Below are 115,343 nucleotides of genomic sequence, written 5' to 3'. Positions count from 1 at the left end.
GGCGCGAGTTTTCCCTGTGCCTGCACCCGCGAGCACTGCCAAAGGGCCGGTAACCTGCATAGCAACACGGCGTTGATCCTCGTCAAGGGCATCAAGGAGTTGTTCGGGGTGCACAGCGCTCATAGGTCTATTCTCCATGCCTTCCCCGCTTTTGGAGTAATGCCCACTTAACCGCAGGCAACGCGCCTACTCACACCCTGGCAGCGCCCCACCAAACCAGCGCCGCAACAACCCATGAGCGATTGTTGACGGGCCTGGAAGGACGATGTCTCCAGATCTCACCGCCTCAACCAACTCCCCACGCGAGTAAAAGCTCGCCCATTCAATCTCCGTACCGTCGGGGATCGGAACAGCCATCCCAGCAGCTCCTTGCTCACTTCCCGCATCGCCCTCGTCAAGGCGCGCGTGATAGCCCAACATGAGAGAACGCGGGAAAGGCCACGGTTGAGTAGCGACAGTCTCTACCTCAGCCACCCGCAGGCCGACCTCTTCCCACACCTCCCGGACCACCGCCCGCTCAGGGGCTTCACCAGCGTCAACAAAGCCCGCCAGCACCGACACGCGCCGATCCGACCACGCCCGGTTGTGCGCAAGTAACACTCTGTCAAGACGATCCACCACCGTCATAATGACCGCAGGGTCCTGACGCGGATACTCCATATGCCCGCAGGCCGGGCAGCGCCGCACCCAGCCACTCGCCCACGGTTCAGGGCGTTGCCCGCACGCCGGACAAAAACGCATCTGGTCATGCCAGGCCGCGAGCGCGGTAGCCATCAGAGCTTTTTGAGTGTCGTCATCAGAGAGCAAATGCCCGACGGTTCGCAGTGTCTCCCATCGCATGCGAGGCTCCCTTTCGCCCACGACGGCAGCCTCGTTGCTGGTAGGGTTCTCTTTCCCGGTACTCACCTGGCGCGCGCCTCCGGCCTCGTTCTTCCCTGGCCCCCACGGCTTGTCCTCCATGAGCGCCAGGTGCAAGACCGCATCCGTGTCGCTCCCCAGCAGGGCCAGCATTGCTCCGGCGTGCACGCGTTGGAGTGCCTCGTTGAGGTCAACGGGGGCAAGGCAAATCGCGCCGTCGTCGACGTGTAGGATGTCGAGTTCGTCGCCACGCACACCGTCCTCGTTCACTGTCTCGGCAGATAGGAGCACCCGCCCGCCCGCCACCGCGCACACCTCGATACGCTGGGGCGTCACGGACTCACGCATCGGGGTGGGAAGAATCTCAGCCAAAGCGCGCCCATGCACATAGTCGGCTAAAAGCGCAGGAAGGTTCAGGCTTTCACGCAGGGCAGAGAGCGGGTCTAGATGTCCGCGAACAAGGGGTGCGTAGGAGTGCATACACCAACGCTAGCGCGTCAGCTAACGTTGAGGCATGACTACCTCTGTTTCGCGCGCCGATGGGCGCACCCCCGATCAACTTCGTTCCATTGCGATGACCCGCGGCTGGTCAGGCACTGGCGAGGGCTCCGTCCTTGTTGAGTTCGGCAATACGCGCGTACTATGCGTGGCGTCCCTGACCGAGGGCATGCCCCGCTGGCGTAAGGGCAGCGGGGAAGGCTGGGTGACCGCCGAGTACTCGATGCTGCCGCGCTCAACTGAGCAGCGTTCCTCCCGCGAGTCTGTCAAGGGTAAGGTGGGTGGGCGTACCCAGGAGATTTCGCGCCTGATTGGACGTTCCCTGCGTGCCTGCATTGATGTGGCTGCGCTGGGTGAGAACACCATTATTTTGGACTGTGACGTGCTGCGAGCGGACGGTGGTACGCGCACAGCGGCAATTACCGGCGCCTATGTTGCGTTGGCTGAGGCCGTGGAGTGGGGTCGTAAGGAAGGACTGATCGTTCCTTCTGCGACGAAGCCTGTTTTGCCGAATTCGGTGAGCGCCGTGTCGGTGGGCATTATTGACGGCGTGCCCATGCTGGACCTGCCCTACGTTGAGGACGTGCGCGCTGACACGGATATGAACGTCGTGCAGACTGGCACGGGCGCTTTTGTTGAGGTGCAGGGCACGGGCGAGCACAACACCTTTGACCGTGACGAGCTCAATGCTCTGCTGGATCTGGCGACTGTGGGGAATGCGGAGCTGGCTGAGATTCAAAAGCGAGTGCTGGAGGCTCCCGCAGGCGAGCGCGTGACCGGGGGCCTGTGATGGCGCGCCTGGTTTTTGCCACGAACAACGCCCACAAGATTGAAGAGCTTGAGGCGATCCTGGCCCCCGCTTGGGAGGGCTTCGAGCCCGGTGTGGTGGCCCGCATGGCCGAGTTCAACCTGCCTGATCCGGTTGAGGATGGGGTGTCTTTCGCAGAGAACTCCCTGTTGAAGGCTCGGGCTGTGTGTGCGGCAACGGGCCTGCCTGCGATTGCGGATGATTCTGGCCTGTCAGTGGATGTGTTGGGCGGCGCTCCGGGGATCTTCTCGGCTCGGTGGAGTGGACGCCACGGGGATGACGCAGCCAACCTTGATCTGCTGCTGGCACAGTTAGCTGATGTGCCCGAGGCACACCGTGGCGCAGCTTTCGTGTCGGCCGCCGCTTTGGTGCTTCCTGATGGGCGCGAGTTCGTCGAATACGGCACGGTGGAGGGCACGCTGCTACGTGAACGTCGTGGCGAGAATGGCTTTGGCTACGATCCAATCTTTGTTCCAAAGGGCTTTGAAGTGACAACGGCACAGATGAGCCCTGAGGAAAAGAACGCGATCAGCCACCGCGGCATTGCTTTTCGCGCATTGACCCCTCGAATTATTGAGGCGTTAACGGCGTAGTTTTCAGGGTTTCTTGCATACTCCCGTCACCGAAAAGCTATTCTCAACTGCTCCGTCCTCGATATGCTGATCACAGCAATTGTGTTAAGGGGAAAGAAAAGATACGTGTCATATTTTGGTGACTACCAAACCGATGTTGCTTATGATCTTGGTTTTGCTTCCGAGCTGGTGTGCAATCTGCGGTGGATGGCGCGGAAGATCGACGATTATGAGGTCTCCCGAGCTGGTGCTGAAGGCACTGCCGGCGAGGGGTTCGAAGGGGCTTTCTCTCAGGTCTTTGCCGACAACATGCACCACGCTCGTATTGACGGGATGAATCTGTCCTTTGTGCTAGGGATTGTGGCAGACCGGATTGATTACCTAATCCAGGAGGTTATTAAGGAGAACAAGCGTCGCGCTCATATTCGTGCGTACATGGCAGAGCATGAAGACTGGTGGTCTACCATCTGGGATTGGTTCGCCGGCACGACCATTCCTCCCTTCCCTGCGGAGATCCTTCCTACGACAACAGGCCAGCATTTGATGGTGCTTCACATTCGTGACCATTCGCGGACGGGGTCGATCGCTCGAATGGGGATATCGTCGGCTTACCCTGCGCGTCTGCGTTCTGCAGCCACAGTTATTCACGCGGCATGTGATCGTATCACCGGCGTTGATGCCTTGATCGCTGATCTTCATGAGTACCCGTCGCGCTGCCAGTATGGGTCGGTTGATATCGGGGACCTTACCCAAAATCTTCGCCGCTGGTTAGAATACAACCGTGCAGATGCCCAATGGCTCAACGTGGTCGCTCAAGCATTCGAAGAGGCCGGCGGAGGCGGCGATTTCCCTGTTTCTCTGTCGGATGTTGCCCTCCTTGCCGCTTTGGAAGCGCAGGGGGTTGCACTTGCTCGCACTCCTTTGGATATCACTGCCCCCACGTTGGCCGGCATTGATCCAGCGACAGGCTATGTCCTTGACCCGGTGAATGCGGCATCGGGTAGTTTCATTGAGCCGGAGGTGGATCTCGTCTTCACAGGGGGCTGCGTGAGTTTGGCTTTCACGCGCATGTATAACTCTGTGGGGGATAGTGGTGGCGTCTTTGGACCGCATTGGACCTCGGTCCTTGACCAGCAGTTATGTCTTGAGGACAAGCAGGTCCGCTGGGTGCGCGATGATGGCCGCCACATTTTGTTTCCTCGTTTTGGCCGGGGTTTTGAGCGTGCCGTCCAGGATCATTATTGGTGTGATCGTATTCCGGTCAACCATGTGCCCGATTTTGTACGAGGTTTTATTCCCGCACATGACGATGAGTGCTTCGTCGTTTCCGATAATCAGGGGTCATGCTGGTTCTACGACTACAGGGGTGCATGGTTAGGTTCTGGTGTCGGCGAGGGGACATTTGTGTGCGCCCAGCGCCGCGAGGATGGGATGATTCAAGCTTTAGTTCATGAGCGTGGGCGGAGCATCACCTGCGAGTACACCAATGGCCTGTGTGTCAAGGTGCAAGGTAGCGATGGCCGCGAACTGAACTACCACTACGACGATGATTCTCGCCTGATTGGGGTGAGTTCCCAGTTGGGCGAGCGCCGCTATATTCTGGGCGTTCAGGGGCTCATTGAGCAGGTGTTCTCTGTCGATGGCGTGCGTGAGGTGACCAACACCTATGACGAGGTGGGCAGGGTTGTCTCTCAGGTAACTGATTTTGGCCGCAAAGTGCGTTTCTCTTATCTTCCTGGTGGCGTCACTGAGGTCGCTGACCAGAGCGGATCCCGCGCAAACGCGTGGATTTCCAACGCTCAGGGCCGCCTGGTTGGCGTCATCGACGCCGATGGTAATCGCCAGTCGATGAGCTACGACAACTGTGGGAACCTCGTTGCTGCAACGAACCGTGACGGGCAGGTCACGGTCCACGTGTACGACCAACGAGGCCGACGCACTCGCACCGTTTTACCTTCAGGTGGGGAGTTCACTTTCGCGTGGGATGAGCATGACCGCTTGAGTAGCATGGTCACGGGCAGCGGCGGGCAGGTGAGTTACCTCTATGACAGTGATACGCAGCGCCACCCGAGTGTCATCGTTGATCCTATGGGCGGGCAGACCTCACTGACGTGGGATCGGGGCCTACTGAGCCGAATTGTTGACCCGATGGGAGTGAGTGCCTCTTTGGGGTATGACGCCTTCGGAGACCTGGTGTCAGTGACGAATGACCAGGGGGCTTGTGCTCGTTTTATGCGTGACGAGGCTGGCCGCGTATGCCAGGCGGTGGCTCCTGACGGTGCGGTGACCCGTTTGGAGTACGACGAGCGTGGTCATTGTGTGGCTGTAGAGCATCCTGACGGCGCCCGCTGGTCCTATGAGTTTGAGGGTTCACATCTTGTGGCGACGGTTGACCCGTATGGGGCGCGCACGTCTGTCACCTATGGCGAGCATGGCCAGCCCGTGTCGGTGACTGATCCACTGGGCCGCACAACGCGCCGCGTCTTTGATGACTGCGGTAATGTTGAGTCTTTGCTGTTGCCGGATGGTGCGGAGTACTCCTTCGTTCATGATGCTCTTTCGCGCCTGCATGAGCTGCGCACTCCTGATGGTGGCTTGTGGCGTCACGAGTGGGATGAGATGGGTAATCTTGCGCGCTCCACTGACCCGACAGGCGTGTCTCAGCGTTGGGCGCACGGCCCTGCGTCCTCGCCACCCAATGCGCTGGGGGCCTCTGGTGTGACAGCCAACTCCGACGCAGCCACTCCCGCCATCTCCGCTGATCAGAAGAGCCCCGATTATGGTGTGGAGTTCGATCAGTACGGTCGACCCACGCGGTGGAGCGGCCCGGCAGGAGACGAGGGCATCGTCACCTACGACCTGGCTGGCAACCCGGTAGAGTTCCTTGACGCGGACGGCGGGTTGACACTGTTCCGGCGTGACCTGGCGGGGCGCGTCGTTGAGCGCATCAGCCCTGAGGGCGTGAGCGTGCGCTACACCTACGACGCGTGTGGGCGTGTTGAGGGCGTGCATGACGTGGCCGGTACGACCACATTTGAGTACGATTTCTGCTCGCGGGTGACCAAGAGGATTTCCCCAACGGGTGAGGAAAGCTGCTTCTCTTACGATCCGGTGGGGCGCCTCGTGGAGGCGTCGATTCCGGGGGTGGGGCGCAGTCAGTACCGTTACGACCTGTGTGGCCGGGTGGTGTTCTCACGCGAGCCGCTGACGGGTGTACGGCGCTTCTCCTACGACCAGGCCGGTCAGCTCGTTCGGGCAGTGAATGGGGTGGGTGGCACGACTCGCTATGAGTATGACGTAATGGGTCGTTTGCGGGTGGTGATTGATCCTGCTGGTGGGGTTAGTCGGCGTGAGTATGATGTGGCTGGGCGTCTTGTGGCGTTGACTGATCCTTTGGGGAATGTTACCCGCGCCTCCTACGATGCGGCTGGTCGCCTCGTGACTCAGATGGGGCCAGACGGGGTGGAGCTCTCTTTTGAGTACAACGCTGCGGGTGAGCGCGTGGCCACGTATGCGAATGGGAAGCTGTTGACTCGCGTGGAGCGTGACTTGGTGGCGCGCACGGTGCGTCTGCTTGACCATACTCACCCGGATGGGCGTGCGACGACGCATGAGCTTGCGTTCGATCATGCGGGGCGTCTGGTGTCGCGCACACATGAGCGTGCCGGGCAGGTGAGGGTTGCGCGCTGGGAGTATGACCGCGATGGCCGCCGCAGTGCGTTTATTAACCCCGATGGAGCACGCACGACCTACACCTATGACGAGACCGGACGGTTGACATGCGTAGAGCACCCAACCCTTGGGCGGGTAGATCTTACCTACGACGAGGCCGGGCGCTTGCTGCGCGCCAACTCCTCTGAGGGGAGTCGCCACTGGCTCTACGAGGCTGGTTGGTTGGCCGCTCACTGGCAGGACGAGGCTGACGCTGCGCGCGGGTCCGCGCGGGTTTCTTACGACGTGTGGGGGCGCGTGAGCACGGTTGAAGATGCTGGCGTCATCTACACCTATGCCTACGATGATGCACACCAGCTTTGTGAGGTCAGGAGTAGTGCTGGCACACTCAACCAGTGGGAGTATGACCAGGCTGGGCGGCTCACTCGCAGTCTCTGTGATGGCGTTGAGACGGTTTTCGAGTACGACCAGGCCTCCCAGTTGACCCGCATGACTTCTGGTGGAGACTCAACCGTCTACACCTATGATCAGAAAGGCCGCCGCGTCAGCGCACAAAGTGCGAGCGGCAAGCGCGTGCACTACGCCTGGGATGCGCGTAATTGGCTTGCCGAAATCACTAAGCGCCCTGCGGGCGGATCACCCGTGACCCATCGCCTGTGGGTTGATGGGCTAGGAGAACTCAACTCTGTTAATGATGTGGATTTAACCTGGGATAGTGCCAGCCTCTACCCGTCCTTGACTGGCGTAAATGGTGTTCCTCTCATGCACATGCCAGGCGGGGGGAATCCGCAGTAGGAGCGCTCAGGTGGAGCCTCAGGCGGAGGGGCAGGCGGGGTGTTCTGGGGGTGCTTCGTGGCGCACCAGCCGCTGGCATGACCCAGCTAATCCGTGGACGGCACCTGCCCTGGGAGAGCTTTCGGGTGTAATGGGCCTGCAGATCAGTAGCACCGGCACGCCTGTCCTTGCTGGGCTGGAGTGGATGGGGGCACGCCCCTACGACCCCACAACCAGCCACTTCCTCACACGCGACCCACTACCACCCCTGGCGGGAAGCACCTGGGAAGCCAACCCCTACAACTACGCAGCCAACAACCCCCTCAACACCACAGACCCCCTGGGCCTACGGCCAGTAACAGACGCCCAACTGAACGCCTACAACAACTACTACGGGCTTGGTTTCCTCGGAGAGGCAAAGCAATGGTTCGACACTTACGGCGCGTACATCTTTGGAACGTTAGCTATCGTTGTAGGCGTTGCTTTGCTACTCACCGGCGTTGGTGGTCCTGCCGGAATTGCTCTCCTAGCGGCGTCGGGTGCTTTGATTGGTGGAGGATCCTCCGCGCTCGTCCAAAAGTACGAGAACGGTTTCGTTGATCCCACAGAACTCGCCATCGATACTCTTATTGGCGGTGTTGGAGGTCTTGCTGGTGGGGGGCAGCAGCCGGTGTAACAAAGATGGGAGGTGGTCTCGTTGCCCGCAAAACTGCTGAAGTAACCGTCGGTAACCTTGCACAACCAATCGGCGACATGATCTTCCGCAAACAATCCTTCCAACAAGCAGGACTCAACTACCTCACCTCAACAACCACAGGCATGGCAGGCGCGAAAATCAACCGAGTTCTCGTAGGAAATCATCATGTGCCTCGTTTAGTTGCTGATGTTGGGATTGGCGCCACCCAAGGAGCACTCGACGCAGCAACAGCCTACGGAATCGAGAGCTACTTTCCTCCCACAGACGAAAATGCACTTAAAAGCTTCGACAACAGATCACTAGGTTTTAGGATGCTCGTCTCAGGTGCCACAGGTGCGGGCGGGAGCATTGACCGCCAAACGCTATTGCACCCGCACCTGTCCCCCACAGCACCACACGTGGAAGGATCCTACCTACCAGAAGTACCCAAAGGCGGTAGACACCCCTTCCCAACCGACAACCACGTGTACAGATACGGCGATATTCGTTCCCTCAACGCACATGACATTTACAGCCTTGACGGCACCCGAGAAGGCATACCAGGCTCATACCAAGTGACCATAAAGTACGAGAGAGAAGAACCAGTAGTAACATCACGTCACTTCCTCCCTGATCCCCAAAACCCCTAAGAAAGAACCATGTTTAAGATTTTTACTGTTCCTTTTACTCGCACCATCACCCGCCCCTCCCCCCTCACACTCACAACCGCAGCAGGCGCCCTAGCAACAGCACTCACTTTCCCCGCCATCATCCCCAACACCAGCTACTTCTTCCTCGCCGTCCAAGCCCTCTCCGCCTCTGGCACCTTCATCGCAGGAGCACACCGCAACCACGCCATCAGCTTTCGCGCCCTCGTTGTCCTACCCCTGATCATCACCGCAATAAGCATCCGACACTACCCCCTCAACACCATCCCAGCACTCCTCCTGTGCTACGCCTTCTACGTCCTCGGCAACGCCTGGAAATACTGGTACCTCCAACAAGACCCCAACAGACACAACCCCAACTACCGCTACTTCAAAGACCCCAACACCCGACCCCAACAACACATCATCTACGCGCTTTTCCTCACTCCACCCGTCTTCCTCGTCGGAGGCGCAACACTGGTTGGACTTGAAGGACTTGGCCTCTACAGCAGCACTGTAGGGAGCATCCTCCTTGCCCTCCTCATGGGCGGATGCTTACTCTTTGCCCTGATCCATCTCACTTTGGGCATTGTCCAGCTCATCCGCAGGGCCTTGCGTAGACGCGCGGCCTCGACACACCCCGAACACGCATGAACCAGCAACAGACCCCACCCATCATTCCGCCTTCCACTAAGCCCACCCCACAGAAGAGGCACCGTTTTGGGTGGACCTACGATCATGAGATCACACGCCCCAAACCCCAACACCTCCTCGCCGCTACAGCCGCAGTAAGCATCGCAGCCCTATGGCCCACAATCGTGCCCAACGTCGAGCCCTTCTTCATCGCATTACAAGCCTTTATCGCCTCAGGAGTCTTCCTCGCAGGAGCACACCGCACCAGCCGCATCCGCATCACCATGCCGATCGTCATCACCGCCGTCATCACCGGCGTCATTGGCCGAATAGCCCCCCAAGCAATCCCCACAGGCTTCCTCCTGGTCTACGCCTTCTTCACCTTCGGCAACGCCTGGAAATACTGGTACCTCCAACAAGACCCCAACAGACACAACCCCCACTACCGCTACTTCAAAGACCCCAACACCAAACCCCAACGGCACGTCATCTACGGGCTCGCCATCATCATCGGCCTCACCGTGCCCCCGCCCTTACTTGTGTATGTCCTTATGACTGATTTGTTCTATCTCCCCGAGAAAGTCGCCGCCTGGACAGCAAGCATCCTTGCCCTCGGCATCCTTTTATGGGGTCTTGCACGCATTATCCTCGGAATCGTTCAACTCATCCGCAGGGCTTTGCACAGACACTCGGCCTCGACACACCCCGAACACACATGAACACACCATCTCCATCACAACACGCCACCGATACGCACCCCTTATCCTTCACAATGCGAGAGCACCTCGCCCTGTAATGTTCGCTCTAAAGCGAGCCACCTGCTGGGAAACTCACGGTCACTGTGGTCCCCGCATCGGTGCTTGTCAGGCGAATCGTGCCTTCGTGAGCTTCGACAATGGCGTGGACAATGGAGAGCCCCAACCCAGAAGACCCCTGGTTAAGCCGTGCCCGCGACGCATCCCCCCGGATGAAGCGGTCAAAGACCTTCGCCTGTAGTTCCGGTGGGATTCCGGGCCCATTGTCACTGACTTGGATCAGCACTCTGTCGCCCACGCGGGCAACCTCGCATGTCACCCGCGTACCGACAGGTGTATGCACGCGCGCATTGGACAAAAGATTCGCTAACACTTGACGCAAGGCGGATTCTTCACCCGTGATAGTGCACTGATCAGCGGCCTCAGCGTCCACTAGAATCTGCCAATCGTTGCCAGGTTCAGCGGCGTGAGCATCAGAGATCGCATCAATTGCTAAGGGGATGAGATCAACCTCCTCGCGCGTGACCTTCCGCCCAGCATCAAGGCGCGCCAGAAGCAGCAGGTCCTCTATCAGCTCAGACATGCGCGCGGATTCAGCGCCAATGCGTTCAAGCGCCTTGTCATTGTCAATGGCATGTTGCCCCATGAGCTGCGCGTATCCGCGGATAGAGGCAATAGGAGTGCGTAGTTCATGGGAGGCATCGGCAATGAACTGGCGGAGCTTCCTGTCAGATTCATCGCGGGCAGCAAAAGCCTCTTCGACATTGTCGAGCAGCGTATTGAGCGCATAGCCGACATCCCCAACCTCGCTACCACGTTGAAGGCCCCGAGTGTCAACGCGGGTACGCATATCGTCATTATTGACGAGGACGCCGCCGCCAACCCTCCGTGCGACAGACACGACCTCACCAAGGGGGTGGAGTTCTTTTTTCACCCAGCGACGCACACTAATGCTGGCAAGCAGAAGGGAAAGGAGAAGAATCGCCAGAGCGCTAGCGGCGCTCCCCATCATGACGCGGGTGATATCGCCACTTCCTTTGGCGCTGATGAAACGCGCGCCCTCGGCCTCGTGAACGATCACCCTAAAGTGCCCAAGGGTAGGAAGCTCAACGTCCTGGGGATGAGGGGCGGCAGTGAGAGCTGCGAGCTGTTGGATATCCTGCTCTGGCGGGGTGAAAACCCGGAAACGTTGGACGAGAGCAGCGTGACTGCCTTCCTGATCAACGACAAGGTACAGGTTTCCCTCGGAGCGCTCCGGCTCTGGGGGAGCATCACGGCCGGATTCAAAACGTCGTTGAGGTCCCTCCTTAGACAAGGCCCCGACGAGCCCGTCATCTGGAGCGGCAAGCTCACTGAGGAAATCCGTAGAATCGCTGTAGTTTTCCACGAGGCGTTGCACGTCTAGACGCAGAGCATCATCGAGTTGCCATACCATCCACGAGCGAGTCATGAATAAGACGATGCTGACGGAACTGACCAGGGAAATGACCAGGACAAGCGCCATGTAGGTTCCAGCGCGCGACGCCAAGGAACGCGGCTGTTTCTCAGATGCGGCGTCTGCCTCGTCAGCCATCTGTGACACGCTTGTCATGGCGTTTCCTGAGCGGGACGAAGAATATATCCAGCCCCACGCACAGTATGAATCATGGGGGCCCTGCCCTTGTCGATCTTCTTACGCAGGTAGGACACGTAGAGTTCAACGACATTACTTTGCCCGCCAAAATCGTAGGACCACACTCGGTCAAGAATCTGCGACTTCGACAGGACAATATTGGGGTTTTCCATCAAGTAACGCAGCACTTCAAACTCGGTGTTCGTCAGGGTAATCGCCTCTCCAGCGCGAGCAACCTCGTAGGAGTTCTCATTCAAGGTCAAATCCCCCACCTGTAAAACAGCCTCCGCTACGGCCTCTGCCATGCCGCTCCTGCGCAGCAAGGCATCAACGCGGGCGGCAACCTCGTTCAGGTCAAAAGGCTTAGTGACGTAGTCGTCGGCACCTGCACGCAGGCCTGCCACTCGGTCCTCCACGGCATCGCGTGCGGTCAGAAAAAGGACCGGTAACCGAGGTTGAGCTTTACGCAAGCGGGCAAGGGTTTCAATGCCGTCCAAACCCGGCATCTGAATATCCAGGATGACAGCGTCAGGCTGATAGTGGCGTGCAAGGTCAAGTGCTTCCCAACCATTATTGGCCGTTGCCAGTTCCCAGCCGTGGTAACGCAAGGCTTGAGCGAGAAGGTCCGACAGGGCCTTCTCGTCATCAACAACAAGGATCCGCGCCGGTGAACCATCTGGGCGGACATATGAATGAGCATGTGTCACCCCTTGATTCTGACAGGTTCAAGGGCAGCTCTCTACCCTCATACACCCAACTTAAGGCTTTCACAGCTGATTGATAACTTCGCCCGGCTCAATAGGTGCAACACCGGAAAGGAGTTCATCAATGACAACATTTCTTCACACTTATGCTCCGCTGATCGCAGTAGATCTGGTGGCAATCGCCATCTTGGTCTTCGGTGTGTATTTCCCGCGTCATCGACGCGCTGACCTGGTGATTGCCTTCCTGGGAGTCAACATCGGTGTCCTTGCTGTGGCAATGACCTTAGCGTCGTCCACGGTGAGCGCCGGCCTGGGTCTTGGTCTTTTCGGTGTGCTGTCAATTATTCGCCTGCGCTCCACAGAAATCAGCCAGCGAGAGGTCGCCTACTACTTTGCGTCCCTCGCAATTGGCCTGCTGACAGGTATGAGTGCCTCCATCACCCCGCTGTTGCTTGTCGGAGTGGCTCTCATTATTGCAGCCCTCGCTTTGACCGATAGCGCGTTTTTCAGCCGATACGGCTCGCAACAGGTGCAGCTTGATCGGGCTATCAGCGACGAGGCGACCCTCGTTGACGTTCTCAGCGAGCGCCTGGGGGTTCGCGTCATCAGCGCAAGCGTCGTTCGCCTCGACTATGTCGATGATTCCACCCTTGTGGATGTGCGTTACCTCAGGCAGAAAGGAGCCTGACCATGAACTCGGCCCTGACCTTTGACACTGCTATTTGTGACACTGCCATTCGTGACACTGCTATTTGTGACACTGGCACTTTTGACAGCGTCCTTGGGCAATTGGTGCCCATTGGGCTTGATGAACTCAATGCTCAGGCTAGCCTGCTTTCGCGGGTGGATCGCAAATATGCCGTGTGCGCGGCTGAAGCAACCCAGATCCTCGATGAATTATCTCACCGGTCAGCAGGCCACGCCCCTGTTCAGGTCTTACAGATTGGGGACGTGCGCTCTCACACCTACGCCTCCCATTACTTTGACACCCCTGCGTATGAGTCCTTCTACGCTGCGGCTCACCGTCATAGGCGTCGCTTCAAAGTGCGGATACGACACTACCGGGATTCAGACACGGCTTTCGTTGAGGTCAAGACCCAGGGAACACGAGGGCGAACTGCGAAGGAACGCCTCCCCTACCCTGCTGACTTAGCTCGGAGATCCTTCTTGAATCTTCCGGCCTTGGTGTGGGTGCATGAACACCTTGAACGAGCTTTATGCCCAGTGGATGTTGCCGCCTTACGCCCGAGTCTCCACGGCACTTTTCAACGCTCAACCCTGCTCTTACCAGGCTCTGAATCGCACGGAACCGACGGGGGTCACAGTGCCAGGGCCACCATCGACACGGGCTTAGCGTGGAGCACCCCAGCCGGGAAGGCCCATGCGGGCGGCGGAATCTATCGCAATCCTTCGCTGGTCATTATCGAAACGAAATCGCCTTCGGCACCCAGCTCTCTTGATCGCCTGCTCTGGTCCCGCGGTATCCGCCCGACTCGTATCTCCAAATACGCCACCGCTTTATGCGTGATGCGTCCCGAGCTTGCGCAGAATCGCTGGCACCAGACGATCCTGCGTCACTTCCCTGAATCTCACCCGTTGAATCAATTCACGGCCCTTGCCTCGTAAAACACCACATCATCGGAAGGAAACACTCATGATTCCCTTGACTCGCTCATCCTCGCGCGGTGCTTCTACCGCAGCTCTCATTGCATTTACCGTCGGAGCGATGGCCCTTGGAGCCTGCACATCAACTGCGGCTGTTTCCGATGGCACCACCGCCGAAACCTCGGCATCTGTCAGCGCACACAGCGCAATGAGTGGCGCAACGTCTGTGTACTCGCCACCGAGTGCAGAAGAAGCCCTCGCAGAAAATGAAACCCCTGCTTCCCTTGACACCCACAACTGGAGCACACAGGAAAGCACAGCAATCACGTTCTCGGGTGCTCTTGCTCAGAGTTCCCACCAAGCAGCCGAACATGGTTCAGGCAGCACGTCGCCAGTGACAATCACTGACGGGCTCACCACCATCACCGCCGCCGGGGTCTACCGGCTCTCTGGCTCATACAGCGGGCAGGTGGTGGTGGATGCTCCAAGCGACGCCAGCGTTGTCCTCGTTCTCGATAACCTCAGTATCGACACGACTGCTGGCAGCGCCATTGACGTGCGCAGCGCGGCGGAAGCCGTTCTGGTTCTTGAGGGCAGTAGTCAGGTGGCCGATGCGTCCTCTTATGCAGATTCTTCTGCAGCGAATGCCGCGATCTACGCTGACACAAGTCTGTTTGTTACCGGCGAAGGAACACTGACAATCAACGGTCGCGGTAATGACGCTCTTGCCGCCACCGATGACCTTGTCATCACCTCAGGAACACTCACGGTGCAGGCCGTCGATGACGGCGTGCGCGGGAAAGATTCTGTGACGATCTCTGGCGGGACACTGTCTGTCACTGCTGGCGGTGACGGTGTGACATCTGATGAGGATACTGATCCGGCCAAGGGCTTTATCCATATCTCCAATGGGGATGTGACGGTTGATGCCCAGGGGGATGCGTTGAGCGCCTACACCGATGTCATTATCACCGGTGGTGCTTTTGCGCTGAGTGCGGGTGGTGGAGCGCAATCGAGCGTTGCCGACGGGGAGTCCGCTAAGGGCGTGAAGTCTGGCGTCTACACCATTATCGAGGGCGGTACGTACAGCATCGCAGCAGCAGAAGATGGTCTGCATTCAGACGGTTCCATTCGTCTGAGCGGCGGCGACATGACCATGACGGTTGCTGACGATGGGGTTCATGCGGAGATTGCCCTCGTCGTGGACGGTGCACATGTGGACGTGGCCTCAAGCGTTGAGGGGTTGGAGGCAGAGATTATTGCCCTGCGTGACGGTACGATCTCGGTGGTATCCAGCGATGATGCGATCAACGGCTCAGCGAGTACGGGCACAGTCAATGTTGAGATTTCCGGGGGTGCGATCACACTTGATGCACAAGGCGACGCATTGGATGCCAATGGCGACCTGACGATCTCCGGTGGCACGGTTGTGGCCTGGGGTCCACAAAATGACGACAATGGCACCATTGATGTTGATGGCACTTTTACCCTGACGGGTGGCACGCTGCTGGCTGCTGGTTCGGCTGGCATGGCGATGGCACCGAGCGCGGGTGACCTGGGGTGGTTGTCGGCGAATGTGTCGGCAGCGGCAGGTTCCACAGTTGTCGTTCGTGATTCAGCGGGGGCCGAGATCACCACCTTCAACGCGAAGAAGGCCTTTGCCAATCTGCTCTACGCTGCTGCGAATGTTCCCACGGATGCTGAGGTGACAGTAGTGGTTGACGGTGTGAGCACCACGGTGACGACGGGCGTGGCCAGCGGTGGCATGGGGCCGGGTGGGCATGGCGGTCCCGGTGGTGCACCACACAGTCAAGCCGACGAGGTGGGGCGTTTGCAGCGCGGTTCGGCATAGGAGCCAAGGCGAAGCGAAGGCGAGTGGGCACAGACGGCCCACCTCCTTGGACTTTGGTATCACCAGCCCCGGTAAGCTCGGGTTCTTTACGTCACCCCAGCTACACGGGCGGCGGCGCGCCAGGGCCTGGTCGGGTTTTGAGGTCTTTGCAGGAAGCAAAGACCGAGCGGGCGGGGCGTGCCGCCGTTTGTGTGACTAAAACTCGGCGTTCACGCCGCCCGGACGTACACGCGCTTCATGGCAGAGAGGGTGCGTCCACGCACCTCACGCAGGCGCATGGCGAGGCGATCGCGCACCTTCCATGACATGTGCAGGCCAATGAGGATGAAAATGCCGTTAGTCACCATGGAGGGCCATGCTTCGGTGACAAAGCATGCTCCTGCAAGCATCGTGCAGGCGGCAATATTGAGGGCTTGGTATCGCAGTGAGTCGCCAGCCATGCGGCCGGTGGATACGCTCCAGTAGGCGAGCAGCGAGCATGCGACGCCAACCCAGCCCATCACTACCAAAACCTGTGTAAGAAGCCCTGTCATGCACACTATGATGCGACCACTCGACCTACAGCACAATAGAATTAACCTACACTGCTTGTTAAGAAATGCTTAACCCACTGTTGGAGGTCACAGGAGCTCGCTATGCACATTGATCCACGTCGCCTACCACTCCTGCTCACCGTGCAACGTGAAGGCGGTATTGTCGCTGCTGCGGACGTTCTTCGCCTCTCCCCCAGCGCTGTCTCTCAACAGATCCGCAAGATGGAAGAAGAGGTCGGCCTTGACCTCATTGAGCGCACTCCCAGTGGCGCAATTCTCACTCCGGCGGGGATGATTCTGGCCCAATCGGCAGAGCGTATTGAAACTGAGCTTTCTGACGTGACCCGCGCGCTGAGCCCCATGGCTGGACATGTCACAGGCATTGTCGACATCGGCTCATTCCAGACGCTTATTATGTCCGTACTCATTCCTTTTCTCGGGGAGCTTTCACGCTCTGCTCCCGGCATTGACTTACGCCTGAGTGAGGTTGAAGAAACACCCGCAATGGCAGCTCTGCGCGCTGGGCGCATCGACATTTTGGCCTTGGAGCGCGACGCCACACCAGGGCCTGCGCCTCGTGGTTTCACAGACACTCTGCTTCTTGATGAGCCGTGGGTGCTGGCCACCCCTTCTCACGCACCGGCAGTGAGCTCCGAGGACGATCTGGCGGCACTGACCTGGCTGCGCACGCCTGCAGACACTGCGGGCGGGAAGGCAACGATGCGTCTAACACATGGGATTGCCCATCCCATGTGGTCGGTGCATACCTACTACAACTACGGGGCGGCACTGTTGATGGTGGCGTCTGGTTTAGGCTCAACGGTTTTGCCTTCTTTGGCTCTGGGGGATGCCATCCCTGAGCAGGTTCGTTTGACTCCTTTACCAACCCTGGGTGTGCGTCGTATTCTTCTGCGACATCGGACCCACCTATCGGGGCCTGAGACACCTACCGGCCAGGTGATCGAATTACTCAAACGATGGGTGAGCGACAATCCCCAGTCGTGGGGCATTCAACAATTCACCTGAGTCCTACAAGGCATACACGGCGTCTGAAACGGCAACCTCAAGCGGGCCAGACCATGTCTGACGCACCTCGTCAACAACGACGGCAGGATCAGTCCAGGGCTGAATGTGGGTGACGACCAACTGCCCTACTCCAGCTTCCGATGCCAAGCGCCCGACCTTCACGCCATTCATGTGGATGCCCTCAACGTCATCAGTCTGGGTGAAGCCAGCCTCTGACAACAGCAGATCCACCCCGCGAGCGCCTTCAATCATGGTCGGGCACAAGTCCGTGTCGCCGGTGTAGAGCATCGATACCGTTGAGGGTTCTTGCGTCCCTGCTGTCTCGTGGTGAGCAGTGTGTTCACTGGGGCCTTCGACGCGCACGCCGAAGGAGGGCACCGAATGCCAGCCCTCAACAGGGGTGATGCGCAGGGGGCCACATTCGAGGATCTCGTCCGCTTGCAGGGTGTGGATGCGAAAGTCGAGGGCGTAGTCCTCGTCGGGAGGGCAGCCGTCAATCTGGCGGATGCGGTCAAGGAGGTTGCTTGTCCCTGCAAGCAGCAGAGGGGCTTTGCCTCGCGCGGGCCCCCAGCGGCGGTGAACGTGCAAGGAGATGACATCCCCCATGTGGTCAGCATGGCAGTGCGAGAAGATGACGGCGTCCAGGTCGGAAGGGTCAATGTGCTTCCATAGAGCGCCAAAGGACCCTGGGCCAAGGTCAAGCGCAACGTTCCAGACGCGTTCAGTCCCGGTAGTCGGGTCGAAGCCGGTGGCTTGGACGAGGTAGCAGGAGGCCGCTGATTTGGGGCCGGACATGGAGCCTGTGCACCCAATGACGGTGAGTTTCATCAGCAGGTTCCTTCCACGCACACGCGCTCTGCTTGGCCGACCTCTGGGCCGAGGAAACGTCGAGCCAGGTGGGAGAATGAGGTTTCCTCGGCGGTGGTGAGGAATCGGTATTGGGCCTCGGTTGCCCCCGAGCGCGGCTCGTGGAGCATGTTTCGGTCCACAAGCGTGTTGTACGTGAGGTTGGCTGTGGCTTCCGACGAGGTCACCAGGGTGACGCCTTCGCCCATGACTCGCCCGATGATGCCCGTGAGAAGGGGGTAGTGCGTGCAGCCCAGGACGAGGGTGTCAACTGTGGCCTCGCGTAGGGGTTCAAGGTATTCGCGGGCAACCTTTTCGAGTTCTTCCCCGTGGGTAATGCCCTGTTCGACGAAGGGAACGAAGCGGGGGCAGGCTTGGGTGAATACTGTCAGGTCAGGCACGGCAGCGAGGGCGTTAGCGTAGGCCTCGGAGCGGATAGTTGCTTCCGTACCAATCACGCCGACGCGGCGGTTACGTGTGGCAACAACGGCTGCCCGCGCTGCTGGCGTGATCACCTCAATGACGGGGATGCCTGCGTCAATCCAGTATCGTTCGCGCGCATCCGAGAGGGCGGCTGCGGTGGCGGTATTGCAGGCGATGACGAGGGCTTTGACGCCGCGTGAGGCCAGTTCGTCCAGTCCAGCAAGGGTCATTTCGCGGACTTGGGCGATGGGGCGGGGCCCATAGGGGGCGTTCTTGGTGTCCCCCAGGTAGAGGATGTCTTCGTCAGGGAGTTTGTCGATGATGGCGCGCGCGACTGTGAGTCCTCCAAGACCGGAGTCGAAAATACCAATGGGCGCGTTATCCATATATGGACAGTAGTTCTATTTCATGCCCGCCTGCATCGCTTGTAGCAGTGAATCCTGCCACCACGTGACGCATTCGTAGACAACGGACATCATTGTTTCTCGTGAGTTATCGCCCCGTTGGGCGCGTTGGTGGACGCGTTCAGCGTCGTCGTCGGTAACGATGTGAAGTTCCTCAGCGAGGACTAGACGCATGTCATTGAGTGCCGAAAGCCACTCCCACACGGCCTCGTGATGAACGAAGATCTTTGTTGTTCCCGCTTGGGAGATCTCCTCAAGTTGGTCAAGGACGCAGCGGATTCGATCGCTTTTCTCCGCACGCAGGTAGTCCTCGGTAAGAGCGCGCAATTCCATGGCCGTGTCATTGTCTTCTGACATGTCCGGGAGGAGTCGGCTCAGGGTTGGCGAATCTGGGCTTTCGCGGGTGAGTTCGGGTTCGGTGACGGCAACGACGATCTCTGACAGGGGGGCGGGTTCGTCAAGAATCCCCAGTGTCTCATTCATAAGTCGGCGCAGCAGATGGTTAAGGTCACTGCTGATACTGGTGGTGTATCCGCCAACGCTTCTGCGGAACTCCCCTAGCATTGCGCTGGTTCCAACAGTGCTCGTAGCCCGTAGGCGTGGAGGGCCAGCACGTCAGCCTCCATTCGTTCCCGTAATCCCGTTGATACCACGGCGCGTCCGTGGTCATGTACCTGCCACATCAGTTGATCGGCATACTCGGCACTGTATCCGAAATGTCGTTGAAAAACATGCGACACGTAGGTCGTGAGATTGACGGCGTCGTTGAGCACCACAGTCTGCCAGGCAGACATCTTCGACCGCGCAGGGGCGGTCTGGAGTGCGGGTTGTCCCAACGGTGAATGTGCCATGAGATAAGCCTAATCGTGAAAGTCACCTAAATGTAAGCGTTTTACACAGCTTGGCGTGAATAGTCAGGATACATTGAGCCTATGCCTGCTTCTCATTCGACAGCACTGCTGACAGATATGTACGAATTGACGATGCTTGATGCGGCTCTTCAAGCCGGAACTGCGCATCGTCACTCTGTGTTCGAGCTTTTCGGACGCCGACTGCCTGCTACCCGCCGTTTTGGCGTCGTTGCCGGCACCGGCCGCATCCTTGAAGCACTTGAACGTTTCCACTTCGAGCCCGAGCAGATCGCCTGGCTTGCCGACCACACTGCCCTCTCAGAGGCTGCACTTGAGTACCTGTCCACCTTCCGCTTTAGTGGCAACATTGATGGCTACGCAGAAGGCGAATGTTACTTCCCTGGCTCTCCCCTGCTGACCGTCGAAGGTACTTTCGCAGAATGTACCCTGCTGGAGACTCTACTGCTGTCAGTGCTGAACCATGATTGCGCAATCGCTTCGGCGGCTTCTCGTATGACCATTGCGGCTCACGGCCGCCCCTGCATGGATATGGGTGCTCGTCGTGCGCATGAACGTGCCGCCGTGTCGGCAGCTCGCGCAGCCGTTATCGGCGGTTTTTCTGGCACCTCGAATCTAGAGGCCGGTAAGCGTTACGGCATCCCCACCATTGGAACATCGGCTCACTCTTTCACGCTGCTGCACGATTCCGAGCGCGACGCCTTCGATGCGCAGATTGCACGTCTGGGCACGAACACGACCTTGCTGGTGGACACGTACAACGTCACCGAAGGCGTCAATAATGCTGTGGCCGCTGCCCGCGCTGCTGGAGGCGAGCTCGGCGCGGTTCGTTTGGACTCAGGTGACCTTGTCGCACAGGCCTTTAAGGTTCGCGGGCAACTGGATGCCCTGGGGGCGACCTCGACGAAGATTACCGTCACCAACGACCTTGATGAGTACGCAATCGCTGCTCTGGGCGCGGCCCCGATCGACTCCTACGGTGTGGGCACGAAGCTCGTGACGGGATCGGGTGTACCGACCGCCGCCCTCGTCTACAAGCTGGTGGCCCGCGACGACGGCAACGGAACCATGGTGCCTGTTGCCAAACGCTCCGAATCCAAAGGCACTGTGGGTGGCCGCAAGAGTGCGGGCCGACTCGTTGACGAGGACGGCTACGCCTCTGAAGAGGTCCTCGTTGCTGGCTCGGACGAGGCCGCTCGCCTGTCAGAGTTGGAATCCTTGGGTGCCCGCCCACTGCAGGTGGCTTTGGTCCGCAACGGTGTCATTGACCCCACAGCCTGGGGTCCGGGTGCTCTACGGGAAGCCCAGGAGCGTCACGTTCGTTCCCGTAATGAACTGCCCTACCAGGCGTGGCGTCTTTCCGAGGGCGAGACGGCAATTCCCACTCGCTACATTTCCTTGGACTGACGTCAGGGGCGCAGTTTTACCCCGGTGTGACACTGCGTTTCTTCCTCGACAATGCGCCCCCCAGTGTTGGCCTGATTCTTCAGGTTAACGCTGGGGCGCTTCGTCGTTGGCGCGTCTTACCGTCGCCCAACAAACCACTCGCGCAGGAGCGCGATGCGTGCAGCGATCTGCTCGGTGCTGGCCTGGGCAACTTCGGGCCCACCGCAGCGTTGACGCAGTTGAGAGTGGATCACCGCGTGAGTTTCCCCTGATCGGCGGGACCACGAGGAGACAAGGTTTTGGAGTTCCTTACGCTTGGCCGCGCGCACACGGTGATCAGAAATACCCGCATTCTCGTCACGGAGTTTCGCCGCCGCTCGGGCGCGTTTTTGGCTGGCGATCTGTTCTTCTTGGCGGGCTCGCAGGAGCGTTGTCACCTGATCGGGCTCAAGCAAGCCCGGTATCCCCAGGTATTCTTGCTCCTCTACGGAGCCGACCTCGGCCACTGATCCCCATGCGGCACCGTCGAAAAGGACGGCGTCAAACTCTGCATCCGCCCCCAGGGCCTCGAAGGAGCCCAGCAGGTCGGATGAGGCTTTCTCTTGGCGGTTTGCCTGGGCGATCAGAGCATCCTCAGGATTGTAGAGGTCACCTTCCTCATGGGGATTCGTCGGACGGTCAAGAGCGTGGTCGCGCTCAACTTCCATCGCTCCTGCAAGGTCAAGCAGTGGCAGTACGGAGGGAATAAACACGGTGGCGGTTTCGCCACGTCGGCGTGCACGCACGAAACGTCCGACGGCCTGCGCAAAGAACAGGGAGGTGGACGTGTTGGTTGCGTACACGCCAACGGACAGGCGCGGCACATCGACGCCTTCGGACACCATGCGGACGGCCACCATCCAGCGGTCATCGTTCTCACGGAAGGTGTCGATGCGTTCAGAGGCGTCCTTATCGTCGGAGAGGACGACGGTGGCAGCCTTGCCGGTGATCATGCGCAGGTGGCGGGCATAAGCGCGCGCCTGGGTTTGGTCAGAGGCAATGACAAGGCCGCCGGCGTCTGGTACTTGGCGGCGAACCTCGGTCAGGCGCTGGTCAGCTGCCTGAAGGACAGCAGGAATCCACTCGCCCTTCGGGTCCAAAGCGGTACGCCAGGCCTGCTTCATCATGTCCTTCGTCAGGGGCTCGCCCAGGCGGGCAGAGTATTGCTCGCCCGCACTGGTGCGCCACGACATGGTGCCCGAGTAGGACATGAAAAGGACTGGGCGCACAACACCGTCACGCAGAGCATCCCCGTAGCCATAGGTGTAGTCAGCCTGGGAGCGGCGGATGCCCTCATCGTCCTCAACGTAGCGCACGAAGGGGATGGGCGAGGTGTCCGAGCGGAAGGGGGTGCCCGTCAGGTTCAGGCGGCGGGTGGCATCTTTGAAGGCCTCGGAGATGCCATCCCCCCAGGAGAGGGAGTCGCCCGCGTGGTGAATCTCGTCAAGGATAATGAGCGTGCGGTGAGAGCGGGTGCGCGCCGAGTGGACCGCGGGGTTGGATGCCACCTGGGCGTAGGTGACGGCCACACCGTCATAGTGGGAGCCCGCCATGCCCTGGGAGTTACTGAAAGCAGGGTCAATGTGGATCCCTACCCGTGCGGCGGCGTCAGCCCACTGGCTTTTCAGGTGCTCGGTGGGGCACACAACCGTGACCTTATCGACCACGCCTGACCCCATGAGTTCAACAGCAATGCGCAGGGCGAAGGTGGTCTTACCGGCACCGGGCGTGGCAACAGCAAGAAAGTCTTTGGGAGATTTTTCAAGGTAGAGGTTCAGGGCAGCGGCCTGCCAGGCGCGCAGACTCCCCGCAGTGCCCCATCGGGCGCGCTCAGGAAAAGCTGGAGAAAGATTCTGAGCTGCTGAGGCGGAGACTCGTTGCGGGCCGCTGGTGGAACCAACAGGGCCGCGATTCACTGGTTGGAACCTCCCGAACCACCTGAACGTCCATCTGAGAAGGGCCAGTTCGGGCCGAAATTATTCATCTCGTCGCGCAAAGCCTTGCACTTAGGGCAGACAGGGTACTGGCTGGCATCCCGAGTGGGGATCCAGACCTTACCGCAGAGGGCAACGACGGGCTGGCCGGTGACCATCGAGGAATCAGCTTTGTCTTTACGCACGAAGTGGGCGAAACGATCACCGTCGCCCGGGTCCTTCTCGCGCTCTACCTCGGTTCGTTCCAGCAGTGCGGTCGAGGACTGGGGGTTCGATGGCGCGTTCGGGCTTTCGGGGCCTCCGGGGGCCATGGGTTCATCCAGTGCTCGCATGTCCTCCATTGTAGGTGCGCAATCGCCCTCGCCCCACTTGTCTGGGGGCGAGGGCGACGCGGGAGTTCTCACACTCGGCTCAGCGCAGTTTCTGCGCGGTGACGTGTCAGAGGGATTCCTTTTCCCAGACCTCGCGGTAGAAGTCCTTGAGTTCAAGCAGGGATGCAGCAGCCTCGTCCAGCAGGACCGTGGTGTTGTCGTGCATCTGCAAGATGGTGGCGGGCCAGCGGGCCGAAATGCCACCCTCGATGAGTTCCTTGACGGCCTCAGCCTTACCAGCGCCGGTGACGATCATGAGGTTCTCGCGAGCATCCATGATGGTACCCAGGCCCTGCGTGACGCAGTGAGTGGGGACGTCGTCAATGTTGCCCTCGAAGAAGCGAGCATTGTCGCGGCGAGTCTGCTCAGTCAGGACGCCAACGTGGGTGCGGGAGGTCAGGGAGCCGCCCGGCTCGTTGAAGCCAATATGACCGTCAGAGCCAATACCCAGCACCTGCAAGTCGATACCGCCAGCATCCTTAATTGCCTGGTCGTAGGCGGCAGCACCTGCATGCAAATCTTCACACCAGCCGTCGGGGCCATGCGCCGCGCCTTCAGCCATATCGAGGTGGTCAACGAGGTTGCGGTGAATGAAGTTGGCGTAGCCCTCGTAGTGGTCCTTGGGTAGGCCAACGTATTCATCAAGGTTGAAGGAACGAACCTGAGCGAAGGAGATGCGTCCGGCCTTGAAACGCTCAATAAGTTCAGCGTAGAGAGGAAGAGGTGAAGAGCCCGTAGCCAAGCCGAGGACGAAGTCAGGCTTGCGGCGGTACAGCGCCTCGATCTGGTCAGCGGCAACGCGAGCAATTTCATGCTCGTTGGGAAGGATTGCGACCTTCATAGTGTTTGCTCCTCATCCTTGTGGATCCATGTCACTGTCAACGTGACGTCTACACAGTGTACTCACCACTCAGTGTAGTCATCAGACAAATTTTTGGGAACCCGCTTAGGTTCACCGTTGCTCAACACGAGTGGGTAAGAAAAGAAAACGGAGGGCGGGCGCTTGTGCGCCCGCCCTCCTGAGACTCATCAGAGGCTCATTGTCACTTAGCAACAGCCTTCTTCAGGGTGGAGCCAGCGGAGATCTTCACGCCGTAGCCAGCGGGGATCTGGATTTCTTCGCCGGTGCGGGGGTTGCGGCCGGTGCGAGCTGCGCGCTCAACACGCTCCACGGAGAGCAGGCCGGTGACCTTGACAGCTTCGCCCTTAGCGAGGGACTCAACGAGAACCTTCTGGAAAGCGGACAGGGCTGCGTCAGCCTGAACCTTGGTCAGACCAGCCTCTTCGGCGATGGCGGCAACAAGCTCGGTGCGGTTGACAGACATTGGATACCTCTTCTGATTCGGTACAAGATTCGGAACCTCGTGCGAGGTCATAGGGAAACACTACGGAATAACAGGCAGTTTTGTCAGGTTGAATCGGCGTTTCTTCAGGATTTCTCACGTTTTGCCGAGGTTTGGGGGTGCTTTTTCAGGAAAAGCACCCCCAAAACGAAACATTTTCAACAAGCTGACCGCTTAGTCAGAAGCCTCAGAAAACCTGCCCGACGCCCCTCACAAGCCTTCCGCAAGACGGTAGTACACCTGATTCCACCGCAGACGATCAGCAAAGCTTCGCGTGGTGGTGTCCTTGTCGATCACCACCAGCTCCATCCCCGCGATCGACGCGAACGTCTCCCACTCGGCCACACCCACCTGCGTCGTCATTGCCGTATGATGTGCGCCACCTGCCGTCAGCCACGACTCAATGGAGGTCTCCATAGAGGGTTCAGGCACCCACATTGCACGAGCCACCGGCAACTTCGGCATATCATGAGGCGGCTCCACCACATTCACAACATTGGCAGTCAGACGGAAACGGTCACGCATATCCGCAAGAGCCACCACCATGCCAGGACCAGCATCAGCGTTAAACACCATGCGCACCGGGTCCTCACGGTCGCCAATGCCCAGCGGATGAATCTCAATACGGACCTTACCTGCCGTCAAGCTCGGGCAGATCTCCAGCATGTGCGCGCCCAGAATCATCTCCTGACCAGGCACCAGGTTATAGGTGTAGTCCTCCATCAACGACGCGCCACCGGGCAGGCCCTCACCCATCACCTTGGCCACCCTCACCAGCAGGGCCGTCTTCCAGTCGCCCTCGGCACCAAAGCCGTAGCCTTCAGCCATGAGGCGCTGAACAGCCAGACCTGGTAGCTGCTTCAAACCACCCAGGTCTTCAAAGTTCGTGGTGAAAGCACTTGCCCGACGCTCTTCCAAGAAGGATCGAATAGCGATCTCCTGACGGGCCGCATAACGCAAGGAGTCGTGACGCTCAGCGCCCGCGCGCAGCTCCTCAGCCACGTCGTAATGCTCCTCATACAGCGCAACCAAAGCATCCACGGCGGCCTCGTCAACCGCGTCAACGGCGGCAACCAGATCATTGACGCCCCAGGTGTTAATCGACACGCCCAAGCGCCGTTCGGCCTCGGTCTTATCCCCCTCAGTGACGGCAACATTGCGCATATTGTCGCCAAAGCGCACAATACGCATCTCGTGGGCGGCCGCCCAACCTGCCGCTGCCCGCATCCACGAGGCCACCCGCGCGGTCACATGAGGGTGGGAGGCGTGGCCAACAACCGTGGTGCGGGAAACCCCAAGTCGAGTAAGGATGTAGGCGTACTCGCGATCCCCGTGAGCAGCCTGGTTAAGGTTCATGAAGTCCATATCGATGGAATCCCACGGGATCTCAACATTGGCTTGCGTAGCCAAGTGCAGCAAAGGCTTCGAGAGGACCTCCATCCCTCGAATCCACATCTTGGCAGGGCTGAAGGTGTGCATCCAGGAGATCACGCCAATGACGTTATCGTCGGTGGAGGCATCCAACATGGCGCGGCGGATCGCGTCAGAGTCCTTCAGCACAGGCTTCCACACAACAGGAACGGGCAGCACACCCGAATCGTTGAGCAGACGCACAACCTCTTGAGATTGCTCGGCGACTTGACGGAGAGTTTCCTCGCCGTACAGGTCCTGGCTGCCGGTGTAGAACCAAACCTCGCGGCCTTCGTAAAAGTTTTTCATTGGGATCTCCTATTTGTGGGGCTCCTGCGCCCCCTATCGACTGCTGTGGGGAAAGCCCGCTCATCTGGGCAGTGCTCTGGGAACGGGCTCAGCGGGCCTACTGGCCGTAAACGTTCTGGTAGCGGGCATACAGGCTCTCAATGGCCTCTTGAGGAATCGGGATCAGGTCGCCCCCCTGGCGGGCAATATGCACAGTCCGAGCGACCTCTTCGACCATGACAGCAGCCTTGACCGCGGCGCGGGCATCCTTACCGATCGTGAAGGGGCCGTGGTTTTGCATGAGCACTGCAGGGCTGGGGTGGTCCTTCAGAGTATCCACAATGCCTTTACCGATAGAGTCATCCCCGATGAGGGCGAAGGGGCCAACAGGGATGTCTCCGCCGAACTCATCACCCATCATCGTCAGCACACAGGGAATGGCCTCGCCCCGGGCTGCCCACGCAGTCGCGTACGTCGAATGGGTGTGTACCACTCCCCCGATGTGGGGCATGTGCCGGTAGACGTAGGCGTGAGCGGCAGTATCGGAGGAGGGCTTCCCCTCGCCCTGGATCAGCTCACCATTGAGGTCACAGACCACCATCGCCTCGGCGCTCAAATCGTCGTAGGACACACCAGAGGGTTTGATGACGAGCAAATCCTGAGAACCATCAGCGGCCTCCCCTCGGATTCGTTGGGAAACATTACCGGCCGTCCACACAACCAGCTCCCAGCGAGGCAGTTCCGCATGAAGGTCGGCAACGAGTTCGCGCGTGCGGTGAACCTCCTGCGCAAATTCAGGGGTCCAGCTAGCAGGATTACGATGATCCATGAGTTCGTCCTTGAAACCAGTAGAGACTATTCCTTGCTAAGGATACCCGGCCTGCCCGCTCCGTCACAGGCCAGAGTAGGAACTTCAGTGAGGGGGTGCGCTCGAGCCCTTGCAGTTGAGTCCCGAAGGATTAACTCCACCGGAATCGTACGAGCTGAAGCCTCGCCCTTATCAATACATTCAAGTGCCAGCTCCACTAGAGCTTTCCCCACGGCAGCGAAATCCTGACGAACGGTTGTCAGTGCCGGCGTCAAAAAAGGCGAGGTCGGAGTGTCGTCAACCCCCACGACACTGACATCCTCGGGGACGCGGATGCCTCGTAACTGTAAAGCGTGGATGGCTCCCAACGCTAGATCGTCACTGGCAGCAAAAAAAGCGGTCGGCATTGAGGCCACGGGCAGCTCCATCACAGCCTCACACGCCGAGTGGGCCGCCCAAGAGTTCGTGGGAATCACCCAGGGGGTTAAACCAGCAGCCCACATTTCATGCCGGTAACATTCCTCGCGTTCACGCGACTCGTACCACCCATCACGGCCTCGCAAATGAGCAATACGTTCATGCCCCAGTTGCCGCAGATGGGCAAGAAGCGCGCGGATTCCCGGAATGTGATCGAGTGTGGCGGTAGGTGTTCCCAGGCGGCGGCCCATCGTGGGTGACATTACGGAGACAACCGGTATCGGCGTATCAAAATGCTCAAGGTCAAGAAGAATCGACTCAAGAGGTTCAATCACGATGATCGCCTCCACTGAAAGACTTGAGAAACGTCCGATAGCGTCGCTAAGAGTCTCAGTGGTGAACTCCTCAAGTGGCGATAAGATCGTTAAAAAGCCCTGATCGTGGGCAGCAAGCTCAACGCCGAGCTGCATGGAAGTAGGACCGAAGTAGCTTTGTGCGGGGCTGATAATACCCAGCAGACCCGACCGTTGGGTAACAAGGGCGCGAGCAGCCGAATTAGGACGATACCCCAAGGTTTTAATGGCAGCAAGGACACGCTCGCGTGTTTCTGGAGCGACGACACCCACGCCGTTGATGACTCGCGAAACAGTTTGGTGAGAGACTTTGGCGAGCTCCGCGACGTCACGCATGCGGGCACGACGATGCGGAGATGATGGCAATGCATCCATGTCTTTTAAGGCCCCTCACAATCGACCAGGTAAAACGAAGGCGCGGCGGCTGCAATACTCCGTATCGAACCGCCGCGCCTTCACTGAGACGGGCTGAAATAAGACGCCCTCAGCGACAATCAGGCAAGGGAGCCTGCGCGACGCTTGTTGTAGACGTCGAAAGCAACAGCGAGCAGAAGCACTGCGCCCTTGACGATCTGCTGGGTCGAGGTCGATGCGCCCATGAGCTGCATACCGTTCGACATGACGGCCATAATCAGACCACCGATCATGGCACCAGCAATGCGACCCACACCGCCGGTGGTGGAAGCACCACCGATGAAGCAGGCGGCAATGGCGTCAAGCTCGAACATGTTGCCAGCGGAGGGCTGCGCGCCGTTCATACGAGCGGAGTAAACAACGCCCGCAATAGCGGCCAGGAAGCCCATGTTGACGTACACCCAGAAGGACACGCCTCGCACGTTGATACCCGACAGGCGAGCAGCCGACTTATTACCACCAATGGCGTAAACATTACGGCCAAAGACAGTGGACTGGCTGATGGTGCCGTAAATGAGGATCAGCAGTGCCAGGAGAATCAGAACGATGGGCAGGCCTCGTGCCGACGCAAGCTGGAATGCGAAAAGCATGACAACGACGGCAACGGCAACGAGCTTCGTAATGAAGATCCACAGTGCTTCAACAGCCTGGTTGTATTCGACAGAGGCCATACGCTGACGCCACTGCTGGACGGCGAAGCCCACGACGGCGATAGCGAAGATCACCAGCGTGAAGACGTCATATCCCGGGCCACCTAACAGCCCGTTCAAGAAGCCGTTGGCAATGTTGAAGTATTCCTTGGGGAAGGGGGAAACCGACACGTTGCTCAGCACGTTGAAGGTCAGACCACGGAAAAGGAGCATGCCAGCCAGAGTGACGATGAAGCCCGGGATGCCCATGTAGGCAACCCAGAAACCCTGGAACGCACCAATGGCGATACCCAAAGCGAGAGCAGCCAAAACGCCCATCCACCACGGGTAGCCCATCTTGACGACGAGCACTGCCGAGAGCGCACCCGTGACTGCCACAATCGAACCGACGGACAGGTCAATCTGACCAAGGACAATGACAAAGAGCATGCCAATCGCCAGGATCAGAATGTAAGAGTACTGCAGGACGATATTCGTCAGGTTAATCGGGCTAAGGAACGCCGGGTTAAGTGCCGCGAAGAGAATAACAATCGCAACGAAGGCGATAAAGATACCGCCCTGGCGAATGTTTGCGCGGATGAGTTCTTTGAGAGAGATGGTATCGGTCACTGGTCGGACTCCCTTGTCGGCTCAATGGTCATAAGTTCCATGAGCTTTTCTTGAGTGGCTTCGGCTACCGGCATTTCGCCGGTAATACGCCCGTAGGCCAGGGTGTAGATGCGGTCTGAAATACCCAGGATTTCCTCAAGTTCGGAGGAAATGACGATGACAGCCTTGCCCTGTTCCACCATCTTGTTAATGAGGGTGTAAATCTCGAACTTGGCGCCCACGTCGATACCGCGTGTGGGCTCGTCAAGGATAAGAACGTCTGCGTCGGTGTAGAGCCACTTCGAGAGAACAACCTTTTGCTGGTTGCCACCCGAAAGTGAGCCCGCTTGCTGCAGCACAGAGGAAGCACGAATATTCATTGCGTCCTTGTATCCAACAGCAACTGCAAGCTCTTCATGGGCGTTAACGAAGCCTCTCCGGGAGAGCTTGAAAAGTCCTGCGGTGGCGACGTTATGGCGGATGTCGTCAATGAGGTTCAGGCCGTAGGTCTTGCGGTCTTCTGTAGCGTAAGCGATGCCGTGTTCAACGGCCTCGGAAACGCTATGTACCTTGATCTCCTTGCCTTCCTTATACAGGCGACCGCTAATGTCGCGGCCCCAGGAGCGACCGAAGATACTCATGGCAAGTTCGGTGCGTCCGGCACCCATCAGGCCTGCAATGCCGACAACTTCACCGTGGCGGACGTTAAAGGATGCGTCCTTAATGACGAGGCGGCCCGCTTGGGACGGATGGTAGACGGTCCAATCCTCAACGCGGAAGATTTCTTCCCCAATATTGGATTCACGGCTGGGGTAACGCTGCGAGAGTTCACGACCCACCATGAGGGAAATGATCTTATTCTGCGTGGAGGCAGGATCCTTCATGTCGATAGTCTCAATGGTCTGACCATCGCGAAGTATCGTTGTGCGGTCAGCGATGGCCGCAATCTCGTTGAGCTTGTGCGAGATGATGACGATGCTGACACCTTGGTCGCGCAGGCCTCGAACGATGTCGAGGAGCGCTGCGGAGTCATTGTCATTCAACGCTGCGGTGGGCTCATCAAGGATCAGGAGTTTGACGTCCTTTGCCAGAGCCTTACCGATCTCGATGAGCTGTTGCTTGCCGACGCCGAGCTGGCCAACAGGGGTCTTCACATTGTCGTGAAGACCAACGGTTGCCAGAAGTTCCTGAGCGCGGTGATTGACGGCATTCCAGTCAATGAGGCCCGCGCGCGTGGGCTTTTCGGTGCCGAGGAAGAGGTTTTCTGCCACTGACAGGTAGGGAATAAGGGCAAGCTCTTGGTGGATGATGCCGATACCTGCAGCTTCAGATTCCTTAATGGAGGAGAACTTTTGTTCTTCGCCGTCAAAGATGATGCTGCCGCCGTACTGGCCGTGAGGATACACGCCCGACAGGACCTTCATCAGGGTGGATTTGCCTGCGCCGTTTTCACCGCACAGTGCGTGGATTTCTCCTCGACGGACCTCTAAGTTGACGTGCTTGAGCACTTGGACGCCGGAGAAGGACTTATCAATGTCACGCATCTCCAGAATATTGGACGTCATGTCACTTCCGTTCCGCTGGACTGATTGGACTGAAAAGGGTGGGTGCGCTCGATTCGGAGCGCACCCACCCTCACTGATTACTCAGCGAGGCCTGCAGCGACCTCTTCAGCCGTGTAGTAGCCCGAGCCGATGATGATGGGCTCGATGTCTTCCTTGTAGATGGTCTGGACATCCAGGAGGTACGAGGGAACAACCTTCACACCGTTGTCGTAGGTGGTGGAGTCGTTAACCTCGGGCTCCTTGCCCTTACCGAGAGCCTCAACGGCCTTCACAGCCTGCTTGGCGAGGGTACGGGTGTCCTTGAAGATGGTGGACTGCTGGATGCCATCGTTGATGAGCTTAACGGAGGCAATTTCAGCGTCCTGGCCGGTGACGACGGGCAGGCCCTTGTCGAGGCCGGGGCCGTAGCCAGCACCCTGGAGGGCGGTGATGATGCCGCGGGAGATGCCATCGTAGGGAGAGAGCACGCCTGCGAGAGGCTCAGAGCCGCCACCGTAGTTGGAGGTGAGGATGTCTTCCATACGCTTCTGAGCGGCTTCCTGCGACCAGCGCAGGGTAGCGACCTGGTCGATGGTGGTCTGGCCGGACTTCACAACGAGAACACCCTTTTCGATGAAGGGGTTGAGGGTGTCGAATGCACCGTCGTAGAAGAAGTGGGAGTTGTTGTCGTCAAGGGAGCCTGCGAAAAGCTCGATGTTGAGCGGGCCCTTGGGGGCATCAGCCTTTTCGTTGCCGTCCTTGTCGACAAGGCCCAGGCCCACGAGGAGTGCGTTAGCCTGTGCGACGCCAACCTTGTAGTTGTCGAAGGAGACGTAGTGGCTGACGTTTTCATTGTCGCGGATGAGGCGGTCGTAGGACACGACAGGGATGCCTGCAGCGCCTGCGGTGTCCAACTGGGAGGACAGTGCAGTGCCGTCGATAGCTGCGATGACGAGGACCTTAGCGCCAGAGGTGATCATCTGGTCGACCTGCTGGGTCTGGGTGGGGATGTCGTCGTTGGCGAACTGGAGGTCAACCTCGAAGCCTGCTTCTTCCAGGCCCTTCTTGACGGCTTCGCCGTCGGCGATCCAACGCTCAGAGGTCTGGGTGGGCATTGCCACGCCAACCTTGATGACCTCGCCGTCGCCAGCAGGAGCCGGCGCTGCACCGGATTCTGCTGCGCCGCCTGCGCCTGCACCGCCGCCGGAGCATGCCGTGAGGGTCAGTGCCGCTGCTGCAAACACGGCTGCGAAGCCTGTTGCGCGCTTCCCGAAGGGGTGACGAATGTTCATTGATTTTCTCCTAGGTGATGGCCGACTGCTATGTCGGACTCACTACAGCTATGTAGCGAGGTGATTGCTCACAAAGACGATGTTAACGTTCACCCTCGGGTTAAACATAATTCGACAGATCACCTTTTGGTAACAAAGTATTTCCTCCAGACCTCCTCCCCGTGACCGAACGTTCCCCTCATGATTTGCCCCGCCCCAAAGGCACTGCCAATTCAGCAGCACTACAGTGAGTCCTATCCACTTTTTGGATGCCACACTGCGTCAGTAGTAGACGCACGAAACTCACGGCACACGCGAAGGAAAGTTCAATGGCGAAAGTTCTTCTTGCGGGCGAATCCTGGGTGAGCGACACCGTTGACCACAAAGGTTTCGACCCCTTCCCCCACACCCACATCCACATCGGCTGCGCGGAGTTCCTCGCAGCCCTACGCGCAGGCGGACACGAGGTCACGCATCTGCGCTCCCACGACGCAGGCACTGATTTCCCCTTCAGCATTGAGGAACTCAATGCCTACGACGTTGTCATCCTGTCCGACATCGGCGCCAATACACTGCTACTCCCACCGGAAGTTTTCGAGCAGGGACAGCGCCGCCCTAACCGCCTTAAAGTCCTGCGCGAATGGGTGCATGCCGGCGGCGGCCTGATGATGGCAGGCGGATACCTCAGCTTCCAAGGCTTTCGCGCCATGGCCAACTATGCCGGGACTCCCCTTGAGGACGCGCTGCCAGTGTCACTCTCACGCTGGGACGATCGCATCGAAACCCCAGAGGGCGCCCACGGTCACCTGAGCGGCATTGCTCATCCCATCACGGACGGCCTCGATAAACAATGGCCCTACCTGCTGGGCTACCAACGGCTCACACCCGACGCTGACGCGACCATCCTCGCCACTATCGAAGGCGACCCACTGCTGGCGGTTAAGGAGTACGGACGCGGCCGTTCGGCCGCCTACGCCACCGATATTTCCCCACACTGGGCACCACGCGAGTTCATGGAATGGCCCGGCTACCAGCAGCTTTTCTGTGCCCTAGTGAGCTGGTTGGCGCAGGAGTAGGCGCGTGCGCACGATTGTGGTCGCACCTGGTGGGAGAAGTCGCCCTTGGTGGCGGAAAAGGAGCCATTTTTGCCCTGTTTTTCGCCACCAGGTGCGACCACACTACTTAGCGCGTCGTGCGGCCTTTGTCAACGAGGGATGCGACGCCATTCGCGAGCAGCGCCAAGATCGAGTAGGCCGCCCCGTAAATCAGCGCCGAATCATTAAAGAAGACGTACATTGACGGCAGGAACGCGACAAAAGGCGCCAGTAACCACAGCAGACTAAAGCCTTCGGCAAGCCCATCCCAGACGGCCAGAACAATCACGATCGCTGGGAAGAAAACAAACAGGGTGGCAATTAATGCCGACGTGCTCTGGTACGGATCAGGTGTCAGAGCCGCAATCACCAGCGGGACAGCGAAAAAGACTGCCGCAAGCAGCGCGATACGCAACCATGTACTTTTTGTGCTCCACCTCATCAATCAATGGTGGCAGGTCTTGGCGTTGGGCGCTAGGGCAGCACCTACTCCAGCAAGGTAACGGTCTGCTCGTCGGCGTTGAGGTGGACCTGCCCGCCGATGGGCAAGGTGAGCATCGGATGGGTATGGCAGCAGTCGTAATCGGCGAGGATCGGGAATGCGCCTTCACCGTCGAGGACCTCAAGGAGGACATCACTCGGACTACGTCCTGTTCCGGCGTCGTCAAAAAGCTCATGCTTACCCAGGATGAGGCCACCGATTGTGTCGAACACATTCGAGCATTTAAGTAGCGCGAAGAGCCTTTCAACCGTGGCAATATCCTTCATAGAGTCTTCAATGAGCAGTATGTCACCCTCGCGAATCTGGGGCATATACGGGGTGTTCCAGATGGCCGACATGGTGTTGAGGTTGCCGCCAATCAGACGCCCCTGAGCTGAGCCTGGACGCAATGTGCGCAGTTGGTTTGGTTGACAGGTTTTAGCTCGGTCCTGCGTCAACCATGGGATTCTCTCCTCTGTCCATTCGTGCGGGTTGGGCAGAGTCAGAGGGCGTGGCGAGTCATCTCCGATCGCGTCCATCATGCGTTCAAAGGTCACATCCACCAGGGGTGGGAATTCTCCAAAGGAGGCGACCATGGCGGGCCCATAGTAGGTCGTCACCCCTGTTTTCGCGTAGAGAGCCAAGAGAATTGCGGTCACATCGGACGTTCCGATCACCACCTTGGGGTCGTCCGCGAATGCCTCGTAATCCAGGTAAGGCAGCAGCGAATTTGAATTTGTCCCGCCAATGGAGGACATCATGCAACGAACCTCAGGATCGCGGATCAGGGCGTTGACTTCATCAACGCGTTCACGGATTGTGCCCGAACGGTAGTGGTCACTCTTTCCAGTGAGCGTCCCCTCAACGACAGTGAAGCCGCGTGAAACGAGGTAGTCGCGGCCACGCTCATAGCGCACAGGCACTTCAGCGGTAATGGGGTACGAGGGCGAGAATACGGCGATCGTTTCGCCACTACGCAAGGTCGGTCGCATGGTGACTATCTTGGCAGATTCTCCAGAAGGAAGATGTGAACGCTGATCAGCGGAGTCGTCAATATCAATGTTTTCTGCCGCCCCATGAGAACGAGACGAGTGTTTACTCGTCCACGACGTTTAGCCACCAAGGTTCCCTTCGGGATCCCAAAGCATGAATTCTTGCAGACGTGGAGCCCATGAATACAATGTATTCATGAGGCGATGAAGGAGTTAGCATGCCGACAATGACGATCCGCATGAAAGCAGAAGATGCCGAGCTCGTGCGAAAGTTTGCGGAATTTGAAGGAATGACGATCTCTGACTTTGCACGCTCGGCGATCCTGGAGAAAATCGAAGACTCATACGATCTTGAGGAGCTTCGGCGAGCGATCGCAGAAGATCAGGGCGAGCGTTTCAGCATCAATGAGATTCTTGAGGAGCTCGCCTAGTGGCTTCAAAACCTGTCGCGTACCGCGTCGAGTTGACGGCGAAGGCACGCAAGCAGCTCAAGAAGATGGACCGCTTCGACGCAAGGATTCTTGCTACGTGGATCCGAGACAATCTTGAAGGATGCCTCAATCCTCGTGCTTTAGGCAAAGGACTGACCGCCAATCACTCCGGAGAATGGCGATATCGCGTGGGCTCATATCGCATCCTCGCAGTCATTCATGACGATGTTGTCACCATCGAAGTATTTTCAATTGGGCGCCGCGACACTATCTACCGATAGCTCGCCTCCAGATGAACGAGTCGCTTCTTCGCATGTCGCATGTCGGCTCCCCCCGCCGACCGATTCAAGAAGACTCTGCAGCTGAAGATACTGCTGATCCCCGCGCTGGTGAGCTAATCACGTGAACGTACGCTACCCGCAACGAAGCGTGAGCGAGCCGTCCAGAATATTGCTCCTTTTAAACCTCACCCCGCTGCTACCTCCATCACTACTGCGTCAATGCAGTGAATGCAACGACATGCACACCGTCTTTTCGTTGATAGGAAGGCCCCGTAGCGGTGATCACGACGAGCTCGGGGGGATATTCATAGCCACGGAAGTCAAGCTGCCTCTCGAAGCGCTTGAGCGAGGCCGCTGCCTCTTCAATAGTTTCGTCGGACGAGCCAAGTTTGACTTCAATGAGCGCCCAACGCCCATCACCTCGCTCAACGACAAGATCCACCTTGCAGCCTACTGAGTCTCGCGCGTGCGAGATGAGAGCGCCCCTGCCCATCAAGGCGCAAATGTCGTGGTAAACCTGTGACTCGAAGAGCTGGCCAGCAAAGCCGAGGTCTCGCAGGATCTGTTGCGGTGTCGCGCGCAGCAAAGCGACCGCAAGCGCTGGATCGGCAAGGTGACGCTTGGGTGCCTTTCTCAGAGTTGCCGTCGAACGTAGGTGCGCTGACCATGCGGGCTGCTCAACATGAATGAAAATTCTGGAGAGTGCATCGAGATAGTCCCGCACAGTATCACGACTCAAACCTGTGTCAGCCGCAAGGGTGCTGACAGTAATCTCAGTACCGATTCCTCTACTGAGAGAGCGAAGCAAGGTGGACACCTTAGTCGAGTCACGGAAGGTTCGGTCAGGAGTCCTTACGTCAACGGCCGAAACATCTGCTGCGTAATCGATGATGCTCTCGCGAGCGTCTTCATTGCTGAGATTAAGATATGCGGGCCATCCCCCTTGAGTCATTCGCTCAATTACTTCAAGGACGGAGAAGTCGGGGGCAGCCAGCAAAATGTCCTGCCCGTCAAGCAAGCCGTTGAAGAAGGCTTCTGCGGTGGAGTGCTTCGTTTCAGCAAAGGTCATTGTCGACATGCGAAGACGCGCAAAACGTCCGGCTCCAGAATGCCTTGCAGCATCTTCAGAAGGGGCGGTTGAGCCCGTCAGAATGAAAGCGCCCTTGTCTCGACTGCTGTCCACCTCTCGCCGGACCCCGACGAGGCGAGTCGCCATTTTAGAGAAAGTAAAGTCGTCACTTTAGAACATTTCTAGTCGTCAATTTAGAGCCGATTGAGTCGTCACTTTAGACACCTACAACTCCCACACCGTCTTCTGCATGAGGTCGGACTCGACGAAATCGCACCTGTCAAAGATCAAGGTGTAGGCGAAGAGCTTCATCTAATTGAAGCATCGCGGCGAAGGCGAGAAAACCGATGTAGTCACCGAGGCGGCGACTGGCACGGTTCTTATCTCTTCGGTTTAAGCTTTGGAGTCACGATTCAGTCTGGATTCTTCTGCAGGGATCGGCACATGAAACGGAGCAACAAAAGTAACGATCGTCATGAGCGGCACGACCCTCACTGTTCCTCGGCCTGTTTCCTGCACCGCGTTATTCGCACCCTCCCTGCTGACAATTACCGCCGGTCGCCTCGTATTGGCTTCACTGCCACGAAACGGCTCGAAATCTCCCCAGTAGACATCCCCGCGCCTCACGCGATGCCATCTCCAGCAGCGGCCTCCCACATCACCTTCTCTGATTCATCCTGCCATTCCTGCATGGCGCGAAGATAAGCCTCCCGCGAATCCGGGGTGACGTATTGGCTGACAGCAGTCTGAAATGGCAGCCGAGCGCGAATGAATGACTCTTTCTTCTATCAGGCGATCCAGGGCCTTCAATATCTCTTCAGGGAGTGTAATGCTCAGCTTTGCAGTCATACAGGAACGCTACTATTGGGGGACTCATGGCGCCTGGGACGGTGGGCGACTTACCAAACCAAGAAGGTTGCAACGCAGGACCACGCCCTCAGCACAGCACTCACCTGAGCTTCTCAGCCACCATGGTCAACGCCTCAGCCAAGCGCTTCGGGCAAGACACCATCGGCCAATGCCCCGATTCCAGATCCATGAGCTCCACCTTCGTGGCTTCCGCCAGCTCAGGAGCACCCCCTCCATCAATAACTTCCTGAGCGACTTCTGGCGAAAACTCTGGACACAGCACGGTCACAGGCAATGAGAATCGGGCAGTGGAGGAAAGAGTCACCATCCCCTTGCTGACGCCTTCTGGGACACCAACCATGCGGCTCTGCATGGCGTCCTTGTCGCTGGCCGACAAATCTGCAGAATCTGGGCCCTCAAAACTCTTCCATCCCGGGAACCTCATCCATCCTTCTTCAGCCTCGAAGAAGTCGGCGTAGGTCGCGCCATCTGTTTCTGGGAAGCCGCCGATAAAGACCACGCCTGACACGCAATCCGGATCTGAGTCAGCGGCCATCCATGCCAACGTGGCCGCCGCAGAATGTCCAACCAGCAGTGGGCGATCAGCGGCAGCAATCTCTCGCTTCACTGCGTCGAGCTGGTCGGCCAAAGTTGCCAGCTTATTCCCATCATCTTGCCCCGGCAGAGAAACTGGGATGCCTCGATGCCCATGCGCAGCCAGTGCTGAAATCACCGGATCCCACACATCGGCAGTTAGCCACAGGCCAGCAATCAACACGATGTCCATGTTCAGTACCCTCTCTTCCGAATCTCTGACATTAAAACGGTGAGCATTCCGTTGCGGATCAGCCCTGACGAAGTCGCTCGATAAATCCGCCAATGTCATCGACCAGGCCAGGATGGGCTCCCGGTAGGGGCACTTCGGCCTCGACAGCTCCGGATAGGTCGGCGAGCATCGTCTCGACACGTGCAGCCGCGTCGGAGATCCCCCACCGCTCACCCTCAGCAACCAGATCGGCGCCCGTCACCGACGCATGCCGGTACACGCCATTCACAGCCAACGCCAGCTCCCCATCTGTAGGCAGATGAGCCTGAGGCACCATGTCGTAGGCCGGAGCCAGTCGGCAGCTGCCGTCCGGCGGATGAAGGACGGACACGTTTTTGGCATGCATATCAAGGTTGCCGACAGCCACTGCCACCACGACTTGTCCGAACAGAGCCTCCACCATCCGCATGCCGCCCGCACCTCTGAAAGCTCGCGCCAGGCGTTCGAGGGTAACTACGCCACCCTCACGCTGATACTTCTGCACGCCGGAAGCCCCAAGCACTTGGTTGCCATCCTCTTGGTGGACACGCCCCTGAGGGGCCAGGGGGTCACGATCATAGCGTTCGATCACCACGGCCGGAATCCCATCGAATTCCTCGACCCATGTGTCGTAACTGGTCAATCCAACGGCTCGTGCCAGTCGCGCACCGTATTCCTCGTCGTAAATGAGCGTCGGATAACGAGCATGAAGAGGCTTGAGAATATGGGTCGAAGGAGCTCCGTCGACCACCCGGCTCCACCCATTGTCATCCCTGCGAGCCAGGACGATCTTGTCCTGGACGCCAGCCAGCGAGGTCTTGCCACCGATCGGTTTGTTTCCCAGCGGTTCCTCCGATACTGCTGCCAGCATGCGAGCCACATCGCTTTGCTTCACAGGCTCATACCGAGGACTCTTGGGTTCGCCGGGCACCTGCGGATCCCAGATCTGGAGAGCTCCTGCCACGTCGCGCCCATACTGGCGGAGCAGAGCGATAACATCATGCTCTGGCACTCCGGCGGTCTGCGCCAGTCGCATTCGCATCCTCCCTTCGGGCAACAGTTCAGCGAAGAAGTTGCGTCGAATGGGTGCTCGCGAACGAGTCGCTCGGACCTGCAAGGGCGCGGAGATCGACATCACCGTTGAGTCGAGGCCGAAATGAATCGCAGCAGTAGGATCCGGAATCAGATCGAAGGTGCGCCAGTCTCCACGCAGCACACCGAGCCGCTGACCGTAAAGCTCAACGACGAGGTCACCCATGGTCGCCCTCCTCTTGAGTAGCACCTTCATCAGTGGGGACAGCGATAGTGACCGTGAGTTCCATGCCGGTCGCCTGCATGGCCGCAAACAACCGATCCATCATGATAGACGGCTTACCGGACTCCAGCTCCCAGATGTACTTCTGAGTGGTGCCGATCTGTTTTGCCAGCTCGCGCTGGGTCAGCCCCGCCACTAAACGCGCTTGTTGCAGCATTCGTCCGAGCGATTCCGGACCCGTCACCTTACCCCGGTACTGCATCGCCCCCCACCTCACTGTGTTGACCACGGGAGAATTGACTTCGATATTGAAGTCATCTTACTTGACTCCAATATTGACGTCAACGGAAGCGATGAACCCACCCCACACCCACTTCTGTCCTATAACCCTGTTCCTGAGAGCACCGAAGCCGCCGAAAACGGGCGCGAAAAAGCCCTGAACCGGAGTGGTTTTCGTTTCGCGGTTGCACGCTCGTTGCACGAGAGGGCTACCTGAAAACATCACCCCAGGTCAGGGCATATTCAGTGGAGATGCGGGGAATCGAACCCCGGTCCGACGGCCGGCCCCGAAGTCTTCTCCGGGCGCAGTCTGCTGTTTTATTTCTCAGCCCCTGACGTCATGCAGACCTGCTGCCAGTAGGCTCAGTCGACTAAGTGTTGAAGCGTGCTCATCGACACGGCACGCGACCAGTGGCTCCCAGAACGACGCCAGACACCAGGCTGGGAGCACCACCTGGGCTGACGGACTAAGGGTTCACGCGGCGATATCAGGCGGCGAGAACGTAGTCGGTGCGATTCTGTTCGGCACCTATTGGTTCGAACGCATCGTTAACGAGTTGAGCGAACATCCTCGGCCCGCTTCCCTTCGATCGACGACCGTCGTCGAAACCGATCATCCCCTATTGAGTTTTTACTCATCCGAACCGTTTCACTCGCGCGAAACTGTCCGGATACATAGGGTACCCCGCCGCCCCTTTGCGCACAAGAGATCAGCGTCTCACGAGGCCGCCAGCGCTTGCTTCCGCGCGCTCCCCCACACCCTCACCCAAAAACACCGCGAGTGGTCGCTTTGAAGCGACCACTCGCGGAAAAGCGCTCAGGCAGGGAGAAAACTGGAATGTCCTCGCTCAGTTTGTTTTAGAACTCCGCCCAGGCGGGGCCTCCCCCACCACAGCGGCCATTGCCGCAGACATTACCCAGAATTTCAAGCTCTTGCAGGCTCACCCCAGCAGGGACAACAACCTCCACAACGCCGCGTTCAGCCTGATCGTGAGCGGCAAGTTGAATGGGGGTAGCTCCACCGTTAAGTGGCACGGTGCTTTCTGACGTGGCGGCCCCGTCAACACTTCGAAGAGTGACCGCCCCCTGGCCAGCAGCCAGCAAGGTCACGTGCGCACCGTAGTAGGACACGCGGATAGTTGCCCCCTCCGATGCTGCACGCATTGACCGGCCCTCGACCTCCCATGAGCCTGACAGCGCGAAGGTGTCAACGCCCTGCTCAGCAGGCAGAGCATACTCGTTCGCCCCCGCACTCAAGCCGCCGCCAACGAAGCCTCGTCCGCCCTCGCTACCCAAGACGGTGTGAGTGGTGCGCGGGCCTGCTTCTTCCTCCTCGGAGGCAAACAGCGGGTCAGGCAGGGTCAGCGAGGGGTCAGCTTCGCGCAGCAGGGTGCGGATGTGGGACTCCAAGGCGCCCTTGCCTCCGTCACCGTACTTGAAGTAACGGTTCTGGCCCTTCATATCCCCCAGGTACAGGGAGGGCCAGTAGTGGTTGTCGTAGGCTGTCCACACCGCCAGGTTCGAGTCCACCGCAACGGGGAAAGTCAGGCCGTATTCTGCGACGGCTGCCTCCACATTGCGCGTCTCTTTTTCAAAGGCGTATTCGGGCGAATGCACACCCACGACGCTCAGGCCCAGCGGGGCGTAGGCCTCGTGCAACTGCTGAATGACGGGCAGCGTGCGCTGACAGTTCACGCAGGAGTACGCCCAAAAATCGACGAGGACGGCTCGCGCGGGTACTCCGGCGCTGGTCACTGTCGTATCGGCGGGGCCAGAGGGCGTGTTCAGCCACGCTACTGCTCCATCCAAAGGCTTCATAGGCCCGCACTCGCCCAACGCGGGTGCTCCGTCAACGCAGGACTCGCCAGTAGTGTCCCCGCCGTGCAACCAGGTGTTGATCCGTGATTGCAGGGAGCCCGTCCAATCGGGCAGGGCGCGCTGCAGCACTGCGGGCACATTGAACACAAGGCCCAGGGCCAGGGCCAGCATAGAAATGCCCGCAATGGTGCGAATCAGACGCTGGCGGGTGCGGAAGGCGGCAATGCGTTCGGTGACGCGACGGCCAGCCAAGGCGAAGAAGAGCAGCGGCACTGCGGTGCCCACAGCGAAGGAGAGAGCCAACGTCACAGTGTCTGCGCCAATCTGCCCGGTCGTGCCAGCAACCGAAACGGCGGCCAACACAGGCCCCGCACAAGGCACATAGGCTGCTCCCAGAACCAGGCCCAGCATAAAACCATTGGAGGGTCGTTGAGTACCAGACGTGCCAAAACGCTGGAAGGGACGTTCAAGGGCCTCCATGACCTGCGGGATCATCATGCCCACGCCAATGAGGGTCAGCAGGACAATACCGGCCCAGCGGATGAAGTCTTGCGGCAGGCCCAGAAGGGACAGCAGGGTCGAACCCAGCAGTGTAAAGATCGTGAAGCTGACAACCAGACCGGCCACCACCAGGTAGGGCCGCCACGGCGACACAGGCCGGAGCGCCACAGAGCCCGCACCCGGCGCCCCCTTAGGGGCAATTACTCCGGGCAGCCCCTTAATAACAAGGCCGCTGCCAGAGGAGGGTGCGCCAATCGCAGCTTCGTGCTCCTGATCCGTTGAGACACGGCTACTTTGAGCCCCGCCGGAGAGGAAAATGACTGGCAAAACAGGCAGAATGCACGGCGAGATACCCGTGATAACACCACCAAGCAGCCCAATAAGTACAAGAGAAAACACCAGATTATTCCTTAAAGATGACGCCCTGGGCGCCCTAAACAGTCACAATGGGAGCTGCTGGCTTTCCAGGCTTAGCAGTGCCATCAGGCTCCACAGCGTCTTTAAGCTCCGCAGCGTCTTTAATCTCCGCAGCGTCTTTAAGCTCCACAGCGTCAACAGCACGAACCCCATCATCTGGCCGCACTCCAGAAGTGCGCCGTATATCGCCTGTATCTTGGCCAGCAGGATTAATATCCGGCGCGGTATCAGGCATAGCTTGCTCTGAGACTCGCAGCACCACCAATGGCTTAGATGTAGGCTGCGTTGATCCCCCTGCAGGTTCTAAGGTAATGAACACTTCCAGGCCAGGTTCGGGCATGGCGTCAATGAACGAAAACACCGCCCCACGGTCGGGAGCATAGGTTCCAGCGGGGGTGACCACGCCGTTCATGCGCTTCCACACCTGCAAGGTCTTCCCTGCGGGGGCCTCCATCTGTGAAGGAAGCGTCAGCGCCGTCATCTCCATATCTGCAGACCATGTCAGGGTGGCAACGTGCCCATCAGCCATGGTGTGTTCAATACGGGCGACGTCTTGCATCTGGTTGAGCTTGGCGTAACTCATGGTCGAATCCATCGAATCCATGGCGCTCCACCGTCCAACTCCCACACCGACTGCCACGAGGGCGAAGGCTGCTGCAACGCGGAGCAATCCCCCCAGGATGCGACGGGGCGTGGAAGGGCGTTGCAGGGGCAGCACCTGCGCGTCGCCCTCGTGAGGGGGACGCGATGAGGTTTCCGCCACCGACCTTGAGGGAGCAGAGCGGCCGGGAAGCGTGTGCACGTGGGCGTTGGCGACATCCATTGCCGACTCGGCGGTGATCGTAGGCTCCGGGATATGTGCCGCGAATTGTTCGGCTCTCAGCATTGCTTCGTCAACTTGGGCGATCGTCTGTGCGGCCGGCTGTGCAGGCTCCTGTGCCCGCGTGCGCACCTGTGCCTGCTCGTGCGCCTGCGGAGTGCGCGTAATCGCCTCAAGGATCTGAGCGCGCAGATGCGCGGGAGGCTCAACGGGAGGTAATGAGGTGCCGAGGATGCCGGCAACCTCAGTGTTGTCGAAAGGGTCAACCTCGTGTGTCATTGTTCCACCCCCAATACTGTTCGTAGTTTCTTAATTCCATCACGGATTCGAGTCTTTGCGGTGCCCACGGGCACACCTTGATATTCGGCAATCTCCACATGGGTCATGCCGGTGAAATATGCCAGTTTGACGGCGGTCTTGTGGGGCTCGCCAATTGCGTCGAGAGCCGCGTTCACCTCAGCACCTGCCAAGCGTTCTTCAACCTGCGCGATTGTGGTGTCACTATCGGGAAGGTAGTTCGTCCATGTGTTTTCACGTTCACGCGCGCGTTGGGAGGAACGGACGCGGTCAATGGCACGACGCCGCGCAATGGTGACCATCCACGCACGCCCACTCCCCTTGTGAGGGTCGAATTGTGGGCAGCGCTGCCAGATTTCCAGAAAGACCTCCTGGAGCACTTCTTCGCTTTGTGCTCGGTCAACGAGGATCTGCAGGATAAGGGCAAAGAGACGCCCTGACCACACATCGTAGAGAGAGGCGAAAGCCTCCTGATCTCCACGTGCGATCCGGCTGAGCATCTCAGCTTCGGTAATGGTCTGGGCATCGTTCACACCTGTCATCGTAGAAGATGGTTTTCTCCTCCCCCACCCCAGGGAGGGGATGGGGGAGGAAGATCACGCCCGGAGTGAGCGTATTGATTGAGGTGCCGATTCTTTCCTCACCCGAAGGTGAAGGAGTAGAGCTGCACGCCGGGCGAGACTGTGATGTCGATCGTTCCTTCCTGTGTCGTATCGGTCGCCACCAGTTCGAGGGCGTTGGGCACACCGCTAATGGTGTGGGTGCGGGTTTGGCCGTTGAGGCTGGTGGTGATGCTTCCTTCTCCTGAAATCACGAGGTTGACTTGCTTGCCGTGATACTTCAAGCGCAGTTTGGCCTCGCCAGCGGTGGGAGTGATGTGTTGGGGTTCGACTGTCCATGCCCCTTCAAGGGCAAAGGAGTCAGCGGGCTGGTTGGGCGGGAACGCGAAGGTCGCTGCCCCTTGAGTGAGAGTTCCTCCTGCGAAGTGTTTTGCTCGACCGTAGCCCAGGTAGGTTTCGGGGGTGCGTGAGCCACTGGTGGTTGGGTCGTCTGTGGTGAAAACGGGTTCAGGCAGTTCCACGGTGGGGTTGGCTTCGCGTAAGAGGGTGCGGATGTGGCGTTCCGTGGTGGCGTCGCCGCCTTCACCGTAGGAGAACTGACGCAGGGTGCCTTTGGCGTCGCGCAGGTAGTGGGCGGGCCAGTAGTGGTTGTCGAAGTTCCTCCAGGTGACAAGGTCAGAGTCGACGGCAATGGGGTAGGTCAGGCCGAAGTCTTTGGTGGCGGCGCGGACGTTGTCGACTTCACGTTCGAAGGCGTATTCAGGGGCGTGAACGCCGATGATTGTCAGGCCTGCGTCCTTGTAGGTTTCGTGAAGTTTTTGGATGCTGGGGATGGAGCGTTGGCAGTTGATGCACGAGTACGCCCAAAAGTCGACGAGGACGACTTTGCCGTCAAGGTCTGCGCTGGTCAGGGGCTTTTCTTCCGGGGTGTTGAGCCATGCGACGGCGCCTTCAATGGGGGCGAAGGGACCGCAGTCACCCAGGGTGCCTGCGCCGTCAACACAGTGTGGGCCGTCAGGGGTATCTGCTGGCGCTTGAGTGCCACGGCGCTCGTTACCGTGTAGGAGCGTGTTGGTGTGTTCCTGCAGTCCTGCGGTCCAGTCAGGTAGGGCGCGCTGAACGACGGCTGGGATGTCAAAGACGAGGCCCAGGGACAGAGCAATCATGGACACACCGGCGATAGTGCGGATGAGGCGTTGGCGTGCACGGAAGGCAGAAATTCGCTCGGCAACACCTCGGCCTGCGAGTGCGAAGAAGAGCAGCGGGATACCCGTGCCGATGGCGAAGGAGAGAGCCAGAGCGACGGTGTCGGCACCGATTTCACCGGTGGTTCCAGCAACAGAGACGGCGGCGAGGACGGGGCCCGCACAGGGAACGTAAGCGGCGCCCAGAACGATACCGAGCAGGAAACCGTTGTCGGGGCGTTTTCCGCTGGATCGGCCAAATCGTTGGAAGGGGCGTTCGAGTACCTCCATGACCTGCGGGATCAGCATGCCGATGCCGATGACGGCCAGCAGGACAATACCTGCCCAGCGAATGATGTCTTGAGGCAGGCCAAGCAGAGCAAGCAGGGTGGAGCCCAGCAGAGTGAAAACTGTGAAGCTGAGAACGAGGCCAGCGACAACCAGGTAGGGCCGCCAGCGTGAGACTGCGGGGTTTGCTGCTTCAGTGCTTGATTCGCCAAGTGTGTGTCCGCCAAGCCTGCCAGTTGCGAGGCCAGGTCCAGCCAGACCAGGGATGGAGCCACCGATACCGTTTGCCACGCCGACCTTTCCTGCTGAAACACGGCTACTTTGTGCTCCACCGGAGAAGAAGATGACGGGCAGGACAGGCAATATGCAGGGTGATATGCCTGTGATGAAGCCACCGAGCAGTCCGACAAGAACGAGGGAGGTCATGGGGTTCCTTTCGTTGACATTTGCCCCTAGTTCGGCGCCCCTGTCCTGAGAGTTTGCTCAGATCAGCACCATATTTCGGAGACATGGATCACGTAAAGTCCTCCAATCCAGTGTCCTTTCAGCAGCGAATACTTAGATGTCAGTGCGTTCGCCCATGAACGCCTCAACCTCTTAATAAAGGAGAACACATGAATATCCGCAAGATTGCTGCCGCTTCCGCCGTTGTCATCGCAGCCGTTGGTTTGGCTGCCTGCTCTTCCCAGACTCCCGCCGAGGAGATGATGAGCGACGCAATGATGTCCGACGCCATGATGGACGACAAGATGACCGACGATTCCATGATGTCCGATGGCCACATGCATGACGGCATGATGTCTGACGCTATGATGTCGGGCTCGAACTGATACGTCTTTTGTGACGCATTGATTTCCTCCGCAGAAGCGGTGGGGAGCTCACCAATGATCTCGGTGAGTGCCCCACCGCTTTTGACTTTTGATCGCATGATGGTGGCTTGTAGTGCCGGTGCAAACCGGGTTCTGTACGTCTTAGCGCCTAATGTACGTGGTGCACCACGTACATTAGGCGCTATGTCGTACATCAAACGCTATGTCGCGCATCCGGCAGAACGCCCAACGTATAGGGACGTAGTGGAGCCAAAGAAAAACATTGGCGGGTGGGCGTTAACCGCCCACCCGCCAACCATTGTCAGGAAATAAGGAGTTGGATTAGCCTCGTGCCCGCCGCGCGTATGCACGCATAGCGCGCTCGGCCTCGCGCTTATCTTGCTGTTCGCGTAGTGCTTGGCGCTTATCCCACTCCTGTTTACCCTTGGCCAGAGCGATCTCAACTTTGGCACGGCCACCAATGAAGTACAGTTCCAGGGGCACAATGGTGTAGCCCTTTGCGGAAACCTTCTGCGTCAGGCGAATAATCTCATCCTTATGCAGCAAGAGCTTGCGCTTTCGCGTGGGAGCATGGTTATTCCAGGAACCTTGGGCGTACATGGGGATATTCGCCCCGTACAGCCAGGCTTCGCCGTCTTTTACTTCAACCCACGCATCCACCAAAGAAGCGCGGCCCATGCGCAGCGCCTTCACTTCGGTACCAGAAAGGACGATACCGGCCTCCCACTTTTCCTCAATGAGGTAGTCGTGCAGTGCCTTCTTATTACGGGCAATGGTTCTGTGCGCGTCGGCTTGAGCCTTGCGTTTTTCTGCCTCGGTGGGCTTGGGTTTCTTCCACTCCTTGGGCATGGGTTCGCCTCCTTCCGGGATGCTGGGTGAACCTCACACGACGGCTGAGGCTCACGACACTAACTGCCCGATTCTCCTACAGGAAATCCATCGGGTCAACGTCAGCGCCATTTTGCATGAAGGACAAATGCAGGTGGCAGCCCGTGGAATACCCTGTGGTTCCCACCCATCCAAGGACGGATTCCAGTCCAACTGCCTGCCCGGGATACACATTGGTGCCTTCCATATGAACGTAGGCGCTCATCCACGATGACCCGTTCATCAGACCATGGTTGACGTAAACGACATTGCCACCAGCTTCTTCAAAGGTCACCGCCGAGACAACCCCGGGGGCACTGGGATAGATGGGGGTGCCACAGTTGGCGGCAAAGTCAGTGCCGTTGTGGAATCGGCTGGTCCCAAGCACGGGGTGGTGGCGCCATCCGAAGGGTGAAGTCATGACCAGGGGGATGCGCAGGGGCGAGTAGAAGCCGCTTGATCCACCTGATGGTGTGGAGTAGATACGCTGCTGCGCGCGGTTTTCTTCGTCAATCTTGGCAAGCTTTGCGCTCATCGCATCGTATTCTGCCTGCCACTTATCGAGTTGTCGGGCGGCCTCTTGTTTCTTCGCTTCCCACTGTGTTTGCTTAGCGTCAGCGTTCTTCTTCAGGTCGTTGAGTTCGATGACCTTCGCTTCTGCCTGCTGTTGGGCATTTCGTGCTTCCTCCGCAGAGCTTCGCGCTTTCGCTTCGAGGTCACTGATACGGTCAGTGATGGCTTGTTGGCGGGTGGCTTGGTTGCGTTGGCGTTCTTGAATGTTGAGCGCTGATGAGATCGCGGTGTTTTGTGATCGGGCAAGGGCTTCTGCAGCGGCAGCGCGTTCTGCGATCCCTTGGCTGCCTTCAGCGCTCATAGCGAGCATGACGGGGGAAGGAGCGCCGCCTCGGTACATCTCGCGTGCGAGCTCTCCGATTGCTGCGCGCGCTTGGTCGTGGAGTTCTTCGGCTTCTTCGATTTCTTCAGCGATGCGGGTTTTTTCCGCTGTTGCGGTTTCGAGTTGGCCGAGGGCGGCCTGGTGGGTACGGTTGGCCGCGTCGTAGCGATCTTGCGCCTGCGAGAGTTCGTTTTCTGCAACGGGGATCTGGGCACGCAGAGAGTCAAGTTCAAGGTAGACCTGAGCGAGGGTGGAGTCGATTCCTTCCATGTCGTGCTTGATCTGTTCGACACGGTTGGCGGATTCCTCTTGAGCTCGGGCGACGCTGTCTCGGTCGTCTTCAGCCCACGCGGGAATGATGGTCAGGGGGACGATCAGGCCCAGTGCGTAGACGGCGGCAACGAGGCTGCGCCAGGAACGCGGGCGAGCCTTCGAGGGCGAAGGGACGAGGGCGTTCGCCTCGTCGTGCGTGGGGGGTGTCACGGTGCTCATCTTCGATGCTCCTTTCCGTCCTGTCTCTGTCCTGATTTTTTCCTTGGCCTGACTTTTTCCTTGTCCTGGCTTTTTCCTTGTCCTGCGTTTCTTTCCCGAATATGCGGGGGGGCGTGTGCAGGTTTAGATCTTGGTGTACTTCGCGAGCGAGAAAGCCGAGGCCACGAGGGCGAGCAGCACGGCGGCGGCGATCAGGACGGGGGCCATGATCCACACTTCTGCCATGCCGATAAAGGTCGTCCACGGGAAGGCGGGCGCAATCCAGTCGATGATGAGGAACTTGACGCCTGCGAAGAGGGCGGCAACTGCCAGCAAAGCGCCAGTCACTGCAGCGAGCGCCCCTTCAATCATGAAGGGAGCTTGGATGAACAGGCTTGAAGCACCGACAAGTCGCATGATTGACGTTTCACGCTCACGGCTCATGGCAGAGAGTCTGATCGTCGTAGTGATGAGCAAGATCGCTGCGATTGTCATGACGCCTGCCAGGCCAAGAGAGAGCAACTTAGCTTTATCAATGACTTGGAATAGAGGCTCTACGATTTGGCGTTGGTCTTTGACTTCGGACACGCCCGCCACTCCAGAGAACTCTTCGTTGATGATGCTGTACTGCTCGGGGTCAACGAGTTTGACTCGGAAGGAGAATTGCAGCATGTCGGCTGTGGTCCAACGTCCGAAGGAGGATTCACCGAAGAGTTTTTCGAAGTTGGCGTAGGCCTCTTCTTTGGATTCTTCGTAGATCTCTTTGACGTAAGGCGCCATTTCGGCGGAGTTGAGGCGTTCGCGTACGGCAGCGATGTGCTGGTCGGTAGCTTCTTTATTGTTGCAGTCAGGGTTTTTGTCGTTGATGGCACACATGTAGATCGAGACTTCGATCTTGTCGTACCACTCTGTTTTCATACGTCCGACCTGCATCTGTGCCAAGCCTGCAACCCCCACAAAGAGCAGGGAAACGAAGGTGACGATGATGACCGCCACGGACATGGCTCGGTTTCGGGAGAGGCCTTTACCGACCTCAGCAAGGATGAAGCGTAGTTTCATTGTCTGTCACCGTGCCGATCCGTAGACGCCGCGGGATTGATCGCGGATGACGTGCCCGTCGCCCAATTCGATGACGCGCTTGCGCAACTGGTCAACGATGTCGGCGTCGTGGGTTGCCATGACGACTGTCGTCCCTGCGCGGTTAATACGGTCAAGGAGGCGCATAATTCCCAGGCTCGTGTCGGGGTCGAGGTTACCGGTGGGCTCATCAGCGAGGAGAAGTTCAGGCCGGTTCACCATGGCGCGGGCGATTGCGACGCGTTGTTCTTCACCGCCAGAGAGTTCGTGCGGTAGTCGTTTCTCCTTACCAGAGAGTCCGACGAGGTCGAGGACGTCGGGTACTGCCGCTTCGATAGCGTGGCGTGGTTTGCCGATCACCTGCATGGCGAGGGCGACGTTTTCGTAAACCGTTTTAGAGGGAAGAAGGCGGAAATCTTGGAAGACGGTTCCCACTTTGCGGCGCAGTTTCGGCACTGACCATCGCGAGAGGCGGCCAACATCTTGGCCGAGGACCCATACATGCCCTGAGGTTGCGCTGATTTCACGCATGACAAGCTGGAGGAAGGTCGATTTGCCGGAGCCGGATTTACCGACGAGGAACACGAATTCTTCACGCTCGATTTCAAGTGAAACGTCGTCGAGGGCGGGGCGCGCACCGGGCTTGTAGACCTTAGTGACGTGGTCAAAGCGAATCATGGGAACGTCTCTGTTTGGGGACAGGGTTACAGCCAGACTATGTGGGCCTCTAGCAGATCTGCGCGAGCGACACGCCCAGTTTGAAAGTCCACTTGCTGTCCCGCCAAGCCTTCAGCAAATCTTGAGGGCATGTTCTGGGCACTTTCAGCGCCAGCATCCCATCCAGGCAACTTAAAGCTTCTTCTCACGGGTCTAGCCAGGTCAGTGTGCTTCAGTGGTAGGCGGCTCAAAGCCCGAGGCGGACGCAATGAGCGCCTCATAGCCGCAAAACATACCCTGAGGACCCTAAGGGAGGAACCTCCGTGCGACTCACTCGCTTCATCGCTGCAACACTTGCGGCCAGTACCCTGATTACTCTTCCCGCCCTTGGCACTTCCGGTGTTGCTTCTGCCGTGGCCACCCCTGCACCTACGCTCTCTGCAGCGTTCCCACAGGCTCTGAGCGCGCATGAAGCCCCTCACGCTGACATGATCGTCTGGCGGGTCAATCAGTTGCGCGCAAGCCTGGGGCTCTCCCCCGTTGTTCGCGTAGCAGAACTTGATGCTGTCGCCCAAAACTGGAGCGAGTACATGGCTGCCACCGGCGTCTTTGACCATCGCCCAGGTTTCGCAGACTACTACCCCGGTGGATGGAGGCGCGCCTCCGAAAATGTGGCGATGCGTCAAAGCTCAAGCGACGATGACGCTGGTACGGAGCTGTATCTTCAGTGGGAAAACTCCCCTGGGCACTACGCCAATATGATCGACCCTGACACGAATGCTATTGGTGTGGGGATCTCTTACAATCCCTCGACTCGATCGTGGTATGGCACGCAGAACTTTGCGAGCTACCCCGATCAGTCCCACCTCACTGTTGTTTCCAGCGGATCTGTTTCCAGTGGCTCTTCGCCCTCGGTCGATACCTCAATAACCGCACCATCCTGGACCGGGGACGCTTCTTCCACCGCCCCAGCGCCGCAGGCAACGCCATCACCGTCTGAGACCACCTCTGCCTCAGAAACCACACCTCGTAACGATCAGGGGAATAGTGCTGGCGCTGAAGCAAGCCAATCGGCGCCCGACCAGGCTCAATCCCATTCTGACCGTCCCCAATCTCAGCCTCAGCCGCAGGTGAAGGGCACCCAGTACATTCAGCCCGTTGAGGATGTCGATACGACGAAGAAGGCGCCCTCTGCTGCAGGCCACATGAAGGCTCCGTCAGGGCTTTCCGCCACCGGCCTTCAGGCATCCTTCGTCGGTGTTGCACTGATCATCCTTGCATCAGGAGCGCTCCTGCTCACTCTGCGCCGTCAATACGCTCACCGCTAAAAGACGCCGTCCGCATATGCTTGTCCCCTTTCTCCTGGCACTCAGGAGAAAGGGGACAAGCATTGAACAGGATGGACAGGAAACACTCAGTTAGAACGTTCTGTCAGCGCTGGTCAGGACTCAGCGGCCTGATTCTTGCGCCAGCGGATGCCAGCATTGATAAAGCCGTCAATGTCGCCGTCAAAAACGTTTTGAGGGTTGCCTGATTCAAACTCGGTTCGAAGGTCTTTGACCATCTGATAAGGCTGGAGGACGTAGGAACGCATCTGGTCACCCCAAGAGGCCTTCACGTCACCGGCGAGTTCCTTCTTCTTAGCCTGTTCTTCCTCGTGGCGCAGTACAAGCAGTCGAGACTGGAGCACACGAAGGGCGGCAGCACGGTTTTGGATCTGCGACTTCTCATCCTGCATGGACACCACAATGCCCGTTGGAATGTGGGTCATGCGCACAGCCGAGTCCGTGGTGTTGACCGACTGGCCGCCAGGACCGGAGGAACGGAACACGTCCACCTTGAGTTCATGCTCAGGAATCTCAATGTGATCAGTGGACTCGATCAGGGGAATGACCTCGACAGCAGCAAAAGAGGTCTGACGGCGGCCCTGATTATCGAAGGGGCTAATACGCACGAGGCGGTGCGTCCCAGCCTCCACCGACAAGGTGCCGTAAGCGTAAGGAGCCTGAACCTCAAAGGTAGCTGACTTCAGACCGGCCTCTTCCGCATAAGACGTATCCATCACCTTCGTGGGGTAGCCGTGGCGTTCGGCCCAACGCAGGTACATACGCAAGAGAATCTCTGCGAAGTCTGCCGCGTCAACACCACCTGCGCCCGAACGGATCGTGATAACGGCGTTGCGTTCGTCGTATTCGCCATCCAAAAGGGTGCGGATTTCCAGGTCGGAGATGTCCTTCTTGAGGGCGGCGAGATCGCCTTCAGCCTCTTCAAGAAGCAGCTCAGCTTCGTCGGGGTCTTCACCGGCCATTTCCACCATAGCCTCAAGGTCATCGATACGCTCAGACATGGTGGTGACACGGTCCAGTTCTGACTGGCGATGGCTCAGTTCCGAGGTGACTTCCTGCGCGCGGGCAGGATCATCCCACAGGTCGGGAGCTGCCGCTTTTTCGGACAGTTCCTCGATCTGAACGCGGAGGTTGTCAGGCTGGACGACCGCGATGATGTTTTCCATCGTGGTGCGCAGTGCTTGGATCTCTTCAGAAAACTCAATGGCCACGTGGCAAGCCTAGTCGATTGATGCCGCCTCGTCGCCCCTCGACGGGGATAGAGGCGAAAAAATGAGGAAGAAAACACCCACCCTAAAAGGGTTCCTACTCTGAGCGTAGGGCCTCCACCGGGTCAGCCTTGGCTGCCTTGCCTGCGGGGATCAGCCCAGCAATCAAGGTCAACACAACCGAGATTGCAATCAGAATAATTGAAGCCACTACAGGGAGCTGAGCAATGCCCGTCACGTCAAACTGCGCTTCTACAATGGCATTAGCAGGAATAGTCAGCAGTAACGTCACACCGATGCCGATGACACCAGCAAGGAAACCCACAAGGATCGTTTCAGCGTTAAAGACACGGCGGATGTCACCTCGTGAGGCGCCAATAGACCGCAGAATACCGATCTCTTTCTTGCGTTCCAGCACGGAAATATAGGTAATGATGCCGATCATAATCGAGGAGACGACAAGGGATATCGCAACGAATGCGATCAGCATGGTTGAGATCATGTTGACGATCTCCGTCACGCCTGACATGAGTGCCCCTACGAAGTCGGTGTAGGTGATGACCTTCTTGTCCTGTCCTTGATCGCGCATCGAGGTGTTGTAGTCCTCAAGGATGGTTTTGACGTGTTCCTTATCCTCAAAGCTCAGGGGGTAGATATTGATGGTGTCAGGGTCGGTGAGGTCTCCATGACCGAACTTCTTGAGATTCGTATCGTAGGTATCGCGGCTTGAGGTGAGGATCGACGTGAAGATTGTCGACAGCTCTTCCGCATTCGCCTTAAAGACGAAAGCTTCAGCCAACTTCTTCTCGTCAATGGTGAAGGCATCGGCCATGGAACCTTGGAAGCTGGCAGCAGCATTTTGAAGTTGGCTGACAATCTGCTCTTGGATTTGGGTCATGAGCGCGGTCATCGTCTGCGCCATGGCCTGCTGGATCTGCGTGCCGATTGCCTGCGAGATCGTGTTCATGAAAGCCTTTGCCAACTGCTCGCCCACGCTGGAGACGAGGGTGTCCATCATTGCCTGGCTGACGTGTTGGAGGGCGGGATCCTCTCCCAAAGCCTTCGTGAGGTTGGCCAGGAGCTTGTCCTGGTTAATGATCTGCGGGTCAGTGAGGGTGTCACGCACCCGCGCAGAAACGCTCTCTTGGCTGAAGAATTCAATGGCAAGGTCTGTGATGCTCTTCCCCTCACCGGCGTGTTGTTGCTGGTAGAGAAGGAAGTCTTGGGCAAGAGAATTGAGGAGGGGCGTGAGGCGCTGTCCCGCGTCGGGCGCGATGACGCCGTCAGCGAAAGCGGCCTGCGCGATTTTGACGAGGTCCACCTTGGCCAACTCTGGGAACTGAGCCGTCAGTGCTGAGAAGTCAATCGCCGAAGGATCAACGGCTGCGCTCACGCCAGAAAGATCAATCTGGGACATGTCCAGGGAGGAAAGGTCAAGGTTGCTCATGTCAAGGCCGCTGAGGTCCATCCCGCTCAGGTCGAGGCCTGACAGGTCAAGGCCGCTCATATCCAACCCGGACAGCTTCGACGCCAGAGCGTCTGCGCCTCCACCAAAGGCTTCTTGGATCTTGGCCTCATCAATGCTCAAAAGCTTCGACATGTCAAAGCCCTTCAGAGGATCTTCTTTGCCTTCCTCATCAAAGGACTTTCCTGTCACCACATTGATATTGGGCCGAGCAAGCTGATCCTTCACAATGCCAGATTTTTCTGATGTTCGGATCAGGTGCTCCGTCAGTTCAGGCGTGTAGTAAATGCCGGGTACCAGCGCGGGAGCGTCATCGACTTCAAGAGCCTTTGCTACGCCGACGATCTTCAGTGTCTCGCCCGCGTTGACCAGGCGAGTCATATGTTCCTTGTTTTTTGACTGGTCAGCCCAAACCTTCAAGGACTCATCCCAGGTGTAGCGATCCCCCGCGTTGATGAGTTTGTAGGTCACCTTCATGAATTCGTCGTAGGAGTAGACACGCTCCTCCCTCCCACTTTGCGAAGAAGCTGAGGTGGGAGCATCCGCCCCCCCTGCATCACCCGACTGTCCCTTGTCAGCGGCACTTGCCCCGCTGCTACGGCCTCGTAAATTGTGACGATCCAAGCTCTTGGTGATCTCTGAACGATCACGCAACCCCATGTTGTACTCCAGGACGTCCACCAGTTCACCGCTGGCTGGCAGAACAAGGATCATTTCCTCCTTGGATTGGGGCCAGTTGCCCTTGACCAAGCCAATGTTGTCCTCGTAGATTCCCGGGCTGGAGGGAAGTTGACGGAAAACGTCTGTCTGGGCGTTTGCAGCGAAGAACGCGGGCAAGGCAGCTTCGACGCCCTGCTGTTCAAGCAGGGTCGAGGGGTGGGCCTGCACAGGCTCATCCTTGACATACTTCGCATCCATAGGCAAGAACAGGTGCGGCGTCACCTTGTAGGTGTAATCAATGCTCTGCACGTGGGAGGAAATATTGCCACCATCTCGCAGAAGGAAGGTCCTCAGGGAGCGCAAGTCATTGTTGGTCACCCGGTCGAGAGTGTCGTCAAAGCGCGAGTCCGTGCGCGCCGTGGTCACTGACTGTCCGCCCTCGGCGTCCTCCTGACTTTGCGGACTATCGTCGGCAATGTGGCCGCTGCGCTGCTCAAAAAAGACCCCGAAGTCAAAACCAACCTTCTCAATGGACAGCGGGTAGGTGGTAAGGAGCTCTTCTTCGCGTTGAGCAATGTACTCGTTCACGCCATTAGCCAAAGCGAGGATCGCCGCGATACCGATAATGCCGATCGACCCGGCGAAGGCCGTCATCAAGGTGCGGCCTTTCTTCGTCATGAGATTCGAGAAAGACAACGCTAAAGCAGTGAAGAAGGACATGGAGGCACGGCGAATATCCTTCGCCTCACGCTGTTCGTGGGCGGTCGGATCAAAGGGGTCAGAATCGGCGATCACCCGCCCGTCAGCCAGCTCTACAATACGGGTGGCGTAATGGTGCGCCAGTTCAGGATTGTGCGTGACCATAATGACCAAGCGGTCCTTGGCAACTTCCTTCAGTAAGTCCATCACTTGCACGGAGGTTGCTGAGTCGAGAGCACCGGTAGGCTCATCAGCCAGGAGGATTTCAGGATCGTTCACGAGGGCGCGGGCGATAGCAACGCGCTGCATCTGGCCACCAGAAAGCTGATTGGGCTTCTTGTGAATGTGATCGGCGAGGCCGACGTCAACGAGAGCTTGGCGAGCGCGTTCACGTCTTTCGCTGCGGCTCACACCGGAAAGAGTGAGGGCGAGCTCGACATTGGCAAGCACTGACTGGTGAGTGATGAGGTTATATGCCTGGAAGACAAAGCCAATACGATTATTACGGTAAGTGTCCCAATCGCGGTCTTTGTAGTCGCGGGTGGAGATGCCGTCAATGACAAGGTCACCAGCATCGAACTGGTCAAGGCCGCCGATAATGTTCAGCATTGTGGTTTTGCCCGACCCGGATTGACCCAAGATGGCGATGAATTCATTGTCTCGGAAGGCCACGGAGACGTCGTTGAGGGCGACCTGCACCAGGCTTGCTGTGGTGTAGGCCTTGCGGATGGAGCGGAGCTCAAGCATAAGGGGCTTTCTGTCGCGGCGGTGGGCGTGTGCGTCTTCTGGAAGGACGTCATTTTCTAACGAAACGTCCTGTCATATCAGTGTTCCCCATTTGCGCCCTCAGCGCTATTGGGGTTTCCCCTGATTGTGGATCGTTTTTCTCACCTCACATGCAACAAGGGCTCATTCCTGTTCGTAGGCAAAAAGGCGGGGCGGAGGACATTGTCCTCCGCCCCGCCGCGCAGTCTCAGCAGGCAATCCGATCAGATCAGGCCCTGAGCAACCATGGCGTCAGCAACTTTGATGTAGCCGGCCAGGTTAGCGCCAGCCACATAGTTGGCACCCTGACCGTATTGGTCCGCGGTAGCCAGACAGTTGGCGTGAATATCAATCATGATCTGGTGCAGACGTTCCTCGGTGGTCTCGAAGGACCAGGAGGTGCGCCCGGAGTTCTGCTGCATTTCCAGAGCTGACGTGGCCACACCACCAGCGTTGGAAGCCTTACCCGGCGCGTAGAGCACGCCAGCGTCCTGAAGCAGGTCAATGGCATCAGGGGTGGTCGGCATGTTGGCACCCTCAGCAACGAGCTGCACGCCGTTGCGGATCAGGGTGGCGGCGGCCTCTGCAGGAAGCTCATTCTGAGTGGCACAGGGAAGGGCAACATCACAGGGAACGTCCCAGATGGAGCCGCCCTCAATGAAACGAACCGAGCCGCCACGCTCATTGGCGTAGTCCGAGACGCGGCCACGACGCTTTTCCTTGATGTCCTTGAGGAGGTCAAGGTCAATGCCTGCCTCGTCAACGATGTAGCCCGAAGAGTCCGAGCAGGCGATCACGGTCGCACCGAACTGCTGAAGCTTCTCAATGGCGTAGATAGCAACATTACCCGAGCCGGACACGACTACCTTCTTGCCGTCGAAGGATTCACCCTTTGCTTTGAGCATTTCCTCAGCGAAGAAGACCAGGCCGTAGCCGGTAGCTTCAGTGCGGGCTTGGGAGCCGCCCCAGCCCAGGCCTTTACCGGTAAGGACGCCTGCCTCAAAGGCGTTCCGAATGCGCTTGTACTGGCCGAACATGTAGCCAATTTCGCGGCCGCCCACGCCAATATCGCCTGCGGGGACGTCGGTGTCAGGGCCGATGTGACGCTGAAGTTCAGTCATGAAGGACTGGCAAAAACGCATCACCTCTGCGTCGCTGCGGCCCTTGGGGTCAAAGTCGGCGCCGCCCTTGCCTCCGCCGATAGGCAGGCCAGTAAGAGCGTTCTTGAAGATCTGCTCAAAACCAAGGAACTTAATGATGGAAATATTCACTGAAGGGTGGAATCGCAGGCCACCCTTGTAGGGGCCAAGTGCGGAGTTGAACTCAACGCGGTAGGCACGGTTGACGTGGATGCGCCCGGCGTCATCCTGCCAGGGGACACGGAAAATAATCTGGCGCTCAGGTTCCACCATGCGCTCAAGAATGGCCAGGTCAGTGTATTCCGGCTTGGCATCTGCGATGGGCCCCAGGGTGAGAAGAACCTCGTACACTGCCTGCAAGAACTCCGGCTGGGCGGAGTTCTTGTTAATGACAGATTGGAACTGGGGACGCAGGGACGGTGCCAAGCGCTCAATATCAAGATTTGCCATGTGTTGAATTGTCGCAGAGAAAACTTTGCCATCCCTAGACCGTTTCAACATGCGAGCACTACAAACATTGAGAATGACTGATCACTCACACCCAGTAACACACGATCTAGGTCCTTCGTCATCAACACTCCTTTCCTTGGACCGGCCCCTCTTCTCTGAGCGAGGTGCCGTTTTCTCCTAGCGAGTGACCGCAGCACCAGACTCTTGAAGCCGCGGTGCCACAAGAGCATCAACAAAAGGAGGGGTCAACGGCAAACGAGCTTGCGCACCGACCTCGACCACCACATCCTTTGCCGAACGCTCCACCCTCAGCACCTGCACCCCCTCTCCCACCTGACACGTCGACGTTGACAAATCCACTAAACGCCCCCGCGCCACATCCAAAGCCCACGCAGGATTGACCTCAAGATCGTGACCACCGCTGGCATAAAAAGGGTGCGCATCAACATGACCCGAAGCCGCGAGCGCAAGGGCATCAGCGCAGGCTAAAAGCCTGCGGTGCTGTAAATGCACAGCCGCAATATTGGCGGCCACCAGGCAGGCAATAAGCACAATCATCACCAGCACTGCCATGAGGACGCCGATGCGTCCCTCCTCAGAATCGACAGTGTCCTCACTGTCGCCCAGGAGCACTCGCACGGTGTTCTTGTGCTGACCGTCGAGTATGTCCTCTTTAACGCGGTACCTATTCCAGGCCATGAACGCTCAACCCCTCCACCGGCATACTCACCTGCGCCATCACAGGAATCGACGCCCGCGCCCCTATCCAATCGGGAACGAGGGGTAAAGGAACCTGCGATTCCACGCTCACTGTCACCACACCGTCCGTTGAACACTCCGCTGGCTGGCAGGCAGCATGGATCTGCGGGGCAGGAAGCCCAAAATCACTAAAAGCCAACTGAGCTTGCCGTTCAGCCAGGGAATGGGCCGCAGGATTCGCTGCCAATATCCGAGCAGCGTTGCGTGCTGCTGCCTCAGCGGCGTAGGTGGATGCTTGTAACTGCCCTAAGGACAAGATGATGTAGAACACCGGGATAACAAAAAGGATCATCACGGCGATGAACTCAATGAGGGCTTCACCTTTTTCCTCGGGCCGCCACTGTGTGCTTCGCGGGTGCCCACGGTGTTGGACACTGTCGTTACTCACCACAGGCACTCTCACGGTCCTTCCATGACTGCACTGCCCTGGACTTCAAGCATCTGCGGCCCCAGCGTGAGAAATACTGGCAGTGTGGTGCGTATCGTGACAACAGCGACCGTCCCTGCATGGTCCGGTCGGGTAGTGAGGGTAACAGTGCGGGAGGGGTTGGCCCCCAGCAGGCTCTCCAGCAGTTCTTCTACACGCTGTTGGGCCTCCGCTGAGTTTCCTCCAAGCAGGGCGGCACGTCGTGCGCCTTCGCCCGCAGCAGAGATAGTGGTGTTGCGGGTGTGAACGAGTAGCGCGCTTTGCAGAAGGATCAGAACGACAAGAAGAACAAGGAATTGGACGAGGATGTGCGAGACAACCTCGGATCCTTCTTCATCGTCTTTCCCTCCGTCACCTGGGAGAGGCATGTTAGCGGCCAGCAAAACGCTGCATCGCCTGTTCAAAAAGTTGAGTCAAGGCTTCATTCGCCACTGCCCAGATTGCAGCAACCAGGGCAGCCGTCATCAAAGTGATGAGAACCCACCCTGGGACATCCCCACGTTCGGGGTCATCACCCTCGCGGAGAGGGAGGATCACGCGATGCAGACGATCAAGATAAGAGCGAAGAACAGTCATGTTTTCTCCTTGGTGGACAGGTGTTTCAGATGTCGTTTTCCGTTTAGGGGCCAATTTTGAGTGCCGCTAATCCGGGGTAGAGGGCAAAAAGAATGGTGATGGGAAGAATGAGGAAGACAACGGGGAACAGCATGACGATCTCTCGTTTACCGCCTTCTTCCAACAGACGCTGACGATTGTGTTCGCGGATATCTTGCGCTTGATCGTGGAGCACTAAAGCCAGTGGAGAGCCGCGTTCGATGGCTGTCACCATCGTTTGACAGAGGCGGCTCAGTGACGGCGAATCGTTTCGCTCAGCAAGCTGACTCAACGCCTGGGAGGTGGGCCTGCCCAGAGTCAGTTCAGAAACGGTCCTCGAAATCTCACCGGCGAGTTCACTAGCGGTCACCTGCGACACCCTCGATAGGGCACCGGGAATAGACTCTCCAGCCCCAACAGCCAATGCCAGCAAGTCGGACATGTCAGGCACTTGAGAGTCAATGAGTCTTTGCCGTCTTTGCGCGCGCGCCGTCAAAAGCTGATCCCACAGTGCCGCTCCTGCCAGCGCCCCAATAGCAAGAGACAGGAGGACACTGACAAACCCACTCACCGTCAGACGAGCCATCACAAGGGCGGTTGCCGCGCCAAGGGTAGCCATCGAAACAAGCGTTGCAATAACCTGTTGGAGTCGGAAATGCGCTAAAGTCTGCGCCCCACCAAGGAGCTCAAGGCGCCGTTCCACTGAAGCTGAGGTGGATCCTATGGCCTCCACCACCTGCATCCAACGACGCTGCAGCCACCGAGGAACACGCTGATCACGTTGGCTTTGCGGTTGGCGCACGTTGCGAAGCCGAGAAGCCAAGGTGATGCGATGTCGATGAAAGGCGTTCGCAATGAAGAAAATGCCAGTAGCCGCTAAGAGCGCAACGAGAACGCCCCCAAAGCCAGCCGACAGTGGCGCTGATGAAAGGCCCAGTTCCCCAGCCTGCCCGTAATACCCGGACATCATCTCGTTCGCATCAACGCCACTTTGAGCCTCGTAGGGATCAACGGGAGGTAAGGGAATCGGACTCGTCCACAGTAGGCTTGCCACTGTCACTACTGTCAGCGTGTTCATCGTAAGGACCTTTGATCAGTGGAGAGGCGACCGATTCTGCGCATGATCGCGTAAGCAATGGCGCTGACGATGGCGCCAAAGCCTAAGATCCCCAGCCCTTCAGAGGTCGCGTAAGCTGCTGCCGCATGGGACTGGCCCGAAATGAGAAGCAACACCACCCAGGGCGCAGCAACACCAAGACGGGCCGCATTTACCGTCCACGACTGCCGCGCCTCTAGCTCACCACGCACCCGCGCATCCTCACGCAGCAAAGTCGCCAGATCACGAAGAAGCAGCGACAAGTCACTACCGCCGACTTCCCGAGCCAAACGCAATGCCTCGACAATCCGATCAGCGACAGGGTCTGCACAGCGCTCCTTCAAGCGCACGAGCGCCGGATCGAAACGTCCTTCCGCACGGTAGTCTGCGGCGAAAGCTGCAAACACTCCACGCATGGACGGGGGCCCATTCTCCCCCAGGTCAATCAGTAAGTCAGGAAGGGAAGCGCCCGCACGAACACCTGAGACAAGAGAATCAATGATCTCGGGCCACACTTCTCGCATCTGACGCGAACGCTTGTGGGCACGCGCTGAAACAAACGCATTCGGAAGAGGGGCAGTCACCACTGCCAGAATCAGGCTCACCGGCCCCACGCCCGTCCACGCAAAAGCGACAACAAAGACAACTAAGGACAGCGCGACACTGACGCCCACAAGACGTGGAACGGTTAGGCCCTCCAGATTTGCCCGCTGTACGCGATCTTGCCACCGTAAAAACCATTGAGGGGAGCGCAAACGCACAGCAGGGACCCCTGCAACGACCGACAGAATCAGTAAAAGCCCGACTCCCACACCAAGACCGATGAGCACCCCTTCCATCTATTCACTCCCTAGCAGCTCAGAAAGTTCAAAGCCCGCCTGCTGAAAACGGTCATGCCACTCGCTGCCGCCGGGCCCCCGGTGCAGTTCGTGTCCATTCCAACTCCACACTTCAGAAGCCTCGATGCGTTCACCTTCAACACGGCCAGGAATGGAAAGGACCTCCCGTAAATAGCGTCGCCCCGTGCGATCCCGATGAACGTGGAGCACAAGATCCACTGAGCGTGCGACCGTGGGGGTAACGAATTGCGAGGTCACGTTCTCGCCAGCGAGCAATGGGAGCATCGACAGTTTCGCAAGCGCTTCACGCGCAGAATTTGCGTGAATGGTTCCCATGCCAGGCACGCCCGCATTCAGCGCGAGGAGGAGATCAAGGGCCTCCGCGCCGCGCACCTCTCCAACAATCAGTACCTCCGGTCGCATACGCATCGTCTCTCGCACGAGGTCACGCAACGTGACCTCACCGCGGCCTTCAACGTTGCCGGGGCGGGTTTGGAGTGCCACGCAATCACGGTTGGGAAGATGTAATTCGAATACTTCTTCACAGGTGATGATCCGCCGATTGCGCGGAATAGCACCTGTGAGCGCCCGCAATAAGGTGGTCTTACCCGCTTGTGTGGCACCTGAGACAAGGATCGACAAGCCTGCGGCCACAGCCGCCGCGAGGAATCGCCCCACCTGGGGAGGGACCATGCCGACAGCAACAAGGTCTTCTAAACTGCGTGAGTTTTGAATGTGCTTGCGGATATTCACCGACCAGTGACGCCCGGCAACCGGCGGGATAACGACATGCAGGCGCTCTCCACCGCGCAACATAGCGTCCACAAAAGGTTGAGACAGATCCAAACGGCGGCCGGAATGGTGGAGCATACGTTCAACGAGGTCACGCACCTGCTGTTCCCTCAAAATAAGGGGAGTAAGTTCAGGGGTTCCTCCACGGGCCACAAATACGCGCGTGGGTTCGTTGATCCAGATTTCCTCAATCTCAGGATCGTCCAAATAGGGTTGCAGGGGGCCAACTCCCGCAACATCAGCCAGCATTTTGGCGATAAGATCCTCACGGTCTTGGCCAACGTATAGATCACCTGAACGGTCCAGAGCATCCTCAATGATGCGAGTGACTACATCGGTGTGCGCGTAGGGGTCAATGGCGCGGGCGGTTACCTCGTCACGCACCCACTGCAGTTGAGCCTCGTAGTCTTTCATTCACCCCTCCACGATGATTTATTTTTCAGCCTCCTTATGCAGCGTAACGACTTTTTCTCCGCTTTTTGTCGCATTGAGAAAATCTGTGGATAACTTCCCTCACTCTCACCCATCAAGTCACTCACCACGGGCGTTTTCTGCTGCCCCATACCCGTGACAACCGCTACCGTGGAAGGGTGAGCCGCGCAAAAACTCCTCTTGAACTGGCCGCCCTCGCCACTGCCGCCGTCCCCGGTCTGAACGTTGCTGGCCTACGGCCACCACAATTTAGCGACGAAAACGTCTCCGTCACCGGCATCATTGACGTTGCCGGCAACCGCTGGATGGTGACCTGCCCCCACGACACCGTGGGCGGCCTCGATATGGAATCCCAAGTCAGCGTCCTGTCACGCCTGGCCCAAGCTCACGAAGCAGGCATGATTCCCTTCCGCGTCCCCCGCCCACGAGGCTTCGCGCGCACCACGGACGGCGCCCGCGTCATGGTGCACAACGACCTAGGCGGACGCTTCATGACCGAGGAAGATTTCTCAGACCCGCATGTCCTCCCGGCCTCCCTCGCGCGCGCCCTCGCCCACCTGCATAACCTCCCCACAGGCATCTATACCGGAGTGGACCTGCCCTCCTACACGGCAGCCGAATGCCGCCAGCGCCATCTTGCCCTCCTTGACGAAGCCGCGTCACACACCGTCATCCCCGCGAATCTGTGGAATCGGTGGGAAGGCGCCCTTGAAGATGTCGCCATGTGGCGCTTCGCCACAGCCCCCATCCACGGCGATCTCCAGTGCACCGCCATTTCAGTCCATGATGGTGCCGTCAGCGCACTGTCACACTTCGCCTCAGCTCACGTAGGCGACCCCGCCACCGACATCGCGTGGGTCCTCGCTCAAGGAAGCGACGAGTTCATGCTCCGTTTCCGCGAGGCATACACCATGACCCGCAGCGCTGTGGACGTCCACCTTGAAACACGCGCCCAGCTCATTTCAGAACTCTCTCTAGTCCACTGGCTCCTCCACGGCGTCCACGCAGAAGACAGCGACATCATCGAACAAGCCCGCCTCATGATTCGGGAACTCTCTGAAGACCTCGGTGATGAACCTCTTGTTGCCGCACCCCTATCGGTAGACACTCCCTCAGAAGAGGCCTACGCCACCTGGGGTCTGCACAGTCCCACAACAGACGGCGCACACCAGACTGATCCCACAGCCTGGGAAGACACAGACGAGGACGGACCGCCCACAATGGCAGCAACCTTCCTTGAACTCAGCGGCGAAGAAACACCCCGCACTCGTTCCTTCCCCACCGAACAGTAGCCGCATGCCCTAACGCTCATCGTCGTCAGAAAGAATGAGGGCAAGAGCCTCGTCCAACGAGGACTGCGATGCTGACTCGCCAGCGGCCACCAGCATGGCGCTGATCTCGTCGATGCTCAGCACTCGGTTGTGCTCAAGGAACACCAGTTGGGCGTCAACACGGTCAACAGCTTGGCCGGAATGAAGCGACCACGCCTGCTGATAGAGCCGCAGTTGATGAAGGAAGTAGCGCAGTTTTCCAACGTCCTTCACTGTTGGGACGCGCCCACTCTTCCAATCCACAACGATGCTACGCCCGTCAGAGGTAGAAAAGACGGCGTCAATGCGCCCCTGAACAGTCACCCCCGCAATCCCCACGGCGAAGGACTCTTCCACAGCAACAGGCTGGCCCGGCATCGTCATGCCCATGAAATGCTCCTGCATACGCGCCAGGCGCTGGGCATCCTTTTCCGAGAGAAGTTCGACTCCCTCCACCGGCTCCATCCACAGCTCACCGCTACGTTGACGCAGTTGGCGTTCCACCCATGCGTGAATCAAGGTTCCCAGAGTCGCGCTTGAGGAAGGGCGAGCTGGCAATGGGCGACGCAGCGACAAGGCGAAGGCTCTGTCATCTTCAAGGAGGGCCGACACGGCAGTTGCCCGCAGGCGCCCGACTGTCACCGTGAAATTCGTGGGCTCGCGACGGATACGATCCTCCTCAATCAAGGCAATCGCGTCGCGGATAATCTCATGGCTACTCATCGGAGCCAAGGTGTCCAGGACGTCTCGGTCGTCACGCATGTCGCCAGAGCGGGCCAACACTGCATCAGCAGCCGCCTCAATGAGCGTCAAAGACTCCCCTGCGGGCGCAGGAAAGACGACGTGGTCGGGCGAGTTCTGCTCGTCCAGCTCGCGTTCCTCACCGAGTGCCTGGACGATCTCATCACTGCGTTGGAAATCCTCAAGCAGAGCCTTCCATACGCGCACAGAATCTGAAAAGACTTCACCTTGCAGCTCTGGTGCGCCCACTGAATACCCCAAGCGCCCACAGGCTACTTCGTTTCCGCTTCGGGCTTGCTCAGCCAGAAGGTGAAGCGTGGCAAGCGCCTCGTGCAGGTAGATCGAGGGGTATCTGCCTTTGGCAAGTCCATCATGCCAGTCCCCACTCATCACCAGGAGTGAGCGGGCTCGAGTAACAGCAACGTAGGCGAGGCGGCGTTGCTCGCGTTCCAGGTAGCGGCCAACCTCAGGCTCATAGATGTGTGTGAGCCACTTCGGGAATGTCTGCTTGACCTCCTTACCTGTTTCAGGGTTGATGCTGCTACCACCGATCCACCCCTCAGGATCATCAAAGGCGGGAAGCTCTGCCCGGTCCCCTCGCAGGTCGTAGGGCAATTCACCAACCGCTGTTTGCCAGCCCCGCGCTCTCCAGATGCCTTCGGGAGCGGCCTCGTAATGATGTTCCTTCGCAATCAACGGACGTAACACACTGGTTGAGCCGTGGCGAGGGAAAGCCCCATCCCCCATTCCCACGACGGCGACAATATCCCATTCCAAGCCCTTGGAGGCGTGAATAGTCATGATCTGCACTGCCTCCGGGTCAGGCTCCCCTTCGGGTAATGGAAGACCGCGTTCTTCTGTTTCCGCCAGAGCCAGCCATGTCAAGAAACCTGGAAGGTCCGCGTCAAGGGTGTCGTGCTCGAAAGCAGCGGCAATGTCAACGAAAGTATCCAGGGCAACGCGCCCTCTTGAATCGTGAGGATCGGCCAGGCACTCTTCGATCAGGCCCATGATGGAGATTGCGCGTTCAACCTGCTCCACAACGCCGCGTCCTGAATAGGCGCGGATGGCGCGCAGCCGCTTCCCCAAGAGAGTCACCCTCTCGTGTGCGGCCTTCGTGAAGCGTGGCCCGCTCTCTGCGGGAGCCCACCCTACCTCGGGGGGAGAATCCACCGCTTCAAGCAAGAACGCTTGGGGGTGCCTCTCTCGTGGGTGTGAACGTGCAAGAGCTTTCGCCCACTCCCCCAGGCACATCAGGTCAGCGCTGCCTAAACGTAGGCCCGTTAAGAGACGCAGGAGCGAGGCGGATGCTTCAATGTCGCTGGCGACTTCCAATACTGCCCGCAGATCTCTCACAATCGGCTGGTTAAGAAGGCCGCCTGCACCGATTACCTGCGTCGGAATCTCACGCTCTTTGAGTGCTTGCTCATACAGATCGAAGTCTTTTCGTCGAGCACACAGGATCGCTGCTGTGGGTGTTTTCCCCTCGCTACGGGCCTGCCGGTAGCGACGCGCAATCTCTTCAGCAATAGTGGCGGCTTGTGCTTCACGACTGGGCGCATAGCGAATGAGCACTTCACCGCGTCCCGCCCCCGGACGGGACTGCAAAGTCGGAGACTTTGCTTTCACAGAGTGGGTGCGCAAGGGTTCAGCCAAGGCATTTGCCACTGTCAAGATCTGATGGTCGTTACGCCAGGCCGTTGACAGCGTCAGTGTTTGCTCAGGGTCGTGGGCGTTGCCGTCGAGCGGGTCAAAAGCCTCAAGGAATCCTTCAAGTGAAGCTGCTGAGGCACCTCTCCACCCATAGATCGCCTGATTCGGGTCACCAACAGCGGTCACGGCTAAACGCTTGCCCGCACGCGTGCCAAAGAGTGTAGAAAAGAGTGTCATCTGAATGACCGAGGTATCTTGGAACTCATCTAAAAGCACCGCGTCATATTCACTGCGTATCGCTTCGACAACATCAGGACATTCCGTGACTAAACGAGTTGCCAAAGCAACCTGATCGGCGTAATCAATAACGCCTTCACGCCGCTTGCGCTCCTGGAAAGCGTCGATCAGCTTCAGGTAGATGGTGCGTCGCTCAAGAGCCTCAATCGCGGCGCGCGCTCCTGCCGCTGGCGGCCCATCAGATTTTCCTGACGCGCCCATGTCAGCAATATGCGCAGCCAGTTCCTCGAAAGACTGGGAGATGCTGTCAACACTGTAGCCATGCTCTGCAAGATTTTGGGCCAGGCCAAGTGCAGTAGCTACCGTGCTCGCAATAGAGACTCCTTGAGGAAGATCCGCGCCCCTCCACTCGCGGACAATCTCTGACATCATCTGCACTGACGCGGCTTCACCGAGAAGACGGGTTTCAGAGGAAAAACCAAGACGCCACCCGTGTTCAAGCACAATTCGTTGCGCAAAAGCGTTATAGGTGGAACACTGCGGATCGCCTGCCTGCGCAAGTGCGGGGATTGTGCGAGCAAGCGTTCCCAGCCGCGCACGCAGACGCTCGGAGAGTTCACCGGCTGCCTTCCGCGTGAAGGTCAAGCCAAGGATCCTTTCAGGTTCAATGCCTTGATTAGCAACGAGCCACAGCACGCGCATGGACATCGTTTCCGTCTTGCCGGCGCCGGCGCCGGCAACAACCAGAGTCGGGCGTAGTGCCGCCTCGATGACCGCCTTTTGTTCAGGTGTTGGTGCTTTTGTCGGGTCAACGTACTGTTGGATGACTTCGGCAGAGAAAGTGGGGTCACCGGCCCACATATCGTGTGTACTCGTCATGTCACTCACCTAGCTCACCACCCGTTCTGCCCCGCCCTGCGCAGGGCAGCTTGCCGTGAAAATGCACCGATCACATTCGCTGGAAACAATGCTGGTGAAGGTCGGGCCTTTCATCTGTTCGACGAGCGCGCGAAGGTGCACGCGCTGGGCGCTGAGTTCCTCGGCTGAGAAAGCGGTCTGAGTTCGAGCTGCACGAATATGTCGAGGCACAGGCGGACGTTTGCCTTCTGGCACACGCAAGTATTGCAGTTGGGCGCTTTCTATCGAATACCCCAAAGCGTCCAAAGCGACCTGGTATGTTGCTAGTTGTGGGTCTTCTTGAGCTTCTTGCGCGCTCTTTTCACGACCGGTTTTGAAATCCACCACGCGCACGCCAGCGTCACCGGATTCAAGACGGTCAATGGACCCGCCAATAATGTAGTCACCCATATGTGCTGAGACTCGGAACTCTGTTTCCACCGTCTGCCCGGCTGGAACGTGAGCAAGGTAGGCGGCAAGCCCTTCGATGAGTTCTTCAGCTTTTTCGCGCTCTATTCGTTCTTCGAAAGGCTCTAGTTCCTGAGCCAGCGCAGGCCAGGCTTCATTTAACGCGGCATGTAGGGTAGCAGCGTCTCCACTGGGGTGAGCCTCGGCAATGGCGTGAATAAGGGTACCCAAGGATTGGGACAGCCCCGTTCGACTATCGGCTCCAATCCTTCGGAAAAACCATTTCAACGGACATTTCTCCATGGTTTCCACGGCCGAGGGGGACACGCGAATAGGGTCGTCACCAAAAATCGACGCTTCCGAGGTTAATCCGCCTGCCCCGCCCCAGTACACGGGGTCAGCGCCGGGAATCCCCTCTCGTTTCAGAAGGGCGAGGGCGGTCAGCGCCGCCTCCTTTTCGTCGCTGGCTTCTTCACGCGCAGCCCAGTATCGTAAAGCTCCCATTAAGCCGTGAAAATCAAGGGGTGCCGCCGTTTTTTCCGCGCGATACAGGGGGCGTCCGTCCTCTCCTCGTTCAACTGTTGCGCCTGTCGATTCAATGCCCGCCAGGACACGATCACATAGTTCAGAGGGAATGGAATCCTCATTGAGAACCACCGCAATATGCAGGTAACGGGAGGCTCGCGAGGCGGCGCAGGCAAAGAGGCGGTACTCGTCATTTTTCACCGCGCGTCGCCTGTTGCGTACGTGAGTGAGTTCCTCCCAGGTGAGATCGTCAGCGCCTTGACGAGCCCCAAGCATGAGAGTGCCCAGCGTGTCGGCGTGGAGCATCTGATTCCGCAAAGCCGTGTTGGGCCACAGGCCATCTTGCACGCCTGCAATAGCAACTACCTGCCACTGTCCTCCTGCTGCTTGAGCGGCAGAGAGGACAGGAACACCAGCCGGACGCTGACCAGTGTCAACGATCGTATCCACAGGGAGAGTCTGCTCGTTGATTGCAGTTGCGAACTCTTGGGCCCTTCCAGCAGGGTTGCGTTGTTCCCACACGTCTGCGACGCGAAATAAAGCTACAACAGCATCAAGTTGAGTGTCATACCAGAAGCTCTCGGCGGTGTCTTTAACGGCCTCTTCTTGCCATACTTGGGCTACCCCCGCCCCTTCCCATAAATCCCAAAGACCCTCGCGAGGTCTCTTCTCTGCGGCTGTTTGACTCATTCCCCACAATTGGGCTGCGCGAGTGAGGCGTTCGCACACATCAGCGTAACGGCCAAGACGCTCGATCTGTTCCCTGTCGCGTCGGGCTTGCTCAGGATCACGATAACGGGTGAGGAGTGCTGCCAGATCAACCCCGGCCTCCGCGCCGGCCTGCTCATGGGGAGTATCGGGATGGGCCTGTGAACTTTCTGGCAAGAACGCCCCTTCAGCGCTCAGAATCCGCCACAGCCTCCGCACGTCTACCGAATCAGCGCCGATAAGGGGAGAGGCAACCAATTCCTCGATGAGGTGAGAGTTATCAACACCTCGGTGAGCTGTGACTGCCAGTAGGCGCAGAAGAATCCGTGTCACGGGTTCGGCCGTGAAGGAAAAAGCCCTCTCTTGATTCTGGATGGGGACATGGGCACGCCGAAGTTGCCTGCGGATATCTTCAGCGGCAGCCGCCGATCGGACAATCACCACCTGCTCACCCCAGGGGACCCCATCGTAGAGGTGATGGGCACGCAACTGGCGAGCAAGCTGTGCGCCCATCTGAGCCCGGGTTTCAGCAATGTGGAGACGTACGGTGTTGTCCCCCTCGCCTCCCCCGGCGCTCGGAAGGTGCCCGACAGATGGGAGCAAAGCAGGAACCTCGTCAACACCAGCGCTCACGCTGACCCTTCGACGCCCAACGGGACCTTGCTGCGCGATACCCTCGCAAATGCGTTGCACCACCGCACGAAGCTGCCGATTTCCGCGGTAGACCTCCCCCAATTCACGGATGTCAATCCCTGTCGCGCCAGCAAGCAGCATATCGGCGTTCGCATAGCCGCCCCGATAAGAGGCCACCGCGATATCTGGTTCAGAAAAAGCCAAAATGCGGGCACCGCAGGAGTGGATGGCTTCTATGAGAGCAAGGGTCGCTGGCGTGCAGTCCTGAAGGTCATCAATGATCAGCAAGTCAGGGACAGGAAGAGCTTCACTCACCCCCTGGGCCGAGGCATCCTCATCCCATGAACGTAAAAGCTGTGCAGCAAGGTGCTGGATACGCGAATGTGACACGCGCATTGTTCCACGCACCTCAGGGTCACTGTCAGCTCGTTTCTCCAGCCGGTGACGCAGACGCGCCCCACCCACCCATGTGACCTGCCCGTAACGTTGACCGAGAGTTTCCAAATCCTCGGCACTCAATGCGTGCTCGTCCGCCTGGCTGAAAAGATTGCGCACCTCCATGCGCATCATGCTCGTCTCAAACAAATCTGGAGCGAACACGTCATTCCACTCAGGCACCCCCTGCCCGAGAAGTTCAGCGACAGTAGCGTCCTCCTGAGCTCCCGTAATGAGCTGCAAATCCCCTAGAGGGTCAGCCCGGCGCGTTCGCCACACATTCACCACGTTGTAGGCGTATGAAGCCGGGGTGCGCACAGGACGCACCAGATGAGGGGCCAAAAGCTGCATGCGGCCCGATAAGAGTTTTTCACGCACCCGATCAGGCACAAGAACAGCGATTCTTTCGCCCGCTTCTAGCGCTGCCTGTGCTGCGGCAAGAGCCGTGGTCGTCTTGCCGGATCCTGGAGCGCCACGCACAATCATGGACTCCCGCGCGCTCGCATCACGCACCATGCGCTGAGCCTCCCCCAATATGGGAAGGGCCGCAGCCTCCTGTGACGGAGCGACAAGATCGACCTGGATTTCACTCATGGCTCTATAGTTTCAGAGGCACCCCGGATTTGGGTCAACTAAACTGGCGCTAGTCGCCATTTTCGATAAAAAGGAGCCCTCAATGAAGGTCACAATCGGCGTGCGCAACGTCGCCCGAGAACTCGTCCTCGATCTTGACATGACCGCAGATGACTTCGCTGCGCATCTCACAACAGCCCTCAACCAGGGCACCATTCTCGACCTGACCGACGCCCACGGCCAACGTGTCCTGATCCCCGCCACCGCCATTGGTTTCAGCCAAATTGGTTCGGAAGAACCTCGCCGCGTCGGCTTCGCCCTGTAAAAGTAGCGCAGCTTTCACAGTGGGCCTCGCTTGCAGGTCGGCACTGTTTCACTCTCACGGTGGGTGAGCTTCACGCTCACCCACCGTTTTCGTGCGCTGTTCCTCCCAGTATTTACAAAGTATTCTTCACTCTCTCAGTACAGCGCACGAGGCAAACAGGCCCTAAGGCTGCAGGTGAAGCTTTTCCATTCGCTCACAGTGACGAGCGCTCAGCATCTCAATGATGCCCGGCTTATCCAGCGGTTGTGCCAGCAGATCGGGGTGTTCTTCGAGGAGCAGCAGAACCACACCGAAAACTTCACCGGCAACACGGCGCGCCCACAATGACAACCGCGCCTGCATCTGGCCGTCAACGGCAGTCAATGGAGCAAGAGCGGCGCGCTCCCACTCGTTCTGCCCAAGATCCCACCCGATCGCGCCGGAGAACAGTTCACGGCGCCGCGCGACCTCCTGCAAGAAATCAGCGAGGATACCGATAGTGACGTAGGTCTTGACCGTGCGCTCCCACCAGCTATCGGGGCGGGTACGGGCATCAAGGTCATCAAAGAGCCCCTTGTACTGTCCAGCGGCTTCTTGGAGATCCACATCGCGGTGCACGGCCCACAGCTCTAATTGGCTGAAAACCACGTAGGCGCGAGCAGACATGTGAGCGTGCTCAATGTGAGCGGCAATGGTTGGCGCGCCGTCACCGTCCTTTGCCAGACGCGTCATTGCAGCCAAGGTTGCATATGCGATGAGTCCCACGACATTGCGGGTTCCTTCATCAACGGGTTCGTAGACCTTATCCATGATCCAAGCCTAGCGCGCGCTGCTGTGTCCCCACCATTGAGCGCAAACTCACCGCTTTTCATCAGGCGACTTAGTCTCAGCTCCCCTTCCACCTACTAAACTAGGGAGTGACCGACGGCTGACCGATCGTCTCGACTGTTTCATTGACATGTTTCATTCACGCGCGCACAGCGCCGCGTCCCGCCAGATTCCGCGGGTGGTATTCCACGATCGGCTGCTCCACAACACCGGATGGTTTTGCGTCCGGAGATAAGGCTCATCGTGATGACCACTGAAAACGCTGCACGCCCTGGCGCACCCGCACCCGAGGCTGCCCCCCTGCCCGATTCTGCATCCTTCCCCGAAAACGAGGCCACCGCTGCGGCCTCGTCCCCCGAAACTGCACCCCCTGTGGAATACTCTGCCGCTGTGGTGCGTTTGGGCGACATCGTTGCGCCCGCGCCGGAGGTGGAGGTTGACGCCGACATTACCAACAGTGGCGAGGAAGACCTCAACCAGAAGACTTTCGCTGACTTTGGCGTGACCGACCCCATCGTTGACGCCCTCGAAGAACGCGGTATTGTCCACCCCTTCCCCATTCAGGCCCTGACCCTGCCCGTGGCCCTTGACCGCCACGACATTATTGGTCAGGCGAAAACCGGTACGGGTAAGACCTTGGGCTTTGGTATTCCCGTCCTCGAAGACGTCATTGCCCCCGACGAGGAGGGCTATGAGGACCTCCTCAATCCCAATAAGCCTCAGGCGCTCATTATTTTGCCCACCCGTGAGCTCACTAAGCAGGTGGGTGACGATTTGCGCGCGGCCGCGAAATACCTCAACCTGCGTATTCTCGATGTCTACGGTGGCGTCGCTTTTGAGCCGCAGATCGAGGCATTGGAGCGCGGCGTCGATATTGTGGTGGGCACTCCTGGGCGTCTGATTGACCTGCTGCGCCGCGGTCACCTGCACCTGTCGGGTGCGGAAACCGTGGTTTTGGACGAGGCCGACGAGATGCTTGACCTGGGCTTCCTGCCCGACGTTGAGGTGTTGCTGTCGCGCACTCCCGCGAATCGTCACACGATGTTGTTCTCTGCGACCATGCCCGGCCCGGTCATTGCTTTGGCGCGTAAGTTCATGGAGCAGCCCACGCACATTCGCGCTCAGGATCCCACCGATCAGGGGGCGACGGTGAAGTCCGTTAAGCAGGTCATTTACCGTGTGCATGCGATGAATAAGGGTGAGGTTGTCTCTCGCATTCTGCAGGCGCGCGGGCGTGGGAAGACCGTGGTGTTCTGTCGGACGAAACGCACGGCTGCCCGCCTGGGTGAAGAACTGACTGCCAATGGTTTTGCTGTGGGCGCACTGCACGGTGACTTGGGTCAGGGCGCGCGCGAGCAGGCTCTGCGCGCCTTCCGTAAGGGCAAGGTGGATGTGCTGGTGGCAACCGATGTTGCTGCGCGTGGCATTGACGTTGATGATGTCACCCACGTTATTAACTACCAGTGTCCGGAGGATGAAAAGACCTACATTCACCGTATTGGCCGCACGGGCCGCGCGGGTAATTCGGGCACGGCTGTGACCTTTGTGGACTGGGATGATGTGCCGCGTTGGGGGTTGATCTCGAAGGCTTTGGGCCTGGGCGTGACCGATCCGCTGGAGACCTACCACACGTCGCCTCACTTATTTACTGACCTGGATATTCCTTCTGATGTGACCTCTCGTTTGCCGCGCGCAAAGCGCACGCGAGAGGGGCTGGCGGCTGAGGTTCTTGAGGACCTGGGTGAGACCGGTACTCGTCATCGTTCCGCTGGGCGAGGACGCAGCGCTGGAGGTCGTACCGCTGGTGGGCGCTCTGGTGGCAGCCGCGCTGTTGGCCGTGGGGGCCGCTCGGGTGGTCGCGGGTCTGCCGGAGGAGGTTCTGCAGCACGAGGTGGCCGCGGCGCTGAGGGCGCTGGCGAGCGCGGTGACGCTGGCGCTGCTAAGCGCGCTGGCGGTGGACGTTCTGGACACCGCACCGATGCTGAGCACCGGATCAGCTCGCGTCGCGGGCGCGGGGCGAACGCGCAGACTATGGGCGATCAGCAGGGAGCTGCGCCTCAAGGCTCTGCTGGGAAGACTTCTGGCGCGAGTGGTGCGCCGCGTCGTCGTCGCCGCATCTCGAAGGTGCGCACAAGCGAGGACTGACGGCGCTATCTACTTAAACGTGAGGGCCGGGTGAACGCGAGTAGCGCGTTCACCCGGCCCCTTACCGTTATGGCAAAGATCCGCCTGTATCCCGCGCTTGCGCCCGCCTTGTCTGCAGGCACAAGTGAAGTGGGTTGAACTCCGCTCTCTATTAGGTATTATGAAGCAACTCTCAACGATCGCTGCCTCGTAGCAGAGAGAAAACTGCCATTCAGACCTGCAGCGGCCCGGAGCATCGGAATGCTCCCCAACGAAAACCTTGAGTATCTCGGAGATGAGGACAATGAAGTCACGTGGACGCTCAACCGCATTTTTGCTCTGCTTCGCTCTTGTCTTAGCCTCCTGCAGCGCATCAGATGCAGGTGATATTTCTTCCCCTGAAGAGGCAACGCCAGCTCCTCAATCGAGCAATCAGGGCCTCGAAGGGGCGACAAGCATCCCGCAGATCGTGCTATCTGATGCACTTCCTCAGAAAAATCAAGATCGCTGGGTGTTGCCGACGGATGCTTACAGGGGACGCGCGGTCGGTAATTATGTCGAAAATGCCAAAATTGTGGCGGAAGTTCACTGCATGCAGCAAAAAGGCTATGCAGACTTCCCGCTTCATATCAAGCTGTTCCAACCAGAAGATGAAGTTTATCCTTGGGGGTCAAGCAAGAAAATATTTAATGAGGGCATTGCATCCCGTTTTGGCTATCGCTTGGATGGAAACAACTCCTACGTGGAGGGGGCTCCACCGCCTGACACCTACGCCTCGACCTTGGGTGGCGACGCGGAACAGCACTTAGAGCAGTGTCGTGAAAGTGCGATGCAAAGGATCACTCCCGATGAATATGAGGCACTGAAGAAAGAGATGCAGCGTGTTTCCTCCCTCAAGGAAATTCCTCAAACTGAAGAGGAAGCCCGCGCTCTCCTCGGTGAAGATCCCCGCTCGGATGCTGAAAGGCAACTGGGTCGTTTGGCGTTGGATCTTCAACAGCCTGGTTTGCTTGATGCTGCACAAAAATGGCGTGAATGCATGGCACCATTGGGGATTGCTGATCTTCCAGAGTTTCCGTGGGAGACAGCAAGCTACGATCTGCCCATTTCCCTCCAGGACCGATGGAATTGGGACACTGGCGGAACACCCTCACAGGAAGAAGTGCAGTACGCCGTACACGATGCGAATTGTCGGCGTTCCTCAGGCTGGTTTGACACCTTGTACGAGGAAGAATGGAAGCTGTGTGAAGAGTTTGTCACCGCACACCGCGCCGAACTTGCTCCGCTCCTCGAGCGGCAACGCCAGCACGTCAAAAACGCGACCGAGGTCTACCTCGAAAACGGCTACGGGCAGTAGCGCTTACCAGCACCCCGGCGAAAGCCTCGTTAACAAAAGTTAAGAAGAAGGGGGCTCCGCAAGCGGCCTGAAATCCTGCACACTAAAATCCTGAAAGCACGACAAAGGAAGGGCAGGCATTGAACAAGAACCATGCATACGCCCTCTCTGCCCTTGCCCTCTTCTGTGCGGATTTCTTGGTCATCCACGTTCTGCAAGGAAGACCCCTCAGCGCCTTAACGCCCAGTCTTCTTATCTTCCTGTCTGCCATACTCCTCACCCGCTGGCCGCTGATCGGCGCACTCAGCATTTGCGCAGTGATCGGAGCCTCAGCCACTACCGCCATCGGAAATGGCATCCCCTTCAGCGGGTTGCTTCTCATACTTGCACTCGCTGAACTCATCGCCCAGAAACGCTACTGGCCCTACGCCCTCCTTGCCGTAGGAACAATCGCCTCCATTCACATTGGCGCATCCTGGCCAGTTCCACCCATTCAGCGCCTGACATCCCTGAGCATTCAGTCATGTCTGGGTGTCGGAATGGGGACATTCCTGTACACCAACAGGAAAAAGATCGAACAACTCGAAGAAGAAATCCACACCATCGCCGTATCCACACGCGCTGACATTGCCAGCTACATTCACGACTCCGTGATGACCGACCTCGCCGCAATCATCATGACAGCACGCGAACTCCACAACCTCCACCCCCACAGTGCTGACAGTCCACATGCAGATGACATGGCGCGCGGAATCGCCACCATTGAAAACAAAGCCATACAAGCATCCACATACCTGCGTCAGGTTTTCACCAACGCAGAAGGAGGGCAAACAAAGCAGAACCTCAGCCTTGGCGACGTCATCCGAGAGGGCCAAGAAATTCTCACCCGCGGCGATCACTCACTCACCATTGACCTGCCCCACCGCTCCTACCTCAACAAAGCCCTCAACCAGCGGGCGACAGAATTCCTGTGCACCTTCCTACGAGAAGGATTCATCAACTGCACCAAATACGCCCCCCACGGAAGCGACATCTCTCTCTGGGCTGAGACCACCCACCACCACCTCGAAATCGCACTCGTGTCCCCCTGCGCACATCTGAGTGAAAGTGAAACAGAAACGGCGCTCAGTTCAGGACTGGGCATTGCAAGCCTCTACGAAAAAGCCCAAACCCTCGACCTTGATGTCCTCATCGGCCCAGCAAACGGAACCTGGTTCCACAGCGTGCGCATCCCCATTTTCCAGGCCAGCCCAGAAGACAAGGAAGAACCGTGACACGCCCCGCGCCAACCCCCATGAAGGTCATGCTCGTCGAAGACAACGATGCCCTGCGTGAGGGCCTTGCCCGTCAGCTCCAGCGAGCCGGAAAGATCACGATTGTCGCCACCGCACACGACGGATACGAAGCGCTCGAACTCCTGCGAACGATCCCCACCGACCTCGTGCTGATGGACGTTGAAATGCCACACCTTGACGGTGTTGAGGCAACCCGCATCATTACTGAAGAGCACGCGAATATTCGCGTCGCCATGTACACGGCCTTCGAACGATCTGAACGCCTCAGTGCGGCAATGGCAGCCGGAGCAGTCGGATTCCTCACCAAAGACATGCCCATCAAGGACGTGATCGACGCACTTGAGCGTATCCGTGTCGGCGAGCATGTGTTGTCCCCCCAAGCAACGAATGCGGCCATCAGCACCCTCAAACTCATGGGCGACTACCACCGCTCCTCCACACACTGGAACGAACTCGTCGACGAACTCAGTGCCGGACAGCGCGCCGTCTACGACGAACTCATCACCGGGGCAACAAACAAAGAAATTGCCAAGAAAATCGCCTACTCAGAAGGCACCGTGCGCGTGTACGTCACCCAGATCTTGGATCATTTCGGCTGCCAGTCCCGAACGGAAGTGGCTCTACGAGCAGCACGTGCAGGAATTGTTAACAAAACTCAATAGAGAAACATGCCTTCCCGCTCATAGGATAAAAGAGCACGTCAGCAGATATTCAAGGAGGATTCATGCTGAAAGCGGCACGCAGGCAGGCACTATGGAGTGTCACTATCGGCGCGATCGTCCTTGCAGGCTGCACGGCCACCGAGGCTGAGGACACGTCGCGAAAGCAGGAGCCTGTGGCTGAAAGCGCCGCCCAAAGCAGCGCGGCAGAGGTGACTTTTGACCCCTCGCGTATGCCGATCTTCAGTGATGAACTTCCAGTGAAAGACCGCAAACAGTGGACGCTGCCAACAGACCCGTATTTCGACCATCGTGACTGGGAACTGGAAACTGCGGCTCAGGTTCTCATGCGCGTTGAGTGCATGAACCAGCGAGGGTTCACGGAAGAAAAAATGCACCTCGTTCCTTTCGCTCCGCGCTCCGAATCCTACGGACCGGGTGGGGAACGGCTCTTTAACGAGGAACTCGCCGGCAAGTACGGGTATCGTCTGGCTCCTGATCCCAGCCAAGTTCCAGGTGTTCCCTACCGTGATCCCCAGAGTGAATCCCACGAGCAGAGAATGGCTGACTCGGAGTGCGATTTAATCGCGCGAGCCCGTTTCGATGGGATCAGCGTTGAGGAATGGAAGAAACGAAACTACGAAGCAGCGCCAGGCACCGACTCGGGCGATGCTTCCTTCCTGGGTAGTGAAGCGGACATGGCGCTGGAAGTACTCGAAGCCCAAGCGACTGTGGGGTCACAGCTCAACCGACTCCACGCCGACCGTCAAGCCCCTGCCCTGGTTGCCGCAGCCGGGCGTTGGAATGAGTGCATGCAGCCCCTGGGCATCCCTGACCTTCCAGACCAGCCGTGGGATGTTACTTCTGTTCATGCACTGCCGGAAAGCCTTCAAGAGCGCTGGGTTTCCTTCGACGACTCCAGCAGTCCAAATGCTGACGCAGCGAGTGCCGATGAGATTGCCGTCGCCGTCCACGACGCCCAATGCCGTGAAAGCTCGGGCTGGAATGAGGAACTCTACGAGGCAGAATGGGCAATCCGTGAAGAGTTCGTGACGGCGCATCGCGAGGAGCTCCGTTCACAGTTTGACGGGAGGGCCGAAAAAGCAGCCCGAGCCCTCCAGATTCTTGCCGAGTACGGCTACAAGTAGTCAGCTTCTGCTGGCACTCCTCGCAATAAACACCCATCAATTACTCGGCACGCGAGTGCCAGAAAACCGGCCCTTACTCTGAACCGGCCCCAACTCTGAAAAGTCACGCTGCATGAGCAGTGCAAGCTCCACCTCAGAAGAGTCCTCACAGAAGAGAATGACTTGACAGTACACACAGGCAAACGGACAAAACGCCGATTCATCATCGGCACTGTCATCGTCGTAGCGCTCGCACTCATCGGCGCAACCTGGGTTGCAGCCAGCCAATTCCAATCCAGCGCGCAGCGCGCCGCCGCCGCTGCACCACCTGCCGCGCAGCCCGTCCTTGTTGCGATCGAGAAAACAGACCTGGTTGAGCGGACAACCATGAAAGCAAGCGCCAGGCGGTCAGGGGAACGAAAGTTCACCCTCCTCAAAGCTGGGGCAACATCTGTCATCACCTCGCAGGGAATCCAGCAGGGCCAAGAGCTCCGCTCAGGAGCAGTCATCACATGGATCAACGATCGCCCACTCATCGCGCTCTCCGGGGGTTTTCCTCTCTATCGTGATCTGGGCCCAGGAGATAGCGGCGAAGACGTCCGCATGATTCAAAAAGCCCTGCAAGGACTCGGCTACGACCTTAGCCCAGACGGGCACTTTGGCGCCTGGACAGCCGCGTGCATTCAGGATCTCTATTCGGAAAACGGTGCAAAAGCACCCCAGCGAGAAAAGAAACCAGAACCCCCCACATCCGAGGTCGCGCCGGATAGTGCTCAATCCGCATCCGCCGCACCCAGGCCCGCCGCCCCCACCAAGGTAGAGAAAGAAACGTACCTGCCCGCCAGCGAAATCCTCGTCATTCCTGGCCTACCCGCGCACGTCAACGCTGTTCCCGGGCTGGGCACAACCCTTGGGGATGAAAACAGCGTGCTTGTTTTAGCCTCCTCGACCATCACCGTCAGCAGCGAAGTGCCCGGACCTGTGGCGGCACGTTTGATGGAAGGACGTCCCGGAACCGCAGTGCTTGGACACGAAGAAATCAACGTCCGCATCAGCACAATCGCCGAGAAAAAAGAAGAAGGAGAAGGCGCCCAGATGCGTGAGAGCTCAGGGAGCTCAATCATTGAATTTACCCCCGAAAACGGCACTATCCCACTGGAATGGGCAGGACACAACGACATCCTCATCACCATTAACTTCACCGATCCCCTCCAGGGCGTCCTAGCTGTACCTCAACGGGCCATTGCCACTGATGCTGCCGGTCAGGCACATATCCTGCTTCAGCAGGCGGACTCTTTCATTCAAGTACCTATCCGCCAACTCGCCTGCGTCACAGGAATGTGCGCCATTGAATCCATGCACGCCGACACGGCACTCAGCGAAGGCCTCAAGGTCAGAGTGGATCGCTGATGGCTACCCTGCGCCTCGAAAGGCTCGCAAAAACCTACACCGGTCCGGTTAATGTCACGGCCCTCAAAGACGCGACAGTAACCATTGAGCAGGGTGAATATGTCGTCATTGAGGGACCATCCGGGTCAGGAAAATCGACAATGCTCAACCAGATCGCCCTTCTGGACACCCCAACAGGTGGCGGCTATTTCATTGACAACACTGACACGACAACACTGACTGACGTACAACGAGCCGGCCTCCGTTCCTCCACTTTTTCCTTCATCTTCCAGTCTTTCCACCTGCTTGATGGGCGCAACGTCCTCGACAACGTGGCTCTTGGCACCCTCTACCGAGGCCTCCCCGCCAAACGCCGCAGAGAACTAGCAGAAAAAGCGTTGAGCTTTGTTGGACTTGAACACAAAGCAGAACAAGACACCGCGACGCTCTCTGGCGGGGAACGCCAACGCGTCGCCATTGCCCGCGCCATCGCCTCCGGCGCGCCGATCCTCGTCGCCGACGAACCCACAGGCAACCTCGACCAAGCAAATGGCCAACAGGTGATGGACACCCTTGAAGCCCTCAACGCCCAAGGAATCACCATTATCCTCGTCACCCACGACCCCGCCGTAGCAGCCAGAGCACCCAGGCGTTTGCACGTCCTCGATGGGATTGTCAGCGAGACTCACCCCGCAACTCCACCGCACAAACCTGCTCGGGAACAGGAGACAGCCTCGCCCACACCAGAAGGGACTAGCTCCACAGTCCGCATCACAGATGCTGTGAGCGACGCCTGGAAGGGACTGTGGGCAAAACCCGCGCGCACCATCGCGCTCGTCGCTTCCGTTGCCCTCGGCGTCGGACTTGCCCTGACAACTGCGGGGCTAGCACAAACCGCTCAATATCAGGTCTCCGACATCTTCGACGCCCAGCGAAACCAACGTGTAGCCATGCAAAGCTCAGCGGCACATACCTCGCCAGGCGGGCGGCAAGCCCGTAGCCACGAATCCCTCGAACGAGTGAAAAAACTGGCAGGCGTCGAGGACGCCCTCATCACAGTGACTCACGGCCAACATCGCATCACTGCCACTCCCGCCACCGTCACAGAAAAAGCATCGACCCCCTACGATCTTGTCGGTGTGGTTGACGGCTACATACCCTCCCAGATCGTCACTATCGAAACCGGGAACGGGACAATCGGAGCCTTAGGACAAATAACACCGCCGACGGATAGCGCGCAGTCCGTGACTGAGAAGCGTTTTCCCGCTCTCTCTCACGGAGAAGTGCTCCTGGGAGCGCAAGTCGCCCAAGAGATTAACCTTGGGCCGCTCTTAGCCTCGCCAGTCGTCTGGATTGATGGGCAACCAAAACGAGTAGTGGGAGTCTTAACAGACGCCGGTCTTCAACTGGGCCTCATGCGCTCGATCATCACCAGCGAAGACGAAGCACAGTCATTTTCTGATGTGCGCTACTACAGCGCCGAAGTCAAAGTAGTGCCAGGGGCAGCGCAGCAAGTCGCTGAACAAGGGCCCGTCGCCTGGATCCCAGCATCCCCAGAAAACGTTCGAGTAGACGCTCCACCTGACCCAACAACACTTCGAGAAAACATTGAAAGCAACCTTCAAACCATGCTGCTGACATTGACAGGAGTTGCCCTGCTTGGCGCAGTACTCTCCATGACGAACGCCATGACAGCAGCAGTCTTCCAACGAATCGGAGAGTTCGGCCTTCGACGAGCAATCGGCGGACGCAGGATTCACGTCACCGGTTTGGTCATGACCGAATCGCTTGTCATCGGCATCCTGGGAGGTATCGTCGGAGTTTACACAGCCGTCCTGGTCATTTTAGGGGTGACTCTTGCCCGCCAATGGCAACCAGTTCTTGACCCCATCATGCTTCCACTGGGCATACTCGGTGGAATCTGCGTGGGCCTACTCGGAGGTGTCGTAGCAACCCAGCGCGCATCTCGCATTGAACCCTCCGATGCGCTGCGCTCCTAAAGTCACTCAGGGGACTTCACTCACGGGTGAGGGAGGCGTCACGCAAGGTGATCACCAACTGCACCCTGTCGCGTAACCCCGTCTTTGCCAAGATCCTCGTGACGCTCTTTTTCACCGACTCTGTTTGCAGCACTAACGCCTCGGCAATCTCAGCGTTGCTCAGGCCTTGAGCAACCAGGGTGGCGATCTGACTCTCTCGCGGACTCAGCGTATGAATGATCTCCCGAGCACGCCGCTGTTCAGGAGTGAGAGCCGTGGTTCGCATGTGCTGGTTCAGCAACTGCCGCGTGATTCGAGGAGTAAGAACAGCATCACCTGCAGCAACAGCACGGATCGCCGCATGAAGATCAGTGGTGGAAGTGTCTTTCAGAAGGAATCCAGCAGCTCCGGCGTTGAGCGCGCCGTAGGCGTAGTCATCCTGATCGTAGGTGGTAAGAATCAGGATCTTCACCTGCGGATAGAAGCGTGCGATATGGGCAGTTGCGTCAATGCCATTCATGACAGGCATGCGCACATCCATGAGGATCACTGCGGGCATAAGCTGGGCGTTGGCAGCCCGCATGTGCAACTGTTCAAGTGCCTGCGCCCCATTCTCGGCGCACTCCAGCACCATCATGTCAGGCGCTTTACGAACGATCAGAGACAAGCCCACGCGAGTAGGTTTTTGATCATCAACGATCATGACTGGAATGCTCATGGGGCCTCCGGCTCCAAGGGACGCTCACTGTTCACGGAAGCACCGCAGGAAGCACCAGAAAACCTGGGCGACGGCGCAGAAGCTACGCAGTCGTAGGGAATATGCGCGTACAGACGCCACCCCTGCACATCGCCAACCTGATCTGTGGCGTGGCGGCCCTCATCTGCGGTTTGGGGGTCATAGTCGGCGTGGCCGACAAGGGGTGCAGTGGCAACCCCGGCAGCGTATTCCAGATGCGGTCCGGCGCTCAAGCGGCCTCCCCGCGCTTCAACGCGGCGCCTCAATCCAGCCAGTCCGTGCCCTCCTTTGTGTACACCGATAGGTAGGCCTACCTGCGCCTGCGACAGCGGTGAAGGTACGCTCACCCCTCGCCCATTGTCGGTGATTGTGACCGCTACCTGCTCACTTGCGTAGTCCAAAGCCACGCTCACCCGTGACGCTTCCTGCCCATGACGCATCACATTAGTCAAGCCTTCACGGACGATAACGTAAACATCATTCACCACTTCGGACACAGCAGGTCGCACGCCAGTTTCTGTCACGACCACAATGAGTCCAGTTTGGCGCACTCGCCCAATCAGAGCATCAAGCTCCTCCCAGCTTCGCCCTCTCTCAACGTCGCCCCTCACCCTCACTCCTTGCCCACCTGCGGCTCCACCCTCGTCAGTCGCAGCGGTATCCCCTGGCGCTGAGCTGAACCGAGGAGCATCCCCCAAAGACCTCGGCGCAGGAGCATCCCTCTCAGGAGACGACTTCTCCAAAGGCTCACTCAGTGACGTGACCACCTGTCGCGTAGCGTCCAACCCTTCACGGGCGAGGGTATTAATCAGGTCAATTGCCTCGTTGAATTCTGCGCTTTCACCCGTATCTTTCAGCCCCTCCGAAAGGGCAATGATAGCGGTGAGATCATGCCCCACACTGTCATGCAATTCCGTCGCAATGCGGGCCTGGGCGCGCGCTGCATCACGCTCAGAGGCGATCACGGCACGCTCGTGAGTGTGCACCGCGCGCTCCCGCTCAAAACGCTGCTTGTCACGGCGTGCTCGCCCAATTAACGCCAGCACCACCGCGAGCGCCTCGATCATCACCGTCGGAATGAGGATATTCGTCCACGGCACCTCCCCATAATCGATAGAGCTCACCCCTACCAACGCTATGAGGGAGACAGCGACTCCGCCCAGGCGAGGCCCATCCGCCTCTCGCACCACCAGCACATACACCGCCGCAAAGAGAAGGAAAAGGTAGGCCGACGCAATGCCCACGAAAGCCGCGCTCACAACGACCGTGCTGGTAAGGAGCACCGCCAGCAGGGGCCTTCGCCAGGCAAGCGCGAGAGTGACCACACACGCGCCGGTGAGCGCGAGGGCGACGAAGGCAGGAGCTTCCTCGCCCAACTGAGTCATTACCCGAGTGAGCACGACCAGGTGCACGGCGCCCGCGCCCATCAGAACGATACGGCTAAGGAGGCCGGGAGGCTCACCCTCAGGAAGTGGGGTGAAGAAGCGGCGCACAGCGTTCACGACGCGTCCTGACGTGCCGACCACCGGCTGAGAAAGACTGTCCACACGCCCACCCACGCACAACAAAAGAGGCTCGCCAAAAATGCTGATCCCATGGAGGTAATCGTATCGACCTCGCGCGCGCCACTTGCGGTTGTGAGGAGGACCGTGGGAAAGATGCTCGCTAACGGTCCAGATGCAAGCGTCATCATCAAACCAATGATTGTCGTGACCAAAGCGGTAGACATGACCGCAGCGAAGGACGTCATGCGCGCACTCAAGGCGCTCGCGGCGAGAAGAATCTGCCAGCAGGCGAGGGTCAGCGGCACAAAACGCACCAGGTAGGCAAAGCCCTCCCCCAATGGGAACCCCAGCCACAGTCCAACAGGAATGAATAGGGCGTAGAAGATGGTAGTAACGCCAACAGCGGTGGTGAAGGTGTGCAGGAGTTTACCCGCGATGACGTCGCGCCTGACACCCACGGCGGCCATTCGTTGCCAGTTGCGGCCTGCATGTTCTTGGGCGCCGGTTTGCGCCGACGCTGCAGCCAGGATGAGAGGGAGGAAAATAATACTGACAAGAAGGGTACTTTGAGCCCATAACGCCGACCATGTCAGACCTTGTTCAACGAACTCTTCGGTATAGGACAGGTACTGTCCGGCGCCGATAGTCAACCCGAATCCCCAGAGTCCTAGCGACGCAATCCACAACCACAGTTGTGGTGCTTTGCGACGCTCCCACCGCCAAGCTGCCCTAATGCGCCCAGCGGAGACTCGGGGTGGTCGAGGCGTGGAGGGGAAGGATGGCAGAGTCGGGGATGGCGAGGTGAGACGGGCGGATACGTTGGAGGAGGTAGCTGCGTTCATTGTGCTGTTTCCTTCCTAGTGACGAGGACGCGGGCAATTCCCAACCAGAGCACGGCGGCCGCGAGCGCCCCGCAGGCGTAGAGGATTGGATAACTGATGAGTAGCGCGTCAGCTCCTGCGATTTGTTGGGGAAGTGGTGCCACTGGGTTCGCAGCGACGAGGAGGCCCCACGGCAGCAACCAACCGAGGTATTCAGCGCCAAGGAAGGGCAGAGATGAGGCGGCGATACCACCGATGACGGCACAGGCGAGGCCGATGCCTTGCTTGTCGAAGATGGTGGCGAGGGCGAGCTGTGCCGAAACTGTGGCAATAGTGCCTGCGAAAAGCACGAGGGCCGTAGGTAGGAGCGCACTGTCGTGCGCCGGGCTCGTGACCAGGCCCCATGCTCGGCCAGTTTCCGCCACGCCAAGCATCAGTCCTTCGATGAGTACCACACAGCCGAGGACGAGCTGGAGTTTAGTCAGCCACCGTCGGCGTGCGGGTTGGCCGAAGGCCGTGAGCGTGTCTCCCATTCCCTGTTCAGTGTCAATGGTGATGATTCGAGAGGCCAGAAGGGCGGCGACAATGGGAATGAGGATGCCACTGAGGTTCACGGCCTCGTTGACGGCAAAGACTGCCAGTCGGGATTCTTCCGGACCGTGTGCGCGATGGAGAGTCAGGAGTGCGAACCACAGCAGGACAATGGAGGCACTACCTGCGGCGATTGACCAGAAGCGGGAGCGTTTGAGTTTGAGGATCTCTAGGCGCAGAGCTTTCATTGTGTGCCTCCGAACACTGCAGTGTGAGACGGGCGTGTGGCAGAGGAGGGCTGCGCATTAGTGAAGGGCGCGAAAAAGGTGTGCTTTTCTGGAGCCGGAGGCGCGAGGGTCGCCGGGTCTGTCAGTTCCAAGAAGGCCTGTTCTAAGGTCTTACGCACAGTTTGTACGCGATAAATCTCCTGCCCATTGCGGAAGAGGTCAGCAGTCAGACGGGCCGCTCGCGTGTCTTCCATCATGGGCACACGCACGACACCTGCTTCAAGAGCGTAGGGAACGCTGGCGGCCTCGAAAATCACGCGCGCAGCAGCAGGGTTGGAGAGGCGAAACTCAATCGTTCCTTCATCGTGTAGGCCGGACAGCGGCCCCTGATAGCGCAACTGTCCATTGAGGATAATCCCTACAGTGTCAGCCATGTGTTCGATCTCGGACAGGATGTGTGAGGAAACGATGGTGGTAATGCCTTGCTCCCGTGAGAGGGCGACAATGAGTTCCCGTATTTCCGCCACGCCCGCCGGGTCAAGGCCATTAGTAGGTTCATCAAGGAGGAGCAGGCGTGGTTCAGGCAGAAGCGCCATGGCTAAACCCAAGCGCTGTTTCATGCCCAGGGAGTAGTGCTTGGCGCGCTTCGAAGAGGCCTCGCTCAGACCGACCACAGCCAGCACATGATCAACGCGGTTTCCAGGCACGCCGAGATAATCGGCGAGCATCTGAAGGTTCTCTTTGCCGGTGAGATTGGGGTAGTAAGAAGGGCCTTCGATGAGCGACCCGATCGAACCTGGCGGTAGGGGCCTGCGGCGGTCAACCTCGCGGCCGAGAACGAGGATTCGTCCCGCGTCGGGGCTGATAAGCCCGAGCAGAAGTTTCATCGTTGTTGACTTTCCTGACCCGTTAGGGCCGAGAAAACCGTAGATCCCACCTTCAGGGACACGCAGGTTCAGCTCGCTGACGGCAGTGTGGTCACCGTAACGTTTGGTCAGGTCGAAAGTGCTGACGAGGTCAGCCGCGGCAATGGGTGAAGTGTTCATGCCTCCATTGAAGGAGGGTTGCTACTGTCCTGTCTTTTTTGGCAGGCAAACTGTCCCCCTGGGGGGACATGCACTCTGTGGAGTTAGCGAATCTCCCCTTTGGTGCGGTCGGACAACACCCGGGATGTGGTGATAATTGCCATCGCCAGACGATGAGCCCACAGCTGTATCAACGCCCTCCCCGCCCTTCCTTCCCTCACAGCGGCAGGAGGTACAAGCTCTGCCTCGTAAAGTATCGAGGGTGTGGACGCCGGGACGGAACCCAACGCCCACACCCTCAGTGTGTTCATCCGCGTAAACCTCAGCGCACGTAGAGGTGCTTTTCGAGGGATCGGATCGCCCACCATCCAGCAATAATGCCCAGCGGGATAGTGGCCAGAGGCCCGCCGATCCCGACAAGGTTTGGCTCGCCACCGCTCTGCACCGCATTGATCAGGTCGGGCAGCATCATCGAGTATTCGATACCTGTGGGCGTGTCATTGACGATCGCCAGGCTAATGGGGATGAACAGCATGCCTACCACCGCGACGATCTGGTTGACCATGTAGAAGGCGGCCAAGGAAAGGACAGGGCCAACGTAGCCGCGCGTGGGGTAGCGCCCAGAAAATCCGATGGTGATAGCGCCGAGGAGCTGGATGACGCTGGCTGCCGATGCGAGCAGCATCATTATCACCACAACGATGCCAGAACTTGATGTGCCCAGCGTTGACAGGAGATTCACCAGCCCTTCCCACAGCGCCGCGTAGGTAGCGCTGAGGCTGCCTCCCTGCCCGATTGTTTGCGCGCTGACAAGCAGGAGGCCAGCCAGGATGGTCGGTATTGCCGAAAGGCCAACGGCCAGCAGGTAGTAGACGACTTTTGCGGTAAAAAGCATGCGCCCTGACACGGGAATGGAGTGGGTGAAAGGGGCTTGCGAGCCGTGCATGGAGCGCCAGTAATGGACCGTCATGACGATCAGCGTTGCGATGCTGATTCCGACGATGACCATATTCAAGAAGAACTGTCCGATGTGGGAGATCACTGGCAGTCCCGTGGCCACCATGACGGCACTAGCAATGCCTACGGCCGCTGACCATAGGAGGATCTGCAGGAGGCTACGCAGGGTGAAACGGAACTCTTGAGCAAGTAGTGCGCCAAACATCAGGCGTACACCTCCTTGAAAATGCCTTCCAGGCTCTTGCCGTATTCTTCGCGCAGAGCATCAGTTTCTTGGTTGAGAATGAGCCGTCCCTGCCTGATAAACAGGGTCTGGTCGATGACGGGTTCAATGTCGTGGATCAGGTGCGTGGATACCAGCATTAGTGCGTCCTCGCTGAAGTTGGTGAGGATGCCACGCAGGATGCGCTCGCGTGAAGCCGGGTCAATGCCTGAAAGCGGCTCGTCCAGCAGGTAAATCTGCGCTTGGCGGGCAATAGCTAGCAGGATCTGCAGTTTTTCTGCCGTACCGAGCGAGAGTTCACTGATGCGCTTACTCTGTGGCAGTTCGAAGAAGTCGATCATCTCTTGGGTTCTGCTGCGGTCAAAGTCAGCAAAGAATCGTTCGTAGAGGTCGACTGCTTGCATCACGGTCAGGTTGGTGGGGATTGCGGAGGTGTCCGGCAGGTAGGAGACTAGTTTCTTTGTCGCTGCTCCCGGGCGATGTCCGCCGATGGTGACGTGCCCGTCGTAGTCCATGAGGAATCCGGCAAGGACCTTCAGGAGTGTGGTTTTGCCTGAGCCGTTTTCTCCCAGCAGGCCAACGATGCGTCCGCCCTCAAGAGTGAGGCTGAGGTCGTCAAGGGCGTGGGTGCCTCGGAAGTTTTTGCTCAGATGTTCGATCTGAATGAGAGGAGTCATTGGGGGTCCTCCTTATCCCAACGGGTGGTAATGAGGTCAGCGGCGAGGTTTGAGGTGATGCCCAGTCCTTTCATTGCGCTGACGTAGGTGTCGGTTGCCTCTTGGGCGAGTTCGATCCGCGCCTGATTGACGAGGTCGGTGTCGCTGGTGACGAAGCGCCCTGCAGTGCGTTCCGTTTGGGTGAGGTGTTCTCGGTCGAGCTCCCCCAGTGCTTTTTGGATGGTGTTGGGGTTGACGCCGAGGTCGAGGGCAAGTTCACGGACGCTGGGGAGTTTGCTACATGGTCCCCACTGTCCTGAGACGATGCGACGTCGAAATTCTTCGACAAGTTGGATCCACAGTGGTCGCGAGTCATTGAGATCCATAGGCACCTCCTTTCGCTCTGAGTGTGTTCCACACACCCATCTGTATTACTTGCCTAATACAGTGATACACCATAGTCGGAGAGGTACGCAAGCCCAGCGACACGTTTTGCTCCCCCTCCCACAGGCACGCCGATTCCGAGACGACCGCGCTCCCCACTGGGCGGCAGGGAATAATTGGGGAATGCGCTTATGGTCCATTCACCCCAAATATCTTGATCGCCAAGGTCTGACGGCTTGCTGGCGAGAGGCCCTGCTCGCCCAGGCCGTCATTGCCGGTCGAACGAAGGGATACACTCGCCACCCGCAACTCGAACGCTTCCAGGCCTGCGCTGACCCATTAGAGGCAGTGGGGACCTTTCTTGCTGGCGTTCAGGAAGAGGCGACCCGTCGAGGCTACCGCTTCGACGCCTCCCGCATTGACCGCCCGGGCTCTACTCGCATCCGCGTCACTGCAGGGCAGGTTGCCTACGAGCGTGAGCATCTACTCAATAAACTTCGCCAACGCACGCCTGATTTAGTTGCCACCCTTGAGGCTGACGCTATCGCTGAGGTTCACCCCATGTTCGATGTCATTCCCGGTGACATAGCCTCTTGGGAACGCCCCTAAGCCTGTCTTAAATCACATACCCCACAAACTAGCGCCGCGTTGATAAAACAGCGCCGCACACCGCGCAAAATTAACAACAAGGCGCAAGATTGAGGAAGGGCCGCAGCACCTGGTTCCCTATCGCGAGGGATAGGCCGGTGAGGTGGGGTGCTTGCGGCGCGGTTGGGCATAGGAGCCGGAGCGAAGCGAAGGCGAGTGGGCACAAGCGCCCCACCTCATCGGCCAAGCTATGAACGCATCGCAAACCAAAGTACGAGAGCTACATCCGCCTCAGTTATTCGCGATGAATGTAAAGATCGCGTTCATAATCATCTGCGTGGCAATAGCAGCCAGCAGCAGGCCGGAAATCTTCGTGAGGATCATGACGCCGCCCTTGCCCAGCAGGCGGGAAAGCTCCACCGAGAAACGCATGGTCGCCCAGATCACCACATGCATGAGCACCACAGCAATGAGCACAGCGATCCACCCGTCGGCATGATCGCTGGCTTGAGTCACCGACACCATGACCGCCACAATCGCGCCCGGCCCAGCTAACAAGGGCGTGCCCAGAGGAACAAGGGCAACATTGACGTTGTTATCACCCGTGTCTGGTTCTTCGGCGTCACCATGATCCATTAGTAGTTCCATGGCGACCAGGAAGAGCAAGATGCCACCGGAAAGCTGCAGGGCCTCAATAGAGATTTGCAGGAAGGTCAAAATGTACTGACCAAGCACCGCAAAGAGGACGATCACGCCAAAAGAGGTCAGCGTTGCCTGGACGGCAGCGCGACGCTGGTCAGCCTTGGAGTATTTACCGGTGAGCGCAAGAAAGACAGGAACAGTACCGGGCGGGTCCATGATGACGAACAACGTGGTGAAAGTTGTCGCCAGGAGGGCCGTATCGACCCACGCATTGAGATTCACGGACGGATAACCTCCAGTCTGCCTTGTTCTTCTACCTGCGCAATCACCTCTGGGTCGGTGAGATTCTCACCGAGGCGGTTGAGCTTGCCTGTGCCATGGTAGTCTGAAGAGCCGAAAATCCTTAGTCCACACAGTGTGGCTATGCGCTCAACGTCGGTCCGCCCGGCCTCGTCATGGTCGCGATGATCCCGTTCAATCCCGAAAAGCCCTGCCTCCGACATGGCGATTATCACCTCTTCTGGCAGGAGTTTTTGACGTTGCGCGGCACGCGGATGGGCGAGGACGGGCACGCCGCCAGCATGTCGGATCATGCGCACTGCCTCGATGGGGTCCAAGGCGTCTTGATGAATGTAGTAGGGGCCACGGGGGTGCAACGCCCACTCGAAAGCGGCATTACGGTGGGGGAAGGCTCCTGCGTTGACGAGGGCGTCGGCAATGTGAGGTCGTCCGACAGGGCCGCCGTTCGGAGCAAGCGCACTCACGTCTTCCCAGGTGATGGGGTAATCCTCACTGAGGCGTTCCACCATGGCACGGCCGCGGTTTTCACGCGTGGAACGCTGCGAATCGAAGGCCGCGTTGAGCTCTTGATCGGCAGGATCAAAAAGATACCCCAGAAGGTGGACGGTGATCCCCCGAGCTGAGCATGACATCTCCACCCCACGCAGCAGCGCAACACCGCTCGACTCAACCGCTGCAGCCGCCTCGTCCCAGCCGATGGTGGTGTCATGATCGGTCAGTCCAATCATTCCCAGGCCAGCGCGCGCGGCACACTCCATGAGCTCGGCGGGAGTGTCGGTACCGTCCGAGTAGGACGAGTGGGTGTGAGGATCAATGCGCATACTCCGACACTAGAACACGGCGGGCACGTCGTGCACCCCGCGACGTTGAGAGCATCCGTTATCTTCCTCGCTTCTCATCGTGGGCAAGCCTGTGGCCCTGGTTTTTGGGCGGCCGACCTTCCGCGAAACCGCCGCCCAGAACCCCATCAGAAGAAAAGTGGGATGATGGAACACATGATGACTGAACACAACGCTGACCACGAGACTGCACATGACGCGCAGGCGATGGACGAGCGCAATGACAATCGCTCGCATCGTCCAGAAACCGACGCGTTCCGCGAGTTCATGGCTTCACACTGGGGGCCTCGCCCCTCGGAAATGCCCGAACGTTCTGCTGCCGCAGACTACCTGCAGGCGCGTGCGGATAAGGCGGGCGAGCCTTTTGCCGGAGAACGCTTAGTGATTCCTGCTGGCACCTACAAGGTGCGCAGCAATGACACGGATTACCGTTTCCGCGCTCATTCTGCTTTTGCTCACCTGACGGGTCTGGGTGGAGAGAAGGAACCCGATGCTGTACTGGTTCTTGAACCCCTGACAGCGCCGGGCGAGGCCGTTGACGGTTCGACCCATGAAGCCGTCTTGTACATGATGCCGCGCGCGTCGCGTACCAGCCAGGAGTTCTACGCTGACTCTCGCTACGGTGAGTTCTGGGTGGGTGCGCGCCCTTCTTTGGAAGAAATGGAGGCTCTGACAGGTCTGCGTTGCGCGCATATCAATACCCTGCGTGATGCGCTGGCGAAGGACGCTGGCCAGGTGCGCCTGCGCGTGGTCCCCCAGGTGGATGCGGCTGTAGAGGCGATGGTGAACGAGGTTCGCCAGCAAGCTGGTCTGCCTTCTGGCGGGGATGCCCGCGCTGAGGATGATGCTTTGGATGAGCGCCTGTCGGAGATTCGCCTGTGTAAGGATGCCTACGAGGTTGCTGAGCTGCAGCGCGCCGTTGATGTCACCCACGCAGGCTTTGATGACATTATCCGTATTCTTCCCCGTGCGATTGGTCATCGACGAGGCGAACGCGTGGTTGAGGGCGCTTTTGGTGCCGTTGCGCGTGAGGAGGGCAATGGCCTGGGGTATGACACGATTGCGGCCTCGGGGAACCACGCAAACACCCTGCACTGGATTGATAATGATGGTGAGGTTCGCCCAGGCGATCTGATTCTTGTCGATGCTGGCGTTGAGGTTGATTCCCTGTACACCGCTGATATCACCCGCACCCTGCCGGTGAATGGCACATTCTCTGAGCCGCAGGCTCGTATCTACCAGGCTGTGCTGGATGCTTGTGAGGCTTCCCTGGCTGCTGCAAACAAGCCCGGCGCTCGTTTCCGCGATCTTCACCAGGCGGCAATGGAGGTTATTGCAGCGCGCTTGGAGGAATGGGGACTGCTGCCGGTCAGTGCCGCCGAGTCCCTGTCAGCCGATGGCCAGCAGCACCGCCGTTGGATGCCTCATGGTACGAGCCACCACCTGGGCTTGGATGTGCATGACTGCGCGAAGGCTCGCCGCGAAATGTACCAGGATGCGTTGCTGGAGCCGGGGATGGCCTTCACCATTGAGCCGGGCCTGTATTTCCGCGCTGATGACTTGGCTGTGCCCGAGGAGTACCGCGGCATTGGCGTGCGCATTGAAGATGACTGCATTGTCAATGAGGATGGCTCGGTGACGCGCATGTCAGAGGATATTCCTCGGACAATTGCTGATGTCGAAGCGTGGATTGCGCGCCTGCAAAGCTGATGGCTAGGCGGCGTCTACTGCGTACAGTGAGCTAGCGTGATGCGCAAGTGATGACATGCTCGGCGGGGGCTGACACGTGAAGGTGTCAGCCCCCGCCAGTTTGATGTGCCCTTACCTGCGCAATGGCACCCACTTTGTTTGGTTTTCGTCGGGGAAATTCACGCGGAAAGAGAAGCGCTCATTAGGACGCAGATTGGGGTTGCCCGGGTTGCCTGAGCATCGGACTCTGACTTCACTACGAGTGCCGACGTAGACCTGATAGGGGCCGCCCAGGAATGTGGAGCTATTAGCTTCCTGTTCACCGCGGGCGTTCCAACAGGAAATCTCACGGTAGCCCGCTTGCCAGGCACCGTTGAAGTGCAGGGCAAATACCATGGGTTCACCAGGAACGGGGCTGAGGGTCATACCTCCTGCATCGGGAGTATCGTCGTCGTCATCATCGTCATCGTCATCGTCGTCACCTGGTGGGCGTGGATGAGCCGAGGCTTCGGCACAATTCGTTGCCGTCTTTTGGCTTTCGCTCTGCGTCACAACAACGCAGGCGCGTACGCTTTCGCCCGGGTTTACCGAGTATGTTTGCTCACCACTGCCCTCGACATCTTTTTCGATGGGACCTTTCAGCGAGAAGAATGCTGCGCGCCCATTAGGATCTCCCCCGCTCCAGCGGCAATGGACCCTCTTGTCGCCACCTTCACACGAGATTGTCGGGGCGATTGGTGCGCCGTAGGGCGAAAACTCGTTTGATGAAACGGCATCAGAGGCGACGGTATTCCCATCGCGGGTACCGACTGCTCGCAGCATGACGGTGTAGCGTCCGCCGTTGGCCCATGAGGGATGGCTCAAGAGTTCTTGGGTCAGCGGGTACCATCCCTCACCGCGACTCCATTCGTAGCTCAGGTCGGCGGGTCTCCACCCGTTTCCACCGGGGCTATTCGTCCACGTCACGCGGATCTCATTGTTTTCCCCTGTGGCCTGGGCATTGACTTGGCTCGGCGGTGGTGGCGTTCCCACTACCCAGGTTGTGACCGTTGTTGGTGCAGAGGTGTGAGTGTCTGCTTGGTTTCGGTCGTTTGTTGCCGTCACCGTGACGGTCACTTGTTCCGTGGGGAAGGAGGGCAGTTGGATGGTTGTTGCGGTGCCTTCTCCGGCTGAAACCTGCTTACTGATCCCAGCGGCAGTCACGGTGTAGTACTCAATGGGACGTCCATTTGTCTGTGCGGGAGCGGTCCATCGGATTGTGAGGATGGGAGAGGCTCCCTGCGGAGCATTCCCCAGGTCGTTGTAGTTCACCTGAAGGTCGGTAACAGGACCGGGAGGACCAAAGGGAGTCGCAGGAGTACTCTCAGGGGACCACTTCGACGCACCCTGATCGTTGATAGCGCGGACCTTTGCAATGTACTGGGTGCCATTTTGCAGGCCGCTGATCGTGACAGTTTGCTCGCTCGTGTCGCCGGGAGCGGCGTGAACAGTTTGCACGCCGTAGGGGGACAGGTCCACTTCGTAGGAGCGAATCGGCGAGCCTGCGTTGCGCGGCGGATTCCAACGCACCGTAACCTGCCCGCTACCAGCAACGAGACGAGGCGTGCCCGGTGTTTCAGGAGTGGTGTCCATAGCCAGTGCAACAACCTCTGATGCGGGGGACTCCCCCACCTCGTTGTGCGCTTTCACTGAGAAACGGTGTTCTGTTCCGGGTGTGCGTTCGCGAATCAAGCAGCTGGTCGCCAGTCCACATTCGGTGACGTCACCTTGAGTGTGGTCCGTGACGGTGTAGTGGAGGACAGGAATACCGTGGGATCCTGATGCGGTCCAGCTCACGCGCGCCGCGCCTGCTTCAGCAACCTCAGCTCGGACATTACTGGGGGCAGTGGGGACGTCACGAACATGAACAGTAATGATGCCTTCAACTTCGCGAGCAGGATCCCGGGTCGCGTCTGCCAGGCGATAGACAACAGTGAAGGTTCCACTGAACTGCGGTTGAGCACTCACGGTGATGATGTCCCCGTTAACGGTGACATTGCCACCTTCGCTCACCTTCGGTTGTCCAACAACTCGTGCGGGACCTTGCGCCGCTAGGGGGTTAATGACGTAGCCCTTAACATCAATGCTCGCTTCGCTGCCCTGGTTGATGGTGACACTCGCAGGGGAGATCTGCATGAGCGGCAGAGAGCTGGAACGCACCCGTACGGGGAATTGCGCGCTTGCTTTTCCTCCCTTTCCATCATCAACATTGACCACGATCGCTCCAGCATCGCCTTGGGCTTGCCCAAGTTCGGCACTGACTGTCAAGACGGAGCCGGAAAGCGCAGCACTAATTCCCGGTGGCACTTGGCCGAGCGAGAATGTCATTGATGCTGGATCGTCATTATCTGGGTCCGTGACCATGGGAGCCAGGTCGACGCTGGTTCCTCCTTCTCCTGCGCCGATGTCAATTGCTGTGGGCCTAATCGACGGCGGCCTATTCTGACCTGCGGTGACAATAATTGGCAGGTTGATGATAGCGGTGCGGCCTTCGGAGTCATTAACATCAGAACCGTCGGTCACTTCAAAGGTGATGGAGGTCGGGCCAGAAAAGTCAGGCCGAGACGTGAAGGTCAAAACGGTATCTGACTTCACCAGACGATCACCGTTTGCGCCGATGCCCGCAGTGACCTTCTCTGCGCTGGTCAGACGCACGCTGCGTCCTTCGCGCGTGGAGACATAGTCGTTAATGTCAATGTCGATGGTTGCGCCAGCTTCAACAGTGACAGCACGGACCTGAGTGTCGAGGACGGGGCGCGCCACCTTCGTTCCAGGAACTCGGACGAGTCCCGATGCTGAGAGGTTATCGGTATCTGTCAGGGTGTAGATCAGGATCTGCGGCTCTGGGGTGAGGGCAACAGACACTGTGCCATCAGCGTTGACGCTGAGATTCGAATCTGCACTGGTGATATGTGTTTCGAGGATGTCACCGTCAGGGTCTTCGTCATTTGCCCGTACGTCAATGGTGACACTGCCATTGGTCGAGGCTTGCACCTGCTCTCGGGTAATGGCGTCATCGCGAACAATGGGTGCAAGACGAGGTGCGTCTGCGCTGACAATGACCGTCAAGAGCCCTTCTGCGCGGCCGCCCGCCCCGTCATGGATTCCGTAGGAGATCGCATGTCGGGATTCGTTTTGTGGTGCGGTTAAGAGAATACGCCCCTTGCGGATGGTGGCTTGAGTCTCGGCGATAGTCGGGCTGGTGAGGGAGTCGGCCACGAGGCTGACTGTTGCTCCTTCGGGGTCGGTGTCGTTGCGTAGGACGTCAACGGCCACGCGGGCTCCGGGGCGGACGCGTACAAGGTCGGGGGCGGCAACAGGTTTGAGGTTGGTTGATGGTCGCGCTGCAATGCCGACGTGGATGCGTCCGGTTGCGCTGAGTCCGAGGCGGTCTTCAACGATGTAAGTGAAGCTGTCAGTTCCTGATGTGCCTTCTCCTGCGCGGTATCGGAAGGACGTACCTTCAACGGCGACTGTGCCTAGGCGCGGGGCTGTGCCCAAGCCAACCAGGGTGACAGAATCACCTTCGGGATCGATCCCATCCAAAGGAACATTGATGAGGATTTCATTTCCTGCGAGGGTTCGGGCGACGATATCTTGAGGTTTGGGGGCGGTGTTGTCGCCCTGGTCGGCTCCGATGACCGTCAGATGTACGACGGAGGTCGCTGTTTTTCCGTAACTGTCAGTGACTTTGTAGTAGATCTCGCCACTGCCGGGCGTGTTTCCTCCGCGCACGCGAATGACATTGTTGGAGGTGAATACCGTGGCAATTTCTGGGGCGATATTGTGCTCCAGGGCGTGGCTGACGGTGAGTTTAAGGCCGCTAGGGGAACGGTCATTGTCCAAGACGGCAACGCTTCCGACGTCACCAACGCGAACGGTGAGTCGATCGGGGGTGAGTTCTGGCCCTAACTGTGAGTTGTCGACGTTGCTGGGGATGATGGTCACTGTTGCGGACTCTGAGGAAACACCATTAGACACGGTGTAGTTGAAGGTCTGGGGCGAGTGGAGCCCTGAAGGAGCTGAGACGCGCACAATTTGGTGGTTCGTGAGGGCAACCATGAGCGGCGAGGAGGGAGGCACGTCAAGCTGCTGGACGGTGAGGATTCCTCCGGAGGGGTCGGAGTCATTGGCAAGGAGGTCAATGAGGACGTGCCCGCCTGTAGGGAGGACGCCGAAATCGTCCTCGGCGGTGATACGCAGATCAGAGTTTCCGTCAATGACGTCGACGCGAACGATGCCTGCTGCGGTGCTTGGCCCGTCGCTGACGAGGTAGGTCAGGTAGTAGGTGCCAACCTCGCGTCCTTCTACGGTGATGGTTCCTTCGGTACCATCCCAGGCGAGCCCGATCCCTGCTGGTGGTGGGCTGACTTGGGCGATGCGAAGAAGGTCGCCGTTGGCGTCAGTGTCATTGTCGAGAATACGTCCGACGGTGCTATTTCCTTGGCGCACGATGAGGTGGTCAACGTTGGCCACGGGGGCAACATTTTCAACGCCGGTGATGTCGACAAGGATTTCGCCGTTCCCAACGTCTCGTCCGTCTGAGACGCCCAGACCGATGCTTGCTGTGCCTGGCCCGTGCCCATTTTCGAGAACATCAATGGTGCCTGTCTCTCGCTGGCGGACGTTGAGGCCTTCGGGTGCGGAGACTCGTTCAAGGTAGAAGGGGTCACCATCGGGGTCGTACCAGTTGGCAAGGCTGTTAAAGGCTGTAGTGCTCTTCAGGCCAACGCCGATGCGCGGCACGATGGCTTGTACGGGAGCGCGGTTTTCTTCTGGCTTTCGTACGGTGAGCGTGACTTTCGCTTGTGCGATGCCTCCGCGCCCGTCGCTGACTTGATAGTCGAAGCTGAGGGCACCAGTGGTGTCATCGTCAAGGCGGACTTGAAGTGCAGCGCCGTGGCGGGCAATTGATACTTCTGCTCCGGCGGGTTGAGTGAGGGGTTCAGCGGTGAGGAAGTCTCCGTCGGAATCGGAATCGTTGAGGATGACGGGGAGAATATTTGTGCGGCCGTGGCGCACACCGAATTCGTCGTCAACGGCGATGGGGGGAGTGTTTTCCTCGGTGCGTTCGGGCAGGATTGTTTCTTTGGTGTCGTCGACGGAGTCTTCTTCTGATTCTGTGTCGCTTTCGATCTGAGAGTGGACCTCGTCCCAGTTCTCGATGAGGAGCATGTTGTGGTCGGGGAGCCACAGTGATCCGCTACTGGTGTCGTTGAGGACGATGACGTCGCGGTTGGTGCGGAAGCGCGTGTTTTTTGCGCGCTGGAGAGTTTCGACGCTGAGTTGAGTGTCGTCTTTGTCTTTTTCGCAGTCGCGGGTGAAAGTGCCGGTACCTGTCCATGCTCCGTAGGCGCATCCTTGGTGAAAGACGGGCTTAACGGGAGCGCCCGAGGCTTGGTGGGCCACCGAATGCTGAGCGTCTCCGCCACTAAGGGGAACTTTTACGAGGTCAACATCGGTGGCGAGGAGGACGTTAGGTGAAGCGACGCCTGGTTCTTGGAGAAGGAAGGTTGAGCCCTGCAGGGGTTGGGAGGTGCCGTTGGGCAGGTAGATGGTATGAGCGCGGCGGTCAAAGGCAACAGGTTCGCTGCCTACCGCGGTGAGGGAAAGCTGTGCGTCGGTGGGGAGTTCGGGAAGTTCACGGGTGACGGCTTTGTCAGCTCCTGCTCCTGCTGGAAGGGAGATGATTCGCCGGGCTTGTACGGAGGCGACGTGGATGGTGCCGTCTACACCGACCACGACGTTGGGTGAGGGCATGTCGGTGATGGCAGGGGCGATCTCTTCGGGTTCGAAGGGTACGTGCTTTTCAAGTTTTTGAGGCCATACTCGTCCGCCTCGCTGGTCGGTAATGGCCAGGGCTTGGCCTCCTGCTTGCACGTCCATTCCAGGGTAGGCACTGGATGAGGTCAGAGTTGCAGTGGCGACGTCGATCTGGGAAAGGGTGGAGTTTTCTATGTCTGAAAGGTGTAGTTCTTCGCCATTTTGGAAGATGTCGAAGGTGCTGCTTTGGGTGCGGATGGCAGAGTCGAGCGCTTGGGCGCGGTAGTTGAGGTGTCCCACGAGGCCAAGGCGAGCATTCGTTACCCATACGCCTCCGTCGTTGAGATCGACTTTGGCACTGAACTGTCCAGGGTTGAGGAGAGCTGCAAAGACGACGCTCACCACCCCGACAACGGTGGTGAGGCTTGCCATCTTCTTAATGAGGGTTTCTTTCCTCATGCGTATTCTCCCGACTACGGTTTCGCTCAGCGCGTTGTCCGCGGCTATCGCCTTAAAAGATGTTATTTGTCTTCGAGCCTAGAGCGTCGAGATGTGTTGCGCTATCAAAATGGGAGCAAACTTGGCCCCGATCTGAGTGTTTTAGCTCAAAATTCCACATTCCTGAGAAGAGAAAACATAGAATCTCAGGACTTTTTCAGGTAATTTCCATGAAATAGCCATGCTTCATGAAAAGACGCCCTATTTGCCACCTCAGATGACAAATAGGGCGCTTTCTCCCCCCCATTAACAGGAAATCTCACTCCTTCATATTCGGAGCCTCATTCTCACTTTCGTCAGACTCCCCCGCAGGAGCAACAGTACTCTGGCCGGGGTCGGATGACTCCGCTGCGGAAGAATCAGACAAGCGCACACCAAAACGCGGCTTCTCATCAGGACGAGAACCATACTCCGTAGGCCCGTCCTTTTCTTCCCTCACCCGCCTAGGTGCCGGGCGGCGCTGATTCCCCGGAGTCTTTTGAAGCAACTCAAAGGCTTTCGCCACATCGGCTGCCGCGAGAACCGCATACCGTGAGGCAACGACCTGAGAATGTGAGGTGAAGTCACGCTGTCCGCCGGTCATCATGTACAGCAGCACCGACATGACGACACCTGCCAGCGCGCCACCTCCCATACCGGCAAACACCCACAGCGAGGCACTTGCACTGGATGAGGCGAAAGACACCATAAGCCCCATGAAGCCACCCCACAGCGCGCCTGAGGAAGCACCCGACAGAGCCACGCGCCCCGTGGTTAAACGTCCCGTCACCCGTTCTACGAGATGCAGGTCAGTGCCGACAATGGTGATGGACTTGACATCAAAACCACTATCGGAGAGGTAATCAACAGCGGCCTGGGCTTCAAGGTAGCTGGCATACGAGGCAACTTCCGTCCCCGAAGGCATCATGGGGACCTGCAGGCGCGGGTTCGGTCGCGTAGTGTGACGTTCAGACATCATGTTCCTATTGTGAAGTGATTATGGGCTGTCCTGTATGCCGAACACACAGATTCATCCTATTCAGCCTAGGCTGTTCCTGTGACTAATGCACCGATGAATGTAGGAACCAGCGGCCGCCGCGTCTTTATCGCGCGTCTAGCAGGAACAGGCGTCTTTGACCCCCTTGGCGAAAAGGTGGGAAAGATCCATGATGTTGTCGCGACCTTCCGCCCAGGTGCAGCAGCCAATGTCATCGGCTTTGTTGTCGAAGTCGGCCCGCGACGCCGCGTCTTCTTACCCCTTGGTCGTGTCACCGCCATTAAATCCGGGGCCGTCATCACCACCGGCCTGCTCAATATGCGCCGTTTCACACAGCGCCCACTCGAAACCCTCGTGCTCTCACAGCTCTTCGACCGAGTCGTCACCATGAACGACGGCTCCGGCGAAGCCACCGTTATTGACGTTGCTATGGAGCAGCGCCGTCCTCGCGACTGGGTTCTGTCCAAACTACACGTCCAGCGTGTACGCCTGTCCTCCCTAGGATTCCAACGCAAAGGCGAAACACTCACTGTTGACGTTAGTGCAGTCAGCGGCCTACTCACCGTAGACGTCACCCAGGGAGCCAGTACGCTGATCCTCCAGACTGAGGCAATGAAGCCTGCTGACCTTGCCGATCTTATCCACGACCTCCCCGAGGACCGTCAGCTCGCCGTCGCAAAAGCCCTTCCCGACGATCGCCTCGCCGACGTCCTTGAAGAACTTGGCGATGACGACCGAGTGTCGATCGTTTCTCGTCTTGACGCTACCCGCGCCGCAGATGTTCTCGACGTCATGCAGCCTGACGATGCGGCCGACCTCGTCGGTGAGCTCCCCGTGGAGCAAGCCCAATCCCTCCTTGCCCTCATGGAACCCGAAGAGGCCGAGGACGTGCGACGACTCCTCACCTACGAAAAATCCACAGCCGGCGCCCTCATGACCACCGAGCCTGTCATTCTCGGCCCAGACGACACTGTTGCTCAAATGCTCGCAGCCGTCCGCAGGGAGGACCTCCCCGCTTCCCTGGCCACCATCGCCTGCATTGTGCGTCCCCCCATGGAAACACCCACCGGCCGCTACCTGGGGATGGTGCACATTCAGCGGGCACTACGTGAACCTCCCCAAACCCAACTGGGAACCATCGTGGACAGTGACATTGAGGCGGTACCACCCTCGGTTCACGTTGCCACCGTCACCCGCCTGCTCGCCACCTACAATTTGACAGTCCTTCCTGTCACAGACGAGGACGGGCACCTCTTGGGCGCAGTTTCCGTTGACGACGTCTTGGACGAACTGTTGCCCGAGGACTGGCGCGACTACGATGACGAGGTCACCGACCGACTAATGGCAAGGAGCATTGATGGCTGACGCTCTTGATACCCCGATTGAACGCGCCAGCCGTTTCCGCCTGCCGCGGATCAACTTTGAATCCGAACGCCTTGGCCGTAGCGCCGAACGTATCGCTCGTTTCTCAGGCACGCCGCAGTTCCTCGTCTACCTTTCGGCCTTCGTTGGCTTCTGGCTTGCGTGGAACACTCTTGCACCCGCTCACCTACAATTCGACCGGGCAGATCTGGGCTTCACGGCGTTGACGCTCATGCTGTCGTTGCAGGCTTCCTATGCTGCCCCGCTGATTCTCTTGGCTCAAAACCGTCAAGACGACCGCGACCGCGTGCAAGCTGAGCAGGACCGTCAGCGCGCCGAACGCAACCTCATGGATACCGAGTACCTCACGCGTGAAATCGCAGGTCTGCGCCTTGCTTTGCAAGATGTTGCGACGCGTGATTTTGTCCGCTCAGAGCTTCGTGCTGTCTTGGAAGATCTCCGCGAAGAGTTTGAAGAGGATCGACGAGAAGAGGAAGAACGGCGCGAGGAGGAGCGCCGTGCCGATGATGCCAGTGATGCTGACGCGCATGACATTCACGCGGACGAGCCGCGTGAGGTCACACCTACGTCGGAAGAGCAGCACTGACCCCACCGCGTAGACTAGAGGCATGTCTGTCTCTGAAGAACTGGTGATGGCTGCCCTGGCGACCGTCAATGACCCTGAAATCCGCCGTCCCATTATTGACCTGAATATGGTCGATTCCGTTGAAATTGACGGCTCCACTGTGCGGGTGATGATCCTGCTGACCACCGCTGGCTGCCCGATGCGCAATACAATTACGGCAGATGTTGAGGCCGCTGTCGGCGCTGTTGAGGGCGTGGAAAAGGTGATCGTCGACATGGGGGCCATGACCGACGAGCAGAAGAAGGCCCTGCGCGAGAAACTTAACGGTGGCCGCCCAGAACGTGAAATTCCCTTCAATCAGCCCGGTTCTTTGACCCGCGTCATTGCTGTGACCTCCGGTAAGGGAGGTGTCGGCAAGTCTTCAATGACAGCTAACCTTGCGGCGGCCCTTGCTAAGCGTGGCCTGAAGGTCGGCGTGATGGATGCCGATATTTACGGCTTTTCGATTCCTCGCATGTTGGGAGTCACCACTGATCCGCAAGTCATCGACGGCATGATTATCCCTCCCGTTGGTGCAGGTGGTGTCAAGGTTGTGTCAATCGGCATGTTCGTTGCCGACGGCCAGGCTGTGATCTGGCGCGGCCCGATGCTGCACCGTGCACTTCAGCAGTTCCTCGCTGATGTCTTCTGGGGTGACCTGGATGTACTACTGATTGATATGCCACCGGGCACCGGTGATGTTGCGATCTCTATTGCTCAGCTACTGCCAAACTCAGAGATTCTTGTCGTCACGACGCCTCAGATTGCTGCCGCAGAGGTTGCTGAGCGAGCTGGTTCCATCGCAACTCAAACCCAGCAACGCGTCATCGGTGTTGTCGAAAACATGTCTTTCTTGCCTCAGCCTGATGGCACTCGCCTGGAGATCTTCGGTGCTGGCGGCGGCGAGTCCGTCTCTGCGCGCCTTACCGCGCAGCTTGGATACGCTGTAGATCTGCTGGGTCAGATTCCGCTTGATATCGCCCTGCGTGAAGGCGGAGATGTGGGCGCACCTGTTGCTCTGGCCGAGGGCCCCGCTGCGGAGGCTCTTCAGGCTCTCGCAGCCCGATTGGGCGAGCACACCCGAGGGTTGGCTGGACGCCCCCTAGGTGTTTCTCCCATCAATAACTAGAGTGTCTGAGCCACACTAGGCTTAACTGTAGGATTCCAAACCACTATCGACATCCGTGGAGGGTTCATGTCTGAGAAAGCACAGACCTGGCAATACGTCGAAGAGTACATCTCTGAAGGAGAGATCATCACTCAGGCGCGTGAAGCTGCGGTTGACCTCGGCGCTGCGCCCGTCTCACCCGGTGTTGGTGCCGCCTTACGCATGTTGGCCGCCGTTGCTGGAGCCCGCGCCGTCCTGGAAATCGGCACCGGTGCAGGCGTCTCTGGCCTGTGGCTGCTCGACGGTATGGCATCCGATGGCGTCCTGACCACCATCGATCACGAACCAGAGTTCCACAAGTACGCGCGCCGAGCCTTCCAGTCTGCGGGTGTTTCCTCGCAACGTACCCGCCTCATCTCGGGGCGCGCACTGGATGTACTGCCACGAATGGCGGCGGGTGGTTACGACATGGTGGTCATCGACGCAGATGTTTCCGAAGCTCCCGCCTACCTTGACCATGCCGTGCGCGTCCTGCGACCCGGCGGAAGTGTTGTCGTCGTGCGGGCGCTGTGGCACGATCAGGTCGCTGACCCGGCCCGCCGCGACGCCGACACGGTGGTAATGCGTGAGATCGGTCGTTTCCTTGCACAGTCGGAGGACTTTGTCCCAGCCCTACTCCCCGTAGGTGACGGCCTGGCTGTGGCAGTACGACGTTAGAGCCTGTTGCCAGAACTACTTTTCTGATCCGAGCCATGTAGAGGGCCGTTTTCTGGCGGTGAAATATAAAGCGGTGTGGGGGTCGAGTGCTATGCACTCGACCCCCACACCGGTGTTGAAAAGAATCTGAGATTCAGATTTTCAATGGCACCTTAGGCCTGGACGCCCTGGTACTTTGCGTCGCCAAAGCCGAGGATCAGCATGAAAATGGGGCCAAGGAAAATCAGGCCAATAGCGAAGGCAATGCTCTTACCGAAAGCAGCGGCAAGCTTCACCATCAGCCAGATCGCGAAGAAGAAGTTGACGAGGGGGACGAGAGCGAGCAGGAACAGCCAGCCGTTACCGACGGCGATCTTGGTCAGAGTGTAGGCGTTGTAGAACGGGATGATGGCGGCCCAACCCGGCTCGCCCGCCTTCTCGAAGATCTTCCACATGGCCACGATTGAAATGACCGAGATAACCAGCGAGGCTGACAGGAAGGGAACAGAGGTGTAGAGGGCAACAAGGGCGTTGGGATCTTGATATTCCACGGTTTGACTCCTATCGGTGAGTGCATTGCCCACCTGAAAGTTTAGTGAGCATCGCTATTTCAGGTAAGACTGTAGCGTTTCCTCCCCGTCTAGATCTATCTTTTCCATATCCTGACATACCTCTTAATGAAATAAGAATCACATTGCATTTTGACGCACTTTCCCATCGGATATGCATGCCGTTTTTTGACATCCGATATAGAAACGGCTTAAACAGTCTTTAAAATATATCAGCTCTAAGCGATTTACTTATTTCTCCCCTAACTCCGTTCATCGAGCGTGCCCACATCCCACCACAGCCCACATAATCAAGCTCCCCTCACGCCCGGGGCGTGAGGGGAGCTTCGAAACTGAGAAGAATCTTAGACTGCCTCGGCAAGAACCTTGGCCAGTTCTGATGCCTCCTCCGGCGTCAGCTCAATGACCAAGCGGCCACCGCCTTCACTGGGGATGCGCATGACAATGCCGCGTCCTTCTTTCGTTGCTTCCAGGGGTCCGTCGCCAGTCCTCGGCTTCATTGCTGCCATGGTTTTCGGCTCCTCACTGTTTGTTCGCCTGCCGCATCGCCAGGATCGCTTTGCAGCTCACTACGCCATCATCGCGCAGCACACATCAGCCTCATTTTACTCAATATTGGCCCATTTGCGCAGGGAATCAGACCTCAGATTCTCACCGAGATGCTGAGTTCTGCACCGTAACAATCCGTACAGCCTCTGCAGGATCGTCAACCACCTGAAATAAATCATTATCTCCTGGAGAAATCATCCCCTGCTCCAACAGGCTCTCCTTGAGCCACTCTGCCAGGCCCGACCAATACTTACTACCCACTAACACGATTGGGAAGGAACGAATCTTTCGCGTCTGCACCAAGGTCAACGCCTCGAAGAGTTCATCAAGGGTGCCAAAACCGCCAGGCAAGACAATAAACCCGCTGGAATACTTAACGAACATCGTCTTGCGGGCAAAGAAATAGCGGAAGTTAATACCCACATTCACCCACTGATTCATCCCCTGCTCTTGGGGAAGCTCAATACCCAGACCAACCGAGGTGCCCCCAGCGTCCCAGGCACCTTTATTGGCAGCCTCCATAGCACCTGGGCCACCTCCAGTGATCACCGCATAATCGGCCTCAACAAGACGCTGAGCAATCTCGTAGCCAAGCTGCCAGTATGGATGATCCTCCTTGGTACGGGCAGAGCCAAAGACAGAAATCGCAGGGCCAATCTCCGCGAGCGCACCAAAGCCTTCAACGAACTCCGATTGGATGCGCAGAACACGCCAGGGGTCCTCATGGAGCCAGTCGGCCCCCTGCCCAACACGAAGCAGGCGCTCATCAGATGTTTCCTTCGGGATCTGCGCGCCACGCAAAACCACCGGGCCACGCTGGTAGGAACGACGACGTCCATTATTTTCAGCCATTTACCCTTGTCCAATCTTCATCAAGTAGGGAGTGCTGCTTTTACGATAGTCACGCGCGCGCCTGCATGCGCAGCGAACACATGCCCTTCCCTTAGAACACTCCAGCACTTTCCCGGACTATCCAGCCACACCGAAAACGAACTAAGGACCTCGCACCATTAGGCAGGTTCAGGAGCAAGCCATGCCCCCAACACCTCCACACACCGGCGAATCTCTGCCACGGCGACAGCCTCGTCAATCGTGTGCGCAGCCAACGGATTACCCGGCCCATAGTTGATGGCGGGGATGCCCAGCGCACCAAAGCGCGCAACATCAGTCCACCCCTCTTTAGCGTTGACCTGCACGTTCCCACGGGCCTTCGCAATAGCAGCGAACTCACGCGCAATGGGCGCATCCATACCGGGGCGAGCCCCCGGGGACAGGTCATCAACCTCAACGACAGCGCCGCTTCCCTCGAAAAAGGAACGCACGAAAGCGAGAGCGTCCTCGCCAGATGTAGATGGCGCAAAACGATAATTGACAGTCATCCTCGCCGTATCGGGGATAACGTTGGCCGCTCCCCCACCACTGACCCCAACAACCGACAACGATTCACGGTAGGCCAACCCGTCAACCACAACCGTTGGATTACCAAAGGCGGCGATAGCGTCAATAACGGGCGCCATTTTATGGATCGCGTTATCCCCCCTCCAGGCGCGCGCCGAATGAGCGGCCACACCCGGGAAGGTGGCAATCACACGCAGCGTGCCATTACAGCCGCCCTCAATGTGAGCGCTAGTCGGTTCGCCCAAGATTGCGAAGTCCCCCTCAAGGAGGTCTGGGGCTTCACGGCTTAAACGGCCCAGCCCATTAAGCGCGTCAGCAACCTCCTCATGGTCATAAAAGATCCATGTCACGTCATGCCGGGGGGCGCTCAGAGAGCACGCCAGATGCAGAGCAACCGCTACCCCCGCCTTCATGTCGACAGAGCCTCGTCCAAAGAGCGCATCCTCACCATTGAGGCTCCCCCAGCGTGAGGGCACATTATCTGCGATCGGCACAGTATCGAGGTGACCGGCAATAATGACTCGCGTGGGACGCCCCACGTTCGTGCGTGCCACCACCGCGTCAGCATTACGCGTGACCTGCAGGTGCGGGCAGGCCGCGAGCGCTGCTTCAACGGCATCGGCAATACAGGCCTCATCCCCTGACACTGATGGGATGTCCACAAGCTCGGCGGTGAGTTGAACCGGATCAGTCACCGTCAACGTCAGTGGGGTCAGCATGGCGCCTCCTCAGATTTCGCGTGATCCACGGCCTCAACACTGCTACTACACTACGGGCGCCCCGCTTCACGTGCGCCTGCTACGGGGAGGAGCGGCATGGCTCAGGCGATCAACCCGCGTGCTCCCCCTCACTCTAGGCCACACCAACACTGCCGCACGCCACCGACCACACTATGCACCCTCAACCGCCTCGCAGATTGAAAGGAAGGACAGCCTCTCACCGTGTTCTCATTCTTCTCTGATCTGAGTTAGCGTTAAGGAATGACTACTGACTCTCATTGCCATAACGCCCGCGATCCTTTCGAGCTCGCGCGCGAGGCCGCCGACGTCATCGCTGACCGATCCGGCATTGCCACCCATGAACTTGCCCTCGTTCTCGGCTCAGGATGGGGCGGCGCCGCTGATCTGCTGGGAGAAACCGTCTCTGAGATTCCTGCCTCTGAAGTGCCCGGATTCCACGCCCCCGCCGTAGCCGGGCATGTTCCGGTCATGCGCTCAATCCGAATTCACGGAACCGACCGCCACGCCCTCGTCCTCGGCTCGCGCACCCACTACTACGAGGGCAAGGGCGTGCGCGCGGTCGCTCACGGGATGCGCACGGCTGCCGCCGCGGGTGCCTCGCACGTCATTTTGACCAACGGCTGCGGCGGATTAAACCCCGAGTGGGCGCCCGGCCAGGTGGTCCTCATCCGCGACCACATTAACCTCACCGGCGCCTCCCCTCTGGAGGGCGCCACCTTCGTTGACCTCACGGATCTGTATTCTCAGCGCCTGCGCGACCTTGCCCACGAGGTTGACCCCACGCTACCCGAAGGCGTGTACGTGCAGTTCCCCGGCCCTCACTACGAAACCCCCGCTGAGGTAAAGATGGCGGGAATCCTCGGCGGTGACCTGGTGGGCATGTCCACCACTCTGGAGGCTATCGCGGCACGTCAAGCTGGTATGGAAATCCTGGGCTTGTCGCTGATGACCAACCTGGCCGCCGGGATCTCCCCCACCCCGCTCTCCCACGAGGAAGTGATCGAGGCCGGGCAGGCTGCCGCTCCTCGCGTTGCTCGCCTGCTGGCTGATATTGCTGCTCGTATCCACTGAGTTTTACTGACACCCGTTAAAAACTGACACCATTTAAAGGAGAACCTGTGTCTTTTGATGTTGACATTGTGAAGGCCTGGATCGCAGACGATCCCGACGCCACCACCGCCGCTGAAGTCCAAGCCCTGCTTGACGCCGCACTGGCTGGCGATACCGCCGCTGAGGCCGACCTGGCTGATCGCTTCGCTGGCGTGTTGGAGTTCGGCACCGCTGGCCTGCGCGGTCACCTGGGCGGTGGCCCCAACCGCATGAACCGCGCCGTCGTCATTAAGGCCGCCGCTGGCCTGATGGCGGTGCTGCGCGAGCGCGTGGGTGAAGGTTTCAGCGTGGTCATCGGCCACGACGCCCGCTACGGTTCGGAGCAATTCGCCCTCGACACCGCCGCCGTAGCCGTTGCCGCCGGTGGCCGCGCGCTCGTTATTCCCGACGCCCTGCCCACCCCCGTGACTGCTTTCGCGTTGAACCACCTCAATGCTGACGCTGCTGTCATGGTGACGGCCTCCCACAATCCACCCGAGGACAATGGGTACAAGGTGTACCTGGGTGGACGCGTTGTCACCGACGCTGGCCGCGGCGCACAGATTGTGCCCCCATTCGACGCTGAAATCTTCGCCGCCATTCAGGCAGTTGAATCCGTGGCCTCCGTGCCGCGCGCAGAGTCAGGCTGGGAGCTGCTGGGAGCAGACCTGGTGGAGGACTACTACTCACGCGTGGTGCCACTGGTTCCCGGCGGCCAAAAGGACCTACGCATCGTGTTGACCTCCATGCACGGCGTGGGCGGCGACACCATGGCCGAGGTTTTGCGTCGCGCGGGTTTCACGGATGTTCACCTCGTGGCCGAGCAGCACTCCCCCGACCCCGACTTCCCCACCGTCGCCTTCCCCAACCCTGAAGAGGTCGGCGCCCTTGACCTGTCGATGGCCCTGGCTCGAAAGGTTGACGCTGACATTATTCTCGCCAACGATCCCGACGCTGACCGTTGCTCGGCCGCCGTACCCGACGCCTCAGTTGAGGGAGGCTGGCGTCAGCTCACCGGCGACGAGGTTGGCGCCCTGCTAGGTGAACAGGCCGCCGCACTGGCTGTCGAGGCCGGAGTGGAGGGTGCCGTACTGGCTAACTCCATCGTGTCCTCACGTCTGCTGGCTCAGATTGCCGCCGCTCACGGACTCACGCACCGCAATACCCTCACCGGCTTCAAGTGGATCTCCCGCGTGGAGGGCCTGGTCTTTGGCTATGAAGAGGCCCTGGGCTACTGCGTGGATCCGCAAGGAGTGAAGGATAAGGACGGCATTTCTGCCTGCCTGCGCCTGGCATACTTGGCCTCGCAAGAAAAGGCCGCAGGGCGTTCCCTGCTGGATGCTTTGGATGATCTGGCCGTCGCTCACGGCCTGCACGCCACCTCGCCCGTCACCATCCGCGTTGAGGACCTGTCCCTCATTGCTCAGGGCATGGCGAACCTGCGCGCCAACGGTATTGCCTCAATGGCGGGCTCACCCGTGGTGACCGTCGTTGACCTGGCAGAAGGCTCCGCAGACCTGCCTCCCACCGACGGCATGATGTTCCTGACCGAGGCTGGTGACCGCGTGATCGCACGCCCCTCTGGCACCGAGCCCAAGCTCAAGTGCTACTGCGAGGTCATCGTTCCCGTTGTCGACGGCAATGTGGCTGCCGCCCGCGCCACCGCTGCTGAGCGTCTGGATGCAGTCAAGGCCGATGTGAAGGCTGCGCTGGGGATCTGACACTATTCATCCCCTCTGGGGGATGTTAAGGCTGGTGGGGCGCGGAACTCGCAGGTTTCGCGCCCCACCAGCTCTTTTGTCAGTAAACCCCGCCACTTGTATCCCAGTTCAGGCAGGAGCGCTACAACGAGCGCTTCGGCCTCGTCACTCAAAAGCGGGGTCGTGTCTGTACTGTAGGGTCATGACGCAACCACCCGGCGACGCCCTCGTCAAACCTTCTTTCGCTGACGAGTTCTTTTCCGAGCGTGAGGTACATATTCCCGCGACCGATGCGGCCTCTTTCTACGCCGCGCTTGCTGAAGGAATGGATGCGGCTCCCCACTTCAATCACACAACCACGGGCAATATTGTCGAGTTCAAAAGCGGGCAACGCCGATTCCTTCGTCAGCCAGACGTGACTTTCTTTTTTCGCGGCCAAGCCGACGCATCATTTGGGCTGAATTCTTCCTTGTACCGGATGATTACCCCGTCCATTAAAGAGGGAATGGCGCACCGCGATATTGAACGCCTCCTCAACGAGGCTGAAAACCGCGTGCTCGCCGCCGCCCAAGAGCATGGAATTGTGCGCGGATTGACAGCCCTTGAATGTCTGACAGTGCTGCAGCACCACGGGGCACCGACCCGGCTAATTGATGTCAGTTCAGATTGGCGGGTGGCCCTTTACTTCGCGGTCGAAACTGACGATGCAAGGGACGCGCGTTTATTTGTCCTGAGCGCTCAGCACGGAAGATGGTTGCGTTTCCCAAGGGCCGACGGCGGCGGGTTAGCCTGGCAGCAGGGGAAGTTTCAACAGTGGGACACCGAAGTTGTCCCGATTCTTCTACCCTTCTCAGACGCGCGAATGGTCGCACAGCGCGGATTCTTCCTCGCTGGCGGGCTAGTGACCAACGCACACGGGCACAGGCAATACCGCCGCTCAGGTGAAGGCGGAGCCACACTCACTCAAGAAGAAATGCGCCAGATTTCCACGCTGGCCGTCAAGTTCCCCGTTCCCCGACAGCAAGAGGATCTTGCCGCCACCATCGCGAGCTTTGTCGAGGCTGAAAGGCTTGCGAAAAGTAAAGCAGGCAAGTACGAGACACGATGGTCGTCACGCGGTTTCAGCGTCAAGATCCCCGCGCGTTGGAAGAACGAACTTCGAGCATTGCTCGCTGAAGAGGGGTTATCGCGTGACGCCATTTATCCGCCCCTAGACGAGGTTCGCCGCCTCCTTCAACATGTGGCCCGCACCCCCTGAGCCTATGATGACTGATAATGCTTCACCGCTAAAGGAAAGGAACCGCCGTGGGATCATCAGGAAATAAGCGCGCGCTTGGCATGGTAATCCTCTTTCTTGCCGTGTTCGGCGGTTCCGGCCTGATACTTGGCATCCTCACCGGACAGGTCGCGCTTGTCGTAATGGGTGCTCTTGCGCTACTCGGTGCGCTCCTTTTACAAAGCCGTGTGCGAAAAGCGCTGAAGCACGATCTTGCTCAGCTTGCGCGCGAAGCCATCGGCCCCGGGCGACCCCTGCCAAGCGAGGAAGAGCAAGCACAGATGGCCCAACGGGCTGTTGAAGCGATCAAACGCTCCGGCCATGGTGAGGATTTCGTCGGTGCGTATCAGTACCTGTGCCGAGAATGGGCGCGAGAGAGGCGGTAGTTTTTCGCCTGCCAATCGGGATGGAACCAACCTCCATCGGGTGGATTCATCACCACTTCGGCAAGTGTTCCTTATCCGCAGGGAGGAACTCGATCGGAACACCTGACGCCATGACCTGTTCCATGATGCTACGCGTTTCGGCAGATAGGATGTCCAGCGGGTGGAGGAGCACCGTATTTAGCGGATCATAGTCAGCCAAACCAACGACGATCCCGTTAACCCGAACGTCTTGTGACAACGCGAGAATCCTGCTTTCATTCGCGTCAGCGATCTGGCTAATGAAACCCTCAAGATCATCTGCGGAGAAACGCACCGGAACGACCCGAATCTCAGCGGCTAGTTCACTGGCGCGCTGCCCGAAATCCTCTGGAAGAGCTTCAAGACCACCTTTCACATAGACGACCAACTTCTCCTCTCGAGGCGACAAAGCTGAACCCGCACATATGGATGTCGGGCACCTTTCGTTGATGTCAGCTACAAGCAAACGGCCTAGTTCCGATGCCGGAACGTTCTGCTCCATGTCAAGCCCAAGCTCGATCATGTCATGAGGAGTGTCATGGAAAAGACAGGCTCTTCCTTCCTCCTCAGCGAAGAAACGTCCGGCCGTCCAGCCAGCGACAACAAGTAGAAGTGCTACAACCGCCGACGATACGACAACCACCGCATTACGAAACATACATGACCTCCTCACGAACAATTCGGCCCTACTTAGCGACTTTACTTGTGATTAGCAACACACGCGCGGGGAAGGGGCACAATCCACAACCCACGCCGAACGGCTCCACGGAAACACAGCCACTCGCCTCCAGCTAGCACGTCACCAACGCGGCCTAAGCCCCCAACGCGCGCAAGAAACAGCAGCCACGCGCCCGAGGATTCACAGCTCGGCTCAGGTAAACGGCGAATGTGGGGGGGAGAACGCTGCCGGGCTGCTTAGAGCAAAACTGGCAGGGGGTAACCCCCGCAGGTGGGGGGGAAGAGCAATCTTCATCGCTAACAGTCAATCAACATAGCGGGTAATCCCCGCAGGTGCGGGGAAGAGTCCTCCCCTTGACGTGTGTACGGCGCTGTCGCCGGGTAATCCCCGCAGGTGCAGGGAAGAGACCTATCAGAACATTAACGACGCCGCCACGGACGGGTAATCCCCGCAGGTGCGGGGAAGAGCGCTTCTGCTAGCAGCAGATCAGCGGGTGTGACGGGTAATCCCCGCAGGTGCGGGGAAGAGTCCTTGGTAGGTGAAGGGGAAGGCGACGGTTACGGGTAATCCCCGCAGGTGCGGGGAAGAGCCCTACACCCTCAATCGCGGGAACGGTCAGGCCGGGTAATCCCCGCAGGTGCGGGGAAGAGTGCTGATACTCCTCGATTAGGGGAATCAGGCGCGGGTAATCCCCGCAGGTGCGGGGAAGAGGACATCATCCGCAGCGAAGACGTCAACGCAAACGGGTAATCCCCGCAGGTGCGGGGAAGAGAGCTAGGGCGCTTTTGTCTATCTAGGTGGCGGAGGGTAATCCCCGCAGGTGCGGGGAAGAGGAAGTCCCCAAAGTTGCGCACGCCAGACGGCGCGGGTAATCCCCGCAGGTGCGGGGAAGAGCGCAGCCTGCTCCAGACGCACCCTAGTGCCATCGGGTAATCCCCGCAGGTGCGGGGAAGAGGTGCTCACATCCGTAACGAGCTGCCACCTGTCCGGGTAATCCCCGCAGGTGCGGGGAAGAGTGTTTCGTTGGCGCGCGAATACGCGTGGGAGGCGGGTAATCCCCGCAGGTGCGGGGAAGAGCATTGCCGCCTACGCCCGCGCGGGCAATCAGGCGGGTAATCCCCGCAGGTGCGGGGAAGAGGCAGCAGCCGCGCGGCCACGGCGCACAGGGAGCGGGTAATCCCCGCAGGTGCGGGGAAGAGGAGGACTTCAAGGTTTTTCTTTGACTCGAACCAGGGTAATCCCCGCAGGTGCGGGGAAGAGCCGACAGCGATCTTGTGGGTGATGATGCTGGGCGGGTAATCCCCGCAGGTGCGGGGAAGAGTGCACGGTGTGGGCGCGCGAGTGCCTGCGCGTCGGGTAATCCCCGCAGGTGCGGGGAAGAGGATTCGTTCAACTCGTGTGCGTAGGCGGTTGCCGGGTAATCCCCGCAGGTGCGGGGAAGAGACGCTTTTAGGCGACACGCCGTGACAGGGTTACGGGTAATCCCCGCAGGTGCGGGGAAGAGACAACACTATGACCTCGCAGGAATTGGGGGACAGGGTAATCCCCGCAGGTGCGGGGAAGAGCCGCGCGGTGTCGTGTGAGCTGAAGCCGTCGTAGGGTAATCCCCGCAGGTGCGGGGAAGAGTCTGCGCTGGAGGGCAGCAATGCACGCTGAACCGGGTAATCCCCGCAGGTGCGGGGAAGAGGAGGCAGGCGACGACAAGGGCAGCCTCTTTGACGGGTAATCCCCGCAGGTGCGGGGAAGAGTTTGATTCCCCGGCTCAGTTTTTTGGTGGGGCCGGGTAATCCCCGCAGGTGCGGGGAAGAGCTCGTGCTCAGCGGCCGCCCGAGCCGCGCCCGCGGGTAATCCCCGCAGGTGCGGGGAAGAGGCTCACTGCACGCCCCTCATGCAAAACGTTGCTAGGGTAATCCCCGCAGGTGCGGGGAAGAGACGCATACAAAGCCTCTTCGCGATGGATGCTGCGGGTAATCCCCGCAGGTGCGGGGAAGAGCACCCGATACAGGGTCTCCCCGCAGGAAAGGCCGGGTAATCCCCGCAGGTGCGGGGAAGAGGCCCCCTGCCCCTGCGCCCCCACTGCGACCACCGGGTAATCCCCGCAGGTGCGGGGAAGAGG

The 115,343-nt window shown here is 58.7% G+C and carries 101 protein-coding genes, 1 other RNA gene and 1 CRISPR repeat array (1 of these 103 running past the window's edge); of the genes, 36 read left to right on the top strand and 66 right to left on the bottom strand.

The features are described from left to right. Window positions 1-123 carry the start of an ATP-dependent DNA helicase UvrD2 gene (locus EII11_RS06580; protein ID WP_124870444.1) on the bottom strand. Its footprint begins 1,929 nt before the window's first position, so 123 of the gene's 2,052 nt are visible here — the first part of the coding sequence; its start codon is at window positions 121-123; its stop codon lies off the left edge, out of view. Between the two features lie 63 nt (window positions 124-186). Then, window positions 187-1,338: an NAD(+) diphosphatase gene (nudC, locus tag EII11_RS06575; protein WP_124870442.1), complete on the bottom strand. Its 1,152-nt coding sequence runs from the start codon at window positions 1,336-1,338 to the stop codon at window positions 187-189. Window positions 1,339-1,372: 34 nt separating this feature from the next. Between nudC and rph the strand changes: the two genes are divergently transcribed. From rph to EII11_RS06540, 7 genes are all read left to right on the top strand, one after another. Then, complete coding sequence (gene rph / locus EII11_RS06570) at window positions 1,373-2,146, top strand: ribonuclease PH (protein ID WP_124870439.1); 774 nt, start codon at window positions 1,373-1,375, stop codon at window positions 2,144-2,146. Beyond that, window positions 2,143-2,757 (top strand): RdgB/HAM1 family non-canonical purine NTP pyrophosphatase, encoded by a 615-nt coding sequence (gene rdgB, locus EII11_RS06565; protein ID WP_124870436.1) that lies wholly within the window; start codon window positions 2,143-2,145, stop codon window positions 2,755-2,757. The genes rph and rdgB overlap by 4 nt, the downstream gene beginning before the upstream one ends. Before the next feature lie 105 nt (window positions 2,758-2,862). Continuing rightward, window positions 2,863-7,203, top strand: coding sequence for a DUF6531 domain-containing protein (locus tag EII11_RS06560; protein ID WP_165867089.1), 4,341 nt, complete (start codon window positions 2,863-2,865; stop codon window positions 7,201-7,203). 10 nt (window positions 7,204-7,213) lie between these two features. Further along, window positions 7,214-7,858 (top strand): RHS repeat-associated core domain-containing protein, encoded by a 645-nt coding sequence (locus EII11_RS06555; RefSeq protein ID WP_165867088.1) that lies wholly within the window; start codon window positions 7,214-7,216, stop codon window positions 7,856-7,858. 5 nt (window positions 7,859-7,863) lie between these two features. Then, window positions 7,864-8,508 (top strand): hypothetical protein, encoded by a 645-nt coding sequence (locus tag EII11_RS06550; protein WP_124870428.1) that lies wholly within the window; start codon window positions 7,864-7,866, stop codon window positions 8,506-8,508. 9 nt (window positions 8,509-8,517) lie between these two features. Then, window positions 8,518-9,159: a hypothetical protein gene (locus tag EII11_RS06545; protein ID WP_124870424.1), complete on the top strand. Its 642-nt coding sequence runs from the start codon at window positions 8,518-8,520 to the stop codon at window positions 9,157-9,159. Next, entirely contained in the window at window positions 9,156-9,857 is a 702-nt protein-coding gene (locus EII11_RS06540) for a hypothetical protein (protein WP_124870420.1), read from the top strand. Before EII11_RS06545 ends, EII11_RS06540 begins: the two co-directional genes overlap by 4 nt. Before the next feature lie 85 nt (window positions 9,858-9,942). On the opposite strand, the gene EII11_RS06535 is transcribed toward EII11_RS06540, so the two are convergent. Beyond that, window positions 9,943-11,484 (bottom strand): sensor histidine kinase, encoded by a 1,542-nt coding sequence (locus tag EII11_RS06535; protein WP_124870417.1) that lies wholly within the window; start codon window positions 11,482-11,484, stop codon window positions 9,943-9,945. Further along, window positions 11,481-12,212: a response regulator transcription factor gene (locus tag EII11_RS06530; RefSeq protein ID WP_124870415.1), complete on the bottom strand. Its 732-nt coding sequence runs from the start codon at window positions 12,210-12,212 to the stop codon at window positions 11,481-11,483. The genes EII11_RS06535 and EII11_RS06530 overlap by 4 nt, the downstream gene beginning before the upstream one ends. A gap of 121 nt (window positions 12,213-12,333) precedes the next feature. Here EII11_RS06530 and EII11_RS06525 point away from each other — a divergent pair, with 121 nt between their 5' ends. Genes EII11_RS06525 through EII11_RS06515 form a run of 3 tightly spaced genes read left to right on the top strand, consistent with a single transcriptional unit; the run spans window position 12,334 to window position 15,666 of the window. Further along, window positions 12,334-12,897: a DUF4956 domain-containing protein gene (locus EII11_RS06525; RefSeq protein ID WP_124870412.1), complete on the top strand. Its 564-nt coding sequence runs from the start codon at window positions 12,334-12,336 to the stop codon at window positions 12,895-12,897. 2 nt (window positions 12,898-12,899) lie between these two features. Then, a complete protein-coding gene (locus EII11_RS06520) occupies window positions 12,900-13,835 on the top strand; it encodes a polyphosphate polymerase domain-containing protein (RefSeq protein WP_124870408.1) in 936 nt (311 codons plus the stop codon). A gap of 28 nt (window positions 13,836-13,863) precedes the next feature. Continuing rightward, complete coding sequence (locus EII11_RS06515; RefSeq protein ID WP_124870405.1) at window positions 13,864-15,666, top strand: carbohydrate-binding domain-containing protein; 1,803 nt, start codon at window positions 13,864-13,866, stop codon at window positions 15,664-15,666. A gap of 209 nt (window positions 15,667-15,875) precedes the next feature. Here EII11_RS06515 and EII11_RS06510 read toward each other — a convergent pair whose 3' ends face one another. Then, the gene (locus EII11_RS06510) at window positions 15,876-16,199 is read right to left on the bottom strand and encodes a CBU_0592 family membrane protein (RefSeq protein ID WP_124870402.1); all 324 of its coding nucleotides are present in this window, start codon (window positions 16,197-16,199) and stop codon (window positions 15,876-15,878) included. Between the two features lie 102 nt (window positions 16,200-16,301). Between EII11_RS06510 and EII11_RS06505 the strand changes: the two genes are divergently transcribed. Then, entirely contained in the window at window positions 16,302-17,225 is a 924-nt protein-coding gene (locus EII11_RS06505; RefSeq protein ID WP_124870399.1) for a LysR family transcriptional regulator, read from the top strand. 3 nt (window positions 17,226-17,228) lie between these two features. Here EII11_RS06505 and EII11_RS06500 read toward each other — a convergent pair whose 3' ends face one another. From EII11_RS06500 to clpS, 4 genes are read right to left on the bottom strand one after another with little or no spacing between them, the layout of a single operon-like run. Further along, window positions 17,229-18,053 (bottom strand): MBL fold metallo-hydrolase, encoded by an 825-nt coding sequence (locus tag EII11_RS06500; protein ID WP_124870397.1) that lies wholly within the window; start codon window positions 18,051-18,053, stop codon window positions 17,229-17,231. Next, window positions 18,053-18,880: a glutamate racemase gene (gene murI / locus EII11_RS06495; RefSeq protein WP_124870394.1), complete on the bottom strand. Its 828-nt coding sequence runs from the start codon at window positions 18,878-18,880 to the stop codon at window positions 18,053-18,055. The genes EII11_RS06500 and murI overlap by 1 nt, the downstream gene beginning before the upstream one ends. Before the next feature lie 15 nt (window positions 18,881-18,895). Further along, entirely contained in the window at window positions 18,896-19,462 is a 567-nt protein-coding gene (locus EII11_RS06490) for a DUF2017 family protein (RefSeq protein WP_124870391.1), read from the bottom strand. Then, window positions 19,456-19,749 carry an ATP-dependent Clp protease adapter ClpS gene (gene clpS, locus EII11_RS06485; RefSeq protein ID WP_124870388.1) on the bottom strand — a complete coding sequence of 98 codons (294 nt, stop codon included), beginning with the start codon at window positions 19,747-19,749 and terminating at the stop codon, window positions 19,456-19,458. The genes EII11_RS06490 and clpS overlap by 7 nt, the downstream gene beginning before the upstream one ends. 81 nt (window positions 19,750-19,830) lie before the next feature. Between clpS and EII11_RS06480 the strand changes: the two genes are divergently transcribed. After that, complete coding sequence (locus EII11_RS06480; protein ID WP_124870385.1) at window positions 19,831-21,174, top strand: nicotinate phosphoribosyltransferase; 1,344 nt, start codon at window positions 19,831-19,833, stop codon at window positions 21,172-21,174. Window positions 21,175-21,290: 116 nt separating this feature from the next. On the opposite strand, the gene EII11_RS06475 is transcribed toward EII11_RS06480, so the two are convergent. The 10 genes from EII11_RS06475 to chvE all read right to left on the bottom strand — a co-directional run bounded on the left by EII11_RS06475 (window position 21,291) and on the right by chvE (window position 32,604). Further along, on the bottom strand, window positions 21,291-23,108 hold the full coding sequence (locus EII11_RS06475; protein WP_124870382.1) for a DEAD/DEAH box helicase: 1,818 nt from the start codon (window positions 23,106-23,108) through the stop codon (window positions 21,291-21,293). After that, complete coding sequence (locus EII11_RS06470; protein WP_124870379.1) at window positions 23,105-23,458, bottom strand: DUF3039 domain-containing protein; 354 nt, start codon at window positions 23,456-23,458, stop codon at window positions 23,105-23,107. The genes EII11_RS06475 and EII11_RS06470 overlap by 4 nt, the downstream gene beginning before the upstream one ends. 106 nt (window positions 23,459-23,564) lie before the next feature. Then, the gene (gene nagB, locus EII11_RS06465; RefSeq protein WP_124870376.1) at window positions 23,565-24,338 is read right to left on the bottom strand and encodes a glucosamine-6-phosphate deaminase; all 774 of its coding nucleotides are present in this window, start codon (window positions 24,336-24,338) and stop codon (window positions 23,565-23,567) included. A gap of 202 nt (window positions 24,339-24,540) precedes the next feature. Further along, complete coding sequence (locus EII11_RS06460; protein ID WP_124870373.1) at window positions 24,541-24,822, bottom strand: HU family DNA-binding protein; 282 nt, start codon at window positions 24,820-24,822, stop codon at window positions 24,541-24,543. 228 nt (window positions 24,823-25,050) lie between these two features. Next, complete coding sequence (araA, locus tag EII11_RS06455; protein ID WP_124870370.1) at window positions 25,051-26,559, bottom strand: L-arabinose isomerase; 1,509 nt, start codon at window positions 26,557-26,559, stop codon at window positions 25,051-25,053. 97 nt (window positions 26,560-26,656) lie between these two features. Beyond that, window positions 26,657-27,367, bottom strand: a complete 711-nt coding sequence (locus EII11_RS06450; RefSeq protein ID WP_124870367.1) for an L-ribulose-5-phosphate 4-epimerase — start codon at window positions 27,365-27,367, stop codon at window positions 26,657-26,659. Between the two features lie 26 nt (window positions 27,368-27,393). Then, complete coding sequence (locus EII11_RS06445; protein ID WP_124870364.1) at window positions 27,394-28,491, bottom strand: LacI family DNA-binding transcriptional regulator; 1,098 nt, start codon at window positions 28,489-28,491, stop codon at window positions 27,394-27,396. A 119-nt stretch (window positions 28,492-28,610) separates the two neighbouring features. Further along, window positions 28,611-29,789, bottom strand: a complete 1,179-nt coding sequence (mmsB, locus tag EII11_RS06440; RefSeq protein WP_124870361.1) for a multiple monosaccharide ABC transporter permease — start codon at window positions 29,787-29,789, stop codon at window positions 28,611-28,613. Continuing rightward, a complete protein-coding gene (gene mmsA, locus EII11_RS06435; protein WP_124870358.1) occupies window positions 29,786-31,333 on the bottom strand; it encodes a multiple monosaccharide ABC transporter ATP-binding protein in 1,548 nt (515 codons plus the stop codon). Before mmsA ends, mmsB begins: the two co-directional genes overlap by 4 nt. Before the next feature lie 77 nt (window positions 31,334-31,410). Continuing rightward, window positions 31,411-32,604 carry a multiple monosaccharide ABC transporter substrate-binding protein gene (chvE, locus tag EII11_RS06430; protein WP_124870356.1) on the bottom strand — a complete coding sequence of 398 codons (1,194 nt, stop codon included), beginning with the start codon at window positions 32,602-32,604 and terminating at the stop codon, window positions 31,411-31,413. A 308-nt stretch (window positions 32,605-32,912) separates the two neighbouring features. Between chvE and EII11_RS06425 the strand changes: the two genes are divergently transcribed. Then, a complete protein-coding gene (locus tag EII11_RS06425) occupies window positions 32,913-33,659 on the top strand; it encodes a glutamine amidotransferase (protein ID WP_124870353.1) in 747 nt (248 codons plus the stop codon). 106 nt (window positions 33,660-33,765) lie between these two features. Here the strand turns inward: EII11_RS06425 and EII11_RS06420 are convergent, their stop codons facing one another. Then, a complete protein-coding gene (locus EII11_RS06420) occupies window positions 33,766-34,119 on the bottom strand; it encodes an iron ABC transporter (protein ID WP_124870350.1) in 354 nt (117 codons plus the stop codon). A 44-nt stretch (window positions 34,120-34,163) separates the two neighbouring features. Then, window positions 34,164-35,150, bottom strand: coding sequence for a S66 family peptidase (locus EII11_RS06415; protein ID WP_124870347.1), 987 nt, complete (start codon window positions 35,148-35,150; stop codon window positions 34,164-34,166). 218 nt (window positions 35,151-35,368) lie between these two features. Here EII11_RS06415 and relB point away from each other — a divergent pair, with 218 nt between their 5' ends. Next, window positions 35,369-35,581 carry a type II toxin-antitoxin system RelB family antitoxin gene (relB, locus tag EII11_RS06410; protein WP_124870344.1) on the top strand — a complete coding sequence of 71 codons (213 nt, stop codon included), beginning with the start codon at window positions 35,369-35,371 and terminating at the stop codon, window positions 35,579-35,581. Further along, window positions 35,581-35,862 carry a type II toxin-antitoxin system RelE family toxin gene (locus EII11_RS06405; protein ID WP_124870341.1) on the top strand — a complete coding sequence of 94 codons (282 nt, stop codon included), beginning with the start codon at window positions 35,581-35,583 and terminating at the stop codon, window positions 35,860-35,862. Before relB ends, EII11_RS06405 begins: the two co-directional genes overlap by 1 nt. Before the next feature lie 208 nt (window positions 35,863-36,070). Here EII11_RS06405 and EII11_RS06400 read toward each other — a convergent pair whose 3' ends face one another. The 11 genes from EII11_RS06400 to EII11_RS06350 form a co-directional block, all read right to left on the bottom strand. Further along, window positions 36,071-36,940, bottom strand: coding sequence for an ATP-binding protein (locus tag EII11_RS06400; protein ID WP_205649254.1), 870 nt, complete (start codon window positions 36,938-36,940; stop codon window positions 36,071-36,073). Window positions 36,941-37,324: 384 nt separating this feature from the next. Then, window positions 37,325-37,558: a type II toxin-antitoxin system PemK/MazF family toxin gene (locus EII11_RS11005; RefSeq protein WP_205649253.1), complete on the bottom strand. Its 234-nt coding sequence runs from the start codon at window positions 37,556-37,558 to the stop codon at window positions 37,325-37,327. A gap of 45 nt (window positions 37,559-37,603) precedes the next feature. Beyond that, the gene (locus EII11_RS11000; protein ID WP_124870336.1) at window positions 37,604-37,780 is read right to left on the bottom strand and encodes a ribbon-helix-helix domain-containing protein; all 177 of its coding nucleotides are present in this window, start codon (window positions 37,778-37,780) and stop codon (window positions 37,604-37,606) included. A gap of 100 nt (window positions 37,781-37,880) precedes the next feature. Further along, the gene (locus tag EII11_RS06385; protein WP_124870333.1) at window positions 37,881-38,567 is read right to left on the bottom strand and encodes an alpha/beta fold hydrolase; all 687 of its coding nucleotides are present in this window, start codon (window positions 38,565-38,567) and stop codon (window positions 37,881-37,883) included. 58 nt (window positions 38,568-38,625) lie between these two features. Then, on the bottom strand, window positions 38,626-39,843 hold the full coding sequence (locus tag EII11_RS06380) for a type II toxin-antitoxin system HipA family toxin (RefSeq protein WP_124870330.1): 1,218 nt from the start codon (window positions 39,841-39,843) through the stop codon (window positions 38,626-38,628). Further along, window positions 39,836-40,057: a helix-turn-helix domain-containing protein gene (locus EII11_RS06375; protein WP_205649252.1), complete on the bottom strand. Its 222-nt coding sequence runs from the start codon at window positions 40,055-40,057 to the stop codon at window positions 39,836-39,838. The genes EII11_RS06380 and EII11_RS06375 overlap by 8 nt, the downstream gene beginning before the upstream one ends. Before the next feature lie 306 nt (window positions 40,058-40,363). Beyond that, window positions 40,364-40,740, bottom strand: a transfer-messenger RNA (tmRNA) gene (gene ssrA / locus EII11_RS06370). Window positions 40,741-40,977: 237 nt separating this feature from the next. Then, entirely contained in the window at window positions 40,978-42,837 is a 1,860-nt protein-coding gene (locus EII11_RS06365) for a cytochrome c biogenesis protein CcdA (protein ID WP_240623091.1), read from the bottom strand. A gap of 34 nt (window positions 42,838-42,871) precedes the next feature. Then, window positions 42,872-43,954 (bottom strand): anti-sigma factor, encoded by a 1,083-nt coding sequence (locus EII11_RS06360; protein WP_124870321.1) that lies wholly within the window; start codon window positions 43,952-43,954, stop codon window positions 42,872-42,874. Next, complete coding sequence (locus EII11_RS06355; RefSeq protein ID WP_124870318.1) at window positions 43,951-44,514, bottom strand: sigma-70 family RNA polymerase sigma factor; 564 nt, start codon at window positions 44,512-44,514, stop codon at window positions 43,951-43,953. Before EII11_RS06355 ends, EII11_RS06360 begins: the two co-directional genes overlap by 4 nt. Before the next feature lie 98 nt (window positions 44,515-44,612). After that, on the bottom strand, window positions 44,613-46,430 hold the full coding sequence (locus EII11_RS06350) for a cytochrome c biogenesis protein CcdA (protein ID WP_124870314.1): 1,818 nt from the start codon (window positions 46,428-46,430) through the stop codon (window positions 44,613-44,615). Window positions 46,431-46,618: 188 nt separating this feature from the next. Here EII11_RS06350 and EII11_RS06345 point away from each other — a divergent pair, with 188 nt between their 5' ends. Beyond that, complete coding sequence (locus tag EII11_RS06345) at window positions 46,619-46,834, top strand: hypothetical protein (RefSeq protein ID WP_124870311.1); 216 nt, start codon at window positions 46,619-46,621, stop codon at window positions 46,832-46,834. Window positions 46,835-47,155: 321 nt separating this feature from the next. On the opposite strand, the gene smpB is transcribed toward EII11_RS06345, so the two are convergent. From smpB to ftsE, 4 genes are all read right to left on the bottom strand, one after another. After that, entirely contained in the window at window positions 47,156-47,683 is a 528-nt protein-coding gene (gene smpB, locus EII11_RS06340; RefSeq protein ID WP_124870307.1) for an SsrA-binding protein SmpB, read from the bottom strand. Between the two features lie 76 nt (window positions 47,684-47,759). Further along, window positions 47,760-49,088 carry a M23 family metallopeptidase gene (locus EII11_RS06335; RefSeq protein ID WP_124870303.1) on the bottom strand — a complete coding sequence of 443 codons (1,329 nt, stop codon included), beginning with the start codon at window positions 49,086-49,088 and terminating at the stop codon, window positions 47,760-47,762. Between the two features lie 123 nt (window positions 49,089-49,211). Next, window positions 49,212-50,126, bottom strand: a complete 915-nt coding sequence (gene ftsX, locus EII11_RS06330; RefSeq protein WP_124870301.1) for a permease-like cell division protein FtsX — start codon at window positions 50,124-50,126, stop codon at window positions 49,212-49,214. Window positions 50,127-50,132: 6 nt separating this feature from the next. Continuing rightward, window positions 50,133-50,822, bottom strand: coding sequence for a cell division ATP-binding protein FtsE (gene ftsE, locus EII11_RS06325; protein ID WP_124870298.1), 690 nt, complete (start codon window positions 50,820-50,822; stop codon window positions 50,133-50,135). 302 nt (window positions 50,823-51,124) lie between these two features. Here ftsE and EII11_RS06320 point away from each other — a divergent pair, with 302 nt between their 5' ends. Then, window positions 51,125-52,129, top strand: a complete 1,005-nt coding sequence (locus EII11_RS06320) for a CAP domain-containing protein (RefSeq protein ID WP_124870294.1) — start codon at window positions 51,125-51,127, stop codon at window positions 52,127-52,129. Between the two features lie 113 nt (window positions 52,130-52,242). Here EII11_RS06320 and prfB read toward each other — a convergent pair whose 3' ends face one another. From prfB to EII11_RS06270, 10 genes are all read right to left on the bottom strand, one after another. Next, on the bottom strand, window positions 52,243-53,358 hold the full coding sequence (gene prfB, locus EII11_RS06315; protein ID WP_124870291.1) for a peptide chain release factor 2: 1,116 nt from the start codon (window positions 53,356-53,358) through the stop codon (window positions 52,243-52,245). Between the two features lie 94 nt (window positions 53,359-53,452). Continuing rightward, window positions 53,453-56,926: an ATP-binding cassette domain-containing protein gene (locus EII11_RS06310; RefSeq protein ID WP_124870288.1), complete on the bottom strand. Its 3,474-nt coding sequence runs from the start codon at window positions 56,924-56,926 to the stop codon at window positions 53,453-53,455. A gap of 242 nt (window positions 56,927-57,168) precedes the next feature. After that, window positions 57,169-58,533, bottom strand: coding sequence for an NADP-specific glutamate dehydrogenase (gene gdhA / locus EII11_RS06305; protein ID WP_124870285.1), 1,365 nt, complete (start codon window positions 58,531-58,533; stop codon window positions 57,169-57,171). Window positions 58,534-58,710: 177 nt separating this feature from the next. Continuing rightward, complete coding sequence (locus EII11_RS06300; protein ID WP_124870282.1) at window positions 58,711-59,232, bottom strand: pilus assembly protein TadG-related protein; 522 nt, start codon at window positions 59,230-59,232, stop codon at window positions 58,711-58,713. Further along, window positions 59,219-59,680 (bottom strand): 1-hydroxy-2-methyl-2-(E)-butenyl 4-diphosphate synthase, encoded by a 462-nt coding sequence (locus EII11_RS06295; protein WP_165867087.1) that lies wholly within the window; start codon window positions 59,678-59,680, stop codon window positions 59,219-59,221. Before EII11_RS06295 ends, EII11_RS06300 begins: the two co-directional genes overlap by 14 nt. Before the next feature lie 11 nt (window positions 59,681-59,691). Next, a complete protein-coding gene (locus EII11_RS06290) occupies window positions 59,692-60,087 on the bottom strand; it encodes an ABC transporter (RefSeq protein WP_124870277.1) in 396 nt (131 codons plus the stop codon). Window position 60,088: 1 nt separating this feature from the next. Next, a complete protein-coding gene (locus tag EII11_RS06285) occupies window positions 60,089-60,295 on the bottom strand; it encodes a hypothetical protein (protein ID WP_124870274.1) in 207 nt (68 codons plus the stop codon). A gap of 43 nt (window positions 60,296-60,338) precedes the next feature. After that, window positions 60,339-61,391, bottom strand: coding sequence for a type II secretion system F family protein (locus EII11_RS06280; protein WP_124870271.1), 1,053 nt, complete (start codon window positions 61,389-61,391; stop codon window positions 60,339-60,341). Next, complete coding sequence (locus EII11_RS06275; protein WP_124870268.1) at window positions 61,388-62,248, bottom strand: type II secretion system F family protein; 861 nt, start codon at window positions 62,246-62,248, stop codon at window positions 61,388-61,390. The genes EII11_RS06280 and EII11_RS06275 overlap by 4 nt, the downstream gene beginning before the upstream one ends. Beyond that, window positions 62,249-63,454, bottom strand: a complete 1,206-nt coding sequence (locus tag EII11_RS06270; protein WP_124870266.1) for a TadA family conjugal transfer-associated ATPase — start codon at window positions 63,452-63,454, stop codon at window positions 62,249-62,251. Between the two features lie 176 nt (window positions 63,455-63,630). Between EII11_RS06270 and EII11_RS06265 the strand changes: the two genes are divergently transcribed. Continuing rightward, window positions 63,631-64,764 carry a phosphotransferase gene (locus EII11_RS06265; protein ID WP_124870263.1) on the top strand — a complete coding sequence of 378 codons (1,134 nt, stop codon included), beginning with the start codon at window positions 63,631-63,633 and terminating at the stop codon, window positions 64,762-64,764. A 9-nt stretch (window positions 64,765-64,773) separates the two neighbouring features. On the opposite strand, the gene EII11_RS06260 is transcribed toward EII11_RS06265, so the two are convergent. Continuing rightward, window positions 64,774-68,292, bottom strand: coding sequence for an ATP-dependent helicase (locus EII11_RS06260; protein ID WP_124870260.1), 3,519 nt, complete (start codon window positions 68,290-68,292; stop codon window positions 64,774-64,776). Between the two features lie 9 nt (window positions 68,293-68,301). Then, on the bottom strand, window positions 68,302-71,613 hold the full coding sequence (locus EII11_RS06255; RefSeq protein ID WP_124870257.1) for a PD-(D/E)XK nuclease family protein: 3,312 nt from the start codon (window positions 71,611-71,613) through the stop codon (window positions 68,302-68,304). Window positions 71,614-71,695: 82 nt separating this feature from the next. Between EII11_RS06255 and EII11_RS06250 the strand changes: the two genes are divergently transcribed. Then, complete coding sequence (locus EII11_RS06250; RefSeq protein ID WP_124870254.1) at window positions 71,696-71,917, top strand: DUF3107 domain-containing protein; 222 nt, start codon at window positions 71,696-71,698, stop codon at window positions 71,915-71,917. A 162-nt stretch (window positions 71,918-72,079) separates the two neighbouring features. Here EII11_RS06250 and EII11_RS06245 read toward each other — a convergent pair whose 3' ends face one another. Beyond that, window positions 72,080-72,706, bottom strand: a complete 627-nt coding sequence (locus tag EII11_RS06245; RefSeq protein ID WP_124870251.1) for a ferritin-like fold-containing protein — start codon at window positions 72,704-72,706, stop codon at window positions 72,080-72,082. Between the two features lie 264 nt (window positions 72,707-72,970). Here EII11_RS06245 and EII11_RS06240 point away from each other — a divergent pair, with 264 nt between their 5' ends. The 7 genes from EII11_RS06240 (at window position 72,971) to EII11_RS06210 (ending at window position 82,654) form a co-directional block, all read left to right on the top strand. After that, window positions 72,971-74,869, top strand: a complete 1,899-nt coding sequence (locus EII11_RS06240; protein ID WP_124870248.1) for a DEAD/DEAH box helicase — start codon at window positions 72,971-72,973, stop codon at window positions 74,867-74,869. 274 nt (window positions 74,870-75,143) lie between these two features. Next, entirely contained in the window at window positions 75,144-76,205 is a 1,062-nt protein-coding gene (locus EII11_RS06235) for a hypothetical protein (protein ID WP_165867086.1), read from the top strand. A gap of 119 nt (window positions 76,206-76,324) precedes the next feature. Then, complete coding sequence (locus EII11_RS06230) at window positions 76,325-77,458, top strand: hypothetical protein (RefSeq protein ID WP_124870241.1); 1,134 nt, start codon at window positions 76,325-76,327, stop codon at window positions 77,456-77,458. Next, window positions 77,455-78,141 carry a response regulator transcription factor gene (locus EII11_RS06225; protein ID WP_124870239.1) on the top strand — a complete coding sequence of 229 codons (687 nt, stop codon included), beginning with the start codon at window positions 77,455-77,457 and terminating at the stop codon, window positions 78,139-78,141. The genes EII11_RS06230 and EII11_RS06225 overlap by 4 nt, the downstream gene beginning before the upstream one ends. Before the next feature lie 62 nt (window positions 78,142-78,203). Further along, the gene (locus EII11_RS06220; protein ID WP_124870236.1) at window positions 78,204-79,286 is read left to right on the top strand and encodes a hypothetical protein; all 1,083 of its coding nucleotides are present in this window, start codon (window positions 78,204-78,206) and stop codon (window positions 79,284-79,286) included. Between the two features lie 162 nt (window positions 79,287-79,448). Further along, window positions 79,449-80,675, top strand: a complete 1,227-nt coding sequence (locus tag EII11_RS06215) for a peptidoglycan-binding domain-containing protein (RefSeq protein ID WP_124870233.1) — start codon at window positions 79,449-79,451, stop codon at window positions 80,673-80,675. Then, on the top strand, window positions 80,675-82,654 hold the full coding sequence (locus EII11_RS06210; protein ID WP_124870231.1) for an ABC transporter ATP-binding protein/permease: 1,980 nt from the start codon (window positions 80,675-80,677) through the stop codon (window positions 82,652-82,654). Before EII11_RS06215 ends, EII11_RS06210 begins: the two co-directional genes overlap by 1 nt. A 16-nt stretch (window positions 82,655-82,670) precedes the next feature. Here the strand turns inward: EII11_RS06210 and EII11_RS06205 are convergent, their stop codons facing one another. The 8 genes from EII11_RS06205 to EII11_RS06170 form a co-directional block, all read right to left on the bottom strand. Further along, window positions 82,671-83,351 carry a response regulator transcription factor gene (locus EII11_RS06205; protein WP_124870229.1) on the bottom strand — a complete coding sequence of 227 codons (681 nt, stop codon included), beginning with the start codon at window positions 83,349-83,351 and terminating at the stop codon, window positions 82,671-82,673. Then, the gene (locus tag EII11_RS06200) at window positions 83,348-84,916 is read right to left on the bottom strand and encodes a histidine kinase (protein WP_124870227.1); all 1,569 of its coding nucleotides are present in this window, start codon (window positions 84,914-84,916) and stop codon (window positions 83,348-83,350) included. Before EII11_RS06200 ends, EII11_RS06205 begins: the two co-directional genes overlap by 4 nt. Beyond that, on the bottom strand, window positions 84,868-85,716 hold the full coding sequence (locus EII11_RS06195; protein ID WP_124870224.1) for an ABC-2 family transporter permease: 849 nt from the start codon (window positions 85,714-85,716) through the stop codon (window positions 84,868-84,870). The genes EII11_RS06200 and EII11_RS06195 overlap by 49 nt, the downstream gene beginning before the upstream one ends. Beyond that, entirely contained in the window at window positions 85,713-86,474 is a 762-nt protein-coding gene (locus tag EII11_RS06190; RefSeq protein ID WP_124870222.1) for an ABC transporter permease, read from the bottom strand. Before EII11_RS06190 ends, EII11_RS06195 begins: the two co-directional genes overlap by 4 nt. Continuing rightward, entirely contained in the window at window positions 86,471-87,499 is a 1,029-nt protein-coding gene (locus EII11_RS06185) for an ATP-binding cassette domain-containing protein (protein WP_124870219.1), read from the bottom strand. The genes EII11_RS06190 and EII11_RS06185 overlap by 4 nt, the downstream gene beginning before the upstream one ends. Before the next feature lie 301 nt (window positions 87,500-87,800). Continuing rightward, window positions 87,801-88,640 (bottom strand): hypothetical protein, encoded by an 840-nt coding sequence (locus EII11_RS06180; protein WP_124870216.1) that lies wholly within the window; start codon window positions 88,638-88,640, stop codon window positions 87,801-87,803. Next, on the bottom strand, window positions 88,640-89,335 hold the full coding sequence (locus tag EII11_RS06175) for an ABC transporter ATP-binding protein (protein ID WP_124870213.1): 696 nt from the start codon (window positions 89,333-89,335) through the stop codon (window positions 88,640-88,642). Before EII11_RS06175 ends, EII11_RS06180 begins: the two co-directional genes overlap by 1 nt. Continuing rightward, on the bottom strand, window positions 89,332-89,700 hold the full coding sequence (locus tag EII11_RS06170) for a GntR family transcriptional regulator (RefSeq protein ID WP_124870210.1): 369 nt from the start codon (window positions 89,698-89,700) through the stop codon (window positions 89,332-89,334). The genes EII11_RS06175 and EII11_RS06170 overlap by 4 nt, the downstream gene beginning before the upstream one ends. Window positions 89,701-89,881: 181 nt before the next feature. Here EII11_RS06170 and EII11_RS06165 point away from each other — a divergent pair, with 181 nt between their 5' ends. Further along, on the top strand, window positions 89,882-90,307 hold the full coding sequence (locus EII11_RS06165; protein ID WP_124870207.1) for a pyrimidine dimer DNA glycosylase/endonuclease V: 426 nt from the start codon (window positions 89,882-89,884) through the stop codon (window positions 90,305-90,307). A gap of 270 nt (window positions 90,308-90,577) precedes the next feature. Here the strand turns inward: EII11_RS06165 and EII11_RS06160 are convergent, their stop codons facing one another. Continuing rightward, entirely contained in the window at window positions 90,578-91,210 is a 633-nt protein-coding gene (locus EII11_RS06160) for a MarC family protein (RefSeq protein WP_124870204.1), read from the bottom strand. Further along, on the bottom strand, window positions 91,207-92,049 hold the full coding sequence (locus EII11_RS06155) for a PHP domain-containing protein (protein WP_124870201.1): 843 nt from the start codon (window positions 92,047-92,049) through the stop codon (window positions 91,207-91,209). Before EII11_RS06155 ends, EII11_RS06160 begins: the two co-directional genes overlap by 4 nt. Before the next feature lie 174 nt (window positions 92,050-92,223). Between EII11_RS06155 and EII11_RS06150 the strand changes: the two genes are divergently transcribed. Next, entirely contained in the window at window positions 92,224-93,777 is a 1,554-nt protein-coding gene (locus EII11_RS06150; RefSeq protein ID WP_240623090.1) for an aminopeptidase P family protein, read from the top strand. Between the two features lie 111 nt (window positions 93,778-93,888). Here EII11_RS06150 and EII11_RS06145 read toward each other — a convergent pair whose 3' ends face one another. Next, window positions 93,889-100,017 carry a fibronectin type III domain-containing protein gene (locus EII11_RS06145; protein ID WP_124870198.1) on the bottom strand — a complete coding sequence of 2,043 codons (6,129 nt, stop codon included), beginning with the start codon at window positions 100,015-100,017 and terminating at the stop codon, window positions 93,889-93,891. 298 nt (window positions 100,018-100,315) lie between these two features. Further along, window positions 100,316-101,014: a YflT domain-containing protein gene (locus EII11_RS06140; protein ID WP_240623089.1), complete on the bottom strand. Its 699-nt coding sequence runs from the start codon at window positions 101,012-101,014 to the stop codon at window positions 100,316-100,318. Window positions 101,015-101,107: 93 nt separating this feature from the next. Between EII11_RS06140 and EII11_RS06135 the strand changes: the two genes are divergently transcribed. From EII11_RS06135 to EII11_RS06120, 4 genes are all read left to right on the top strand, one after another. Next, window positions 101,108-102,397: a magnesium transporter MgtE N-terminal domain-containing protein gene (locus tag EII11_RS06135; protein WP_124870505.1), complete on the top strand. Its 1,290-nt coding sequence runs from the start codon at window positions 101,108-101,110 to the stop codon at window positions 102,395-102,397. Beyond that, window positions 102,390-103,001 (top strand): DUF1003 domain-containing protein, encoded by a 612-nt coding sequence (locus EII11_RS06130; RefSeq protein ID WP_124870195.1) that lies wholly within the window; start codon window positions 102,390-102,392, stop codon window positions 102,999-103,001. The genes EII11_RS06135 and EII11_RS06130 overlap by 8 nt, the downstream gene beginning before the upstream one ends. A gap of 22 nt (window positions 103,002-103,023) precedes the next feature. Continuing rightward, window positions 103,024-104,148, top strand: a complete 1,125-nt coding sequence (locus tag EII11_RS06125) for an Mrp/NBP35 family ATP-binding protein (protein WP_124870192.1) — start codon at window positions 103,024-103,026, stop codon at window positions 104,146-104,148. 66 nt (window positions 104,149-104,214) lie between these two features. After that, window positions 104,215-104,844, top strand: a complete 630-nt coding sequence (locus EII11_RS06120) for an O-methyltransferase (protein ID WP_124870190.1) — start codon at window positions 104,215-104,217, stop codon at window positions 104,842-104,844. Window positions 104,845-104,996: 152 nt separating this feature from the next. On the opposite strand, the gene EII11_RS06115 is transcribed toward EII11_RS06120, so the two are convergent. The 4 genes from EII11_RS06115 to dapE form a co-directional block, all read right to left on the bottom strand. Then, window positions 104,997-105,374, bottom strand: coding sequence for a DUF5684 domain-containing protein (locus EII11_RS06115; protein WP_124870188.1), 378 nt, complete (start codon window positions 105,372-105,374; stop codon window positions 104,997-104,999). A gap of 362 nt (window positions 105,375-105,736) precedes the next feature. Next, window positions 105,737-105,901 (bottom strand): DUF3117 domain-containing protein, encoded by a 165-nt coding sequence (locus EII11_RS06110; RefSeq protein ID WP_124870186.1) that lies wholly within the window; start codon window positions 105,899-105,901, stop codon window positions 105,737-105,739. Window positions 105,902-106,043: 142 nt separating this feature from the next. Continuing rightward, window positions 106,044-106,793: an LOG family protein gene (locus EII11_RS06105; RefSeq protein WP_124870179.1), complete on the bottom strand. Its 750-nt coding sequence runs from the start codon at window positions 106,791-106,793 to the stop codon at window positions 106,044-106,046. A gap of 158 nt (window positions 106,794-106,951) precedes the next feature. Beyond that, a complete protein-coding gene (dapE, locus tag EII11_RS06100; protein WP_124870177.1) occupies window positions 106,952-108,058 on the bottom strand; it encodes a succinyl-diaminopimelate desuccinylase in 1,107 nt (368 codons plus the stop codon). Window positions 108,059-108,319: 261 nt separating this feature from the next. Here dapE and EII11_RS06095 point away from each other — a divergent pair, with 261 nt between their 5' ends. From EII11_RS06095 to EII11_RS06080, 4 genes are all read left to right on the top strand, one after another. Beyond that, a complete protein-coding gene (locus EII11_RS06095; RefSeq protein ID WP_124870174.1) occupies window positions 108,320-109,150 on the top strand; it encodes a purine-nucleoside phosphorylase in 831 nt (276 codons plus the stop codon). A 47-nt stretch (window positions 109,151-109,197) separates the two neighbouring features. Next, window positions 109,198-110,889: a phospho-sugar mutase gene (locus EII11_RS06090; RefSeq protein ID WP_124870171.1), complete on the top strand. Its 1,692-nt coding sequence runs from the start codon at window positions 109,198-109,200 to the stop codon at window positions 110,887-110,889. A 181-nt stretch (window positions 110,890-111,070) separates the two neighbouring features. Next, window positions 111,071-112,126: an FRG domain-containing protein gene (locus EII11_RS06085; RefSeq protein WP_165867085.1), complete on the top strand. Its 1,056-nt coding sequence runs from the start codon at window positions 111,071-111,073 to the stop codon at window positions 112,124-112,126. Between the two features lie 47 nt (window positions 112,127-112,173). Next, window positions 112,174-112,530: a hypothetical protein gene (locus EII11_RS06080; RefSeq protein ID WP_124870165.1), complete on the top strand. Its 357-nt coding sequence runs from the start codon at window positions 112,174-112,176 to the stop codon at window positions 112,528-112,530. A 49-nt stretch (window positions 112,531-112,579) separates the two neighbouring features. Here the strand turns inward: EII11_RS06080 and EII11_RS06075 are convergent, their stop codons facing one another. Beyond that, window positions 112,580-113,206 carry a hypothetical protein gene (locus tag EII11_RS06075; protein WP_124870163.1) on the bottom strand — a complete coding sequence of 209 codons (627 nt, stop codon included), beginning with the start codon at window positions 113,204-113,206 and terminating at the stop codon, window positions 112,580-112,582. Between the two features lie 337 nt (window positions 113,207-113,543). Then, a CRISPR array of direct repeats spans window positions 113,544-115,342; the repeat unit is 29 nt; unit sequence CGGGTAATCCCCGCAGGTGCGGGGAAGAG. Between the last annotated feature and the right edge of the window lies 1 nt (window position 115,343).

Origin of the sequence: Schaalia canis (genome assembly GCF_003858455.1) — a bacterium.
GTDB classification, from domain to species: Bacteria; Actinomycetota; Actinomycetes; order Actinomycetales; family Actinomycetaceae; genus Pauljensenia; species Pauljensenia canis.
Note: the sequence above shows the minus strand (reverse complement) of the source record. Positions and strands in the feature narration are given on the sequence as shown.

Bases quoted from the DNA above. Each gene is read 5' to 3' on its own strand.
- nudC (WP_124870442.1), bottom strand. From the start codon at position 1,338: ATGCACTCCTACGCACCCCTTGTTCGCGGACATCTAGACCCGCTCTCT.
- rph (WP_124870439.1), top strand. From the start codon at position 1,373: ATGACTACCTCTGTTTCGCGCGCCGATGGGCGCACCCCCGATCAACTT.
- EII11_RS06550 (WP_124870428.1), top strand. From the start codon at position 7,864: ATGGGAGGTGGTCTCGTTGCCCGCAAAACTGCTGAAGTAACCGTCGGT.
- EII11_RS06545 (WP_124870424.1), top strand. From the start codon at position 8,518: ATGTTTAAGATTTTTACTGTTCCTTTTACTCGCACCATCACCCGCCCC.
- EII11_RS06540 (WP_124870420.1), top strand. From the start codon at position 9,156: ATGAACCAGCAACAGACCCCACCCATCATTCCGCCTTCCACTAAGCCC.
- EII11_RS06535 (WP_124870417.1), bottom strand. From the start codon at position 11,484: ATGACAAGCGTGTCACAGATGGCTGACGAGGCAGACGCCGCATCTGAG.
- EII11_RS06525 (WP_124870412.1), top strand. From the start codon at position 12,334: ATGACAACATTTCTTCACACTTATGCTCCGCTGATCGCAGTAGATCTG.
- EII11_RS06520 (WP_124870408.1), top strand. From the start codon at position 12,900: ATGAACTCGGCCCTGACCTTTGACACTGCTATTTGTGACACTGCCATT.
- EII11_RS06515 (WP_124870405.1), top strand. From the start codon at position 13,864: ATGATTCCCTTGACTCGCTCATCCTCGCGCGGTGCTTCTACCGCAGCT.
- EII11_RS06510 (WP_124870402.1), bottom strand. From the start codon at position 16,199: ATGACAGGGCTTCTTACACAGGTTTTGGTAGTGATGGGCTGGGTTGGC.
- EII11_RS06505 (WP_124870399.1), top strand. From the start codon at position 16,302: ATGCACATTGATCCACGTCGCCTACCACTCCTGCTCACCGTGCAACGT.
- EII11_RS06500 (WP_124870397.1), bottom strand. From the start codon at position 18,053: ATGAAACTCACCGTCATTGGGTGCACAGGCTCCATGTCCGGCCCCAAA.
- murI (WP_124870394.1), bottom strand. From the start codon at position 18,880: ATGGATAACGCGCCCATTGGTATTTTCGACTCCGGTCTTGGAGGACTC.
- EII11_RS06490 (WP_124870391.1), bottom strand. From the start codon at position 19,462: ATGCTAGGGGAGTTCCGCAGAAGCGTTGGCGGATACACCACCAGTATC.
- clpS (WP_124870388.1), bottom strand. From the start codon at position 19,749: ATGGCACATTCACCGTTGGGACAACCCGCACTCCAGACCGCCCCTGCG.
- EII11_RS06480 (WP_124870385.1), top strand. From the start codon at position 19,831: ATGCCTGCTTCTCATTCGACAGCACTGCTGACAGATATGTACGAATTG.
- EII11_RS06470 (WP_124870379.1), bottom strand. From the start codon at position 23,458: ATGCGAGCACTGGATGAACCCATGGCCCCCGGAGGCCCCGAAAGCCCG.
- nagB (WP_124870376.1), bottom strand. From the start codon at position 24,338: ATGAAGGTCGCAATCCTTCCCAACGAGCATGAAATTGCTCGCGTTGCC.
- EII11_RS06460 (WP_124870373.1), bottom strand. From the start codon at position 24,822: ATGTCTGTCAACCGCACCGAGCTTGTTGCCGCCATCGCCGAAGAGGCT.
- araA (WP_124870370.1), bottom strand. From the start codon at position 26,559: ATGAAAAACTTTTACGAAGGCCGCGAGGTTTGGTTCTACACCGGCAGC.
- EII11_RS06450 (WP_124870367.1), bottom strand. From the start codon at position 27,367: ATGGATCATCGTAATCCTGCTAGCTGGACCCCTGAATTTGCGCAGGAG.
- EII11_RS06445 (WP_124870364.1), bottom strand. From the start codon at position 28,491: ATGGATGCATTGCCATCATCTCCGCATCGTCGTGCCCGCATGCGTGAC.
- mmsA (WP_124870358.1), bottom strand. From the start codon at position 31,333: ATGACGTCCAATATTCTGGAGATGCGTGACATTGATAAGTCCTTCTCC.
- chvE (WP_124870356.1), bottom strand. From the start codon at position 32,604: ATGAACATTCGTCACCCCTTCGGGAAGCGCGCAACAGGCTTCGCAGCC.
- EII11_RS06425 (WP_124870353.1), top strand. From the start codon at position 32,913: ATGGCGAAAGTTCTTCTTGCGGGCGAATCCTGGGTGAGCGACACCGTT.
- EII11_RS06420 (WP_124870350.1), bottom strand. From the start codon at position 34,119: ATGAGGTGGAGCACAAAAAGTACATGGTTGCGTATCGCGCTGCTTGCG.
- EII11_RS06415 (WP_124870347.1), bottom strand. From the start codon at position 35,150: ATGCGACCGACCTTGCGTAGTGGCGAAACGATCGCCGTATTCTCGCCC.
- relB (WP_124870344.1), top strand. From the start codon at position 35,369: ATGCCGACAATGACGATCCGCATGAAAGCAGAAGATGCCGAGCTCGTG.
- EII11_RS06400 (WP_205649254.1), bottom strand. From the start codon at position 36,940: ATGTCGACAATGACCTTTGCTGAAACGAAGCACTCCACCGCAGAAGCC.
- EII11_RS11000 (WP_124870336.1), bottom strand. From the start codon at position 37,780: ATGACTGCAAAGCTGAGCATTACACTCCCTGAAGAGATATTGAAGGCC.
- EII11_RS06385 (WP_124870333.1), bottom strand. From the start codon at position 38,567: ATGGACATCGTGTTGATTGCTGGCCTGTGGCTAACTGCCGATGTGTGG.
- EII11_RS06380 (WP_124870330.1), bottom strand. From the start codon at position 39,843: ATGGGTGACCTCGTCGTTGAGCTTTACGGTCAGCGGCTCGGTGTGCTG.
- EII11_RS06375 (WP_205649252.1), bottom strand. From the start codon at position 40,057: ATGCTGCAACAAGCGCGTTTAGTGGCGGGGCTGACCCAGCGCGAGCTG.
- EII11_RS06360 (WP_124870321.1), bottom strand. From the start codon at position 43,954: ATGACACACGAGGTTGACCCTTTCGACAACACTGAGGTTGCCGGCATC.
- EII11_RS06355 (WP_124870318.1), bottom strand. From the start codon at position 44,514: ATGACAGGTGTGAACGATGCCCAGACCATTACCGAAGCTGAGATGCTC.
- EII11_RS06350 (WP_124870314.1), bottom strand. From the start codon at position 46,430: ATGACCTCCCTCGTTCTTGTCGGACTGCTCGGTGGCTTCATCACAGGC.
- EII11_RS06345 (WP_124870311.1), top strand. From the start codon at position 46,619: ATGAATATCCGCAAGATTGCTGCCGCTTCCGCCGTTGTCATCGCAGCC.
- smpB (WP_124870307.1), bottom strand. From the start codon at position 47,683: ATGCCCAAGGAGTGGAAGAAACCCAAGCCCACCGAGGCAGAAAAACGC.
- EII11_RS06335 (WP_124870303.1), bottom strand. From the start codon at position 49,088: ATGAGCACCGTGACACCCCCCACGCACGACGAGGCGAACGCCCTCGTC.
- ftsX (WP_124870301.1), bottom strand. From the start codon at position 50,126: ATGAAACTACGCTTCATCCTTGCTGAGGTCGGTAAAGGCCTCTCCCGA.
- ftsE (WP_124870298.1), bottom strand. From the start codon at position 50,822: ATGATTCGCTTTGACCACGTCACTAAGGTCTACAAGCCCGGTGCGCGC.
- EII11_RS06310 (WP_124870288.1), bottom strand. From the start codon at position 56,926: ATGCTTGAGCTCCGCTCCATCCGCAAGGCCTACACCACAGCAAGCCTG.
- gdhA (WP_124870285.1), bottom strand. From the start codon at position 58,533: ATGGCAAATCTTGATATTGAGCGCTTGGCACCGTCCCTGCGTCCCCAG.
- EII11_RS06300 (WP_124870282.1), bottom strand. From the start codon at position 59,232: ATGGCCTGGAATAGGTACCGCGTTAAAGAGGACATACTCGACGGTCAG.
- EII11_RS06290 (WP_124870277.1), bottom strand. From the start codon at position 60,087: ATGCCTCTCCCAGGTGACGGAGGGAAAGACGATGAAGAAGGATCCGAG.
- EII11_RS06285 (WP_124870274.1), bottom strand. From the start codon at position 60,295: ATGACTGTTCTTCGCTCTTATCTTGATCGTCTGCATCGCGTGATCCTC.
- EII11_RS06280 (WP_124870271.1), bottom strand. From the start codon at position 61,391: ATGAACACGCTGACAGTAGTGACAGTGGCAAGCCTACTGTGGACGAGT.
- EII11_RS06275 (WP_124870268.1), bottom strand. From the start codon at position 62,248: ATGGAAGGGGTGCTCATCGGTCTTGGTGTGGGAGTCGGGCTTTTACTG.
- EII11_RS06270 (WP_124870266.1), bottom strand. From the start codon at position 63,454: ATGAAAGACTACGAGGCTCAACTGCAGTGGGTGCGTGACGAGGTAACC.
- EII11_RS06260 (WP_124870260.1), bottom strand. From the start codon at position 68,292: ATGACGAGTACACACGATATGTGGGCCGGTGACCCCACTTTCTCTGCC.
- EII11_RS06255 (WP_124870257.1), bottom strand. From the start codon at position 71,613: ATGAGTGAAATCCAGGTCGATCTTGTCGCTCCGTCACAGGAGGCTGCG.
- EII11_RS06250 (WP_124870254.1), top strand. From the start codon at position 71,696: ATGAAGGTCACAATCGGCGTGCGCAACGTCGCCCGAGAACTCGTCCTC.
- EII11_RS06245 (WP_124870251.1), bottom strand. From the start codon at position 72,706: ATGGATAAGGTCTACGAACCCGTTGATGAAGGAACCCGCAATGTCGTG.
- EII11_RS06240 (WP_124870248.1), top strand. From the start codon at position 72,971: ATGACCACTGAAAACGCTGCACGCCCTGGCGCACCCGCACCCGAGGCT.
- EII11_RS06235 (WP_165867086.1), top strand. From the start codon at position 75,144: ATGAGGACAATGAAGTCACGTGGACGCTCAACCGCATTTTTGCTCTGC.
- EII11_RS06220 (WP_124870236.1), top strand. From the start codon at position 78,204: ATGCTGAAAGCGGCACGCAGGCAGGCACTATGGAGTGTCACTATCGGC.
- EII11_RS06210 (WP_124870231.1), top strand. From the start codon at position 80,675: ATGGCTACCCTGCGCCTCGAAAGGCTCGCAAAAACCTACACCGGTCCG.
- EII11_RS06205 (WP_124870229.1), bottom strand. From the start codon at position 83,351: ATGAGCATTCCAGTCATGATCGTTGATGATCAAAAACCTACTCGCGTG.
- EII11_RS06195 (WP_124870224.1), bottom strand. From the start codon at position 85,716: ATGAACGCAGCTACCTCCTCCAACGTATCCGCCCGTCTCACCTCGCCA.
- EII11_RS06190 (WP_124870222.1), bottom strand. From the start codon at position 86,474: ATGAAAGCTCTGCGCCTAGAGATCCTCAAACTCAAACGCTCCCGCTTC.
- EII11_RS06185 (WP_124870219.1), bottom strand. From the start codon at position 87,499: ATGAACACTTCACCCATTGCCGCGGCTGACCTCGTCAGCACTTTCGAC.
- EII11_RS06180 (WP_124870216.1), bottom strand. From the start codon at position 88,640: ATGTTTGGCGCACTACTTGCTCAAGAGTTCCGTTTCACCCTGCGTAGC.
- EII11_RS06175 (WP_124870213.1), bottom strand. From the start codon at position 89,335: ATGACTCCTCTCATTCAGATCGAACATCTGAGCAAAAACTTCCGAGGC.
- EII11_RS06170 (WP_124870210.1), bottom strand. From the start codon at position 89,700: ATGGATCTCAATGACTCGCGACCACTGTGGATCCAACTTGTCGAAGAA.
- EII11_RS06165 (WP_124870207.1), top strand. From the start codon at position 89,882: ATGCGCTTATGGTCCATTCACCCCAAATATCTTGATCGCCAAGGTCTG.
- EII11_RS06155 (WP_124870201.1), bottom strand. From the start codon at position 92,049: ATGCGCATTGATCCTCACACCCACTCGTCCTACTCGGACGGTACCGAC.
- EII11_RS06150 (WP_240623090.1), top strand. From the start codon at position 92,224: ATGATGACTGAACACAACGCTGACCACGAGACTGCACATGACGCGCAG.
- EII11_RS06145 (WP_124870198.1), bottom strand. From the start codon at position 100,017: ATGAGGAAAGAAACCCTCATTAAGAAGATGGCAAGCCTCACCACCGTT.
- EII11_RS06140 (WP_240623089.1), bottom strand. From the start codon at position 101,014: ATGATGTCTGAACGTCACACTACGCGACCGAACCCGCGCCTGCAGGTC.
- EII11_RS06135 (WP_124870505.1), top strand. From the start codon at position 101,108: ATGAATGTAGGAACCAGCGGCCGCCGCGTCTTTATCGCGCGTCTAGCA.
- EII11_RS06130 (WP_124870195.1), top strand. From the start codon at position 102,390: ATGGCTGACGCTCTTGATACCCCGATTGAACGCGCCAGCCGTTTCCGC.
- EII11_RS06125 (WP_124870192.1), top strand. From the start codon at position 103,024: ATGTCTGTCTCTGAAGAACTGGTGATGGCTGCCCTGGCGACCGTCAAT.
- EII11_RS06120 (WP_124870190.1), top strand. From the start codon at position 104,215: ATGTCTGAGAAAGCACAGACCTGGCAATACGTCGAAGAGTACATCTCT.
- EII11_RS06110 (WP_124870186.1), bottom strand. From the start codon at position 105,901: ATGGCAGCAATGAAGCCGAGGACTGGCGACGGACCCCTGGAAGCAACG.
- EII11_RS06105 (WP_124870179.1), bottom strand. From the start codon at position 106,793: ATGGCTGAAAATAATGGACGTCGTCGTTCCTACCAGCGTGGCCCGGTG.
- dapE (WP_124870177.1), bottom strand. From the start codon at position 108,058: ATGCTGACCCCACTGACGTTGACGGTGACTGATCCGGTTCAACTCACC.
- EII11_RS06095 (WP_124870174.1), top strand. From the start codon at position 108,320: ATGACTACTGACTCTCATTGCCATAACGCCCGCGATCCTTTCGAGCTC.
- EII11_RS06085 (WP_165867085.1), top strand. From the start codon at position 111,071: ATGACGCAACCACCCGGCGACGCCCTCGTCAAACCTTCTTTCGCTGAC.
- EII11_RS06075 (WP_124870163.1), bottom strand. From the start codon at position 113,206: ATGTTTCGTAATGCGGTGGTTGTCGTATCGTCGGCGGTTGTAGCACTT.